Raw genomic sequence first — 110,331 nt, 5'->3', positions numbered from 1 at the left:
AACTACTTTCAACGAAGGAATCACCATGACCGAATCGGCCGCCGCGTCTGCCGACGACCTCTTCCGCGTGGGTTCACGCGAGTTCACCTCCCGTCTGCTGGTGGGCACAGGCAAGTACCGCGATCTCGATCAGACCCGTGATGCCATTGAGGCCAGCGGGGCGGAGATCGTCACGGTCGCGATCCGCCGCACCAACATCGGCCAGAACCCGGACGAGCCCAACCTGCTGGACGTGATCTCGCCGGAGCGCTACACGCTGCTGCCGAACACGGCCGGCTGCTTTACCGCCGATGACGCGATCCGTACCTGCCGCCTGGCGCGCGAGCTGCTGGACGGGCACAACCTGGTGAAGCTGGAGGTCCTGGGCGACGAGAAGACCTTGTACCCGGATGTCTTCGAGACCGTGAAGGCCGCCGAGACCCTGGTCGCCGAGGGCTTCGATGTGATGGTCTACACCACCGACGATCCGCTGCTGGCGAAGCGCCTGGAAGAGATCGGCTGTCTGGCGATCATGCCGCTGGCCGCCCCGATCGGCTCCGGGCTGGGTATCCAGAACCGCTACAACATCCGCGAGATCGTCGAAAACGCCAACGTTCCGGTGCTGGTCGATGCCGGCGTCGGCACGGCCTCGGATGCCGCAATCGCGATGGAGCTGGGCTGCGACGGGGTGCTGATGAATACCGCCATCGCGGCTGCCGAGGACCCGGTGATGATGGCCTCGGCCATGCGTCACGCGATCATCGCCGGGCGTCAGGCCTACCGTGCCGGGCGCATGGCGCCGCGCCGCTACGCCTCGGCCTCCTCGCCGCAGACCGGCCTGTTCTTCAGCTGAGCATGAGTGAGTCTGCTGATTCTGCCTCCGACGACAAGCCCTTTTACCGGCGTATCCGCAGTTTCGTGCGCCGCGAGGGGCGGCTGACGCCGGGCCAGCAGCGTGCGCTGGACGAGCTGTTGCCGCGCTTCGGGCTCGCGCTGCCGGAGCCCGCGGCACCGCTGGACCTGGCGGCCGTCTTCGGCCGCGAGGCGCCGGTCACGCTGGAGATCGGCTTTGGCGACGGCGAGAGCCTGGCCGAGCAGGCGGCGCAGAACCCGGGGCGCGATTACATCGGCACCGAGGTCCATCGCCCGGGCGTGGGTCACCTGCTGCGCGAGGTGGAGCAGCGCGGTCTGACCAACGTGCGCGTCTCCGACCACGACGCCGTGGAACTGCTGGAGCACTACATCGCGCCGGCGGCCCTGGACGGGGTGCAGGTGTATTTCCCCGACCCCTGGCACAAGAAGCGCCACCACAAGCGCCGTCTGATCCAGCCACCGTTCGTGCGCCTGCTGGCCTCGCGTATGCGCCCGAGCGGGCGGCTGCACCTGGCGACCGACTGGGCCGAATACGCCGAGCACATGATGGCGGTACTGGAAGAATGCGCGCCGTGGTTCGAGCCGGATGGCCCGGTGCCGGCCCCGGGGCGGCTGCCGGAACGCCCGGTGACCAAGTTCGAGCGGCGCGGCGAGCGGCGCGGCCACGCGGTGGCCGATCTCCTCTACAGGCGCACCGACGCCGAGGCCTGACGGGCCTCAGGCCTCGCCCATCCACCAGGCGCTGACCGCGCCGGCCAGGCTCATCAGGGCGAGCACGAAAATCGCGACCTCGGTGCCCGCGAGCTGGGCCAGCAGCCCGAACAGCCCGCCCACGAGCAGCAGCGCGCCGATCACGGTATTGCTGACGGCGGTGAACGCGGCGCGGGTCTTCTCGGTGGCCATGTCCACCAGATAGGTCTTGCGCCCCAGCCGCACGCCGGCATGGCTGACCCCCAGCAGGAAGAACAGCAGCGCGTAGACGACCCCGCCCGGCACCAGCGCCGAATCGGTATCCACCGGCGCGAACCAGACACCCAGGGCGACCAGGATGCCGAGCCCTGCGGCCAGCAGGCCCGAGAGAATCAGTACCCAGCGGGAGGAACGATCGGACAGGCGTCCCCAGACCGGGGCGCTGACCGCCGAGGCCAGCCCGCTGGCCAGGATCAGCAGCCCAAGCGTGCCCAGATCCCCCGAGGTCGCATCCTCCGCCAGCAGCACATAGAACGGCAGCGCCAGGGCCGTGCTCATCAGCAGCGCGCGGGTGAACACGAAGTGCCCGAACGCGCGGTCGGTCCACAGCAGGCGTACCGAGGACAACGCCTGGGTGATCGCGTTGCCGCCGCCCTCGGTGGAGCCCGGGGCCTCGTGCAGGCGCGTAAAGGTCGCGGCCGCCACCCACCAGGCGCCGGCGGAGGCGGCCAACAGGGCGACGAATATGCCAATACCGGCATCCTCGAGGTTCGCCAGGGTCAGATAGACCCCCAGCCCCAGCGTGAAGAAGCCGGCCAGCGAGGCGGCATAGCCCATCACGGTGCCGCGGCGCTGCTTGGCAATCGTCTTGCCGAGCACGTCCTTCGCGGCCACCGAATTGATCCCGCGCGCCAGCGCGAACACGGTCAGCAGCCCGAGGATCGCCCAGCCCGCCGCCGCGCCCTCCAGGGTCAGGGCGACGATCGCCATCCCGGCGACCGCCAGCCCGGAGAGGACCGAGCCCAGGATCCAGAACCCCTTGCGGATGGCGCGGCGGCGAATGGAGGCGGCGACGAACAGCTGCGGGAGCAGCGAGCCCGATTCGCGGATCGGGACGAGGAAGCCGGCAAACGCGGCCGGGGCGCCCAGCGCCCCCAGCAGCCAGGCCAGTACCAGCCGCGCCGAGGCCAGCTCGTCGCCAATCTTGCTCAGCGTGTTGGAGACCAGGTGGACGAAGAAATTGACCGGCTGCGCGCGGCAGGCATCCTCCGGGATGTCCTTGCAGACGCGCGCGTCCTCTTCCCCGGCGATGGTCTCGTACAGGTGCAGGATCGGACGCGGCAGCTTTTCCGAATCAGTCTCGGCCATCGGTATCCCTGGTTACGAGGAGATCCCCCCCGCGCTGTCATTGCGAGGAGCGAAGCGACGAATCCATCGATTCTCGAAACAACCGGCCCCGCGGCCCTGCCATCGTCAGGAGGCTGCCTCGTCACCTCCTCGCCATGAGGGGCAGGGCCGGATTAGCGCCGCCCGGCGAGCGGGTCGTTCGGGTCGACGCTGTCGCGAAACGGCTTGCGCCGGTCGAGGTTCGTCAGCTGGTAGACGTTGCCCAGCCAGTTGTTCATCACCGCCAGTGCGGTGTCGTGCCAGGTGTTGTCCAGGCGGTCGAGCAGCAGTGCCTCCGGCAGTGCCGGGATCTCGGTGCAGTGCTCGACCGCGACCTGCACATGCTCGCGGTGCTCGTCGAGGATCGCCGCCGCCTGCGGCAGCAGGTAGTTCTCCGGCAGGGGCGGATAGCTCTCGCGTTCGCCCTGGATGTAGCGCACGACCTCGCGCTTGTACTCCTTGAGCAGGCTGATCGAGTCGTACTCCGGATGCCCCTGGAAGAAGACCATGCGGAAACCATCCGGTGATGCACCCAGATGGATGCCGGACTGCTCGCTCTCCACCAGTACACGCAGGCCGTGGCGCTCGAACTGCTCGCGCGAGACGTCGTTGTAGCGCGAGTGTGGCACGTCGAAACGCGTGTTCACGCCGGTGACCAGCGGGTGGCCGCGGTCCACCACGCGATGCGGGAACACGCCCCACAGCTTCTCGCCCATGTGCACGCGATGCTCGCCGTAGCGGGCCTGCAGTACGGCGTGGGTGGCAAGGCAGGAGCACAGCGTGGAGGTCACGTTGTCCCAGGCCCAGTCGACCACCTCCGCCAGGGGCTCCCAGAACGGCTCCAGCGCCAGATCGGGCTGGGTCACGTTGGCCCCGGTGATGATCAGCGCGTCGAGGCCATCCTTCTTCAGATCCTCGAAGTCCTCGTAGTAGTGCTTGATGTGATCGCGCCCCTTCGGCCCGCGCTTGAGTTGCGGCAGGGTGAAGGGGTGGATGTAGAACTGCGCGATCTGGTTGCTCTCGCCGATCAGGCGGAAGAACTGGCGCTCGGTGGCCGCCAGGGCGGCGTCCGGCATCATGTTCAGCAGCCCGATGTGCAGCGCGCGGATCTCCTGCTGCTGGGCGAAGTCGCTGGGCAGTACGGTCTCGCCCTCGCTCTTCAGGCGGGCGAAGGTGGGCAGGTCGGAGTGGGCAACGAGAGGCATTAGAGGCGTGCCTCCCGTTCCAGGGCCATGCACACCAGGTCGTCGAAGTCCGCGGCGTTGCGGACCTGCGCGAGCTCGGTGGTGCTGATGGTGTAGCCGTGTGCCTCCGCGATTGCCTCGTAGCGTGGCAGGCGCGCGCGGAACAGGCGCGAGAACACCCAGCGCACAAAGGCGTCCGGGTCGATCTGGGCGACATAGTCCAGCCCCTCGTCGCGCATGTACTCGGCAAGCTGCTGGTCGAGGAAGGCCTCGCGGTAGTACAGCGGCTTCGGGTCGCGTTCCGCGCGCTCGATCAGCTGGCGCTCGTCTTCGTCAGTCGCCTTGATGTAGAGGATCAGCGTGTGCTCGGCGAGGGTCTCCAGGACGCCGGGGCTGTCCAGTTCGCAGACCGAGCCGCCGGCGTCGTTGACGAAATGCGGATAGCCGAACAGCGTCTGCGACTTGTGGATGAAGTCCGGCACGTCGAGCATCGCCTGCACCTCGGACTCGTGGTGCAGGTTCTGGCGGCGCTTGAACTCGGTCAGCGGCAGGCCGCCCTGTTCCGGGTTGCCGAGCTTGCCGAGGAAGCTCGCGACCGGGTGCAGGTTGTCCACCGTGATGTTGTTGATGATCTGGATCGAGTCCGAGCGCAGCAGGTCGCGCAGAAACGGCACGGCCATCGCCTGGGCCTTGATGTTGTCCAGGATCGGTTCGCTCAGGTAGCGCGTGCCGATGCGGTAGTCACCCGAGTAGTGGAACCACTCCTCGCGTCGGAGCATGTTGGACAGGCGCGTCTTGCCGACACCGGACATCCCTAGCAGGGTGATCCGGCGATGGTCCAGTTGGCGGTATTCTTCGGGCGAAAGGCGCATGTCCGGGTTTCGTTTAACGTCGCAGGATGAACAGGATACCCGCGATCACGGCCAGACCGCTGATCACATAGTGGTCGTACTGAAACTGCAGCCCCAGCAGGCCGCGCAGGCCGAACAGGATCAGCCACGCGCCCAGCAGAATGTTTCCTAGCATGCGCATCCCTGCGTTTCTCCCCGTCTATCGTTAGCGGATCAGTTGACTGAGCTCGCGGAACTGCGGGTCGGCCGCGTCGCGCAGCCACTCGAACAGTACCGATTCGTGGTTCGTGATGATCGCGCCCGCCGCGCGCAGTCGCTCCAGTCCGTTGCGCTTGCGCGTGGCGTCGCGCGAGCAGACGGCGTCCTCGACGACGAATACGGTAACACCTGCGTCCAGCAGTTCCAGAGCCGTCTGAGTGACGCAGATATGCGTCTCGGCGCCGGTCAGGATGATCTGGTCGCCGCCAGTCAGGCGCGCGTGGAGGTCGTCTTCCGCGCAGCAGGAGAAGGCCGTCTTGTCGGTCAGCGTGCCATGTCCGTCCAGTGCCTGCTGCAGGCTCGCGGTCACCTCGCCCAGCCCCTTCGGATACTGGCGCGAGACCTCGATCGGGATGTCCAGCTTGCGCGCGGCCTCGACGAGCCGTGCGGTGTGGCGTTCCACCGCATCGCGTTCGCTGTCCGGCATTGCGGCCAGCAGCCGCTCCTGCAGGTCAATCAGGACCAGGCGGGAACGGGCACGGTCGCAGCGGGCGCGTGGATCGACGGTCATCGCTCCAGCAGCTGGTTGATCGACTCCAGGTCCGCGACGCTCAGGCGGCCGGCGGCGCGCTGCAGGCGCAGCGAGTCGGTCAGGAAGCCGTAGCGGGCCTCGGCGTAGTCACGCTCGGCGCGGAACACCTCGCGCAGGGCCAGCAGCACGTCGACCTGGGTACGCGTGCCGACCTCGAACCCGGCTTCCGCCGACTCGAAGGCGGCCTGGGTGGAGATCAGTGCCTGCTCCAGGGCGCGCACGCGCGAGCTGTTCGCGATCACCGACAGATAGGCATTGCGCGTGTCCTGGGTGGTGCGGCGTTCAACGAGCGACTGGCCTTCCTGTGCGGCCTGGAAGTCCTCGCGGGCCTGGCGGGTCAGCGCGCTCACGCGCCCGCCGGTATAGAACGGCACCTCCAGGCGCACGCCCACCTGGGCCTCGGTGCCTTCGTTGAACAGGGGCCCCACGCCCTGCGCGCCAGCGCCGCCGTCATCGATACCGTGGAAACGGTTTTCGCTGACCGAGGCGTTCAGGTTCAGCCTTGGCTGGCCCTCGGCGCGCTGACGCTGGATCTGCTCGCGGGCGGTCTCGGTGGTCAGACGCTGGGCAGCCAGCTCCAGGTTATTTTCCAGCGCGATATCGACCCATGCCTGGGCATCGGCCGGTTCTGGCGGGGTCAGTTCGGCATCCTCGCGCAGCACGTCGAGTTCGTCCCAGTACGTATTGGTGATTACCGCGAGTTGTTCGCGCGCCACGTCCAGCTGGTTCTCCGCGGCGATGCGTTCGGCCTCGGCGATGTCGCGCTGGGCCTGGGCCTCTTTCACGTCGGTGCTGGCGATCAGGCCCACCTCGAAGCGGCGCTCGGTCTGTTCCAGCTGGCGGCCGATGGCCTCGAGCTCCGCCTCGCGAAAGGCCAGTGTCTCTTGGGCAACCAGTACATCGAAGTAGGCCTCGGATACCCGCAGGATCAGGTCCTGGCGGGCGGCGTCCAGCTCGGCCTCCGCGCGCGCAATCTCGAGATCGGCCTGGGTCAGTTCAATGAAATTGCGGCGGTCGTAGAGGCTCTGCATCAGCGATACGCCAAAGCTGGTCTGGCGTCCGTCGAAGCTGTCCTGGTTGCGATAGTTGTTGTAGAAGGCGCCGGCCTCGGCCTCGCCGGTGATCTGCGGCAGGAACGCGGAGCGCGCGATCGGACGGTTCTCGAGCACGCTGCGGTACTCGGCCTTGGCCGCGCGCAGCTCGGCGTCTTCCGTGGCGGCGCGTTCGTAGACCTCCAGCAGGCTGGCGGCCGGGGCCGGACTGGCCACCAGCAGGGCGATGCCGGCAGTCGCCAGCGTGGAAAAAATACGTTTGACGGACCGGTTCATGGGCGCGGCTTCCTGAATAGACAGGGAAAGCTCCATCGTAGGGAAACACCGGGCAATGTGCACGCGGACCCGTGTTTCTGCGATGGAGACCCCGGCGGGCGGACGGCCGGGGGTGGGAAGTCAGAATTCGAACGCGGGTTTCGGTTCGAAACCGACCAGCGGCTCCACACGCGTCTCGAACAGCACGTCGTGGCGGACGCTGTCCTCGGTGGTGCGGGTAATCAGGTTGGCCTGCATGATCGGGCCGTCACCGGTGATCACGAACAGCCGGCCACCCAGGGTCAGGTAGCGTTCGAGGAAGTCGTTGTATTCGGTCATCGCGCCGGTCAGCACGATCACGTCATAGCGCTCGCGCGGCGGAGCCCACTCGGGGGTCACGGTGGCGGTGCGCAGGCTGGCGTTCTCCAGCCCCAAGTCGACCAGCGTATTGCGCGCATTCAGGCGCAGTTCGTCAATGCGCTCGATGGAGTCGACGTGCGCGGCCAGGCGTGCCAGGCAGGCGGTGACATAGCCGGAGCCGGTACCGATCTCCAGCACCGTCTCGGTCGGCTGCGCCGCGGCGGCCTGCAGCAGGCGGCCGATCACCACCGGTGGCAGGGTGTGCGCGCCATGGCCGAGCGGGATTTCGGAGTCGGCGTACGCCAGGGCCTTGTAGGCGTCCGGCATGAAGCGTTCGCGTGGAAGCGTTTCCATCACGTCCAGTACACGCATGTCCAGCACGTCCCAGGGACGGACCTGCTGTTCAACCATGTTCATCCGGGCCAGGGCGAAATCCATCGCGGAGTCCTCGAGTACGTCAATAGCGGCGAAAGAGTACGTTCGCACGCTCGTCCAGGCAAGTTGCTGTAGGAGGCCAGCCCTCTGGCCGATGGGCCCGGACCGACAGCCGATCGGCCAGAGGGCTGGCCTCCTACGGGTTCGGGGCGGTGTGGAGGGCATCCTCGATCGCCCGGATACGCGCACGCTCCAGGGCCTCGCCGAGGGCCTTGCCCTTGTGCCCCTCGGCCATCAGGGTCTGGACGTCGACCCCCTGCGCGGCCGCCACGGCGCGGCGCACCGCATCGGCCTGGGGATAGGGCTTGTCCTGCCAGCCGGTGCGCCCGCGAAAATCTGCCTCCACCGCGAGCAGGAAGGGCTCGACGTTGTCCGGCCGGCGCAGGGCATCGAGCCCGTCTACGAGTTTCATCACCGTCTTCGGGCGCAGCTCGAAGACCCGGTGCACCAGTCCGTGATAGCGCGCGACCCGCACGGCCAGTTCGCGGTAGCGGTTGGGGATGCGCAGGCGCTCGGCCAGTGCGCGGATCAGTACGACCCCGCGCTCCTCGTGGCCGTGGTGGCTGGGCAGGATCTCGGGGTCGGTGTTGCCCTTGCCGAGGTCGTGGACCAGCGCAGCGAAGCGGACCTCCGGGGACTCGGACAGGCGGGTGGCCTGGTCCAGCACCATCAGGGTATGCACGCCGGTATCGATCTCCGGGTGGTAGCGCGCCGGCTGCGGGACGCCGAACAGGCATTCGATCTCGGGGAACAGGCGGGCCAGCGCCCCGGCCTCGCGCAGCACCTCGATGAAGCGGCGCGGGGCCGGGCTCTTCAGGGCCTTTTCGCACTCGGCCCAGACGCGCTCCGGTACCAGCGCATCGACCTCGCCGGAGGTGACCAGCTCGCGCATCAGCTCCCGCGTGTCATCGGCGACCCGAAAGCCCCATGGCTCCAGTTGTGCGGCAAAGCGGGCCACGCGCAGCAGTCGCACCGGGTCCTCGGCGAAGGCGGGCGAGACGTGACGCAGCAGGCGCGCCTCGAGGTCGGCCTGGCCGTTGTAGCAGTCGATCAGATGGCCGTCGGCGTCCTCCGCCATCGCGTTGATGGTCAGGTCACGCCGTTCGAGGTCGGCCTCCAGCGTGACCTCGGGCGAGGCATTGAACTGGAAGCCGTGGTAGCCGCGCGCGGTCTTGCGCTCGGTGCGCGCCAGCGCATATTCCTCGTGCGTCTCGGGGTGCAGAAAGACCGGGAAATCCCGCCCCACCGGGCGGAAGCCGGCAGCCTCCATGGCCTCGGGCGTGGAGCCCACCACCACGTAGTCGCGTTCATGCACCGGGCGCCCCAGCAGCCGGTCGCGCACCGCGCCCCCGACGAGATAGGTCTGCATGGCGCCCGCGCGGCCGCTAGCCGCGGTCGACCTCGCGGGTATGGGTGCGCAGGGCCTGCTTGCGTGCCTCGATGCCGCCACCGAGGTACTCCGGGGCGATCGCCTCGAGGCGCGTCGGGCAGGGCAGACGGGACTCACCTTCGCAGACGCTGTCGATGGTCAGCGAGGCGAAGTTGTCGCGCGACAGCGGCTTGCCGGGCACGAACTCGAACACGCTGGCCTGCAGCTTTCCGGCCCAGTCGGGGAGCGCGATGACCGGGCGGCGGTGGCCGATCAGGCGGCCGACATAGCGCACCAGCTCTTCCAGGCTGTAGGTCTGCGGACCGCACAGCTCAAAGCCTTCGCCGAAGGTCTCCGGATCCTCCAGGGCATCCACGAAATGCTCGGCGACATCGCCCACGTAGACGGGCGCGAACTCCGCGTCCGCCCTTGCCAGCGGCATGAACGGCGAGATCTTCAGCAGGGTGGCGAAGCGGTTCAGGAAGGAGTCGTCGCGCCCGAAGATCACCGACGGACGAAACACCGTGACCGGGAACGCATCGCAGGCGAATACCAGCTGTTCAGCCTCGCCCTTGGTGCGCAGGTAGTGGCTGGGCGGGTTCTCCATGTCGGCCTTCAGCGCGCTCATCTGCAGGAAGCGGCGCACTCCGCAGCTTTCGGCGGCCGCCAGGGCCTTCTGCGTCAGTTCCACATGCGCGGCGCGAAAGCCCGAGCCGTTGCGGCCGCGCTCGTTCAGGATGCCGACCAGGTTGATCACCGCGTCCTGCCCCGCAAAGACGCGCTCCAGCGTGGCCGGGTCGTGGGCGCTGCCCTCGACCAGATCGACCTCGGGGTTCACCAGCAGGTCACGGTGGCGGTGCGGGCGCCGCGACAGCACGCGCACGCGGATACCGCGATCGATCAGGCGGCGGATGATCTGGTGGCCGACAAAGCCGGTGCCGCCGAGGAGGCAGACAGAGCGAATCGAATCAATCGACATGGTCCCAAGGTCCTTCCGAAAGCCAGTGGGGCTGGTCTTATACTCGGGTGACTGTCAATCTTCAAACCGGGTTCCGTCAGGGAAACACTGATCAATGTACACACGCGCGTTGGTACCCCAGGTTTTCCGAGACAAGGCGCGGTGCGCAGCCGGTAGTGGTTCTACCGGCCCGTTATTGACGGATTCGGGCCGCAATGCAGGATGGGAGAACCTGGGGAGCCAACCCCGAAGGGGCTCGGCCGCCCGTTGTTATCAAAAACGGGCGTGGGAACTGCGTTGCGGTTCCCCTGTGCAGAATGACTGCACGGCAGTCACCGCGCCTTGTTCGCACGCAAAAGGGACTCGAGCGCGAGCGTGTACATTGATCAGTGTTTCCCTTGTTCATTCCGAGGCCTCGACATGACCGACCTGACTGCCATCAATCCCGCCACTGGCGAAACACTGGCCCGGTACCCGCGGATGGGTCCCGAGGCCCTGGAGGCCGCGCTGGCGCGGGCGGCCAGCGCCCAGCAGGACTGGGCGGCGCATCCGGCTTCGGTACGGGCCCAGTGCCTGCGCGATCTGGCTGCCGTGCTGCGTGATCAGCGCGAGGCGCTGGCGCGCACTGCCACGCAGGAGATGGGCAAGCGCCTGGTCGAGGCGCGTGCCGAGGTCGACAAGTGTGCGAATGCCTGCGATTACTACGCCGACCGCGGTCCGGACTTTCTCCAGGACACGATGATCGCCTCCGACGCGAGCCGTTCGTTCATCGCCTGGCAGCCACTGGGTACCGTTCTTCTGGTCATGCCCTGGAACTTCCCCTACTGGCAGGCCTTTCGCCAGGCGCTCCCGGCGACCCTTGCCGGCAACACCGTGCTGCTCAAGCACGCCTCCAATGTCCCGGGCTGTGCCGAGCACCTGGAACGTGTGTTCACCGAGGCGGGCCTGCCCGAGGGCGTGTTCCAGAACCTGCCGGTCGGGTCGGGCGCGGTAGAGGGCATTATTGCCGATACCCGCGTGCAGGGCGTGAGCCTGACGGGATCGGAAAGGGCCGGGCGCGCGGTGGGCGCGGCTGCCGGCAAGGCGCTCAAGACCTCGGTGCTGGAGCTGGGCGGCTCGGATGCCTTCGTCGTGCTGGCGGACGCCGATCTCGACCACACCGTCGAGCAGGCGGTGCGCGGGCGTTTTCAGAACAACGGCGAGACCTGCATCGCCGCCAAGCGCTTCATCGTCGAGGAATCGATTGCGGACGCCTTTGTCGAGCGATTCCGGGCGGCCATCGAGGCGCTGGTAATCGGCGACCCGATGAGCGATGACACGAATATCGGGCCGCTGGCGCGCGACGACCTGCGTGACGAGCTGCACGACCAGGTCCGGCGCAGTGTCGCCGCCGGCGCGCGGCTGGTTACCGGCGGCGCGCCGCTCGAGCGGGCGGGCTACTTCTACCCGCCCACGCTGCTGGACGCGGTCGAACCGGGTATGCCCGCCTTCGACGAGGAGACCTTTGGCCCGGTCGCCGCGGTGACCCGCGCACGCAACGCGGATCACGCGATCACGCTCGCCAATCGTTCGCGTTTCGGTCTGGGCGGCAGTGTCTGGACCGCCGACCCGGTACGTGGCGAGGTCCTGGCCCGGCGCCTGGAATGCGGCTGCGCCTTCGTCAACGGCATCGTCAAGAGCGACCCGCGCCTGCCCTTCGGTGGGGTCAAGGACTCGGGCTACGGCCGCGAACTCTCCGAACTTGGCATCCGGGAGTTCCAGAACGCCAAGACGATCTGGGTGGGATAGCACCACCCTGGCCAGGAGCGTCCTCTAGTGCGCGGGGGCGCTCCGGGGGCGGGCGCGGTACAGGCCGAGTTCCAGGCGGCTGTGGCGGTCGGCGTGATCACGCTTTTCCAGGATGCGGGCCACCAGGGGCTCGTCGCGGTCCAGCAGCTCGGCGGCCAGGCCGTTGCGGTCCCGTGGCAGGTAGCCGAGTTGGTGGTCGACCCAGTCGATGGCGACGGCCTTGTCGTCGTGGGGGTTCAGCCGCTCCCGGCGCAGGGTCAGGGCCTGGCCGCGCTTCAGGGCGTTCCACAGCTTCGGCGCATCGTGGTGGCGAAAGCCGGCCAGCGGGATGGTCTGCAGCAGTTCCTCGGTGGTGGCGGTGGCGCTGTAGCGCCCGCGCTTGGCGTAGTAGCCGCGCAGGGTGGGGATCGGGCGGGCCTGCTGGGTCTTGTTCGGCATTTCGGACTCCCTGTGGTCTGGATCTTGGGGTCCGTTGTAGCACTGGGGGTGGCTCACAGAATGAGCCACCCCTGTTAATCACCTCTTGAATGCCCCTGGACGGCTTCCCAGTGCACGGTGTCGCCACGCCGAATGGTGCCCGGCCCCAAGGGCCGCAGGCAGATACCGCTGTCCTGGCGCAGGGCCCCCGCGAGGTTGTAGCCGACCACCTGGTTGAGCCAGCCGCAGGGCGGGCGCGGCCGGGTGATGGCGAAACGCACGGCACCGATGCGCAGGATCCCCGCGCGCGGGCTGCGTCGGAGGCCGCTGACCACGAGGTTGCGGCGGTGGTCGCCGGGCACCGGGGTTGCGGGCTGGCGCAGGCGGCGCGCCCGCCGCGTGGCGCGCTCCATCTCGGCGCTGCAGATGAGGGTGACGGGGCAGGCTTCCACCGTGTGCCAGTGGCCATGTCCGGTGGCGTAGCGATCTCCGGTCAGGCCCGCTTCGGTGACATCCACGGCGGCGCGCTCGCACATGGGTGCGCCGGCCTGGTCGGCGATCCAGATCGCCTCCAGTCGGCCGGAGGCGGTGGTGGATTTGCGGTGGGCCAGCCAGCGGCGCAGCATCAGGACGAAGCCGGGTATTGCGCAGCGGCCTCGTGCAGCGTGGCGGCGACGCGGGCGCGCAGGGTTTCGGGGGCCAGGACCTCGACCCCGGCGCCGTGGCGCAGGATCTCCTGGATCAGCTCGGTGGGATCCCCGAAGGGGACTCGCAGATGGTAGTGCTCGCCTTCGAAGTGGCCGGTCTGGTCCGGGTGCCAGGTCTCGTCCGCGACCCAACGCGCGTGTTCCGGGGTGAAGCGCAGCACCGCCCATTCCTGCGCGGGACCGGTGAAGATGCCGAAGGCCGCGCCGGTGTGGGCATCCAGCGTGGACTCGTCAATATCGCGGTAGGTGCCCTCGGCCGGGGCTGACGAACGGATGCGTTCCAGGGCAAAGGTGCGCAGGTCCTGTGCCTGCTCGCACCAGGCGATCAGATACCAGTTGTCGCGGTAGTAGAGCAGGCGTTGCGGGTGCACGACGCGCCGGGTCGCGGTGTCGCGGGCGCGACCGTGGTACTCGATTGCGATTGGCTGTTCGTCCAGCGTGGCGGCGGCCACGGCCTGAAAGCCCTCGCTCCGCCCACCCCGCTGCGCCAGCGGCTGGATGCGGATGCGACGACGCACGGCGTCCGGCTGGTGCCCGCCGCTGGCGAGCAGCTCGCGGATACGACCCTTCAGTGGACCCAGCGTGGGTGCCAGCAGACCCGGCTGCACGTCTTCCAGCAGCTGCTCCATGGTCAGAAGCGCCAGCAATTCGGATTCGTTGAACCACAGCCCCGGCAGTTCGAAGGCCGGGGCGTCCTGCCCATATCGGTAGCCGTTGGCCTGCGGGTCGTACTCAATCGGCGCCTGCATGAAGTCGCGCATGTACTCGAGGTCGCGCTTGATGGTGGCGCGCGAGACCTCGAGCCGTTCCATCAGGTCCGCCAGTGACGGCGGGCGCCGCGCCTGCAGCAGGCGGTGCAGATGAAAGATGCGTTCGGCGCGGTTCACCGGGTCAGCAGGGAGACGGTCATGTTCGGAACGCTAAGCGTAAATGCGGTCTTTTCGCAATGCTGTGGGCTTGATGGTGGGTCGGAGCGCTCCCGGTCGAGCCGATGACCTGGAGGTTTCGTGCACGGCGTTCGGAGCGATGTGTGTCTTCGCAGGCCGTTAATTGTGCAAGGGGGCACGGCGATGTCGATGAAGCTTCGCGTTGCGAATTGCGCCGACAGACGGTCAGCCCTTCCAGGCATGCTTCCAGCATGAGCTCCCGAATCGTTTCATGTTCGGACTCCCGGGAGCGTGGTCCGCAGCAGTCATCTGGTGCGACTGTGCCGGACTCGAACAGGTGGTGCAGATCCTCTCCCTGCCACTCGGCGATGACGCGGCGTGAGGCGCTGTCGATGATCCGCAGCGAAGGGTGGGTGCGTTCCAGCCAGGCATCCAGTGTGAACATCCGAGACCTCCTAAAGTAAATGAGAAGCGTTCGCAATTGAAGGTTGAAGAAAGACAGCGCACGGGTCAAGTGGCTTTCCGGGTTTTTGTGAAAAATTCAGACCCATCCGCCTCTCGGGTTGCCAAGGGAGAGATGCTGCGGCTCCTGCCGCTCGCGCCCAGGAGGTTGTTTCAGTGGGGCAGGCCCCGCGCGATACCGGAGACAATCGTCATGGATAGTCCAGACGGAGCGCGAGGCGGCGTTGCCCGGGGGGAATAGGGGGCGATCGATGCACCGCACCGCGCCCATTTTCCGACGAGTAGCGTTTGCCCTTCATCAGGATGGCCTGTCCAGCTTCGGTGATTAACGGAGAGCGCCCGCCTAGCACGCCCTCGTTGTCGTTCTGTTGCAGTCGTTCGCGGTTCAGGTGTCGCTCGTCCGCGTACTCGGTGCTGGGCCCGACGTAGGTGCACAACATCCGAAGGACATTGTTGTCCACATGGAACAAAGGGCAGGGCTGGTGATCGAGGACTTCGAGCTGAATCCTGACGCTGACCGCGCTCGCAACGATGGCGAATGCATGGGCGAGATGTTCAATGTCCCGGCCCAGCAGATGGACCTGGAATGGGGGCTGTCCGGTGGCTTCCAGGAGCCGGAGCCGTACCTGGTCGGGACGGCAGCGGGTATCCAGCAGCATACCCGGCTCGGTACTGGCCAGGGCTTCCGACTGAGTTGACAGGGCTGGGCCCAGAGATCGCCTCCAGATCAGGGCATTGACCTCTTCACGGTGGATGCCCAGGAGCTCCCGGGCCTGGTCGACGAAGCGGTGACGGCTGGAAGGCCCTGGGCGATTCGCGGGTTGATTCTCCGGACTCATGCGGATGAAACCTCTCGGGTCCGGGATTCTTCCGGCGATCCCTCGGGCTCGTCCGAAAGGCGCCAGACCGGAAACGGGTCCTCGAAGTACTGCCATTGCTGCGGGCCCGCCGCCATTTCGTCGTCGGTGAGCAGGCAGGCATCGAGACGCTGGCGCATGGCGTCTGCGTCCATTTTTATACCGATCAGTACGATCTCCTGGCGGCGATCGCCGAAACGTTCGTCCCATACTGGCGCTATGGCCGTGTCCCACCAGTCCTCGTTAGTGGGACGTTTCTCCGGCGGTACGGCGGCCCACCAGAAGCCGGCGGCGTGATGCGTCAACGCGCCGCCGGCCTGCGACAGTGTGCCGGCCCAGTCCGGGCGCGAGGCCAGCCAGAACCAGCCCTTGCTGCGGATCACGCCGGGCCACTCCTGGTGCAGCAGGTCAAAGAAGCGGGCCGGGTGGAACGGGCGATTCACCCGATACACGATGCTCGAGATCCCGTATTCCTCGGTTTCCGGCGTGTGTCCGCCCATCATCTCCTGCGCCCAGCCAGCGGCCTGCGATGCGCGGTCGAAGTCGAAGCGGCCGGTGCCCAGAAGCAGTTCGAGGGGAACGTTGCCATGGGTGGCCTCGATCACATGCGCTTCGCGGTTCAGGCCGCGGACCACGCCGCGAACGGTCGCGAGTTCATCGGGCGTCGCGCGGTCCACCTTGTTGATGATGATGACATCTGCAAACTCCATTTGATCCACCAGAAGGTCGACGACGGTGCGCTCGTCCTCCTCGCCCAGTGATTCACCCCGATCCCCTAGATAATCGGTGGAGGCATAGTCCTTCAGCAGGGCGCCGGCGTCGACGACGGTCACCATGGTGTCGAGGCGGGCGACATCATCCAGGGACTGACCGTTCTCGTCGCGGAAGGCGAAGGTGGCGGCCACGGGCATGGGCTCGGAAATGCCGGTGGATTCGATGACCAGGTAGTCGTATTGCCCGGATTCGGCGAGGCGGCGCACCTCCACCAGCAGGTCGTCCCGCAGCGTGCAGCAGATGCAGCCGTTGGTCATCTCGACCATGCGGGCATCGGTACGGGTGACGGCATCCTGGCCGCCGCGCACCAGGGCGCTGTCGATGTTGACCTCGCTCATGTCGTTGACGATGACCGCGACGCGCAGCCCCGACTGGTTGTGCAGGATGTTGTTCAGCAGCGTGGTCTTGCCGGCGCCGAGAAAGCCGGAGAGGACGGTGACGGGAAGACGTTTCATTGCTACCTCCAGGGGAAATGCTCGGGCCGCTGGAGCGCGCCCGAGTCGAATGGGGATGCGGCCTCAGCGAACGATTACGTGCTCGGTCTTTTCCTGGCGTTCCTTGACTTCGATGCAGAGGGTCGCCGTGGGACGCGCCAGCAGGCGTGGCAGGCCGATGGGTTCACCGCTCACTTCGCAGTAGCCGTATTCGCCGGTCTGAATACGATCCAGGGCCTGGTCGATCTTTCGCAGCAGGCGTCCCTCGCGTTCCTGTACACGCATGGAGAGGAGCCGGGACTCCTCCATTGCCGCGCGGTCCAGTTCGTCCGGGGTGCGCTCGTTGTCGAGCAGTCCATCTCGGGCACCCTCGATGTCGGCCAGGATCTCGTCGCGCATTTCGAGCAGGCGCTCGCGGAAGTACGCGAGTTGGGCCTCGCTCATGTAGGCCTCGGCAGGCATGGCCAGCAGTTCGTCGCGGGTCATGGGGTTCCGTCGGTTGCGCTAAGGATGTTATACCATAACGTTTCGATTGAGCCCCGACAACACGGATCGGCCACCGTCCTGTGATGGGGTCGACCCGCCTGCAACAAGGTGTCTTATGTCCTCTACCTGTGTGTCTCCGGTCTCACCGGATACGGAAACCTCCGCGACCGATCCGCTACCGGATATTGCCGCGTCGGCTGCTACGCACGCCTCCGCACTCGACTGGGTGGGTATGGAAGACATCACCCTTCCGCTGTATCTGACCGGCCAGCCAGTGGTCGCCCGGGCCAGCGCGGGGGTGAGCCTCGATGACGCGGGCGCGCGCGGTATCCATATGTCACGGCTCTACAGGGCCCTGCGGCAGCTGGAGTCCCGCGAGCTGGACGTTGCGCGGCTGTGTGATGTGCTCGAGGCGTTTCTGGCTTCGCACGGTGGCCTGTCCAGCGTGGCGGAGGTCCGTCTTGCCGGGGAGCTGCCGCTGGAACGGCCGGCCCTGGTCAGTGCGGCCGCGGGCTGGAAGCGCTACCCGTTCCGGATCGCTGCACGCAGCGAGTCCGGGGCTGTGTCCCTGGAACTGGAGGTTCAGGTGGGCTATTCCTCCACCTGTCCCTGCTCCGCCGCCCTGGCGCGGCAGGCGATCCAGGAGCAGTTCGACCGCGACTTCACACGCTCGGCCGTGGATGCGGCAACCGTGCGCGAATGGCTGGGCCGGGCCGAGGGGATTGTCGCGACGCCCCATAGCCAGCGCAGCGAGGCAACCGTTACGGTCGGTCTGGATCCGCTGATATCGACGCTGCCCCTGCCCGATCTGATCGATGGTGTGGAACAGACGCTGGGCACAGCCCTGCAAACGGCGGTGAAGCGTGTCGACGAGAAGGCCTTCGCGCTCGCCAACGGCCGTAACCTGATGTTCTGCGAAGACGCCGTACGGCGCCTGGACAGCACCCTGCGCCCGGAGTACTCCGCCCGCGGCTATCGCATCCACGTTCGCCATCGCGAGAGTCTGCATGCGCATGACGCGGTCGCCCGTGTTGAACGAAGGGTGACCGACCGTCGCTGAAGCCGTCGGCCCGTTGCGGACCGGCATGCCTGGCGGTGACGACGATGCATAAAAAAGCCGCCGGATTGCATATCCGGCGGCAACGCTTACGGAGGTTGGAGAGACCAAAGGCAGAAAGCCGCCTTTCGTCCTGGCGACACACAGCTGTCCGGGCTGCGCATCTAAATGAGAATCATACGCAACTGTGTATTGGTGTCAACATGCTCGGTCAGTAATGCTGTGTGCCGTTTGGTGAGCCGGTATCGGCTTGAGGCTACTCCGGGTTCGGGAGGGTCTGATGAGGCTGCAGCGGGTCGTGCAGGCCGCGATGCCGGTCGGCCATCGGTTCGGCCACGATCAGGTAGTCTGCGCCGTGTTTCAGCCCCTCCTGGCTGCGGGCCAAAGGCAGGGCGCGTTCACGCAGGACCTCGATCTGGTGGTGCATGGCCTTGGCCAGACCCTCGTCGCTGAAATGCGGCAGCTGCCGCAGGCACAGGTCGAGCTGGCCGTTGACGAACCGTTCGCGATAGTGGATGGGAAAATAGCGGACATCCAGAACCCGGAATCCCGCGATTCCAAGCTGGCGCATGACCCAGGATGATGGGTATTCGCGATAGGGCCGGTTGCCCGCAATCAGCAGGCAGGCGTCACGCAGGCGTCCGATCTCCCTCACGAGCGCGCCGGCTTCATCTTTCGGTTCCACCAGCACGTAAGGTTCGACGCCCACCAGATACAGCCGGTCGCCCACGTGCGGCCGCAACCGGTGCAGGGCGCGGTCCTGCCAGTAGGGCGCGAAACCTTCGATGGCCCCGATAAAGTAGTCCAGCAGCACCGTGTCAAAGCGTTCACCGAACAGAAGCTGATCCGACATCCAGTTGCCGACCAGGATGCGGTCCTGCCGGCGCCGCGCCGTGCCCGCCGCCTTGCGGGTCGTGCGCGCCATCTCCTGGGAGGCTGTTACCGCCGTCCAGCGCTCGGTGTCCAAGTGGCTGGTCCACTCGATGGACTTGCGACCCGTCCCGGCATCAAGAAAGCTGCCCCAGGGCTGGTCGCCCTGCGCCTTCTCGATGGCCTGGAAAATCGGCGAAGTGCCATTCGCACTGGTGGATGACGAGTGGGCGGTGTTGGATGTCATGGCGTCAGTCGTTGCTTGCGGTGGGGTGGAACGCGTCGGGTCAGCGCAGCATGGCGGCGAGGCGGGCGCCGAGCGCGAGCATGACGTTGACCAGGACCAGCACCGGTGCGAAGGGCTGATCCAGCGGCAGGCTGATGGTCCAGGCGACAAGGAACCCGAACAGGGCGATGCCCTGCGTCCAGAGCACCAGCCCGGTGAGGTTGCGTGCGAGCCAGGCTGCACCCCAGGCCGGCAGTAGCAGGGTGGCCAGGGCAGCCGGAAGTCCCAGGACCATGCTCCCCAGAACGATAGCGGCGACCAGCCAGACGATTTCGCCGAGATGCTGCCAGACAGCCGGCCTGCTTGCCGCCGACACATCCGGTGCGATCTGCGCATGCAGCCATACGCGGAGGAGCACCGGGACCATCAGGAGGGTCAGCAGGCTCAGACCGGTCGCCGCCCAGAGCTCATTGGGGCCGGCAAAGTAGAGCTGGCCTTCGGCCCAGGCAGCGGCCGCCAGGCTGGCCTGAGCAAAGTTGGCGGCCAGTAGCGTGACCGCCGCCAGGCCGGCGAGGAAAACGGCCAGGGGCAGGCGTTCCCGATCCCGGCTGCGCTGCAGCAGCACCATGATCCCGCCACCCAGCAGCAGCGCCACGGGTAGCACCGGCCAGTGCAGGACCGAGGCGAGAACCCCGCCCACGGCTGCCCATTGCCCCAGGGCCAGCGCCTGCCAGACCGATCCGCGCAGGAACAGACCGGCCCCGGCGAGCGCCAGCACCATGGTGACGAGCACGCCGGCAATGAAGGGTGTCAGCAGCAGGTCACCCGGCATCCAGGTAATCCGCAAGTGGATGGTTCTCCAGGCCGAGCGCCTGCAGGAATTCATCGTCGTGGCTGGTGATCAGCATGCTCGTCTCGGCCGGGACCGCCCTGATCAGTTCCACCGCGTCGGCACGGACCTCGGCATCCAGATGGTTGGCGGGTTCATCCAGCAGGATCAACCGCTGCGCCGACGAGTCTTCACCTCGGCTGGTCAGCACGGCGGCCAGACGCAGAAGTTGCCACTGACCGCCGCTCAAGCGGTCCAGCCGCCGATTCAGCAGGGCCCGAACTCCTTCATGTTCGGGCACGCTGGCCCCCATCGCGCGAAGCCAGTCGTCTCCAGACAGGGGCCAGGGCTGCGGGCGGGCGTGGTCCTGAGCCAACAGGCTGGGTCGCGTACGGGGGGCGAGTTCAAAACGCCCGCCGTGAACGCGGGCCTGTCCGGTAATGGCTTTCAGCAGTAGCGATTTGCCCACCCCATTGGGTCCGGTCAGGGCCCAGCGGGCACCTGCCGGGATCTCCAGGGACAAAGGCCCGATCACCGGACGGTCGAACCCGAGGAGGGCCGACTGGGAGTGCAGGATGGGCGGGACAGGCTCGGGTGGCATGCAGGTTCGTAAGAATGGGGCGGTGGCCAATGATAACGGACCCGGAAAGTGGCTTTCCGGGTCCGTCGTGACAGCGGCTTCTGCTTTCTTCAGCGCTGGGGCAGGGCCTGCGCCCAGGTGCTCATCAGTTCGAGGTAGCCATCGAGGCCGGAGTCCGCCGGCGGATCCAGTGGTACGGCATGCGTCGGCCAGCCCAGGTTCCGTTCCAGGAATTCCGCGCCGCGAGGCGGCTGGAACTCGGCGTACAGGACAGTGCCCTCGGTGCCTTCGAGATCGTCCACGAGGCTGCGCAGATGGCGCGCGGTGGGCGGGATCCCCGGCGCCGGTTCCAGATAGCCGACGATCTCGACTGGCAGCCACTCTTCCAGATAGTCGAGGTCCTCGTGGTAGACCACGATGCGCTGGTCAGGCTCCACGCGCTCGGCCAGCTTCTCGGCGTGTTCGCGCAGGCTTTCGGCGGCTGCCTCTGCACGCTGCACGAAGGCCTCGGCGTGATCCGGCCGCAGTTCTCCCATGCGCTGTCCCAGTGCCAGGGCGAGTTCGGCCATACGCAACGGGTCGGCATTGAAATGCGGATTGCCCTCCTCGTGCACGTGGCCCATGTTCGGCCCGTCCATGGTGATGGAACGGCGCAGTTCGACCTTGTCGGCCGCGCGGAAGTGGCCCGGCTGCCCCGAGTTGATCGCGCGGTTGTTGGCGCCGCGCTGGGCGGCGGGCAGCCAGCCTTCTTCCAGACCGGCACCCAGTTCCAGCAGCATGTCGGCCCGGCGCAGGGCGGCCATGAAGCTGGGGCGGGCATCCAGGTAATGTGCGTCGCGGTCCGGCGGCGCGAGCACGCGGACCTCGGCCTCGTCGCCCCCGATCTCGCGGGCCAGGGCACCGAGGCTGGATGTAGTGGCCACGATGTTCAGTCCGGCAGCCGCCTGCGCGGGTAGCAGGATGAAGGTGAGTGCGGCCACCGAGGCAACGGCGGCGAGGGTCCGGGTGATACGGGTGCGAGTCTTGCTAAAGGACATGCGGGACTCCTGGTGATTTCGGGATACGGATGGGGCCGACAGGGCATCAACGGTCCTGCCGACCCTGGACGACGACGCGATACTGATCAGAAGCGGTGGGCGCCGTGCGCGCCGAGCGCCACGTTCAGTTGCAGCATGAATTCCAGCCCGCGGTCGCGATCACCGTGCTCGTCGACGAAGTCGTTCTGCGACAGCTGCGCGCGCAGGAATACCGGCTCCACGGGGCGGAAGGTCACCTGAGCGGTCTGACGGTATGAGGTGCCGAACGACTCGCCATCACCGCGGCCGACGTCGTTGGTCAGGCCGAGGGCCTCGGCGCGCAGGCCGGCCTCCCAGCGCGGGGCGAAGCCGTATACGCCCTGGACGTAAAGGCCATCCTGTTTGTTTTTGAAAGACTGTTCGTTGCGGACGAAGCCTTCCGGTCCGTTGCCATCCGCTTCGAAATTCACATCGCGCCGGTCGACATCAATCTCACGGTAAAAATACTCTCCCTGCAGGCGCCAGTCGCCGTGGCCATAGGCGCGGCCCGAGCTGTATTTATAGACGGCGTCTAGGCCGGCGAACCAGGCGCTTCCATCCCAATCTTCGAAACGTGTGGAGTGCTCGTCGGTCTTCTGGAAGCTGCGCGCGTAGCCGCCGGAGATACCGAATTGGGCGGCATGGTCGGGGCCCAGGTCCGGGCCGAATTTGGCAAACGCGGTAATCAGTCGTGGTCCGGAACGATCACTCAGGATGCGCTCCTGACCATTCCGAGCCGACTGGCTGCCTTCATAGTTCGCGATACCGCTGGTTTCGCCTTGCAGCAGTTCCACGCCGAGCTGGGTGTAGGTCTCGGTCGGGGCGAGCCAGGTGGCCTGGACGCCGGTTTCCTGCAGGCCGTGATCGCCGAACAGGTATTCGTTGACCAGCGGGCGGTCGACGAAGTCCCAGTCATGGACGTGGCGGCTGTTGATGTAGCCGATGTCCGACAGGAATTTACCTGCCTTGACCTGGAAGCCACCGGGCAGGGCGCGGGTGGTCAGGTAGGCCTCTTCGACTTCAACATGGTCCTCGTCGAAACCGATCATCAGCACGCCATCGAACAGGTCGCCGAGGTTGGCTTCGAAGACCAGTTCGTTGTGCCCGAGGTTGAAGCCGTCGTCGAACCCGTGGTCATGCCCGTGGCCGTGGTCGTGCCCATGGTCATGGCCGTCATCGAAGCCGGCCGGGTCGCTGATACCCCGGGACATCTCGTTGTAGTAGACCCCTTCCAGGATCAATGAGATATCCAGCCCCCAGTTGCGGTCTCCCGCGCGCGTCTCCCACTGCTGGGCGGTGGCGGCGGTCGGCACGGCGAGTGCCAGGGCGGTCAGTCCGCCCAGGGCGGGACGGAGCAGGTGTGTGTTGTGCGGCATGACGGACTCCCAAACATGTACAGACACGCCGAAGGCCTCAGCGTGAATAAATTGTTATATCGTTACACGACGATGTCACGTTATAAGATAACGTTTTGGGGCGCAACCCCGACGGCGGCCGGAGGGACTACAGGTGCCTGAGAATCCCGGCGCTTGTCAGCGCTTCGGCCCAGGCCTCGAGCTTGGCCTCGAAGCTCCAGCGTGCGTTGGCCGGACTGGTCGATGGCAGGCGCAGGGCCTCGACGCCGAGTGCCCGGGTCTCGTGCAGGCGGCGAGCGCTCTCCGCGCCGTTGTGCAGGACAAGGCGCAGTTCCGGCGCTTCCCGTGTCAGCCGAGTGAGGTCATTGGGTGCGGCGGCACGGATGGCGCTGTCCAGGCTGCCCTCGCGCCGACAGGTGCCGTAGACATCCCAGAGGCCGATGCGGTGCGTGAGCAGGCGCTGGATGCGCTCGGGGTATTCAAGGTCGGGGAAGGGCTCGCCGAGGATGGCGGCCATGATCGGCCAGAACTGGTTGCGCGGATTCGCGTAGTACGCCTGTGCCTGGAGGGAGGCCACGCCGGGGAAGCTGCCCAGCACCACCGCACGGGTACGGGTGTCCAGGACCGGGGGAAACGCCTGGAGGGTGGCGGGCACGGCAGTCAGGCGTTACGGCAGTCCGCGCAGTGCCCGTGCAGCTCGACCATGCGCGAGTCGATGGCAAAGCCCTGGGCTGTGGCCTGGGCCTCGAGCGCCTGGGTGGCCGGCTCCGGTGTGTGGAACTCGGTGATCTGGCCGCAGCCGTCGCAGATCATCAGCGCCGACTCGTGGCGCTCCCCCGGGTGAGAACAGGCGACGAAGCCGTTCAGGCTCTCGATACGGTGGATCAGGCCCTGTTCCAGCAGGAAGGCCAGGGTCCGGTAGACCGTTGGCGGCTTGATGCTGTGGTCGTCCGAGGACAGGGCATGGATCAGGTCGTAGGCCTTGATCACGCCGTCTGTGCGCAGGATCTGTTCGAGGATGCGGCGACGCTGTTCGGTGAGCCGGGCCCCGCGTCGGGCGCAGACGCGCTCGGCGTCCGCCAGTGCCTGCTCGATATCCGCCGGACTGTGGGAATGCGCTGTCGAGGTCATGGGACCTAGGATAGCGGAAAGTGGCTCGGGCCTCTCGGCGCTGGTCGAGAAGCCCCCATCTCGTTAGCGCAGTTCGACCCCTGTTGAATCCGCGCCTTGTGCAGTCGGAGTGGCCGAGGCGGCATCCGCAGGCGCCGCTTCCGTTGCTTCGTGACGCGCGAAGACCTCGGCGGCCCAGCGCGCGCGCTGCTCGGGGGGCTCGGTGCCGTCGCGCCCGACCAGGTGCGCGTCCACCGCGAGCAGCCGGCTCTCCAGCCCCTCGCCATTGGCGATCTGGATCGCGAGCCCGGGGCGCGCGTTGAGTTCGAGGATCAGGGGGCCGCGGTCCTGATCGATCACGACGTCCACGCCCAGATAGCCCAGTTTGCTCAGTTCGTAACAGCCTGACGCCAGCTGCATCAGTTCATTCCAGCCGGGGATTTCCAGCCCGACAATCGAGTGTTCGGTGTCGGGGTGTTCCCAGATGGGCCGGTTGTGCTGCACGCCGCCGATGGTCCTGCCGGAGGCCAGGTCGATCCCGGTTCCGACCGCACCCTGGTGCAGGTTGGCCTTGCCGTCGGAGTCCTGGGTGGGCAGGCGCATCATGGCCATGACCGGGTACCCCCGGTAGACAACGGTCCGGATGTCGGGCACGCCACGATAGGTGATCTGGTCGAAGGCCGAGGAGAACCGGACCCGCTGCTCGACCATCGCGACGTCTGGACGTCCGCCCAGGCTGTACATCCCGGAGAGGATGTTGGAACAGTGGTCGTGCAGCTCGTTCATCTCCATCGTGCGACCGCTGGCGCGCCGCAGCCGATCCCCGCGCCAGCCGGTAATGACCAGGATGCCGTCGCCGGCAGCCCCATGCGCCGGTTTGATCACGAAGCCGTCGGGATAGGCGCGCAACAGACGCTCGAGTTTGCGAATCTCGTGATGCGAACGGACGACCCCGTAGAGTTCGGGCACCGAAAGGCCGGCATCCAGGGCGAGGCGCTTGGTCTCCAGCTTGTCGTCCACCCGCGGGTAGAACCGTCGGTGGTTGTACTGGGCGATGAAGCGGGCGTTGCGCGCGTTCATCCCCACAATGCCCTGCTCGCGCAGGGTCCGTGGGAGCACGAAGCGTGGCAGCCAGCCCATGCTAGCGATCCTCCGAGCGTCTGGAGGGCTGCATGGCCTCCTGCATGCGGCCGAAACGGAACAGCTCGCTCAGGCGATAGCCCGTGTAGCGCCCGAGCAGCAGGGTCATCGCCAGCAGTACCAGCAGCAGTTCGGGGAATACGAACAACAGGTGTTCCAGGTGGCGATTGGCCATCAGCCCATAGGCGGCGGCGGCCACGGCCAGGCTGCCGATGCCCTGGGTGATCGCGTCCGATGGACCGTGTTCTTCCCAGACCACGGACATGCGCTCGATCGTCATGGCCAGGATGACCATCGGGAACAGCGACAGCGCGAGCGCCCGCTCGAACCCCAACTGGTGCGAAAGGATGCTGATCCCGAGCATCAGCATGATGACCACGCTGACCACTGCCGCCAGTCGTGGCACGAGCAGTAATCGCAGGTGTTCGAGATAGAAGCGCACGGCCAGGCCGAGCGACACGATCAGGGTGAACAGGATGATCCCGGCCAGCAGCTGCGTCTCGCGAAAGGACAGCGCGATCAGCACCGGCATGAACGTGCCGAATGTCTGGACGCCGATCACGTTGCGCAGGAACACGATGATCATGGCCCCCAGGGGGACCATGAGCAGCACGCGGTAGGTGTTCTGGGTCCCCAGCGGGAGATTCAGGGTGGAGAACTCCATCAACTGGGCGTTGACGGTCTCGCCGAATCGCTGGGCAGTGGTCAGGGCGTCCTGTACGCCCCGCGAGACGGCAAAGCGGACCTCGGCGTCGCGTCCGTTGGAGACCTCCAGCAGGGGCGCGGACCCATGGGCCCAGACGACCACATCGTCCGGGTATTCGATCTCGCCCGACAGCGGGTGAATGGGCACCCAGCGCCGCGTGTTGTGGACCTCGATCCAGGTTTCCGGGCGTATGTCGCGGCGCCCGTCGCGCAGGTGCAACGTGGTGACCATGCGCGCGGGAATCCGGGCCGTGGCCAGGAGTTCGATCAGGGTCTGGCTGCGTTGCACGCGGTCGCTGCCGTCATCGGCGAATACCGCGGCATTCGATGCGGGCGCGGCGTGGGCAAGGTCATTGACCAGCACCGAGGCGAAGGTCTGAATATCCGAAGATCGGCTGCGGACGTCCTCGATCAGCGCATCCGCTGCGGAGCGGTAGGGCTCGGTCCATTCAGGGGCCCCGACGGGGCCTGGGTAGTCAGCGTCCGAGCGGTCATCGCTGTCGCGGTAGAGGGTCGCCCGGTAGTACAGCACCTGTTCTCCGCGCGGCTGCCGTGTGGTCCATTGGGCAATGCGGTCGTCCTGGCCGCGCAGCGTATTCAGGCCATAGCCGCGCGAGACGAAGCCTTCATCCAGGATGGCGAAATTGGGCAGGCGATCCGGGATGCGCAGCTGCACGTTGGCCGCACCGCCGGTGGGCTGATAGCGAACGCGTGCTTCAACCTGCCAGGTCTCGGCCGATGCCCCGGGCATGACGGGCATGTCCAGGGCGATGACCTTGTACGCAAAGATCCCGAGCCCGATCGTGCTCAACAGCACGATCAGGATCGGGAGATGAAAACGTCTCACGAATCGTCGTCTCCGCAGTCGGGCGCGTAGGTATGTTCGGCCCCGGAGTCGACCAGAATATGCCCGGCCAGGTGCGTGCGGCCAATGAGGGCCTGATAGGTGAGGTTAGTGCGGTCGATGAGGGTCGTGTCGCCCTTGATGCGCTGGTCGCCGATGCAGAACTCCATCGCGATTACCGGGCGCTCCTGGCTCTCGCCGCTGTGACGGCGGATACGGACGATGCGCTCGACCGGGCGTTCCAGGGTGATATAGGCGTCGTCGTCATCGGGGTCGATGACATCGAAGCGGATCCAGTCCTCGCCGTCGCGCTCGAACTTTTCCTTGTTGAGTGCGTTCAGGGACGATGATGTCGCCCCCGTGTCCAGGCGCGCCTCCAGCACAATCCCCTCGCCCACGATCTCGACATCTTCGACGGTGCCCAGAATGGCCAGGGATGACGGATCTTCCTTCGCGTGTACTGGGGCCAGGGCAAGGGCCAGGCCCAGCAGCATTCCCCCGAAAGCGGTTTTCGTTAAGCTGGACGGAAGGGTTGGGCGTATGGACACGGGGCCTCCTCGGGTATGGGGGACAAAATGGATCCTAGTGTATCCCAGAGGCGTCACGGCCCATGTTAGACAGTTCACAAACCTTCTTGGGAGGCGCGATGCGCTGGGTAGTCGATCTCGACGATCTGAATATGGACGATGTGGCCAGGGTGGGCGGCAAGAACGCCTCCCTGGGCGAGCTTCTGCGCGAGCTGGGGCGGGCGGGTGTGCGCGTGCCCGGCGGGTTCGCGACCACGGCCGACGCCTTCCGTGCGCATCTGGAGCACGAGAACCTCGCTGCCCGGATCAAGGCGCGCCTGGCCGATCTCGACATCAACGACATCGAGGCCCTGCGCGAGGCGGGGCGCGAGGTGCGCGGCTGGATCGAGGCGGCGCCACTGCCGGACGAACTGGAACAGGCGGTGCGCGAGCACTACGGCAAACTGGGCGATGACGTGCCCGTCGCCGTGCGCTCATCGGCCACCGCCGAGGATCTCCCCGAGGCCTCGTTTGCCGGACAGCAGGAGACGTTTCTGAATGTGCGCGGTATCGATGCGCTGCTTGCACGCTTGCGCGAGTGCTTCGCCAGCCTCTACAACGACCGCGCGATTGCCTACCGGGTGCACAACAACTTTGCCCACGACGAGGTGGCCCTCAGCGCCGGCGTGCAGCGCATGGTGCGTTCCGATGTCGGGGCGAGCGGGGTGATCTTTACCCTCGACACCGAGAGCGGGTTTCGCGACGCGGTGTTCATCACTGGCGCCTGGGGTCTTGGCGAGACCGTCGTGCAGGGCGCGGTGAACCCGGACGAGTATCAGGTCTACAAGCCGGCACTGGCGGCGGGCAAGCGCGCGATCATCGGTCGCACCCTAGGCACCAAGGCTGTCCGCATGGTCCTGGACGAGGGTGGCACGCGCACCGAAGACACGCCGCGGGACCTGCGCGAGCGCTTCTGCCTCAGCGACGCCGATGCCGAGCAGCTGGGTCGCTTTGCGGTCGCGATCGAGCAGCACTATGGCCGGCCCATGGATATCGAATGGGCCCAGGACGGCGAGACTGGCGAGCTGTTTATCGTGCAGGCGCGCCCGGAGACGGTGGAGAGCCGCGTCGAGCTCGGTGCGGGCGAGCGCTACGAGCTGGCCCCGCACAGCGAGACGCCGCTGGTCACCGGCAGGGCGATCGGCTCGAAGGTCGGTGCCGGGGTCGTCCGTGTGCTGGACTCCCCGGATTCCATGCACACCATGGAGGAGGGCGACATCCTGGTGGCGGACATGACCGACCCGGACTGGGAACCGGTGATGAAGCGCGCCGCCGCGATCGTGACCAATCGCGGCGGGCGCACCTGCCACGCGGCGATCATTGCCCGCGAGATGGGCATCCCGGCGGTGGTCGGCTGCGCCGATGCGACCGAGGCCCTGTCCGATGGCATGGAGGCCACCGTCTCCTGTGCCGAGGGTGACGATGGTCATGTCTACGCCGGGCGGCTCGACTATTCGGTCAAGAAGGCCGATGTCGGCGAGCTGCCGGAGCTGCCCGTCAAGCTGATGCTGAACGTGGCCAACCCGGGGCGTGCCTACGCCTTCTCCCAGCTGCCGCATGCCGGGATCGGGCTCGCACGGCTGGAGTTCATCATCAACGGCACCATCGGCGTGCATCCCCTGGCGCTGCTGGACTATGCCGAGGACCCGGGGCGGCTGGATGCCGATGTGCAGGAGCGCATCGCCGAGCGCCTGCGCGGGTTTGACGACGGCCCGCGCGAGTACTTCGTGCGCAAGCTGTCCGAGGGCATTGCCACGCTGGCTGCGGCCTTCGCACCGGAGCCGGTGATCGTGCGCCTGTCGGACTTCAAGTCCAACGAATATGCCCATTTGATCGGGGGTTCGGGCTACGAGCCGGAGGAGGAGAACCCGATGCTCGGGTTCCGCGGCGCCTCGCGCTATCGCTCCGACACCTTCCGCCCGGCCTTTGCGATGGAGTGCGAGGCCCTGCGTCGTGTGCGCGAGGAGATGGGGCTCGAGAACGTGCAGATCATGGTCCCGTTCGTGCGCACGCTGACCGAGGCCGAGGACGTGATCCGCGTACTCGGCGAGGAGGGGCTGCGCCGCGGCGAGAACGGCCTGAAGGTCGTGATGATGTGCGAGATCCCCTCGAACGCCCTGCTGGCGGCGCGCTTCCTGGAGCACTTCGATGGCTTCTCGATCGGCTCCAACGACCTGACCCAGCTCACGCTCGGGGTCGATCGTGACTCCGGCCTGGTGGCGGATTCCTTCGACGAGCGCGACGATGCGGTGAAGGCGTTGCTGACCATGGCGATCCGGGCCGCGAAGGATGCCGACAAGTACGTCGGGATCTGCGGGCAGGCCCCGTCCGACTACCCCGAGATGGCCGCCTGGCTGATGGACGAGGGCATCGATTCCTTGTCGTTGAACCCGGATGCACTACTCTCCACCTGGGAGCAACTGGCAAAGGTAAGGGGATAGGAGATGGCCGATCCGCGGTGCCCGCAGGTATATCTGGTGTCCGACGGGACCGGGATTACCGCGGAGACGCTGGCGCGTTCGCTGTTCACCCAGTTCCCGGACCTGGACCCGGCCTGGCATCGGCTGCCGTTCGTGCAGACCCCGGGCCGGCTGTCCAGCGTGTTCGCGCGGATCGAGGCCGGGCCGCAGCCGGCGCTCGTCGTGGCCACCCTGGCCAACGCCGACCTGCGTCAGGACCTGCGCCACAGTCCCGTCCCGGTTATCGACGTGTTCGGGGAGCAGGTCGGGCGGCTGGAGGAGGTGCTCGGGGTCACGGCCCAGTCGGTGTCCGGGCGTGCCCACGGCATGGGGGACGTGACCCGCTACGACCGTCGCATCGAGGCCCTGAACTACACGCTGTCGCACGACGACGGTCTGGCCACCCAGGATCTTTCCGTCGCCGATGTGGTGCTGCTGGGCGCCTCGCGTTCGGGCAAGACACCCACGAGTCTCTACCTGGCGATGAATTACGGGCTGTTCGCGGCCAACTACCCGCTGGTGCCGGAAGACCTGGGCCGGGATGATACCCCGCACATGCCGCGCAGCCTGCGCGGTCTCGGCGGGCGTATGGTCGGGCTGACCATCACCCCCCAGCGTCTGTCACAGATCCGCGAGGGCCGCCGCCCCGGCAGTCAGTACGCAAGCCTTGCCCAGTGCCGCGCGGAATGTGCCGCGATCCAGGAGTTCCTCGAGACCTGGGCCATCCCCCACCTGGATGTCACCGAGCTGTCGATCGAGGAGATCGCGACCCAGGTGCGCGACACCCTGGACCGGACCTGAGGCGGCTGGGCGCCCTCGGTCCGTTCAGCGTCTTCTTGGCATCCCGCCGGGCATGCCGGACAATGCTGCGCACTTTCCGTTGAATTGCCGCAAGGAGCCCGCATGAACGCCGCCGGACCCGGACAAGAGATTGCCATCTTCCTGATCAGCGTCGTCTTCGGGATCTACATCATCCTGCTGATCCTGCGCACGATCTTCGGGCTGGTGCGGGCGGAGTACCACAACCCGATCTCGCAGACGATCGTCATGCTGACCGACCCGCCGCTGCGCATCCTGCGGCGGGTGATCCCCTCGGTCGGGCGGGTCGACCTGGCCGCGATCGTGCTGATTATCGTGCTGAAGTGCGTTGAACTCTGGCTGCGCGCCGCGATCCTCGGCGCGGACGTAGGTTTTGGCGTGATCTTCTACGTTGCCATCCGCGAGGTCCTGACCACCGTGATCTGGGTGTTCATCATCGCCCTGATTGTCGAGGTCGTGATGAGCTGGATCCAGGCCGGAGGCGGTGGCGGGGGGCACAACCCCATCCTGCGCCTGGTCGGCGACGTCAATCGGCCTATCCTCGGTCCGCTGCGCCGGACGCTGCCGCGGGCCGGTGCGATCGATTTTTCGCCGATGGTCGCACTGGTCGGTCTGTACATCTTGCTGATTCTGGTGCGCTCTTTTTGATCGAGACCATCCGCGCCCCGAAACCCTCCTTTTTTGGCGGTTTCATCCGCGCGAAAAGGCGCTAGACTCGAAGACAGGGGATGGTGTCAGCCATGCCGGCGGCACCGCCTCTGCATTCCCGCAACGGCAGAGGAGTCAGCCATGGTAAGAGTGCATCGGGTCATCACCGGCTTCATCGTCGCCCTGGCGGCGGTTGTCCTCGGCAGCTCGATCGCGTCCGCCAACGAGGCGGAATTCGATAACTACGTGGTGTACTACAACGTCATCAACACCACCTTCCTCTCCCCCGAGGTCGCCCAGGCCTACGACGTGCGCCGCAGTTCCAACCGCGCAATGGTCAACGTCACCGTGATGGAACGGACTGACGATGGGCTCAAGGCCGTCTCCGCGGATCTCAGCGGCACCGCGACCAACATGAACGATCAGATGCGCAACCTGCGCTTTCGGGAGATCCAGGATGGCGACGCCATCTATCAGCTTTCCGAGGTGACTGTTCGCCGCGGCGAGACCCTCGAGTTCGCACTCGAGGTAACGCCGGAAGGCAGCGAGCGGGCCCTGCCCATCAGCTTCAGCCGCGAGTTCTTCGCTGACTGAACCATTGGTACCCCCGCCGGGAGGCGGGGGTTACATTGTCAGCCGCAGTAGCATCCAGCCGCCGTAGAGCAGGATCGCGGCTCCCGCCAGGGCGCGAACCCAGCGTTGTTGCACAAACGCAGCCATACGCGCCGCGAAGACCCCCATCAGTAGCAGATTCGGCAGCGTGCCCAGGGCAAAGGCCGCCATCAGCAGCGCGCCCTCGGTGGCCCCGCCGGCGCTGAGCGACCAGGCCAGCACGCTGTAGACCAGCCCGCAGGGCAGCCAGCCCCAAAGCCCGCCCACCAGCAGGGCCTGGCCGGCATTGCGCACTGGCAGAAACCGCCGACCCAGAGGCTCGATACGACGCCACACCACGCCACCGGCCTGCTCCAGACGCGCGAGTACCGGCCACCAGCCGCCGATGTACAGCCCCAGCAGGACCAGGAATACCGCGGCAATCCCCTGCAGGATCACCTGCCCGGCCGGCAGCCCGCCCAGCAGGGTGGCGCCCAGCCAGCCCGCAAGGGCCCCGGCGATCACATAGCTGCCCATGCGTCCGAGGTTGTAGGCCAGGAGCAGGTCGAACCCCGGGCCCCGGCGGCCATGTCCGAGCGAGATCGCGCCCACGATGCCGCCGCACATCCCGAGGCAGTGAACGCCCCCGAGGATGCCCACTGCAAGGGCGGCAAGCAGCGTGCCCGGGTCGCCCATCAGCGCCACTCCCTGTCAGTTCGGATCGGCGGCATCGCCCAGGACCTCGTGCTTGGTGCGGATGAATGTCGAGTGCGGGACATACAACAGATCGGCCAGGTGCCGGATCACGGCTTCCTGGCGCTTGTGCAGGTCCTGGTTGGCCCAGGCGGCGCGCCACAGTGCGCGCATGATGTCGGCCTTCTGGTCGGCATCGAAGGCCGCGTTGACCTCGCGCACCAACGGGTGGACGGATACGAGTTCGTCGCTCTTTTCCCGGGCGATTTCGAGCAGGCCGTCGGCGGTGTCCGCATCCAGTTCGAACAACTCGATCAGGCTGGCGCGCACGGAGTCGAGTTCGGCCTCGTGCAGTTCGAAATCGGCGCGGCAGACCTCCATGATCAGCGCGGCGGCCGCACGCTGCAGTCGGTGTTCGTCGTCGCCGGATTCGGTATCGCTCAGATCCGTGCGCATCAGGCGCTGCCAGTGGCGGCGCAGCTCGTCGATCATCAGGGTTCCTTTCTGCGGGCGTGTGCTTTGCGTATGGTGCCCGAATGCACGCCACGGACAAGTACACGGGTGAATCGCCCCCCGATCTGCTCCTGCTGTCCGGGGGTATCGAGAGCAGTGCCCTGCTGGCGCAGCGGCATGCGCAGGGCCGCCCGCTGCGCGCCCTGTGGGTGGACTATGGCCAGCGCAATGCCGAGCGTGAGCGGGCTGCGATCCGTGCCCTGGGCGCCGACTATGGGGTCGACCCCGTCGAGATGGACCTGCGCGCGCTGCGCCAGGCGTTTGCCAAACGTTCGGAGTGGGTCGCGCATGTGCCGTTGCCACAGCGCAACTTGCTGGTGCTGGCGCTGGCGATCAATCTCGCCGAGCACCAGGGGGCGGGGCGCATCCTGCTGGCGCTCAATCGCGAGGACCAGGGGCATGGCCCGGGTTCGCGCCCGTCCTTTATCGGGCGCCTCGCGGCGCTGGCGGACGAGCTGGTACCGGGGCTGGCGATCGAGGCCCCGCTGATCGCGCAGTCCAAGGCCGATATCATCTACACCACCGATCCGCTGGGGATCGACTGGTCCCGCACCTGGAGCTGCCTTCTGGCACAATCGCTCCACTGCGGGCGCTGCCCGCAGTGCCAGGCGCGCCGCGCGGCTTTCGCCTCGGCGGGCGTGCCGGATCCCACCGACTACCGCGAACCACCCCGATGACCGAATCCGTCCTTCCCAAACATGTGATCGAACGCCTGGAGATCGCCATTCTCACAGGTGAGACCCTGCAGCTGAACTGGGCCGAGCCCGACTCCAGCCAGGCCTGGTGGGGCAAGGTGACCCCGCGCGAGGTCCGCGAGGCGGACGGATATCACTGGCTGGACGGCGAGTGCGAGGGGCGTGACGTTCAGATCCGGCTGGACCTGATCCGCAACCTGCCGACTCCGGTCAAGTAACGGGCCGTTCCCGGCCCGGAAGTCCGGGCAGCAGGTCGGCCAGCGATTCCAGCAGCAGAAACTCCCGCGAGTCCATCGGCTCCCCGCGCTCGTCCGGGTAGCGCATGCCGCGCAGCTCGGTCAGGCCCTGCCGGGCTGCGCTGGCCAGGGCCAGCAGGTTGTCGTCGACCAGCAGCGTACGTGCCGGATCGTAGGGGGTGATGCGTTGCAGCCGTTCCCAGAAGTCGGTGTCTTCCTTGGCGCACTCCAGGTCGTGGGCGGAGACGATCGTGTCCAGGTGATCCCCGATCCGCGTGATCTGGTGCTTGAAGTTGTAGACCTTCGGATGGGCGTTGGTTACCAGCACGCGTCGGCGGCCGGAGCGATGCAGGGCGCCCAGCAGGGCCTCGGCGTGCGGCTTGATTGCGACGTGGTGGGCCAGTTCGCGCTTCAGCCCGAGCACGTCGAGACCGGTGAACCGGGTCCAGTGATCCACGCAGTACCATTCGAGCTTGCCGCGCACGCGTTGCATCTCGTCTTCCAGGCGCCGGCGGGCGCATTCCGGGTCGTCCGGCTGGCAGCGGATGTACTCGGCGGGGATCAGCTCGCGCCAGAAGCGGTTGTCAAAGTGCAGATCCAGCAGTGTACCGTCCATGTCGAACAGCACGGTGTCGATGCTCGACCAGTCGACATGCACCGATGATTCCTGCGGATTCGGATTTTTTTCGGGGTTTTTGGGGTCCACAGCGAACGGAACCTCAAAGAGGGTGATTGCGATGGCTCCCATGGTACCTGAATCCCGTCTGGCCCCTGGCCCGCTCTTTCTGGCGCTGGTTTCCCTGGCGCTGCTGCCATTTTCCGCGCAGGCGATGGACCCGAGCGACCCCGATTACGACCCGCTCGAGGACGACAGCCTGTGGGGCGAGACTGTATCGCCGGACCAGACCCAGACCACCAGCCCGGAGATCAAGTTTCTGACCGAGGAGCCGGAGCAGGTCCCTCATCACCACCAGAACCAGATCACGCTGAGCTCGTCTTCGCTGGAGGACGGCTGGGTGGATCTGCGCCAGTGCCACAGCGATATTGCGCCGATCCGGCGCATGGTCATTGCCTACAACGAAGAGCGAATCGAGGACCTTCAGGTCGAATCCACTACCAACATCGACCTGGCCGAGGCACGGGGCGACCGGGTCGACCTGCGCGGTGTCCACAAGGATTCCGAGGTCTGTGTCACCGCACGCATGCGTGTGATCGAACACGAAGGTGATGGCGTCTACACGATGGAGAACGGGCCCTTCGTGCGGCGTTTCCTGGATGGCTACTTCCCCATGCGGGTCACCATGGCCGTAAACTGGGGGGATCTGGACCTGCGTCTGGAGGAGACCCACCCCGAGGCACAGGAAGGCTTCGACGTCGTCGAGTCCGACCATGGCATCATCCTCGACACCCTGTTCGAGGGCGAACTGAGAACCCAGGTACGGCTGCGCAACGCCGAATAAAACGTCTATGAGTCGAGACAAACCGGATGTCCAGGGCCGCCGGACCGTAGCCCGAAGTCGGCTGTTCGAGGTCGAGGAGCTGGATCTCGAGTTCAGCAATGGGGCGCGCACCTGTTACGAGCGCCTGATCAGCCGGGGCAACGGCGCAGTCATCGTCGCCCCGGTGCAGCCGGATCGCACCGTGCTGCTGATCCGCGAATACGCGGCCGGCACCCACCGCTACGAGCTTGGCCTGCCCAAGGGCCGCATCGAGGCGCGCGAGGACATCCTGGTGGCGGCAAACCGCGAGATCATGGAGGAGGTCGGGTATGGCGGTCACCGCCTGACCCACCTGGGCGCGCTGACGGTCGCGCCCGGCTACATGTCGCACGAGACCCATCTGATCGTGGCGGAGGATCTCTACCCCCAGCGCGAGGAGGGTGACGAGCCGGAGGCCATCGAGGTCGTACCCTGGTCGCTGGACCGGCTGGGCGAACTGGTCACCCGCGAGGATTGCACCGAGGCCCGTTCCATCGCGGCACTTTATATGGTGCGCGATTTTCTCGACGCCTGACCCGGGTTCTGCCAAGGTACGCGCATTCCGTACCGTTCGAATCAGAAAGGATGCCCCGATGAACGAACCGCCCAAGGACGCGGCCCTGACCGCCCTGATGCAGGAAGTGGGTGGTCTGGCCGAGGATGCCGGCCATGCCATTCTCGAGGTCTACGAGACCCGCTTCGCGGTTACCGAAAAGGACGATCGCTCCCCACTGACCGAGGCCGACCTGGCCGCGCATCGCGTGATCGCACAGGGGCTGCGCGAGATCGCGCCGGAGTGGCCCGTCCTCTCCGAGGAGGGGCAGGACGTACCATTCGAGCGCCGCAAGCAGTGGCGGACCTACTGGCTGATCGATCCTCTCGACGGGACCCGCGAGTTCGTCAAGCGTACGGGTGAATTCACGGTCAACATTGCCCTGATCCATGACCACGAGCCGCTGATGGGCGTGGTCTGGAGCCCGGTCCTGCAGCGTCTGTATGCGGGCCACGCCGGGGGTGGCGCCATCCGCCGCGATGGCTCGGAGGCCCCGCGCTCCATCGAGGTGGCACGCGACCGTATTGATACCGAGCACCCGCTGGTGGCGGGCAGTCGTTCGCACGGGGCCGAGCGGCTCAAAGCGGTTCTGGAACGCCTTGGGACGCACGAGTTGGTGAGCCTGGGCAGCTCGATGAAGCTCTGCATGGTGGCCGAGGGAGCCGCGGATATTTATCCGCGCCTGGGGCCGACCAGCGAGTGGGATACCGCGGCGGCGCATGCGGTCGTGCGGGCCGCGGGGGGGCATGTGACGGACCTCCACGGGCAGGAGCTTCGCTACAACACCAAGGAGAGCATGCTCAATCCCGAGTTTCTGGTCTGCGCCGGCGATCCGGCGCGCTGGCTGCGCCGCCTCGGCCTCCCCGACGCGTAGCCTTCTCCCGCCCACCGGCTAGCGGGCCTTGGCGTGCCCTGGTTGGCCCTCAGCGTCGTTGAGGCTGGGCCGGGTTCGGCATCTGGTGTTTACTTGCTTTCGGTCCGCTGCCTGCCATGCGCTGTTTCGGCAGCGCACCCCGCCAGTTGTTGATCAAAAACGGACTTCTTTGCTCGTGCAAAGAAGTAACCAAGAAACACGCCCGGGATTCGCCCGGGGACCTTGCTTCAGGGCCCTCGGGCCGGCGGCGCTGAAACTCGCTGCGCCTTTGGCTTCGCTCAGACAGTCAGCGCCCCGTGTCTATTGTGAATCGTCCGGCCTGTCACGCCCTCCACAAGGGGCTCATATCGGGAGGGAAGGTCAAAACAGGCGGTAGCCCCGAGCTGTAGGGTGCGGTTGAGCGCAGCGAAACGCACCGGTCCGGCGTCGGGGCAACCCTGATGCGATTCGCTGCGCTCATCCGCATCCTACGAGGGGGGCTGGCGCCCGCTGGCGGGCGCGGCACGCCAAGGCCGAAGGCCGAGCGTGCCAAGATGTCCGAATGCCTAGCCTCTATCCACTGGCAGGAACGTCAGGCCAGCCGTTGTCTTGACCTTATCCCCCCGTATGAAGCCCCTTGCGGAAGGGTCCTCGGGACGGACGATTCAAAATAGAAACGGGGGCGCTGACTGTCTGAGCGAAGCCAAAGGCGTAGCGAGTTTCAGCGCCGCCGGCCCGAGGGCCCTGGAGCAAGGTTCCCGGGCGGAATCCGGGTGCCCTTCTTTGGGTACTTTCTTGGGCAAGCAAGAAAGTACCTCGCGGCGCGCTCGCGAGTGAGCGCATGGCAGGTGGCGGGCCGAAGGCACCGTAAACTCCGGATGACGAACCAGGCCCAGCCTGAAACGCGGCGGACGAAGCCCCTACTGTCCGAGTTCGCGCGAGCGCTCGGCCGCTGCCGCCATCGCGCGGCGCATGAGTCCGCGCAGGTCGCCATCCTCCAGCACCTGCAAGGCCCGCTCGGTGGTGCCGCCCGGTGACGTCACGCGGTGGCGCAGTTCGGCGGGCGGCTCGTCGCTCTCGGCGGCCAGCCGGGTCGCACCCGCCAGCGTGCCGAGCGTCAGCTCCAGCGCGGTGTCGGGCGGCAGCCCGAGCGACTGCGCGGCCTCCTGCATCGCCTCGATCATCAGAAAGACGTAGGCCGGGCCGCTGCCCGAGGTCGCCGTGACCGCGTGCATCAGCTCCTCGTCCGCCACCGGGATCGCCCGCCCTACCGACTCCAGCAGGCGGGTGGCGGTGTCGCGATCCTCGGTGGTGGCCGTGGGGGCGGCGAACAGGCCGGTCACGCCGGCGCCGACCAAGGCTGGCGTGTTGGGCATGGCGCGGACGAGGCGGGTGTCGTCACCCAGCCAGCGGGCCAGCTGGGCCGTGGTGATGCCGGCGGCCACCGAGATCACCAGGGGCTGCCCACGGATGACGGCCTCGCGCAGCGTGGGGGCCAGGTCCGGCAGGGTCTGCGGCTTGACCGCGAGCACCAGCGCGGCGCTGTCCTCGGCGAGCGCCTCGGCACTTGCGGCCTGCAGTCCGGGGTAGCGGGCCTGGAGATCGCGCACGCGTTCGGCGCTCTTGTCGGCGATCGCGATGCGCTCGGCGTCATGGCCGGACTGGATCAGGCCCTGCAACAGGGCTTCGCCCATGTTGCCGGCGCCGATAAAGCCGACTTCGAAGCGGTGTTCCGTCATGCGGACTCCTCTTTTACTGATTTCTCTCGGGTGTGATGCGGGGCCCGAACAGCGCGGTGCCGATGCGTACCAGGCTGGCACCCTCGAGGATCGCGGCCTCGAGATCGCCGGACATGCCCATGGACAGGGTATCCAGGCCATGTCCCCGCGCATTGAGTTCGTCCTTCAACTGCCGCAGCCGGGCAAACGGCTGGCGCTGGCGCTCGCGATTGCTCTCGGCGGCCGGCAGGGTCATCAGGCCCCGTAACGTCAGCCCGGGCAGGTTCGCGACGGTGTCGGCCAGCGCGGCGGCAGCCTCCGGCGGGACGCCTGCCTTCTGGCTCTCGCCCGAGACATTGATCTGCAGGCAGACCTGCAAGGGCGCCAGGTGTTCCGGGCGCTGTTCCGAAAGGCGGCGGGCAATGCGCTCGCGGTCGATGGTGTGTACCCAGTGAGCGCGTTCGGCCACGGGGCGCGTCTTGTTGCTCTGCAGTGCGCCGATATAGTGCCACTCGAGGCCCAGGGGTTTCGGGCCGGTCTCGAGGGCGTCGAACTTGTCGATGAATTCCTGCACGTAGTTCTCGCCGAACGCCGTCTGCCCGAGCGCATGCAACGCGCGGATGTCGTCGGCCGTACGCGTCTTGGATACGGCCAGAAGGTGCACGCTGCCGGGGTCGCGCCCGGCCTGTTCGCAGGCGTGAACGATACGTTCGCGAACGGCCCTGAATGCGTGGTCTGGTGCGCTCATGGCCCTATGATATAGTCCGGTGAAACGTAAGGGCACCGCCGCCAGGCGGGCGGTGTCCGTCACACGCTGCGGGGCCCGGCAGGGCGTCGCCCGGGGCGGGGCGCTGGGGCTGGCGGCTCGTTTCCGGTTGTACAGGGGGATGCATGGATATCACGCAGCTGCCGGCCTTTGCGGTCAAGAACGGGGCCTCGGATCTGCACATCTCGGCGGGCATGCCGCCGATGGTGCGCATCGACGGCGATATGCGCCGCGTGAATGTGCCGGTCATGGACCACAAGGAGGTCCAGGGCCTGATCTACGACATCATGAACGACCGCCAGCGCAAGGACTACGAGGAGTTCCTGGAGACGGACTTCTCGTTCGAGGTCACCGGGCTGGCGCGTTTTCGTGTCAATGCGTTCAATCAGGACCGGGGCGCGGCGGCGGTCTTTCGTACCATCCCCTCCAAGGTGCTCACGCTGGAAGAGCTGGCGGCACCGCGCATCTTCGAGGATATCTCCAACTATCCGCGCGGGATCGTGCTGGTCACGGGCCCGACCGGCTCGGGCAAGTCGACCACGCTGGCGGGCATGGTCAACCACCGCAACGAGAACGACTACGGCCACATCCTGACGATCGAAGACCCGATCGAGTTCGTGCACGAGTCGAAGAAGTCGCTGGTCAACCAGCGCGAGGTACACCGCGACACCCACGGCTTTTCCGAGGCGCTGCGTTCCGCGCTGCGCGAGGATCCGGACACCATTCTGGTCGGCGAGCTGCGCGATCTCGAGACGATCCGCCTGGCGCTGACCGCGGCGGAGACGGGGCACCTCGTCTTCGGCACCCTGCATACCAGTTCCGCGGCCAAGACGATCGACCGTATCGTCGATGTGTTTCCGGCGGCCGAGAAGGACATGGTGCGGGCGATGTTGTCCGAGTCGCTGCGGGCGGTTATCGCGCAGACCCTGATGAAGAAGATCGGCGGCGGGCGTATCGCCGCGCACGAGATCATGCTGGGCACGCCGGCCATCCGCAACCTGATCCGCGAAAACAAGATCGCGCAGATGTACTCGACCATCCAGACCAGTGCCGGCACCGGCATGCAGACGCTGGACCAGTGCCTGAAAGACATGCTGGCGCAGGGCGTGATCAGCCGCGAGGACGCCAAGCGCAAGGCCGCCAACCCGGATTCGTTCTGAGCCCGCGCCCCCGCCCGGGGGATTCGGCAAGGGGAGAAGCACCATGGATCGTGACAAGGCGATCAAGTACATGCACGACCTGCTCCGCGCCCTGGTGGACCGGGGTGGCTCGGACCTGTTCATCACGGTCGGCATGCCGCCAGCGGCCAAGATTGACGGCCGCGTGGTGCCGATGACCGAGCAGAAGCTCACGCCTTCGCATACCCAGGCGCTGGTACGCGCACTGATGAACGACAAGCAGTCCGCGGAGTACGAGCGCCATCAGGAGTGCAATTTCGCGATCGGCCTGCAGGGCGTGTCGCGCTTTCGCGTGAACGTGTTTACTCAGCGCGGCAGCCCCGGAATGGTGCTGCGCACGATCAACTCGGTGATCCCGAAGTTCGAGGACATCCAGATGCCGCCGCAGCTGGAGAAGATCACCATGGAGCGCCGCGGGCTGGTGATCTTCGTCGGGGGGACCGGCTCGGGCAAGTCGACCTCGCTCGCCGCGATGATCGGCCATCGCAACCGCAATGCCCCCGATCACATCGTCACCATCGAGGACCCGATCGAGTTCGTCCACGAACACGAAAAGAGCATCATCACCCAGCGCGAGGTGGGCGTGGACACCGAGGGTTACGAGATCGCGCTGAAGAACACCCTGCGTCAGGCGCCGGACGTGATCCTGATCGGCGAGATCCGGGATCGGGAGACGATGGACTACGCGATCGCCTTTGCCGAGACCGGTCACCTGTGCCTGTCCACCCTGCACGCCAACAGCACCAACCAGGCGCTGGACCGCATCATCAACTTCTTCCCCGAGGATCGGCGCGAGCAGCTCCTGATGGACCTGTCGCTGAACCTGAAAGCGGTGATCTCGCAACGCCTGGTGCGGCACGAGAACGGCGAGGGCCGCGTGCCGGCGGTAGAGATCCTGATCAACACCCCGTTGATGGCCGACCTGATGCTGAAGGGTGCGGTGCACGAGATGAAGGAGCTGATTTCGCGTTCCCGCGAGCAGGGCATGCAGACCTTCGACCAGGCCCTGTTCGACCTCTACGAGACCCGCAAGATCAGTTACGAGGAGGCCCTGCGCAATGCCGATTCGGTGAACGACCTGCGGCTGCGCATCAAGCTCGACTCGCAGCGGGCACAGGATGACGGTGCCCCGGCCGTGGCGGACACGGGCGAGGGCCTGTCCGTGGACGACCGTCCCGAGGACTACAGTGTCCGCTAACGGTCCGCACCCTTCGGGAGATCAGCGATGAGCCAGATGCAGATCGAACCGTACCTGAGCCTGATGGCGCAGAAGGCCGCCTCGGACCTGTTCTTCCTGACCGGCGCGCCCGCGAGCATCAAGGTCGACGGGGTCCTGCAGCCGATCTCGCGCAAGGCACTCGCACCCGGTCAGGCGGAGGCCATCGCGCGCGAGATGATGAACGAGCATCAGGCCGAGATCTTCGAGCGCGAGACCGCGGTCAACTTTGGCGTCTCGCGCGAGGGTCTGGGACGCTTCCGCGTGAATGTCTATCGCCAGCGCGGCGAGGTCGCGATGGTCATTCGCTTCATCCGCATGTCCATCCCGACCATCGAGCAGCTTGGGCTGCCCCCGGTGCTGGAGGAATTCGTCTCGCACCATGACGGGCTGGTGCTGATCGTCGGCGCGACCGGGACCGGGAAGTCCACCACGCTCGCCTCGATGATTGATCACCGTAATACGCATTCCAGCGGTCATATTCTTACGGTCGAGGACCCGATCGAGTTTCTCTTTACGCACAAGCGCTCGATCGTCGGCCAGCGCGAGGTCGGGATCGACACCCCGAGCTATGATCACGCCCTGCAGGAGGGGATGCGCGAGGCCCCGGACGTGATCATGATCGGGGAGGTGCGTTCCCGCGAGACCATGCGTGCGGCCTTGACCTACGCCGATACCGGCCACCTGGTGCTGACCACCCTGCACGCGACCAATGCCACCCAGGCGCTCGATCGCGTGATCAATCTATTCCCCGAGGACAACCGCTCGCAGATCCTCTCGGATCTGTCGCTGAACCTGCGCGCGATCATCGCCCAGCGCCTGTTGCAGACCAAGGACGGACAGCGTGTGGCTGCGCTGGAGATCATGGTGAACACGCCGTATATCTCCGAACTGATCCGCGACGAGAAGATCAGCGAGATCAAGGAGATTATGGCCAAGGGCAGCTCGGTGGGCATGCAGACCTTCGATCAGGCCATCGTCAAGCTGTTCAAGGGTGGCCGAGTGATGCTGGACGAGGCCCTGAACAAGGCAGACTCGCGTGCCGACCTCGAATGGCACCTCAACTTCGGCGGCGGCGTCTCCGCGGCCGACGAGGCCGAGGAAGACCTTCAACTCCCCGACCGGTAGGATGCGCTGAGCGAAGCGAACCGCATCACCCTCGGCTCCTCAATGTGGATCTCGGAGGGGCGCTCCCCAGTGTCCGGCGCTTACCAAGAACCCCTCCGTGCGTCCTGTCCCTCAGGCCCGCGCAGGCTCCGGGAACACATCGGCGGCCGCAAACACCGGCCCATCCACGCAGACACGCTTCATCGCCACGCCGTCGGGGGTGCGCACCGGTACCGTGCAGCCCGCGCAGCCACCCACTGCACAGGCCATGAATTCCTCCAGCGAGACCTGACAGGGCAGGCCGAACTCCGCCGCCAGTTCCGCGCAGGCCTCGAGCATCGGGTGCGGGCCGCAGGCATAGAGCTCGACCTGATCACGTTCCACAGGCGAGAGCGTCTTGAGCCAGGCGCGGGCGAGATCGGTCACGAAGCCGTCATGGGCACCGGGGATGCCTGCCTTCGAGGTCAGGCGGCAGGCCACGCCCCAGTCCTCCAGCAGCGGCAGGGTCGCGATCGCCCCGTCCGGCAGCCCTGGCCAGAGGATTTCCGAGGGCTTGGCCCGAAACGGGAACGGCACCTCGGAGCCGAGGATCGCGCGGGTCTGGCCCGCCTCGCCCTGTCGGCGCAGGTGATCGGCCAGAAAGATCATCGGCGGGATCCCGACGCCACCCCCGAGCAGCAGCCGCAGCGGACGATCCGGGTTCAGCCGGAACGGGACCCCGATCGGCCCCAGTACGCTCAGGGAATCGCCCACCGGCTGCTGCGACAGTGCCTGCGTGCCGTCGCCCACGACCTTGTAGAGGAACTCGACCCACCCGGCCTCGCGGTCGACCCGCTGGATCGACAGGGGGCGCCGCATCGGCAGGTTCGGCGAACACTGGATGTGGGCGAACTGCCCGGGCGCGGCGCGCTGCGCGCATTCCGGTGCCTGGACGCGCAGGATCCACTGACCGGCCCCGGCATCCTGGTGATCGAGGATGCGAGCGGTCTCCTGAAAGATCGTGCCGCGGTGGGGGCGTTCGGCGCCGGTGGGGGTCATGCGTTGTCCTCAGTGGGCTGGGTCCAGGCCGGACGGCCCGCTACCCAGGTCTCGCGAACCTGGCCGGAGAAGGTCCAGCCGAAAAACGGCGAATTGCGCCCGGCGCTCAGCCAGTCCTGCTGTCGGACCTCCTGAAGCGCGGTGGGGTCATACAAAACGAAATCGGCGCGCGCGCCGGCGCCCAGCCGGCCCTGTTCGAAACCAAGAATTTCCGCGGGCCCGGACGTCACGCGCGCCAGTGCTTCGCCCAGGCTGAGAAGGCCATCCTCGACCAGGCGCAGGGTCAGAGGCAGCAAAGTCTCCAGGGCCGAGATGCCCGGCTCGGTACCGGCGAACGGGCCGAGCTTGGCGTCCGCCTCGTGCGGCTGGTGGTCCGAGCAAATGGCGCTGATATCGCCGCGCGCGACGGCTGCTCGCAGACCGTCACGGTCGCGTTGGGCCCGCAGCGGCGGGATGACATGGCCGTTCGGGTCGTATTCGGCCACGTCGACTTCGGTCAGAAATAGCTGGTGGGCGGCGACGTCGGCGGTGATCGGCAGGCCTTCGGCGCGCGCCTTGGCGATCATCTCGGCCCCGCGGCGCGTCGACAGCCTTGCGACGTGTACGCGCGCCCCGGTCTGTTCGACCAGGGCCAGGATGGCGCCCAGCGCGGCGGTCTCGGCTGCCTCGGGGATGCCCGACAGGCCCAGGCGCGTGGAGACCGCGCCTTCGTGCATGCAGCCCGAGCCGGTCAGCGACAGGTCCTGGGCGGGCAGCACGATGGTCAGGCCGAAGGTGGTCGCATATTCCAGGGCTCGGCGCAGCACCAGCAGGCTGGCCAGCGGCTTGTGGGCGTTGCTCACACCGCGGGCCCCCGCCTGCTGCAGCGCCGCCATCTCGGCCAGCTGCTGCCCCTCCAGGCGTTGTGTCAGGGCGCCCAGGGTGTAGACCCGCACGCCGCAGGCCTGCCGGGCGCGGCGCGCAATCAGCTCGATTTCGGCCGGGGAGTCGATGGGCGGATCGGTATCCGGGGGAATCACGGCGCTGGTGATGCCCCCGCGCGCGGCGGCCAGCGTCTCGCTGGCGATGGTGGCCTTGTGCTCCTCGCCGGGCTCGCGCATGCGCGCGGAAAGGTCGATCAGGCCGGGGAACAGCCACAGCCCGCTGCCATCAATGCGCCGGCGCGGCTCGAAGCCGTCCGGTATCTGGCCTCGCGCAAGGATCTCGGCGCCCTGCACGCAGAGCGCCCCGACCTCGTCGTAGTCGTCCGCCGGGTCGATGATTCGTACGTTCTCGATCAGCACACTCATGACTGATGCGCCCCCATCACCATGGACATCACGGCCTGGCGGACCGAGATGCCGTAGGTCACCTGCTGCAGGATCACCGAGTGCGGCCCGTCCGCCACCGCGGACTCGATCTCCACCCCGCGGTTGGCCGGGCCCGGGTGCATCACCAGGCAGGTGGGGTGCGCCAGCTGCAGGCGGCGCGAGGTCAGTCCGAACAACTGGTAGTACTCATGCTCGGAGGGCAGGTGGGCGTGCTCCATGCGCTCGCGCTGCAGGCGCAGCATGATGATCACGTCGACGTCCTTCAGTCCCGCGTCGAGGTTGTTGTAGACGTGCACGCCGAGTTGGTCGACATCCGCCGGCAGCAGCGAACAGGGCGCGACCACGCGCACTTCGCCGGTCTGCAGGATGTTGAGCGCGTGGATCTGCGAGCGCGCCACGCGCGAGTGCAGGATGTCGCCGACGATCGCGACCTTCAGCTTGGTGAAGTCGCCCTTGTGCCGGCGGATGGTGAACATGTCCAGCAGGGCCTGGGTGGGGTGCGCGTGGCGGCCGTCGCCGGCATTGAGCACGCTGATGCCGGGGGCGACATGGCGGGCGATGAAATGCGCGGTCCCGCTCTCTTCGTGGCGTACCACGAACATGTCCACGTTCATCGCCTCGAGGTTGCGCAGAGTATCCAGCAGGCTCTCGCCCTTGACCGCCGAGGAGGTGCTGATGTTGATGTTGAGCACGTCCGCGGACAGGCGCTTGGCGGCCAGTTCGAAGGTGGTGCGGGTACGGGTGCTGGCCTCGAAGAACAGATTGACGATGGTCTTGCCGCGCAGCAGTGGGACCTTTTTGACCGCCTTCTCGTTCATGTTCGCGAACGACTCGGCGGTATCCAGGATCTCGTTCAGGAGATCGCGGTTGAGGCCCTCGATGGTCAGCAGGTGGCGCAGCTGGCCGTCATCGGTCAGCTGCAGGCGATTGGGCAACGGGCCCGGCTCCGGCAGGCGGGCAGCCCCGGCCAGGACCGGGGTAACCACGGTATCGCTCATGCGTCGGCGTCCCCATCGGTCTCCAGGGTGACGCGCTCCAGGCGCAGGGGTTCGGGGCCGCGTAGCTTGATCTGCTCCCGGGTGCCGAGTTCCATGTGTTCCCCGACGATCGCGGCGGCGATCGGCAGCTCGCGCCCGTCGCGCTCGACCAGCACGGCGAGCGTGACCGAGGCGGGGCGCCCGTAGTCGAACAGCTCGTTCAGGGCGGCGCGGATCGTGCGCCCGGTGTAGAGCACGTCATCCACCAGCAGGACATGCACGCCGTCCAGGTCCTCCGGCAGCTCGGACGGGCGGACCTGCGGATGCATGCCGATGCGGGAGAAGTCGTCGCGGTAGAAGCTGATATCCAGCTTGCCCAGTGGCCTTTCCACCCCGAGGCGTTCGCGCAGGTGCTCCGCGATCCAGACACCGCCGGAGTGGATACCGACCACCATCGGGTTGTCGATCCCGCGCTTGTCCAGATACTGGCGTGCCTTCTCGGCCATGCTGTCGAGCAGGGTTGGGACGTCCGGCGTCTTCATGCGTTCTCCTGAAACCAGCCTTCGAGGATGACCGCGGCAGCGTGGGCGTCCAGCCCCGGGTCGTGGCGTCCCCGCCCGCTGCGCTCGCGGGCCAGGTGCGATGTCAGATGCTCGTCGTACCAGTATACCGGTTGCCCGTAGCGCGCTTCGAGGGCGGCCCCGAACGCGCGGATGCGTTTCGCCAGCGGCGTGGGCTTCCCGTCCGCCTGGGTGGGCCAGCCGACGACAAAGCCCTCGGGTGCCCACTCGCTCACCAGAGTGTCGATCACGGACCAGAGTTCCGGTGAATCGGTGTTGAGCGTGCGCAGTCCGCGCGCTGCACCGGTCAGTTCCTCGCCCACCGCGATCCCGATCCGCCGGCGGCCGTAGTCGAAGGCCAGAAGCCCCATGACGTTGCCGGGCCCGCCTCAGGCGTGGCCGGGCGCGGAACTGATCAGGTTGACGTCGATGCCGATCAGCTTGGCCGCCGCGGCCCAGCGCTCGGCGCTGGGGTGGTCGAACAGGATGTCGGCATCGGCGCGGGTGGTTAGCCAGGCGTTTTCGGCCAGTTCGCTCTCGAGCTGCCCCGGTCCCCAGCCGGCGTGTCCCAGGGCAATGAGGACACGGCTCGGGCCGCGGCCCTCGTTGATAGCCTCCAGGATGTCGCGCGAGGTGGTCAGCACGATGGAGTCGGTGATGGGCTGGCTGCCCCGCCACTCGGGCTTTCCAGTGTGCAGCACGAAGCCGTGCTCGGGCTGGACCGGGCCGCCCCGGTAGACCGGGATCTCCGGCAGCTCGTCGCGAGGCTCGAGATCGACGTGTTGTAGCAGGTCGCGTAGCGAAAGCTCGGTGGGCTGGTTGATTACCAGCCCCAGGGCCCCTTCGGCGTCGTGATCGCAGATATAGGTGACCGCATGGCTGAAGTAGCCATCGTTCAGGCTCGGCATCGCGATCAGGAAGTGATCGCGCAGGCTGGCCGCGCTCGAGCTGGAAGGGGCTTGCGTCATGTGTTCAGTATCGGCGCTGCTCCGTGATGCCGCAAGGAACTCGAGCCCGGATGTTCCTCGTGTCTTGCTAGCGAATCTGCTCCATCTGGTCGCGGCGGAAGGCCCAGGTCCGGGTGATCACGAGTTCGTCGTATTCCTCGCGCATCTGCTCGGTGAAGGGGGCATAAGGGGCGGCCAGTTCCACGATGCGCATCGCGGCCTGGTCGAGCACCGGTTCGCCGGAGCTGCGGGCGATCTCGATGTTCATCAGCTCGCCATCCGGGTTCAGGCGGACCGACAGCACCAGTGTGCCGGATAGGCCCCGGCGGCGGGCCTCGTCGGGGTAGTTCAGGTTGCCGACGCGCTCGACCTTGTTGATCCAGGACTGCAGATAGGCGGCCTCCGGCGCGCTGCGTGCAGCAAGGCTGTCGAGGTAGCGGGTGCGGGTGGCGCGGGTGGAGAATTCGCGGCGCTCCTCGGCCGGGGCCGCGCGCGCGGTGTCCAGGCCCCGGTTCATCAGCGCGGCGGCCGATGGGCGTTCCTCCGCCTCGGGCGATTCGATCGGGTCCGGTTCGGCGACCTCGGGGGCAGTCGGTTCCGCTTCGTCCGTCTCGGCCTCCACGGCCTCGGGTTCGGGCTCCGGTTCCGGCTGGGCGGGCTCCATCACCAGTGGCCCCGGGTCTGGCAGCGGGGCTTCGACGCCCTCGGGTTCCGGTTCGCCGACACCCTCGGTCTCGGCCTCCGGGGATAACGCCTCCTGCACTTCCTCGCCTTCGCCGCTGGCGGCCTGGTCTTCGGTGGCGATGCGTTCGACCTCTTCCGGCTCTGGCGCCTGCGCGTCCGGGTCGGTCACCCAGGTCACGTCCAGGGGCTCGCGGGAAGGCGTGTCCAGTGGGTCCACGGCGAAGCCGATGCCGAGGATGATCAGGGCATGCGCGACCACGGCCAGAAACAGCATCGGGCCCAGTTGGCCGCGACGCTGCGGAGATTCGGGTTCAAGGGTGCCGTGCGAGACGGACATGGCGCTGGATCCGGGGGTCTGCGAGCACGTGTGCTGCCAGTATACCGGTCACGCTGCCGGTAATCAGAGCGGCCAGCAATAGTGGGGGTAGCACCAGTGGCAGGTTCGGGTGGGGGATGATCACGCCCCAGGCCAGCAGGAACTGGCCGGTGATGTGCGCCATCGCCGCGGCGATGGCGAGGCCCAGCGCGCCGATATGCCGAGGCGCCAGTGGGCGCAGCAGGCCGAGCGCGGCCAGGGCGGCCAGGGCCCCGGCCAGCGACAGCCAGAAGGTGGGGCTCATCAGCGTGCCGAGTAGCAGGGCGGCGCCGACGACCCGGATCAGGGTCACCGCCACCGCCGCGCGCCAGCCGAGGGTCAGCAGGGCGATCAGGGTCACGATGTTCGCGAGCCCCGGCTTGATGCCCGGAACCGGGCTCGGGATCGCCGCCTCCAGGACCTGGACACCGATGGCGATGGCGGCCAGCGCGGCGATCGCACGGTCGCGCTGTGTCAGCGTGTCGGGGGTGGAGGCGGTCACGCCGGGCTCAGTAATGAAGGCTGTCGTAGCCGGGGCCGCGGCCCTGCACCTGCAGGGTCAGCCGGTTGGGCAGGCTGACCGCGATCTCGCCGTGTCGCTGCAGCCAGCCGCTGTTCTCGCAGATATTGCGTGTACCGGGGGAGTCGGCGCAGCGGGCCCTGCCCGGCTCGATCTGCACGCGGGTGATGCCGGCTGGGCCCTGAATCTCGATCTCGCGGGTGCGGTCCAGGGGTTCCTGCCGCGGCGGCTCGCCAGTCTGGGTGATGACCAGCATGGAGGCCTCGCTATCCGGCAGGTAGGCGAGGGCAAAGGCCGCGACCACAACGCCACTGGCCAGGGTGGCGATCACCCCGTCACCCCAGCGCAGGCCAGAAAACGTCACGGCAGTTGGCGCTCCTCGAGCGAGGGCTGGCCTTCTTCCAGGCGCACGCGTTCGGCCATCGCCGGGGTCGCCTCGATGCGGTCATCGAGTACCACCAGGGCGGCCTCGATACCCATCTTGCGGGCGTAGCGCGGCCATTCCTCGGGGCCGGCAATCATCAGCGTGGTCGCGGCGGCGTCGGCCAGGGCGGGGTCGCTGTGCAGCACGGTAGCGCCGTGGATGCCTTCGCTGGGGCGCCCGCTGCGCGGGTCGATCACATGGTGGATGTGTTCGCCTTCCCATTCGTAGCCGCGCTCGTAGTCGCCGGAGCTGAACAACGCCTCGCCTGCATCAAGCTCGATGCTCCCGAGAATGCCGCCCTGCGGGTGGCGGATCGCGACCTGCCATGCCCGGTCCGTGGGGCGACCGAGGGTCATGAGGTCGCCACCGGCGTTGAAGATCGCGGCCTCCACGCCCTGGCCCTGCAACAGGTCGAGCATGCGTTCGACGGCGAGACCCTTGGCGAGCCCCCCGAAGTCCAGTTGCAGGTCCGCGTGCTGGCCGCGCAGACGTACCCCGTTGCGTTCGACGTCGCGCATGCTGGGCGTATCCTCTAGCAGCGCCTCCAGGGTGTCGTCGTCCGGTGGCGGGCCCTCGGGCTCGTCCTGATGAAAGCCCCAGGCGGCGATCAGCTTGCCCAGCGCCGGGTTGAACAGGCCGTCGCTCAGCTCTTCCATTTCCTTGCCACGTTCGATCAGTGGCAGGACAGAGGGCGGGGCGCTGAACTCGGCCCGAAGCGCCAGCAGTTCATTGGTACGTCCGAGCGATCCCGGCTCCCAGGCATGCCAGGAGGTATGCAGGATCTCCAGTTCGGCCTGCAACTCGGATTCCAGCGCCTCCAGGTCGTAGGCCCCGGCGGGGTAGAGCGTGACATCCACGATCGTGCCGAAGGCGAAGAAATTCAGGGTCTCGGTGTCCGGTGTGTCGCGGTCGCAGCCGGCCAGGGCCAGCGCGGCGAGCAGGATCGGTCCAAGGAAGGCCTGGCGGGTGCGCGGAAACGGGATCGGCATGGGCATCACCTCGCGGGGTCAGGGATGGGTCAGGTAGTCGATGAAAAGGCCGGCGAGATCGTCGCCGCGGGCGGCATCGAGCTCACGCACGCCGGTGGGGCTGGTGACGTTGATCTCGGTCAGGTAGTCGCCGATCACGTCGATGCCGACGAAGTCCAGGCCTCGGCGCTTGAGCTCGGGGGCGATCTGCGCGCAGATCCAGCGGTCGCGATCGGTCAGGGGAACGGCTTCGCCACGCCCGCCGGCGGCCAGATTGGCCCGGGTCTCGCCCTCGGCCGGGATCCGTGCCAGTGCATGATCGTAGGGTTCACCCCCGATCAGGATGATGCGCTTGTCGCCGGCGGTGTATTCCGGCAGGAAGCGCTGGGCGACGATGGTGCGCCGGTCGAATTCGGTCATGGTCTCGAGGATGACCGAGAGGTTGGGGTCGCCCTCGCGGATGCGGAACACCGAGGCCCCGCCCATGCCGTCCAGCGGCTTGACGACGATGTCGCCGTGGTGCTCGAGGAAGGCGCGGATGCGCGCGCGGTCGCGGGTGATCAGGGTCGGTGGCCCGCAGTCGACGAAATGCGTGGCGAAGGCCTTCTCGTTCACGTCGCGCAGGGCCCCGGGTCGGTTGACCACGCGCACGCCGTCCCGCTCGGCCAGGTCCAGGGCGTAGGTGGCGTAGATGTACTCGAGGTCGAACGGCGGATCTTTGCGCATCAGCAGGAGATCGAAGCGGCTGGCGTCGCCTTCTTGCTCGGGCCCCAGGGTGTAGTAGTCCTCGCGCTGGTCGCGCACTGCCACCGGGCGGCTGCGGACCTGCGCGCGCCCCTCTTCGATCCACAGGTCGCCGGGTTCCAGGTAGTGCAGGCGGTGCCCGCGTGCCTGGGCGGCGAGCAGCATGGCGAAGGTGGTGTCCTTCCAGGGCTTGATGCTGGTGATTGGGTCCATCAGGACAGCGATGTCATGCGCCACGAGCGGTTCCGCGGTGTCGAAGTGTGGCCCGAGTATGCCATGTCATCGCGGCCCTCATGGATCTCCGTCGAGGCAGGGCAACTGTGTGCGCTCGCTCGCACTCCTTGCGCTGCTCGCGGGGGCAGGCAATATCATTGGGTGCTGTTTGTCACGGACTCGAGCTTCCGATAGATTCGGGGGCGCAGAGAGCCTTCAGGGGGAGCAGGGTGGCGAACGCACTGGCAGAAGCGGAATCGGCTGCCGAGTTTCAGGGGCTGAAAGTCATGGTGATTGATGACAGCAAGACCATTCGGCGCACCGCCGAATCCTTGCTGCAGAAGCACGGTGCGGACGTGATTACGGCCGTGGATGGCTTCGAGGCCCTGTCCAAGGTGGCCAACTCCAACCCGGATATCATTTTCATCGATGTCATGATGCCGCGTCTGGATGGCTACCAGACCTGTGCCCTGATCAAGAACAACAAACGGTTCCGGGCTACGCCGATCATCATGCTGTCGAGCAAGGACAGCGTATTCGACAAGGCCAAGGGCCGCGTGGTTGGCTCCGAGGATTACCTGACCAAGCCCTTCACCCGGGATGACCTCCTGGGTGCGATGCGCCAGTACACTCGCCCGGCAGGAAGCTGAAACCCGCCGCACCACAAGATGCCGACAAGGAACGACCCATGGCCCGCATCCTGATCGTTGATGACTCCCCGACCGAGATCCATGCCCTGCGCACCATGCTGGAAAAGCATGGCCATGCCGTGACCACGGCTGAAAGCGGCGAGGAGGGCGTGGCCGCGGCCAAAGCACAGGTCCCGGATCTGGTGCTGATGGATGTGGTGATGCCGGGGCTCAATGGCTTCCAGGCCACCCGCGACTTGTCGAAATCCGACGAGACCTCGCATGTACCCGTGGTCGTGGTGTCCACCAAGGACCAGGCCACGGACCGGGTCTGGGCCATGCGCCAGGGGGCCCGGGACTACATCACCAAGCCGGTGGCGGAGAAGGAGCTGCTGCAGACCATCGGGAAGTACCTCAACGCATGAAGGTCGAGAGGTCCACGCCCTACGCCCTGCTCGCGAGTCTTGATCGCGAAGGGCGTCGCGTGAACCGTGAACTGCGACGGGATATCGGCACGGGCTGGCGCGGGGTGTTGCTCCGTGTCGCCGATTTCCGTTTTCTGGTCGACATGGACTCGATCGCCGAGGTGGCCGATCCGCTGTCGCTGACGCGCGTGCCGCTGGCGGATCCGGCCGTGCTGGGTGTGGGGAATCTGCGCGGGCTGGTCCTGCCGGTTTTCGATATGGGCAAGCTGCTGCTGGACACCCCGCTGCCGCACGACGCGAGCGGGCAGCGTGTGGTGGTGGCCCCTCAGGGGCACGGGATGGCCGGGTTGCTGGTGAGCCAGGTCGAGGGCATGCGTCGCTGCATTCCTTCGCAACGGCGACTGGAGGTGTCGGTGCCTGATGGCGTGCGCCCCTTTATTACCGGCGGATTCGATCTCGGGCACCGACTGCACCCGGTGCTGGATCTGGATCTGCTTTTGAATGACACCAATCGCTTTGCCGGCATGGAGCTGGCTGGGGCATCGAATACCGAACAGACCGCGGCAGCTGTATAAGCGGAGCCGACGGGCTGCAACAGGGGGTTTGACGTATGGGATCGAGTCGACGCTTGCGCAATATCGTCCTCGGGGGGCTGCTGGTGCTGGCCCTGATCGCGACGGGCGTGGCCTTTACCTACCACGAATTCGAGCAAAGTCAGTATCGCGACCGTGTTGCCCTGGCCAGCGAGATGCAGCTGCTTTCGCAGCGATTGGCGACGGGTACTCTGGAAGCGGCCGGGGGCTCCGAACAGGCGATTACCGATATCACGGAGTTGCGTAATCGCTTCGACGACCAGCTCGAGCGCCTGCGCGATGGTGGCGACGGCCTGCTGCCGCTGCCGGAGGCGGTCTCCAGTGAGCTCGCGGCCGTCAATCGCGAGTGGTCGCTTTATCGCGACGACGTCACCACCGTCATCGTGGGCTCGGATGATATCGAGCAGGTGACGGAATTCTCCGAGGCGGTGGAGGCCTTCTCGCCGGAGTTGGCACGCCTGTCCGATGACGTCGTGCGGCGTATGGTCCAGATTGGGGAATCGCCGGAGCAGATCTATGTGGCCTCGCGCCAGACGATGCTGATTCAGCGTATCGCCAACAACCTCAACCAGGTGTTGCAGGGTGGTGCGGCCGCGGCCACCGCGATCGAGCGCTTCGAGCGTGATGCCACGCTGTACGGGCGTGTGCTCGACGGCCTGATCGAGGGCTTCGAGCCCCTGGGCATCGAGCGTGTTAACGATGCCGAGACCCAGCGCACTCTGCAGGAGATCGCGACCCTGTTCATCGCCTTCAGCGAGGCGGTCGAAGGGGTGCTGGATACCTCGTCGCAGATTTTCGAGATCAACGCTGCGGCCTCGGCCGTCGAGGCCCGCTCGGGGGCAATGCTGGACGTGACCGGTGGCCTGGAAGTCGCCCTGAACCGGGAGGCCGAACAGGCGGGTGTGATCGCCCTGGTCGGCTTCGCCCTGGGTGGCCTGGCGCTGTTGCTGCTGATCGCGATGGGCCTGTTCCTCTATCGCGACACCAAGCGCGAACTGGCCGAGACCGAGGCGCAGAATGAACGTAACCAGCAGGCGATCCTGCGCCTGCTCGACGAGATGATGAACCTCGCAGACGGGGATCTCACCGTCAACGCGACCGTGACCGAGGACTTCACTGGCGCGATCGCGGACTCGATGAACTACGCGATCGAGAACCTGCGAACGCTGGTCGCGACCATCAACACGGTGGCGGCGGATATCAGCGAATCCTCGGCCGCCACCCGCTCGCAGGTGCTCGGGCTGGCCGAGAAGTCCGAGGAACAGGCCCGCGAGATCCAGCAGGCGAACGACGCGATCGACGAGGTGAGCCATTCGGTCGACAAAGTCGCGCAGGATGCCGGGCAGTCGGCCCAGGTGGCACGAAACTCCGTGGAAATCGCGTCCAAGGGGGCGGCCACGGTGCGCCGCTCGATCGAGGGGATGGACACTATCCGCGAGCAGATCCAGGAGACCGCGAAACGGATCAAGCGCCTGGGCGAATCCTCGCAGGAGATCGGCGACATCATCGGGCTGATCAATGACATCGCTGAACAGACCAACGTGCTTGCGTTGAACGCGGCGATCCAGGCATCCGCCGCAGGCGAGGCGGGTCGCGGGTTCGCGGTGGTGGCGGACGAGGTCCAGCGCCTCGCGGAACGCTCCTCCGGGGCGACCCGTCAGGTCGAGGGTCTGGTCAAAGCGATCCAGGCGGATACCAGCGAGGCGGTCTCGTCGATGGAACAAAGTACCGCCAACGTGGTGTCCGGGGCCGAGATGGCCCAGGCAGCGGGCGAGGCGCTGGCCGAGATCGAGCAGGTCTCTGCCGATCTGGCGGACCTGATCGACGGGATCGCGAACTCGGCGCGCCAGCAGTCCGAGATGGCGCGCAACGTGACCTCGATCATGGGCCAGATCCGCGAGATCACCTCGGAGACCACCCAGGGCACCCAGTCCACCGCGGCCGCCATCGGCGACCTGGCGCAACTGTCCGCGCAGCTCCAGTCCTCGGTGTCGGACTTCAAGCTCCCCGACCCGACGCTACCCGAGCCTGGCGAGGCTGCCGCCGCGCCCGATGCGTCGTCCGAGGAAACCGTCCCGAACGAGCAGCGCGCCTGACGCCGGGCCCCAGATATGGCACCCAGCGCACTGAATTGGGTCCGCGACGAACTCGACAAGCTCTTTGTCGAGCTCCAGGACGCCCTGCGTCGTTATGCCGAGGACCCCGCCTGTGGCGAGTGTCTGGAGGAGGCCCGCGCGGGACTGGAGCAGATTCGCGGCACCCTGACCATGGTGCAGGTCGAGAGCGTGGTCCTGATCTGCGACGAGATGTTGCAGGTGATGGATCTGCAGCAGGGGGCCGAGCCGCCCAGCCCGGAGGCAACCGAGGCGCTCTTGCGTGCCGCGCTGCAGTTGCCCGACTACCTTGAGCAGGAGGGCGACTCGGAACTGCCTTCGCCGATGATCCTGGTCCCGCTGCTCAACGAGCTGCGGGCAGCGCGGGGCGCCACCTTGCTGATGGACGTCGCGGCCCTGATGCCGGATCTGCAGGCGGTGGACGACGGTCGCGTTGGGGCCGGTGGCGAGGCGCCACAGCCTCAGGAGCGCGCACGGCGCCTGCAGGAGGCCCGTCGGGGATTTCAGCGCGAGCTTCTCGAGCTGGTCCGCGGTGATGTGACCGCGGCGGCCCGCCGCCTGAAGCCCGTTGCACAGCAGATCGAGGAAATGGTCCCGCCCGGGGATCTCCGGCGCCTGTTCTGGATTACCGGTGGCATCCTGGAGTCGCTCGCCGACGAGGGCCTCGAGGCCGGTACCGACATTCGCCGCCTGATCGGGCGCGTGGACCGCGAGCTCGGGCGCTACCTGGGCATCCTCAGCGAGCACTGCGAGTCGCACGACGATGGCTCGGAGCCCGATCACGCCATTCCGGATGACCTGATCAAGACCTTGCTGTTCCACATTGCGGGGTCAAGCTCCGATGGCGAGCAGGCGCGCGCGGTGCGCGAGGTGTTCGGTCTGCACGCGCTGCAAGGCGACGACGGCGGAGGGGTCGGCCAGGCGGTTTATCAGAATCTGCGCGCCGCCCTGGAAGATGACCTGGCCGAGGTGCGAGAGCGCCTGGATGTGCTGATGCGCTCGGAACAGCGCGGCCACGAGGAGCTGGCCAGTCTGAGCGAACAGGTCGAGCGTATCGGCTCGACCCTGAGCCTGCTCGGCCTGGAGGCGGGGCAGCGCCACACCGATGCCCTGACAGAGACCCTGACGCCGGAGCGGGCCGGGCACTCCGATGAACAGGTCGACATGGAGTTGGCCGAGCATCTCCTGGCGCTGGAGTCGCTGCTCGAATCGGGCCTGCGTCGGCGCGCGGCCAGCGGCCCGCGTGCCGACTTCGATCGCCATCTGGCCGCGGCGGTCTACCAGGAGGCTCTGGTGGACGTGCGGCGTGTGCGCGATACCTTGCTCGGGTACCTCTCCGGGGAAGGCGCGGATAACGGGTTGCGCGAGGCCCGCGGTGCGCTGGAGCGGGTCGACGGTGCGATGTCGATCGGTGGTTTCGAGGCCCTGCAGGCCCTGTTGCAGCCGTTGATCCGCTACCTGGAGGCCCGCGCTGACGCCGGGCTGGCGGCACAGGACCTGGGCGAGGACGAGGTCGGGGCGCTGGCGGAGGTGTTGAGCTCGATCGAGCTGGCGCTGGAGTCCTCCGGGCAGCCCTGGCGCGAACTGGATAGTGTCCACGAGCGGGGCGTGGCCGCACTGCAGCGTCTGGGTGCCATCTCCGGTGGCGATGGGGCCGAACGCCCCGTTTCACTGACCGATGTGTCCGTGGGTGCGAGCGGGGAAGGGGCCTCGCCGGGTGACGACGCTGAAGAGGTCGCGGGACAGGAGGAGCCGCTGGCCGTGTTTGGTGAGGCCAAGGAGAATATCCCGGAGCAGGAGACAGTATCCGAAACCAATCCGGCCCCGGTGCAAGTCTCGAGTGCAGAACATCTGCATTACGACGAGTCTGTGTTGTCCTCGCAGGTCCGGGGGCCGGATATCGATCCCGAGATTCTCGATATCTTCCTCGAGGAAGCCGACGAGGAGATCGAAAGCCTCGGTGAGCAGTTCCCGCGCTGGCAGGCCGCGCCCTCCGACATGGATGCCCTGACGGTGATCCGTCGTTCCTTCCATACGCTCAAGGGTTCCGGCCGCCTGGCGGGTGCCTTGCGTCTGGGCGAATTCGCCTGGGTTGTGGAGTCATTCCTGAATCGCCTGCTGGAAGGCGGCCAAGAGGCGGACTTCGCGACCATCCAGGCACTTGAGGATGCGATTGCAGTCCTGCCGGGCCTGGTAGCAGAAGTCCGGGATGATGCCGGCCCGGACACCCCGGTGCTGGATATCGCCTTGCGTCTGCAGGCACTGCTGTCCGGCGAGATGGAGCCGGCGGAAGAAGCCGCCGAGGTGCCGGCCGGTGCCGAGGACGATTTTGCCGAGCTCGCGCGCAGTATGGATGCCCTCGAGCCTGCCGCAGGCGGGGCCGAGCCCGAATGGCCGGCGGCCCCCATTCTGGAGGCCCCGGAAGAAGAACTGGAGTCGGCGGAGCCGCTCGACCTGGATTCACAGGAGCTGGGGGTGTCGCTGGACGGGCCCGAGGCCGAGCTCGAGTCGGGTGTCCCCGTGGAGCCCGCGCTGGAAACGAACGACGAAACGCTCGAGTTGCCCGAGGACGCGGGTACTGACCCGCAACTCTGGCAGGTGTTCTCGGCCGAGGCCCGTACCCATCTGGCTACCCTTCGCGAATGGATCGACGCGTCCGGGAACCGGCCCGACAGGGTGCCGAATCACGAGCTCGAACGTGCACTGCATACCCTGAACGGTAGTGCCCGAACGGCCGATATCCGCGGCATCTACGCCGTTTGCGGGCCGTTCGAGCGCATCGTGCGCATCCATCGCGAGATGGAGTGGCCGCTGGCGGCGCGAGCTCAGACTCTGCTCGCCGAACTCGAGCGCTACGTGGCAGATGCAGTGGCCGACGAGCACCCTGACCCGGTCAAGACGGAGGCACCACCCGAGTGGTCGCCCGAGGTCTACGAGCTCCTCGACCATGCGACCGCCGAGCAGTTGCTGCGTGCTGCCGACGAGGATGCCGCCGAGCAGGTCTCCGAGCCGCCACAGTCGGATGGGCTCGGATCGGCGCTCGAGCCACCGCAACCGGATGTCGAGTCCGCGACGCCTTTGACGCCCGAGCCAGCGGAGGCCGAAGCGGTGGGCGCCGAGCCCGACGACGCCGGGCTGGCGGGCGAGCCGGATGCCGGGCTGGAGGTGGAGCCGGAGGAAGAGATCGATCCGGAGTTCGCCGAGGTATTCATCGAAGAGGCCCGCGATATCCTGGAGGCCGCGTTCGCGGCCCTGGCATCGTGGCGCGAGGCCGGCGGCCGTCCGGGGCCGGATCAGAATGCCTTCCAGCGCGAGGTGCATACGCTGAAGGGCAGTGCCCGGATGGCTGGTTTCGAGGTGGTAGGGGCGATTGCCCATGCCCTGGAAAGTGCCTTGGGCGTGGAGACCGAGACCGGACTGGAGCCCCGAGAAGGATTCTTCCGGCTGGTCGAGCGCGCATTGACCGATGTCCAGCACCTGGTCGAGCGCGGGGTCGGTAGCTGGCAGACGAACGAAGAGGCCAGCGAGACCCTGCCGGCGTTGCGCGAGTGGGCATCCGGTGGCGGCGAAGAGTTCGAGAGCCAGCCGGCCGCCCGCAGTGAGGCCGAGGAGATCGAACCCGCGGCCCTCCTGACGGACGACGACGAGTCGGAGACGGTCGCGCACCCCGTGCCGATGGAGGCGCGCCGTATCCAGGACCAGGTGCGCATGGATGCCGAGGTGCTGGATGCGCTGGTCAATCATGCCGGCGAGCTTGCGACCTTTCATCGTCGCTTCGAGCAAACCGTGGGTCGCGTCGAAGGTCAGGTCGATGAACTGGAGCGGACGATCGCTCGCTTGCGCGAGCAGCTGCGCAAGCTCGAGATCGAGACCGAGGCGCAGATTCTGTTCCGGGTCGAGAAGGAGAGCGGTGACGAGGCGGTGGATTTCGATCCGCTGGAGATGGACCGCTATTCCGGGATCCAGCAGCTCTCGCGTGCGCTGGCCGAGAGTGTCAGTGACCTTGAGGCCCTGAAGCAGGACGTGGGTGACGAGCTACAGAATGCCGGCGGCATCCTGCTGCAGCAGCGTCGCGTGGGGACCGATCTCCAGGACCAGCTGATGCGCCAGCGCATGGTGCGGTTCGCACGTATGGCCCCGCGCCTGCGGCGCGTGGTACGCCAGGCCGGCGACGACATGGGCAAGTCGGTCCGTGTGGAGTTTTCCGGGCAGGGGGCCGAGCTCGACCGCGCATTGCTGGAACGGCTGGTCGCCCCGCTTGAGCACCTGCTGCGCAATGCGATTGCGCACGGGATCGAGGACAGCGACGCGCGGCGCGCGGCCGGCAAGTCGGAAACGGGCCAGATCGGGGTGTCGCTCGAACAGTCAGGCAGCGAGATCCGCCTGCAAGTGACGGACGATGGCGCCGGGATTGATGCCCATGCCATCCGCACGCGAGCCGTGGAGCGCGGGCTGCTGGCCTCCGATGCCGAGATTACCGATGCCCAGGCCCTGCAATTGATCCTGCAGTCCGGGTTCTCCACCGCCGCGGAGGTGTCGCAGGTGGCCGGTCGCGGGGTGGGGCTGGACGTGGTGAACAGCGACGTCAAGCAGCTGGGCGGCACGCTGGAGATCGAATCCACGCCCGGACGAGGCTCGCGCTTTACCATGCGGTTGCCGTTTACGCTGGCGATCTCGCAGGCATTGCTGGTTCAGGTGGGCGAGGAGACCTTCGCCGTGCCCATGGCGTCCGTGGAGGGCGTCGTGCGGGCGCATGCGGACGAGGTCGTGGCCAGCGGCGACGGGCATGTGAGCTATCCTTACGCGGGTCAGGACTATGCCGTGCGGGCCCTGGGTGACCTGATGGGGATCGAGACGCAGGCCAGCGCCAGCCATCTGCCGGACCACGCGTTCCCGCTGTTGCTGGTGCGCGCTGACGATCAGCGCGTGGCGCTGCGGATCGACGGGTTGCTCGGAAGCCAGGAAGTGGTCGTGAAATCGGTAGGCCCGGTCTTGAGCCGCATCCCGGGGGTCGCTGGTGCCACCCTGCAGGGCGATGGCTCGGTCATGCTGATCCTCGACTTGAGCATGCTGGTGCGTTTCGCGGCGGCTACGGCGGGCACCGTCGACACGGGTATGCCGGCGGAGATTGCCGGCGCCCCACGCGTCATGGTCGTGGATGACTCGATCACCATCCGCAAGGTCACCGCGCGTCTGCTCGCCCGCCATGGGTACGATGTGGTCACGGCCCGCGACGGTCTCGATGCCGTGACGATGCTGGAGGAGCGGCGACCGCAGCTGATCCTGCTGGATGTGGAGATGCCGCGTATGGACGGCTTCGAGTTCGCCGCCCATGTCCGCGACCATCCGGAGCTGAGCCAGGTGCCGATTATCATGATCACATCGCGCAGTGGCACGAAGCATCGCGAGCGGGCCTCGCGGCTGGGCGTCAATGGCTATCTGGGCAAGCCGTACCTGGAGAATGACCTGCTGGACGAAATCCGGCGTCATCTTGAGGAGGTCGTCGCATGAGTGAAGAGACCCGCGCGCCGTCGGTCGAGTCGGTGATTGTGCAGCTGGACACCGGGTCCATCCTGTTGCCGCGTAGTGCCTTTCTCGAGGTCACCACCCGGGCAGGTGCCGTGCAGACTGATCACGAGCACGCGGACATCCCCTGGCTGGAGCCCACGCTGATCTGGCAGGACGTCCAGGTGCCCGTGGTCAATGTTCACCGACTGTTGTATCCCGAACACCCAACCGAGGATGCGCAGCGTCGGTTCACCCGTCTGCTGGTCATGCAGGCCATTACCCAGCCGGAGCGGCTGCCGTTTTATGCGCTGGAGGTGCGCGGCACGCCACATCCGGTGCGCATCACGCCGCAAAACATCTATGCCGTCGATGAGGCGGATGCCTCTCCGTGGGCGTGGCGGGTAAAGGCGTCGGGAGTGACCAGTCACCTGCTGCGACTTGATGCGATCGAGGATCGCTTGCTCGAGCTCTCGCAGCCGGAAACGGCATAGGCCGACGGCCTCGAACGTCAGGTGAGGGCCGCCCCACCGTCGAGATCCCCGAGCTTCCATTGCACCAGGGTCAAAAGGCTGATCGCGGCCGTCTCCGTGCGCAGGGTGCGGGGGCCCATGGAGACGGATTGAAACCCCGCCTTGCGCGTCTGGAGGCGTTCCTCGTCAGTTAGCCCCCCCTCGGGTCCGATCAGTATCCGTACCCGTCCGGACGTGCCCCCCTTCCCGAACGCGTCGAGTGCCCCGGACAGGGGCGGGCCCTGTTCGTCCGCGACCAGATCGAGGCCGGGTGAGCTGGCGCCCAGCGCGTCGTCCAGTGTGGCTGGTGGTGCCAGAAGCGGTAGCTCGTTACGGCCGCATTGTTCGGCGGCGGCCTGGATGATCCCGGCCCAGTGGGCATGGCGCTTGTCCAGTCCCCGATGGGCTGCGGCCGAACGGCTGCGTTCGCAGAGCACGGGCCGGATCATGCTGACACCCAGCTCCACCGCCTTCTGGACCGCCAGATCCATATGGTCTCCCCGGGCAATGCCCTGGAGCAGCTCAATGGGGCGTGCGGGTGTGGTGGCGGCGGCGGCGCGCTCGCCCAGGTGGAAGGTGCCGGTGCGCCGTCCGGTGATATCCAGACGGGCGTGGAATTCGTTGCCCTGACCGTCGAACACCCGGCAGGCAGCATGGTTCTTGAGACGCAGGACATTGGTGGCGTAGTGCAGCCGGTCCTGCGACGCGGGAATAGACTGCCCCGCGGCCAGATCCGTGTCGTTGATCAGCAGCCGGGGGCAGCGCATCGGGTGTTACCGACGGTTGTCCAGGTCCAGGTTCTTCCAGATGGTCTCGGTCGGACCGGCCTGGTTCATGGAGTAGAAGTGGATCCCCGGGGCGCCCTTGTCGAGGACGTCGTCGGTCAGGCGCGTGGCGACCTCGATGCCAAACTTGCGGATCGACTCCTTGTCGTCACCGTAGGCCTCCATCCGCTTGCGGATGTAACGGGGGATCTCGGCGCCGCACATCTCGGAGAAGCGCACGATCTGGGTGTAGTTGGTGATCGGCATGATCCCGACAATGATCGGGATGGTGATGCCCATCTTCTCCACCCGTTCCATGAAGGCCTCGTAGGCGTCCACGTTGTAGAAATACTGGGTGATCGCGGCGTCCGCTCCGGCGTCGACCTTGGTCTTGAAGTTCTCCAGGTCTTTCTCGGCGTTCGGGGCCTGCGGATGGAACTCCGGATAGGCCGCGACCTCGATCTTGAACTGGTCGCCGAATTCGGCGCGCACGAACTCCACGAGCTCGGAGGCATAGCGGAAGTCGCCGCCGGAGTTCTTGGTGCCGGACGGCAGGTCGCCGCGCAGCGCGACAATGCGGTTAACGCCGATGTCGCGGTAGGTCGACAGCAGCTCGTGCAGCTCGCCCTTGGTCGAGGAGATGCAGGAGACGTGAGGGGCGGCCGGGATGCCGTCGTTGTCGATGATGTCCCGGACCGTCTCCAGGGTGCGGTCGCGGGTCGAGCCGCCGGCGCCGAAGGTGACGGAATAGAACTCGGGATTCAGTGCGCCCAGACGCTTGCGGGCCTTGGCCAGTCGTTCGGCCCCGGCCTCGTCCTTGGGCGGGAAAAACTCAACGCTGAAGACGCGTTTTTGGGTAGACATGTTTGTCCTCCAGACAAAAAGAAGGCGGACCGCACGAACATGCGGCCCGCCTCGGCGTTCACATTAGCAACGAATTGAAATGTGAGGCTGGCCGATCAGTAGCGGTAGTGTTCCGGCTTGAACGGGCCATCCACCGACATACCCAGGTACGCCGCCTGATCGTCGGTAAGACGGGTCAGGTTGGCGCCCAGCTTGAACAGGTGCAGCTGTGCGACCTTCTCGTCCAGGTGCTTCGGCAGCACGAAGACGTTCTTGTCGTACTGGTCACCCTTCGTCCACAGCTCGATCTGGGCCAGGGTCTGGTTGGTGAAGGAGTTGGACATCACGAAGCTCGGATGACCGGTGCCGCAGCCCAGGTTCACCAGGCGACCTTCGGCCAGCATGATGATCCGGTTGCCGTTCGGCAGGATGATGTGGTCAACCTGCGGCTTGATGTTCTCCCACTCGTACTTGCGCATCGCGGCCACGGCGATCTCGGAGTCGAAGTGGCCGATGTTGCAGACGATGGCCTGGTTCTTCATGCGGGTCATGTGATCTTCGGTGATCACGTCCTTGTTACCGGTGGCGGTAACGAAGATCTCGGCCTTGTCGGCCGCGTCTTCCATCGTGACCACGCGGAAACCTTCCATGGCGGCCTGCAGGGCGCAGATCGGGTCGATCTCGGTGACCCACACGGTGGCACCCAGGCCGGCCAGCGACTGAGCCGCACCCTTGCCGACGTCACCGTAGCCACAGACCACGGCGATCTTGCCCGCGATCATCACGTCGGTGGCGCGCTTGATGGAGTCCACGGTGGACTCGCGGCAGCCGTACAGGTTGTCGAACTTGGACTTGGTGACCGAGTCGTTGACGTTGATCGCCGGGAAGGCCAGCTCGCCGTCCTTCGCCATCTGGTACAGGCGATGGACACCGGTGGTGGTCTCTTCGGTCACGCCCTTGATCTTGGCGAGCTGCTCGGAGTACCAGGTCGGCTGCTTGGCCAGGCGATCCTTGATCGAGGCAAACAGGGCGACTTCTTCTTCGTTCTCCGGGTTGGAGATGACGGACTGGTCCTTCTCGGCCTTGGCGCCGATGTGCAGGAGCAGCGTGGCGTCACCGCCGTCGTCCAGGATCATGTTGGCGCCGCCGTCGAATTCGAAGATGCGGTGGCAGTAGTCCCAGTACTCTTCCAGGGTCTCGCCCTTCACGGCGAAGACCGGGGTGCCGTTGTCGGCGATCGCGGCCGCGGCGTGGTCCTGGGTGGAGTAGATGTTGCAGGAGGCCCAGCGTACGTCCGCACCCAGGGCTTCCAGGGTCTGGATCAGAACCGCGGTCTGGATCGTCATGTGCAGGGAGCCTGCAATCTTGGCGCCCTTCAGCGGCTTGGAGGCCGCGAATTCTTCGCGGGTCTGGATCAGACCGGGCATTTCGGTCTCGGCGATCGCAATTTCCTTGCGGCCGAACTCGGCAAGGTTGATGTCCTTGACGACGTAATCGGTGGTTTTCTTGTCGTTCATCACAGCATTCATGGATCAACTTCTCCGGTTATCTGGATGAGCGCCGTGTTCACGTTTCAGGGGGGGCATCCGGCTGAGCCTGACGGTTAAACCGCTGCAGCGCTCCTCAGCCGGATGGGTATTTCGCTTACAAAATGTCGGGTGCTTTTAGAGGCCCGCCATCTTCTTAAGTTCCTCGGCCTTGTCGGTACGCTCCCAGGGGAGGTCGACGTCTTCGCGGCCGAAGTGACCATAGGCGGCGGTCGCCTTGTAGATCGGGCGCAGCAGATCCATCATCTGGATCAGGCCCCACGGGCGCAGATCAAACACTTCGCGCACGAAGCCTTCGATCTTGCGATCGTCGACCTTGCCGGTGCCGAAGGTGTCGACGGTGATCGAGGTCGGCTCGGCCACGCCGATGGCGTAGGAGACCTGGATCTCGCACTTGTCGGCCAGGCCGGCGGCGACGATGTTCTTGGCCACGTAGCGGCCGGCGTAGGCAGCGGAACGGTCCACCTTGGACGGGTCCTTGCCGGAGAACGCGCCACCACCGTGACGGGCCATGCCGCCGTAGGTGTCAACAATGATCTTGCGGCCGGTCAGACCGGCGTCACCCACCGGGCCCCCGATCTCGAACTTGCCGGTCGGGTTGATGTGGATCTTGTCGTCGGAGACCTGGCTCAGCCATTCGTTCGGCAGCACCTTCTTGAAGATCTCTTCGTAGATCGCTTCCTGCAGATCCTTCTGCGAGATGTCCGGGCTGTGCTGGGTGGACAGGACCACCGCGTCCAGGCCGGCCGGCTTGCCGTCTTCGTAGCGCAGCGAGACCTGGGACTTGGCGTCCGGGCGCAGCCACGGCAGCTTGCCGCTCTTCATCAGTTCGGACTGGATACGCACCATCTTGTGGGCGTAGAAGATCGGGGCGGGCATCAGCGTATCGGTTTCGCGCGCGGCGTAGCCGAACATCAGGCCCTGGTCACCGGCACCCTGGGTGGCGCGGTCGGAGACGTCGCGGTCCACGCCCATGGCGATGTCCTGGGACTGTTCACCCAGCACGTTCAGCACGGCGCAGGTCTTGCCGTCGAAGCCGACGTCGGAATCGTTGTAGCCGATCTCGCAGACGGTCTCGCGCACCAGGCGCTCGTAATCGATCTGCGCGCCGGTGGTGATCTCGCCCAGCAGCATGACCATGCCGGTCTTGGTGGCGGTCTCGCAGGCGATACGCGCATGCGGATCCTGCTCGATGATGGCGTCGACGATGGTGTCGGAGACCAGGTCGGCCATCTTGTCGGGATGGCCCGCGGAAACCGATTCCGAGGTGAAGATGTAATCGTTGGACATTAGGCGTTCCTTTGTGGGTCGTTTCGATTTAGTTTTGCGCAAAACGACCAGTACTGTAACGCAACTCGACGAGATTTTCTAAGCCCCCCTCCCGGTGTTTGTGGGGCCCCGGGCCGCACGAATCCCGTTGAGACCGCGTTCTGGTGCGCCCTGGCGCCGACTTGCCCCGATCGCGGAAAGTGGCCAAAATGCATCGCCTTTGCTGGGGCTGCTCGGGCCATTCCGTGTCTTTGAGCGCCGGCAGGATCTGTGTGCCCTCGATCGGTCGACCTGTCCGGGTCTGGCCGCCGCTGGTGCCCCGCGCCGCTGATCGCCGCCAGCCGAACCCAAACACTATTTCGAAAGAGCAGGAGTTCAGCATGCCGACCCGTAGAGAGCTTGCCAATGCCATTCGCGCCCTGTCGATGGATGCCGTCCAGAAGGCCAATTCCGGCCACCCGGGCGCGCCGATGGGGATGGCGGACATCGCCGAAGTGCTGTGGAACGACTACATGCAGCACAACCCGGGCAACCCGCACTGGCCCGACCGCGACCGCTTCGTGATGTCCAACGGCCACGGCTCCATGCTGGTCTACTCGCTGCTGCACCTGACCGGCTACGACCTGCCGATGGACGAGCTCAAGCAGTTCCGTCAGCTGCACTCCAAGACCCCGGGCCACCCGGAGTACGGCTACACCGCGGGTGTGGAGACCACCACCGGTCCGCTGGGCCAGGGGATCTCCAACGCGGTGGGCATGGCGCTGGCCGAGAAGATGATGGCTGCGCACTTCAACCAGCCCGGGCACGACATCGTCGACCACAACACCTACGCCTTCCTCGGCGACGGCTGCATGATGGAAGGGATCTCCCACGAGACCTGCGCGCTGGCTGGCACCCTGGGCCTGGGCAAGCTGGTCGCCTTCTGGGATGACAACGGCATCTCCATCGACGGCGAAGTGGAAGGCTGGTTCACCGACGACACCCCGGGCCGCTTCGAGGCCTATGGCTGGCACGTCGTGCGTGGCGTCGATGGTCACGACGCCGATGCGGTCAAGGCCGCGATCGAAGAGGCGCGCAAGGAAACCGGCAAACCGAGCCTGATCTGCTGCCGCACCGTGATCGGCTTTGGTTCGCCGAACAAGTCCGGCAAGGAAGAGTGCCACGGCGCCGCCCTGGGTGACGACGAAATCGCGCTGACCCGCAAGGAACTGGGCTGGAACCACGCCCCGTTCGAGATCCCGAACGACATCTACGAAGGCTGGAGCGCGAAGGACAAGGGTGCCAAGGCCGAGGCCGAGTGGAAGGAGCGCTTTGCCGCGTACAAGCAGGCGCATCCGGAACTGGCCGCCGAGTTCGAACGCCGTATGGCCGGTGACCTGCCGTCCGACTGGAGCGAAAAGGCCAACGCCTACATCAAGGAAACTGTCGAGAAGGCCGAGAAGGTCGCCTCGCGCAAGGCCTCGCAGAACGCGATCGCCGGCATGGCCCCGGCCGTCCCGGAGCTGCTGGGCGGCTCCGCCGACCTGGCCGGCTCCAACCTGACCATGTATTCCGGCTCCAAGGGCGTCAGCAAGGACGATGCCGCGGGCAACTACGTCTACTACGGCGTGCGCGAGTTCGGCATGGCCGCGATCATGAACGGCATCGCCCTGCACGGCGGCTTTATCCCGTACGGCGGTACCTTCCTGATCTTCTCCGACTATGCCCGTAACGGTATCCGCATGTCCGCGCTGATGAAGCAGCGCGTGATGTATGTCCTGACCCATGACTCTATCGGTCTGGGCGAAGACGGCCCGACCCACCAGCCGATCGAGCAGACCCCGAGCCTGCGCCTGATCCCCAACCTGAACGTCTGGCGCCCCTGCGACGCGGTCGAGACCGCCGTCGCCTGGAAGGCCGGCATCGAACGCACCGATGGCCCGTCCGCGTTCATCCTGTCGCGTCAGGGCCTGCCGCACATGGAGCGTGATGGCGAGCAGCTCGCCAATATCGCCCGAGGCGGCTATGTGCTGAAAGACTGCGACGGCACCCCGGACCTGATCTTCATCGCGACCGGCTCCGAGGTCGAGCTGGCAGTGAAGGCGGCCGAGGAGCTCGCCGGCGAGGGCAAGAAGGCGCGCGTCGTCTCCATGCCCTGCGTCGAACTGTTCGAGCAGCAGGACCCCGCCTACCGCGAGGCCGTGCTGCCGGCCGCTGTGCGCAAGCGCGTGGCCGTCGAGGCCGGCGCCACCGCGGGCTGGTACAAGTTCACCGGACTGGACGGCGCCGTGTTCGGCATGGATCGCTTCGGCGAGTCGGCCCCGGGTGGCGCCCTGTTCGACTACTTTGGCTTCAAGCCGGAGAACGTCGCCCAGATCGCCCGTGACGTGCTGAACGGCTAAGCTTACGTCCGCATCGATTTCGCATAAGCAAGAAAGAGAGGAGACATCCTATGTCGATCAAGGTTGGTATTAACGGCTTCGGTCGTATCGGCCGCATGGCCTTCCGCGCCATCGCCAAGGACTTCCCGAACCTCCAGGTGGTCGGTATCAACGACCTGCTGGATCCGGAGTACCTGGCCTACATGCTGCGCTACGACTCCGTGCACGGCCGCTTCGAAGGCGACATCAGCGTCGACGGCGACCACCTGGTGGTGAACGGCAACCGCATCCGCCTGACCGCCGAGAAGGACCCGTCCGCGCTGAAGTGGGGCGACATCAACGCCGACATCGTGATCGAGTCCACCGGCCTGTTCCTGACCGCCGAGACCGCCCAGAAGCACCTGGACGCCGGCGCCAAGAAGGTCGTGATGTCCGCGCCGTCCAAGGACGACACCCCGATGTTCGTCTACGGCGTGAACCACGGTGACTACGCGGGCCAGAACATGGTCTCCGCCGCCTCCTGCACCACCAACGCCCTGGCCCCGGTGGCCAAGGTGCTGAACGACACCTGGGGCATCAAGCGTGGCCTGATGACCACCGTGCACGCCGCCACCGCGACCCAGAAGACCGTTGACGGCCCGTCCATGAAGGACTGGCGCGGCGGCCGCGGCATCCTGGAGAACATCATCCCGTCGTCCACCGGTGCGGCCAAGGCCGTGGGCAAGGTGCTGCCGGAACTGAACGGCAAGCTGACCGGTATGGCCTTCCGTGTGCCGACCTCCGACGTCTCCGTAGTCGACCTGACCGTGGAACTGAACGGCGACGCCAAGTACGACGACGTCTGCGCGGCCATGAAGAAGGCCTCTGAGGGCGAGCTGAAGGGCGTGCTGGGTTACACCGACGAGCTGGTGGTCTCCACGGACTTCCGTGGCTACACCGCCCCGTCCGTGTTTGACGCCGGCGCCGGCATCCAGCTGGACCCGACCTTCGTGAAGGTCGTCGCCTGGTACGACAACGAGTACGGCTACACCTGCAACATGCTGCGCATGGTGGAGCACGTCGCCAAGTAAGGCCTGACGGCCGGGTCCTCGCGGGCCCGGCCGTTTTCCTTGTCCCGGGTTGGCCGGGATCCAGAGGCCTGGGGCGAGTCCCGAACGGGGCTGGCCCGAAGCCTTTATCTGTTCAACGTATTTCCGAGAGGTACTCCCATGTCTGTCATCAAGATGACCGATCTCGACCTGAATGGCCGCCGCGTGCTGGTGCGCCAGGACCTGAACGTGCCGGTGAAAGGCGGCAAGGTCACCTCCGACGCGCGTATCCGTGCGAGCCTGGAGACCGTGCAGAAGGCGCTGGACGCCGGCGCCGCGGTGATGCTGATGTCGCACCTGGGCCGCCCGACCGAGGGCGAGTTCTCCGAGGAGGATTCCCTGGCCCCGGTCGCCGAGCACATGGCCGGTCTGCTGGGCCGCGAAGTGCGCTTGGTGCGGGATTACCTCGACGGTGTGGACGCCCAGCCGGGTGAGGTCATCCTGCTCGAAAACGTCCGCTTCAATGCGGGCGAGAAGAAAGACGACGAGGCGCTCGCCAAAAAGTACGCGGCCCTGTGCGACGTGTTCGTGATGGATGCCTTTGGTACCGCTCACCGCGCCCAGGCCTCGACCCATGGTGTGGCGAAGTTTGCCCCGCAGGCCTGCGCCGGTCCGCTGCTGGCCAAGGAACTCGAGGCCCTGGGCAAGGCCCTCGAGACCCCGAAGCGCCCGCTGGTGGCCATCGTGGGCGGCTCCAAGGTCTCGACCAAGCTCACCGTGCTGGAATCGCTGTCCAGCGTGGTGGATCAGCTGATCGTCGGTGGCGGCATCGCCAATACCTTCATCGCGGCCCAGGGCCACGGTGTCGGCAAGTCGTTGTACGAGGCCGATCTGGTCGATGAGTCCAAGCGCCTGATGGAGGCGGCTCGCGCCAAGGGCGGCGAGATCCCGGTGCCGACCGACGTGACCGTGGGCAAGGAATTCTCTGAGTCCACCCCGGCCGAGACCAAGTCTGTCGATGCCGTAGCCGATGACGACATGATCTTCGACGTCGGCCCCGATACCGCGGCGACCTACGCCGAGGCCCTGCGCAACGCTGGCACCATCGTCTGGAATGGCCCGGTCGGCGTGTTCGAGTTCGACCAGTTCGCCGCCGGTACCAAGGCCCTGGGCGAGGCCATCGCCGAGAGCAATGCGTTCTCCATCGCCGGCGGGGGCGACACCCTGGCCGCGATCGACAAGTACAACCTGGCCGATCGCATCAGCTACATCTCCACCGGTGGTGGCGCCTTCCTCGAGTTTCTCGAAGGCAAGACCCTGCCGGCCGTCGCCATCCTGGAAGAGCGCGCCCGCGGCTGATGCCCGGCGCGCTCTCCGCTGACGGAGAACGACGCGGATGAGACGTACCAAGATCGTGGCCACCCTCGGGCCGGCCACGGATACCGACGAGGCCATGGAGGCCATCATCCTGGCCGGCGTGGATGTCGTTCGATTGAACTTCTCGCATGGCGACCCGGATGACCATCGTACCCGGCTCGCCCGCCTGCGCGCCGCGGCGGATCGCGCGGGTCGCTGCGTCGGCGTCCTTGGCGATCTGCAGGGCCCCAAGATCCGCATCGACCGCTTTCGCGAAGGTCGGGTCCAACTCCAGGAAGGCGCGTCCTTCGCGCTGGACGGGGACCTGGATCGCGACGCCGGGGATGGGACCCAGGTCGGGCTGACCTACAAGGAACTGCCGCAGGACGTGCGCCCCGACGACATCCTGTTGCTGGATGACGGGCGTATCGTGCTCAAGGTGACCGCCGTCAACGGGGCGCGCATCGAGACGACCGTCGTGGTCGGGGGCGAGTTGTCCAACAACAAGGGCATCAACCGCCAGGGCGGTGGCCTGTCCGCCCCCGCGATCACCGAAAAGGACCGCGAGGATATCCGTCTGGCGGCCGAGCTTCAGGTGGACTACCTGGCCGTCTCCTTCCCGCGTTCCGCGCAGGATCTGCACCTGGCGCGCAGCCTGCTGAATGACGCCGGCTGGGAGGCCGGGATCTGCGCGAAGATCGAGCGCTCCGAGGCCCTGGAGGTGATCGACGAGATCATCGCGGCCTCCGAGGTGATTATGATCGCGCGCGGGGACCTCGGCGTGGAGATTGGTGACGCCGAGCTGCCCGGCGTGCAGAAGACCCTGATCTCACGGGCGCGCACCCTCAATCGTCTGGTCATCACGGCGACCCAGATGATGGAGACCATGATCCAGAACCCGATCCCGACGCGTGCCGAGGTCTTCGACGTGGCCAACGCGGTGCTCGACGGCACGGACGCGGTGATGCTCTCCGGCGAGACCGCGACGGGACGCTATCCGGCGCGCGTGGTTGAGAGTATGGACCGGATCTGCGAGGCCGCCGAGCGCCAACGCGCCGCGCGCCAGTCGGACCACCGCATGGATTCGACCTTTGGCCGCGTCGACGAGGCCATTGCGATGGCCACGATGTACACGGCGAACCACCTGGACGTGGCGGCCATTGCCGCACTGACCGAATCCGGTTCCACGGCCCTGTGGATGTCGCGTATCAGCTCCGGTATTCCGATCTACGCGCTCACCCAGCACGAGTCCACCAGCCGCCGTATGACGCTCTATCGCGGGGTATACCCCCGGATCCTGGAGCCGATCCCCGAAAGCCACGAGAGCCTGAACCGTGAGGCGGTCAACTTGCTCCGGGCCGAGGGCGTCGTGCAGGATGGCGGGCTGGTTATCATTACCAAGGGTGATTTGCAGGGCGAGCATGGCGGTACCAATGCCATGAAGATCGTGCGCGTTGGCGACGAGCTGTAAGCCGACGCGGCCCCCTGGCAAACCCAAGAGTTTTTACTACGTCAGTCCGATCCCGTTAAGGAGGAACCCATGGCACTGATCTCCCTTCGCCAACTGCTGGACCATGCCGCCGAGCACGGCTATGGCATGCCGGCGTACAACGCCAACAACATGGAACAGGTCCACTCGATCATGGAAGCGGCCGCCGCGGTCGACTCCCCGGTGATCATTCAGGCCTCTGCCGGTGCCCGCAAGTACGCCGGCGAGCCCTTCCTGCGCCACAACATCATCGCCGCCATTGAGCAGTACCCGGATATCCCGGTCGTGCTGCACCAGGACCACGGCTCCGAGCCGGCGGTCTGCCTGCGCTCCATCCAGTCCGGCTTCAGCTCGGTGATGATGGACGGCTCCTTGATGCCCGACATGAAGACCCCGGCCAGCTACGACTACAACCGTGACGTGACCGCCAAGGTCTCCGAGATCGCCCACGCCTGTGGTGTGTCCGTGGAAGGCGAGCTGGGCTGCCTGGGTTCCCTGGAAACCGGCATGGCCGGCGAGGAAGACGGCTCCGGTGCCGAAGGCAAGCTGTCCCACGACCAGCTGCTGACCGACCCGGACGAGGCTGCCGACTTCGTGAAGAACACCAAGTGCGACGCCCTGGCGATCGCCATTGGTACCTCCCACGGCGCCTACAAGTTCACCCGTCCGCCGACCGGTGACATCCTGGCCATCCAGCGCATCAAGGAGATCCACAACCGCATCCCGGATACCCATCTGGTCATGCACGGCTCCTCCTCCGTTCCGCAGGAGTGGCTGGAAATCATCAACAAGTACGGCGGCGACATGGGCGAGACCTATGGCGTGCCGGTTGAAGAGATCCAGGAAGGCATCAAGCACGGCGTGCGCAAGGTCAACATCGACACCGACCTGCGTATGGCCTCCACCGGTGCGGTGCGCAAGTTCCTGGCCGAGAATCCGAAGGAATTCGACCCGCGCAAATTCCTGAAGGCCTCCACCGCGGCCATGAAGGACATCTGCCAGGCCCGTTACGAGGCCTTCGGTTGCGCCGGCATGGCGTCCAAGATCAAGCCGATCTCCCTGGACGACATGGTCAAGCGCTACCTGTCCGGCGAGCTGGATCCCAAGGTCAACTGATCTGCGGATCGCAGCACGGAAAAGGGGGCTTCGGCCCCCTTTTTTATGCGATCATGTCGCCAATTCCGAGCAATCCGGAGCGTTTACCCAATGCAGCGACTGATCCATCTTTGCCTGACCGCGCTGGTGGTGGCTGCGCTGTCCGCCACTGCCCACGCCAACCCGTTCAGCCGCGAGGTTGACCCGCAGGACATTGTCGACCGGGCGAAGGTCACGCTGGAGCGTATGGCCACGCACCCCGAATACGAACACCTCCAGGAAGATCTGCGCACCGCCCGAGGTGTCGTCATCTTCCCGCGTATTGGACGCGGCGCGTTCCTGATCGGGGGCTCCGGGGGCATGGGTGTGTTCCTCGCCTGGGACGAGGACAAGGGCGACTACTCGCCGGTTGCCTTCTATTCGGCCGGGTCGATCAGTTTTGGTATGCAGTTCGGGGGTGATGCCGCCGAGGTGGTGATGGTCGCGCGCACCCAGGATGCGGTGGACTCGATGTTCGGTTCGGCGATCCGTCTCGGCGCCGATGCCTCCGTTGCCGCCGGTCCGGTTGGGGCCGGGCGTGGCTCCACCCCGACGGCCGACTTCCTGACCTATTCCCGCTCGCGTGGGGCCTATCTGGGGATGAGCCTGTCCGGCTCGCGCCTGACCGTGCGTGACGACTTCAACGAGGCGTACTACGGCGAAGCGCAGCGACCGGTGCACATCATCGAGAGCCGACGCGTGGATCACGCCGGGACGCGCGAGCTGCGCGACCTGCTGGCCTCCTTCCGCCAGCCCGAAGAGGCCGCCGAGCCGACGACCGGGAGCGGCGACATGCGCCCGGATCAAACCCTGGACGAGGTCACCCCGGGCGAAGGCGGCATCCGCCAGGACGACTTCCAGGTGGAGAGCTTCTGAGTCGCCTCCTCCGGGGCTATCCCCTCCGGCAGCGACAGGATGGGTGCGGCCGTGTACCGGGCCAGCGCCCCGGCATTGTCCAGCAGGGGATCGGTATCGGCGTGGCGACGGTTGAGCACGATCCCGGCCAGTTGCAGGCCACGACGTTCCAGGGCCTCCAGCGTCAGCAGGCAGGTGTTCAACACCCCTAGCCGGTCCTCGGCGACCAGCAGGACCGGGAGGCCCAGGGCCTGTGCGAGGTCGGCGTTCAGGCCGTCGCCGCACAGCGGCGAATAGAACCCGCCCGCACCCTCCACCAGTCGGGGGCCACCACCCGGCACCTCGCAGGCCTGAACCAGTTCCGCGACCGTCAGCTGCACACCCTGGCGCGCAGCGGCCTGATCGGGTGCCAGCGCATCGGGAAACCGCCACGGCGTCACCTGCGCCACGGCCGTTGCGGGAAGGCCGGCCGCCGCGGTCAGGGCGGCGCCATCCTCGGGGAACAGCGTGCCGTCGCGCTCGGGGCAGCCAGATTCCACCGGCTTGCGTGGCTGCGGGTCCAGGCCCTCGGCGCGCCACGCTGCCAGCAGGGCGCAGCCAACGAAGGTCTTGCCGACGCCGGTGTCGCTGCCCGTGACGAACAAGCCCTGTGGCGGCATTTCGATCATGCGTCGCGGGTCAGGCGTTCCAGGGCCTCGCGGTAGCGCGCAGCCGTTTGCTCCGCGACCTCGGGCGGCAGCTCGGGTCCGGGAGCGGTCTTGTCCCAGTCCAGGGTCTCGAGATAGTCGCGCACGTACTGTTTGTCGAAGGACTCGGGGCTCCGGCCTGGCGCATACTGGTCCGCCGGCCAGAAGCGCGAGGAATCCGGCGTGAGGACCTCGTCGATCAGGTGCAGGGTCCCGTTCGCGTCCACCCCGAACTCGAATTTGGTATCGGCGATGATGATCCCGCGCTCGGCCGCGTAGTCGCGCGCCATCGCGTAGATTGCCAGTGCGGCCTTGCGCACCTGTTGCGCCCGTTCCTCGCCGATCGTGTCCACTACGGTGGCGAAGTCGATGTTCGCGTCGTGATCACCGACCGCTGCCTTGGTGCTGGGGGTGAAGATGGCCTCCGGCAGCTTCGAGGCCAGTTCCAGGCCGGCCGGCAGCGGGATGCCGCAGACCGCGCCGCTGACCTGGTAGTCTTTCCAGCCGGACCCGATCAGGTAGCCGCGCACCACGGCCTCCACCGGCAGCGCCTCGAGCCGGCGAATCACCAGACTGCGGCCCTCCAGTGGCGCCCGGATCGCCGGGTCGGGGACCACCTGTTCCAGCGCGATGTCGGTCAGCTGGTTGGGGATGCCCAGCTCGCGTTCGACCTTGTGCATCCAGAACTCGGTAATTGCGGTCAGCATCCGCCCCTTGCCCGGGATCGGGGTGGGCAGGATCACGTCAAAGGCCGACAGGCGGTCGGTGGTGACCATCAGCCAGTGGTCGGCGTCGACCGCGTACAGGTCGCGCACCTTGCCGCGATGGACCAGTTCGAGATCGGGGATGTGGCTTTCCAGCAGGGCGTCGCTCATCAGTGCTTCCGTTCGGTCGGCTTGTGGTCAGTCGTCTGGCAGTTCGGCGATCAGGTCGTGCTCGTCGGTGTCGGTGATCGCGACCTCGATGAAGTCCCCGATATCCACCGATTCCGGGTCGACCCCGGCGACGCGGATCACGCCGTCGATCTCCGGGGCTTCCGCGGCAGAGCGGGCAATCACGGTCCCATCCGTGTGCACCTCGTCGACCAGCACTACCGGCTGGCTGCCGATCCGGCGGCGCAACCGCTCGGCGCTGATCCGGGCCTGCACGTCCATGAAGCGCGCCAGGCGCTCCTCGCGCACGGCCTCCGGCACCGGGTCCGGCAGGTCGTTGGCCGCCGCACCCTCCACGGGCGAGTAGGCAAAGGCCCCGACGCGGTCCAGCTGCGCCTCGTGCAGGAACTCCAGCAGGGTCTCGAACTCGGCCTCGGTTTCGCCCGGAAAGCCCACGATAAAGGTCGAGCGCAGGGTCAGGTCGGGGACCTGCTCGCGCCAGCTCGCAATGCGTTCCAGAACGCGCTCGGCGGCGGCCGGGCGGCGCATCGCCTTGAGTACCCGGGGGTGGCCGTGCTGCAGCGGCATGTCCAGATACGGCAGGAGCCCGCCGTCCTCGCCCGAGCCCATCAGTGGGATCAGCCGATCTACGTGCGGGTAGGGGTAGACATAGTGCAGACGCACCCAGATGCCGAGCTGGCCCAGTGCCTCGGCCAGGTGGGCAATATCAGAACGGATCGGGCGCCCGCCATGGAAGCCAGTGCGGTACTTCACGTCCACGCCATAGGCCGAGGTGTCCTGCGAGATCACCAGGATCTCGCGCACGCCGGCCGCGGCCAGGCGCTCCGCCTCGGCCAGCACCTCGCCGATCGGGCGGCTGACCAGGTCGCCGCGCAGGCTGGGGATGATGCAGAAGCTGCAGCGGTGATTGCAGCCCTCGGAGATCTTCAGGTAGGCGTAGTGGCGCGGGGTCAGGCGGATCCCCTGCGGCGGCACCAGTGACTCGAACGGGGCCGCCGGCGGCGGCAGGTGTTCGTGCACCGCGCCCACGACTTCCTCGTAGGCATGCGGGCCGGTGACCGCGAGCACGCCCGGGTGGGTCTCGTGGATGCGCTCGGCATCCTTGCCCAGGCAGCCCGTGACGATCACCCGGCCATTGGCATCCAGGGCCTCGCCGATCACGTCCAGGGATTCGGCCACCGCATCGTCGATGAAGCCGCAGGTATTGACCACGACGAGGTCCGCGCCGTCGTAGTCGGCGGCGATCTCGTAGCCTTCGGCGCGCAGGCGCGTCAGGATCTGTTCGGAGTCGACCAGGGCCTTCGGGCAACCGAGGCTGACAAAGCCCACGCGCTGCGCGTTGTCGGGAGACGGGGTGTTGCTTTTATTCACAGTACGTTATCGCCTTCTGGGAGCTGCTCCGGGCGCGCCCCGATCCTGGTGCGTCAGCCGGTGTACTCCCCGATTGTTCTTTTGATTTAACGGGTTGCGTGGACAGGGTGTCGTTCGGGGGCGGGTTGCGCCGCCCCTTTTGGCCCCGTTGGCGGCCGGCGTTGACAATCCGTCCACAAGGTTATCCACAGGCCGCCCCAAATGCCTCGAAGGGACGCTATCTTCAGGGGCTTGCGTACACAGGGCCCGCTTGCCGGCCTTCACGAAGGACCTTGCAACAGCCCCGGAAAGGCGGCTATGCTATCGCACTTTTCGCCAGAACACGCGTGAGCCGACCATGAAAGCCGACATTCATCCGAACTACCACAACGTCAAGGTCATCTGCAGCTGCGGTGCGCAGTTCGAGACCCGCTCCACTCTCTCGAAAGACGAGATGCATTTGGACGTGTGCTCGCAGTGCCACCCGTTCTACACCGGCAAGCAGAAGATCGTTGACACCGCCGGTCAGGTCGACAAGTTCAACCGCCGCTTCGCATTCTAAAGTGTGTTCGCGCCCGATGGCGCGAGGTGGTTTCTGGCGGGGCGTCCAGTGGATGCTCGGGCCATGTAACGAGGGCGTCCCGCGGGGCGCCCTCGTTTGTTTGGTCGCGCTGTCGGCGTGGCTGCTCGCCCCGGGGGGCGCGGCGCAGTGTGCGCTGGAGGACCACGACCCACGCGATCTGCAGCGCGTAACGGTCGAGCGTGTCTGGGCGCCGGATGCCCTGGAGCTGGAAGACGGGCGACATATCCGTCTGCTGGGTCTGGCATCGGCGGCCGCACTCCCGTCGGTCGCGCCACAGCTGTTACCGGTGGGCTTCGGGCTGGACTTGCGCGAATCCCTGGAGGAACGCCTGCGCGGCGTCGATCAGCGCCTGGTGCTGTTGCCGCGACGTCCGGCCCGCGACGCCTATGGCCGCCTGCGTATGCATGCCTGGATCGACGATGGGCCGCTGCTGGCGGCCAGCCTGATTGGGGAGGGCCTGGCGATGCCGCGCCCCGGGCCGGAACCGGATCCCCTGGATGAGTGCTACTACGGGGCCGAGACCGTGGCACGGGAAGCGTCACGAGGGCTCTGGCTGGAGCGGCTCGAGGCCCTCCCGGTCGGCTGGCTGGAGCCGCCGCGCGAGCGCTCGCAGGGGCGGCTGCGGATCCAGGGCGAGGTGATCGACGTGCGCGTGCGCGACCCGCACTGGGTGCTCGTACTGGACGGCCCGCTGGACCTGCTGATCTCCGGCGATGACCGCGATTTTTTCGAGGATCTGGAACCACGCTCACTGCTGGGTAACACCGTTGTTGCGCGCGGCGCGGTGTATCCTTGGAGGGAGCGAGGGCGGATGCGTATCCGCCACCCCTTTGATCTCGAGGTGCTTGATCCATGAACGCCCTGTCCCGCCTGTTTCCCCGTCGCTGGGCGGCGCTGGCCCTGACGCTGCTGATCGGCGCGGGCCTGGCCGTTGCGCTGCCGGGCTGTACTACCAACCCGGTCACCGGGCGCTCGCAGCTGATGCTCGTTTCCGAGAACCAGGCGATCGACGCCTCGCGCACGGCCTATGTGGAGATGCTGGCCCCGGCGCGCGAGGAGGGGAGGGTGGACGCTGACCCGGAGATGACCGCGCGCGTACAGCAGATCACCGAGCGTGTGGTGGCGCAGGCGGTCAAGTACCGCCCCGAGACCGCCGACTGGGATTGGGAGATTCGCGTGATCGAGGCACCGGACACGGTCAACGCCTTCGCCATGGCCGGTGGCAAGATGGCGATCTACTCCGGCATCATTGAGCAACTGGAACTGACCGACGACGAGCTGGCGCAGATCATCGGCCACGAGATCGCCCATGCGCTGTCCGCGCACACGGCCGAGAAGATGTCGGTGGCCCTGGCCAGCAATCTCGCGGTAGCGGGCTATGCGATGACCGGCGACCGCTCGCCCGTCGCACTGACCGGCGCCGCCCTGGGGGCCGCGCTCGCGGTGCAGCTGCCGCACAGCCGCCGGATGGAGGCGGAGGCCGACCGCATCGGGATCGAACTGGCCGCGCGGGCCGGTTATGATCCGGACGCGGCCGCGAGCCTGTGGCGCAAGATGGCGGAACAGGCCAATGGAAGTCATCCGGTGTTCCTGAGCACGCACCCGGCGCCCGAGTCGCGCCAGCGCGACCTGACCCGCATGGCCGACGAATTCCGGCCGCTGTACGAGCAGGCCCGGCGGTCCTCGGTGCCGACCCACCCGGTCAACTGACCGGTCGCGGGGCCGAACTGGCCCCGGAACCCCGCTGCACTCTGACAGTCACTGCTTGACCAAAAGGCCCCGCAACGCCATGTCCAACGATTTCACCCAGCGCGCGCTGGATTACCACGAACAGCAGCCGGCCGGGAAACTGGCCATCCATATCACCAAGCCCACGGCGACCCAGGATGACCTCTCCCTGGCCTATTCGCCCGGCGTGGCCGCGCCGGTGCGCGCGATTGCCTCCGATCCGGAGCTGGCCTACCGCTATACCGGCAAGGGCAACCTGGTCGCGGTGATCACCGATGGCACGGCCGTGCTGGGACTGGGCAATGTCGGCGCGCTGGCGGCCAAGCCGGTGATGGAGGGCAAGGGCGTCCTGTTCAAGGCCTTCGCCAACATCGACGTCTACGACATCGAGGTGGATGCGCCGCAGCCGGAGGACTTCATCAACACCGTGGCCCGCATTGCCGGCGGCTTCGGCGGGATCAACCTCGAGGACATCGCCGCGCCGCACTGCTTCGAGATCGAGCGCCGCCTGTCCGAGCGTCTGGATATCCCCGTCTTCCACGATGACCAGCATGGCACGGCGGTCATCACCGCGGCCGGTCTGGTCAATGCCCTGGAGATCCAGGGCAAGAAGCTCAGTGACGCGAAGATCGTCTGCGTTGGCGCCGGCGCGGCCGGCATCGCCTCCATGCAACTGCTGCTGCGCCTGGGGGCGAGCAAGAAGAACCTGTTTATGGTGGACCGCAAGGGCGTGATCCACAGCCAGCGCAACGACCTGAACGAGTACAAGCAGATCTTCGCGGTCGATACCGAGGCGCGCACGCTGGAGGACGCCTGCGAGGGGGCGGATGTTTTCATCGGGCTGTCGGGCCCCGATCTGCTGACGCCCGAGATGCTGAAGTCCATGGCACCAAAGCCGGTGATCTTCGCGCTGTCCAACCCGGATCCGGAGATCCGGCCGGAACTGGCGCTCGAGACGCGCGACGACCTGATCATGGCGACAGGCCGTTCGGACTACCCCAACCAGGTCAACAACGTGCTGGGCTTCCCGTTCATCTTCCGCGGTGCGCTGGATGTGCGCGCGCGCCGGATCAATGACGAGATGCTGGTCGCGGCCGTGCATGCGCTGGCCGAACTGGCTCGCGAGCCGATCCCGCAGGCCGTGCTGGACGCCTATGGCCTGGAGGCGCTCGAGTTTGGTCCACACTACATTCTGCCGACCCCGTTCGATCCGCGCCTGATCGATACTGTGCCGCAGGCGGTCGCACAGGCCGCGCGCGACAGCGGGGTTGCCCGCCGCTAAGGAGACGCTGATTGATCAGCGCTTCTCCAAACTCCACCTCCGTCATACGAGGGAAGCATGCAGAAAATCGCCATTATCGGAGCCGGACGCGTCGGCGAATCCACCGCCCAGTTCCTGGCTCGGCGCGATGTCGCCCGCGAGATCGCGTTGCTGGACGTGCGCGAGGGTGCGGCGGCCGGTGCGGCGCTGGACATCCAGGAGACCGCGCCCCTGCTGCGCTTCGATACGCGCCTGGTCGGTAGTCACGAACCCTCGGTGATCGCTGGCGCGGAACTGGTGATCGTCACGGCCGGGCTGCCGCGCAAGCCGGGCATGTCGCGCTCCGATGTCCTGGACAAGAACGTCGAGATCCTCGACCAGATCCTGCAGGACATCCTCGTCCATGCGCCGCAGAGCCGCATCCTGGTCGTGTCCAACCCGGTGGACGTGCTGACCTACCGCGCCTGGCAGAAGACCGGCTGGAGTCGCGACCGGATCTTCGGGCAGGCCGGGGTGCTGGATACCTCGCGCATGGAGGCCTTCATCGCCCTGGAGACGGGGCTGTCCACCCACGACATCCAGGCCCTGGTCCTGGGTGGTCATGGCGATGCGATGGTGCCGCTGTTGCGCTATTCCAGTGTCAACGGCGTGCCGCTGCACCACTTCATGGACCAGGCGACGCTCGACAACATCGTCGAGCGTACCCGCCACGGGGGTGCCGAGATCCTTGCCCTGAAACAGACCTCCAGCGCCTATGGCGCGCCCGCCGCGGCCATCGCCGAGATGGTCGAGGCGATCGCCGTGGATCGCCGGCGCGTGCTGCCGACCGTGGCCCTGCTGGAGGGTGAGTACGGGGAACGCGATGTGGCCATGGGCGTGCCCTGCATCCTTGGCCAGGGCGGCATGGAACGGGTGATCGAGCTGGAACTGGACGCGGATGAACGCGCGGCCTTCGACCAGTCCATCGCCGGGGTGCGCAAGGACCTTGAGCGCCTGCACTGAGTCGCGCCCGGGGCTGCCGCGCCCGACCCTGACGCTGGTCGACTCCAGCATCTTTGTCTTTCGTGCCTGGTTCGCGCGCGGCCTGGACCTGGATCCGCTCGGGAGGCCGGGAGGGGCCGTGCACGGGCTGGTTCATTCGCTCTGCCAGTGGCTGCCCGCCTGCGCCCCGGGTCCGATCGCCTTTTGTTTCGACGAGAGCCTGCGCCGGGGCTTTCGCCACCGGCTCGACCCCACCTACAAGGCCCACCGCCCGCCGGCGCCACCGGAGCTGCGCGAGCAGTTCGCGCGTATCCGGGAGCTGCTTGGTCAACTCGGCTTCCGGACCCTGGCCCATCCCGAGTACGAGGCCGACGACCTGATCGCCAGCCTGGCGCGTGTCGGCCGGGCCGCGGGCTGTCGCATCGAGGTCAAGAGCGCGGACAAGGACCTGACCCAGGTCATCCTCGGTGACCAGGACCGGATGCATGATCCGGAGCGCGGGACCGCGCTGGATCGCCGTGCGATCGAGAAGCGCTTTCGCATCCGTCCGGAACAGGTTGCGGACATGCTCGCCCTGGCGGGCGATGCCAGCGACAACATCCCGGGTATCGAGGGCGTGGGCCCCAGGACCGCGGCGCGGATCCTGCGCCGCCTGGACGATCTGGATACGGTGCTAGCCGAACCGCAGGCCGTGGCGCGTTGCAATATCCGTCGGGCCGACGCCGTGGCCGCGCGCATTGCCGAGCAGTCGGACCGGCTGCGCCTGTCGCGCCGCCTGACCGGGCTGGCGGACCGCATCCCCGACCTGCCGGGGCTCGACGCCCTGCAACCCACCGGGCCGAAACCCGATGCCGCGCGCTGGCTCGCGGAACTCGGGGTCGCGCGCGATTATCATGGTCGCCTGCTGGCGGCCGCCGGTGCCTGGCGGTCCACGACCCCGGAGATTGCATGAGGCCACGTTCCCTTCTCTACGCCATCCTTGCCGCGGGCCTGGTGTGGTTGCTGCTGGTCAGTGCGCCGGTACAGGCGCATCCGCATGCCTGGATTGATCTGGAGATCACGCTGGAGCGCGATGGCGAGGGGCGCATCACCCATATGCTGCATCGCTGGCGCTTCGACCCGACCTACGGGCAGTACCTCTACGAGGATGCCCTGGCGCATCAGGAGGGCGCGACCGAAGAGGAGAAGCTGCAGGCGCTCGCCCGCGAGATCCTCGGCAACCTCGAGGAATACGAGTGGTACAGCCATGTCGAGGCCGGCGGGCGCGCGGTGGACGTCGCTGCCGAGCCCGATCCGTCCATGCGCATGGAAGACGGGCTCCTGTTCTTCCGTTTCCGCCTGGCGCTGGACGAGCCAGTCGATGTGGGTTCCGAGACCCTGGCGTACAAGGTCTACGACCCGACCTATTTCATCGAGCTCCTGCACGAGGAGCCGGCCGGTACGCGCATCGTCGAGGCCGACGGGCTCGCGGCCGCGGGTTGCAGTGCAGAACTGGAGCGCCCCCGCCCGGATCCTCAACTCGTCGCCAAGGCCATGATGCTCGATTACGGAGCCACGGTGGACTATGACCTGGGGCGCCATTTTGCCGAGCGTGTAACCGTGCGCTGCGATTGATGCACCGAATCGTTTTGTTCCACAAGCCCTGGGGCGTGCTGCCGCAGTTCACCGACCCGGAAGGGCGCCCCACGCTGGCGGATTACATCGACATCCCCGGGGTCTACCCGGCCGGGCGCCTGGACCGCGACAGCGAGGGGCTGATGGTGCTGACCGACGACGGGCGCCTGAATGCGCGGCTGACCCAGCCGCGCCACAAGACCAGCAAGACCTACTGGGTACAGGTGGAGGGAGAGCCCGATGACGCCGCCCTGGAGGCCCTGCGCACCGGGGTGGATCTGAAGGATGGACGCACGCAGCCGGCGAAAGTCGAGCGCATGGCGCCGCCCGATCTGCCGGAGCGCGACCCGCCCGTACGCTTCCGCAAGTCCGTCCCGACGACCTGGCTCGCGCTGTCGCTGCACGAGGGCCGCAACCGCCAGGTGCGGCGCATGACCGCCGCGGTGGGGCATCCGACCCTGCGACTGGTGCGCTACCGGGTGGCCTCCTGGACCCTGGATGGCCTGGAACGCGGGGCGTTCTCGGTGATCGAACGCGAGTGAAACCGGTCACAAGCGCCGCGCCGGGGCGTCGCGGGATTGTCGCGGAATGCGGCCCGGCCGGTGCGAAATCACCACAAGACCATTGCGCCCGCCACCGGTCGTGCGGAATATGAACGGATCAGCCAAGCGAGAACGCAATCCAATGCGCCTGCACAGGATACTCACCACGGGTCTGACCGGTCTGGTCATGGCCTTCGCCGCTGGGGCTCCGGCGGCTAACCCGGGCCCGACCGGGATGGTCTTCGAACGCAGCCTGTTCCTGCATGCCGAACGCGCCCTGAGTCGTGGCGACATGACGGCCTATCGCAATGCCCGCAGCACGCTCGAGGGTTATCCGCTGACGCCCTATCTGGATCATCGCGAACTGGCTCGCGACCTGGGGCGTGCGGACCCCGATGCCGTGCGCGCCTTTATCGAAGAGCACGACGACACCCCGCTGGCCGGCCAGTTGCGCAGCAACTACCTCTCCTATCTGGCCCGCGAAGAGGCCTGGTCGCGGTATCTCGACTTCGCCGACGACGGGCGCGATCTCTCCGTCACGCAGGACTGCCAGCGGCGCAAGGCACTGATCGAGACCGGCAACACCTCCGCGGCGATCGAGGATATGGACTCCATCTGGCTGCACGGCCAGTCCCGTCCCAGTGCCTGTGATCCGGCGCTCAAGGCCTGGCGCGATGCCGGCGGGCTGACCGATGAGCTGGCCTGGGAGCGTTTCGCCCTGGCGATGCAGGCGCGCCAGACCGGGCTCGCGCGCTACCTGCGCCGCTACCTGGCCAGCGCCGATCGCGACTGGGCGGAGCGCTGGCTGGAGCTCGAGTCGCGTCCGGCACGGGTGGTCGAGGTCGACGTCCGCGCGGACGATCATCGTTCTGCCGAGGCGATGCTGGAACAGGCGTTCAAGCGCTGGATTCCGCAGGACCTGGATGCGGCACTGAAGGACTGGGAGGAGCGCGGCGAGCGTCTGGGCTTCCCGGCCGAGACCGCCCGCGAGATTGAGCATGCGCTCGCGCTGCGCCTTGCCCTCCGTTTCCGCTCCGAGACGCTGGAGTTCATGGAGGGGCTCGACGCGGAGGTCTTCGACGACCAGCTGCGCCAGTGGCAGGTACGTGCCGCGCTCCATGATGGCGACTGGGAGACGGTCAAAAGCGCGATCCGCTCCATGAGCCGCGATGCCCGCGACGAGACCGCCTGGCAGTACTGGTATGCACGGGCGCTGGAGCAACTGGACGATGCCGACGAGGCACGTTTCTTCTACGAACGGGCGGCGCGGGAGCGCAACTTCCACGGGTTCCTGGCCGCCGATCGTCTGGGCCAGCCCTACCGCATCGGGCACCAGCCTCTGCAGCTGGCCAATGGTGCGCGCGAATCGATCAAGGACCGCCCCTCCATGCAGCGCATGCGCGAGCTGGTGGCGCTGGACCGCTACGCCGAGGCACGCCGCGAGTGGACCCGTACCGTGGCCAACATGGAGCCGCCCGAGCTCGAGGCCGCGGCCGCCGAGTTCGCCGACTGGAACTGGTACGACCGCGCGATCTTCACCATTGCGCGGGCCCGCAACTGGGACGATATCGAGCTGCGCTTCCCGCTGGCCTTCGATTCCCTGATCGTCCCGGGCGCGGAGAAACAGGGCATCGACCCGGCCTGGGCGATGGCGATTGCCCGCCAGGAGAGCGCCTTTCTGCATGACGTGCGCTCCGGGGCCGGTGCGTTGGGGGTGATGCAAATCATGCCGGCGACCGGGCGCTCGATTGCCTCCAGTGCCGGGGTCCGGGTCAACTCCGATTGGGACATCCTCGACCCGGCGACCAATGCGACGCTGGGCACCTACTACCTGCGGCGCAACCTGGACCGCTTTGGCGGGCACAGCCTGCTGTCCACGGCGGCCTACAACGCCGGGGCGCATCGCGTGCGCTCCTGGCTGCCGGACGATGGCGAGATGGACGCCGATATCTGGGCCGAGCTGATCCCGTTCTCGGAGACGCGCGATTACGTGCGCCGGGTGTATGCCTACCAGATCGTCTATGCGGTGCGTCTGGGGCAGGACCCGCCGTCGCTGTCGCAGCTGCTGTTCCCGGTGGCGCCGGAGTCCAAACTCGCGGCGAGCCGCGAGGATCACCTCCAGGCGCTGCGCAACATGCGCGAGGACCTCGCGCTCGGGCGCGCCTTCTGCGATGCGCCGGGCTACACCGAAAACGCCTGCTGACGGGCCGGGGCTGCTTCACGCGCTGAGGCTGGCCCTGGTTCGTCGTCGGTGTTTACTCTGGCTTCGTCCAGCCGCCTGCCAAGCGCTGTCTCGCCAGCGCGCCGCGAGGTACTTTCTTGCTTGCCCAAGAAAGTACCCAAAGAAGGGCACCCGGATTCCGCCCGGGGACCTTGCTCCAGGGCCCTCGGGCCGGCGGCGCTGAAACTCGCTACGCCTTTGGCTCCGCTCAGACAGTCAGCGCCTCTTTTCCGTCCCGAGGACCCTTCCGCAAGGGGCTTCATACGGGGGGAGAAGGTCAAGACAACGGCGATCCAGACGTTCGTGGCAATGGTTGAAGGCTAGGTGTTCCCATATCTAGGCACGCGCGGCCTGTGGCCCTGGCGTGCCGCGCCCGCGAGCGGGCGCCAACCCCCATGTAGGATGCGGATGAGCGCAGCGAATCGCATCAGGGGGTTGCCCCGGCGTTGGCAGGGTGCGTTTCGCTGCGCTCAACGCACCCTACGGCGTAAGGGATAGCCAGAAGCGCTGGAACACGACTGGTTTTGACCTACCCTCCCGATATGAGCCCCTTGTGGAGGGCGTGACAGGCCGGAAGAGAGGCGCTGACTGTCTGAGCGGAGCGACAGCGCAGCGAGTTTCAGCGCCGCCGGCCTGGCGCGGCCGGAGCAAGGTTCCTGGGCGAATCCCGGGCGTGTTTCTTGGTTACTCCTTTGCACGAGCAAAGAAGTAACTCGGGGCGCGCTGCCGAGACAGCGCAGGCAGGCGGCCGGCCGAAGGCACCGTAAACACCGGATGCCGAATCAGGCCCCGCCCCAACAGGGCAGGAGGGTAGGGCGACGCTAGCGAATGATGTCCTCGCGCATCCGGCTGGCGATGCCCTCGGCCAGCTGCTGCCACTCGGCCGCTAGTGGCGCCTCCAGATGCTCCTCGGTGGTCGCCTTGAAGTGCCGCATCCAGATCGCCAGATCGGCCTCGGTCAGGTTCATCGGCGCATGCTTGCCGACCATGTCGATCGTGGGCGGCTGTTCCAGACGTCCGCCCAGGTTCATGTACCAGAAATCCGAGATGCGCCGGACATGGGACTCGAAGTCCTGAATGCGTTCGAAGTGGTGCCCGATCTCCGGGTCGCTGGACAGGCGGCGATAGAAGTCGTCGATGACCGCGCGGATGCGGTCGGCGCCGATCTTGTCGCACAGTGGCTCGAGTTTGCGAAAGGCCATGGGTGAGTCTCCTGACGAATCCCGCGGCAACCGTTACCCTGCATGTTGATCAGCAAGCCGGATACCGAGGATGAACCAATTGGATTCTGCGGGCCCTGACGCCATCACGGCGGCGGTGGCCCAGTGCATCACGGACCATACCGCAAGCGCGTTCGAGCCGACAGGAAGCCAGGCCTGTTCCGGGGGCTCGATCAACCAGGCCCAGCGCGTGACCGGGACCGATGGCCGGAGTTTTTTCGTGAAGCTCAACCGGGGCGCGATGGCCGAGGCGATGTTTGCCGCCGAGGCGCGCGGACTGGAGGAGCTGGCCCGCTGCGAGCGGGTGAAGATCCCCGCGGTGATCGGTACGGGCAAGGCGGGGGGTGCCTGCTTCATCGTGCTGGAGGAGCTGGACCTGGGTGGCCGGCGCGACGGGGTCGCGCTGGGGCACGGGGTGGCCGACATGCACATGAAGATGGCGGCGCGCTTCGGGCTGGATCACGACAATTACATTGGCTCGACGCCGCAGTCGAACCGCCAGCACGATGACTGGGTGTCGTTCTATCGCGACGAGCGCCTGGGCTTCCAGCGGAGTCTGGCGCGCGAGCGCGGGGCCGCGCATTCGCTGATCCAGGCGCTGGAGTCTCTGGAAGCGAGTCTGGGCGGGTTCTTCAGCGACTACCGCCCCGAGCCGTCGCTGTTGCACGGGGACCTGTGGAGCGGCAACTGGGGCTTCCAGTCCGATGGTACGGCCGTGCTGTTCGATCCGGCCGTTTACTACGGGGATCCGGAGGCGGACCTGGCCATGATGGAGCTGTTCGGTCATCCCGGGCAGGACTTCTTCAACGCCTACGAGGAGATCCGTCCGGTCGATGCCGGCTACCCGGTGCGCAAGACGCTCTACAACCTCTACCACATCCTGAACCACGACCACCTGTTTGGCGGGGGCTATGGTTCCCAGGCCGAGCGCATGATCCGTCAGCTGCTGGCGGAACTGAGATGAGCAGCGCGCGAGAGGTCGATCGAGCGGTGTCCGCCCGGCGCCGTAAGGATTCGGCCCCGTTGCGGGCTTGTCGCCCCGAGGCGGGGCGGCTAAGGTTCCGTCCATGACGGCCAACAACGACACAACCGCTGCGCGCGTGGGCGTGGTGATGGGCAGTACCTCCGACTGGGCGACGATGGAACGCGCGGTAGATGTGCTGGAGGAACTGGGCGTGCCCTACGAGGCGCGTGTGGTCTCCGCCCACCGTACCCCGGATCTCCTGTTCGAATATGCCGAGCAGGCCCGCGAACGAGGCCTGGCCGCGATCATTGCCGGGGCCGGGGGGGCTGCGCACCTGCCCGGGATGCTGGCCGCCAAGACCTCGGTGCCGGTACTTGGCGTACCGGTGGCTTCGCGCCATCTGAAGGGGCAGGATTCGCTACTGTCGATCGTGCAGATGCCGAAGGGGATCCCGGTCGCGACCTTCGCCATTGGCGAGGCCGGTGCGGCCAATGCCGCCTTGTTTGCCACCGCGATGCTCGCCAACTCCGACCCCGCCCTGTGCGAACGTCTGGACGCTTTCCGGCGTGCGCAGCGCGATACGGTGCTGAACCAGATCCTGCCGCCGGCCGCATCATGATCCTGCCTCCCGCCACACTGGGGCTGCTCGGCGGCGGGCAGCTCGGCCGCTACTTTGTGCGGGCCGCGCGCGAGATGGGTTATGCCGTGTGGGTGCTGGATCCCGACCCGCACAGCCCCGCCGGACAGGTCGCCACGCGACACCTTTGCCAGCCTTACGAGGATGCGGAGACGCTATCGGCACTGGCCGACCAGTGCGCGGTGATTACCTGCGAATTCGAGAATATCCCGCGCCCGGCACTGGAGTGGCTGGAGGCCAATGCCTGTCTGCGGCCCGGCCTTTGCGCGCTGGGCGTGGCCCAGGACCGGCTGGAGGAGAAGCGCTTTCTCGCCGAGATCGGGGTGGCGGTCGCGCCTTGGCGCCCGGTCACGGCCGGTGACGATGGTGGCGAGGACACCACCGGCGCGCCATCCTTCCCGGCGATCCTGAAGACGGCCCGCCTGGGGTACGACGGCAAGGGACAGCGCCCGATGGATCACATCGGCGATCTGGCGGCCGCGCACGCGGAGCTCGGTGGTGTGGACTGCGTGCTCGAGGAGCGGGTGCAGCTCGAGCGCGAACTGTCGGTCGTGGTGGCGCGCACCGCAGATGGTCGCAGCGAGGCCTTCCCGGTATCCGAAAATGTGCATCGAGGCGGCATCCTGCACCTGAGCCGGGTGCCGGCGCGCGTCGACGAGGAACTGTCCGGGCGCGCGGTGGCGATCGCGCAGTTGATTGCCGACCGCCTGGACTATTGCGGGGTGCTGGCGGTCGAGTTCTTTCTGACGATGAGTGGAGACCTGCTGGTCAACGAGATCGCCCCGCGCCCGCACAACACCGGTCATTACACGCTGGACGCCTGCACCGTCTCCCAGTTCGAGCAGCAGGTGCGCGCGATCTGCGGTCTGGGGCTCGCCCCGGCGCGCCTGACCACCCCGGTGGCGATGGTCAATCTGCTGGGGGGGCTGTGGCCCGCGGACGGAAGTCCGGACTGGTCCGACGTGCTGGAGGCCGGGCGTGCGCGCCTGCATCTGTATGGCAAGAGCGAGGCGCGGGCGGGGCGCAAGATGGGGCACCTGAGCGTGCTGGGCCTGCCTGGCGAGGACGATGCGATGGCCCCGGCGTCCATCGCCGAGGGGCTGTGGCAGGACCTGGTGCGGGCGGCGGGGGTGTCCGAGTGACCGAGGCGTTCCCGGATTCCCGTTCGCGCCGGGCGCGTCAGGCGGAGCTCAAGCGCGACCTCGAATTCGCCGATACCCTGGCGGGCGAGTCCCTGCGCTTTCGCACGACCTGGGGGCTTTTTTCGCCGCGCCGGATCGATGATGGCACGCGCATGCTGCTGGATCGCATCGATGTGCGTCCGAGTGATGACTGCCTGGACCTGGGCTGCGGCTATGGCCCGATCGGCCTGACCCTGGCGCGCAAGGCCCCGCAGGGCATGACGACGCTGGTGGACACCAATTTCCTGGCGGTCGAGTACAGCCGGCGCAACGCCGAGCTCAACGGCATTACCAACGTCGAGTGCGTAAACAGCAACGGTTTTGCCCAGATCCGTGACCGCCGTTTCGATCTCGTGGCCTCGAACCTGCCGGCCAAGGTGGGCCGGGAGATGCTCTACACCTATCTGCTGGATGCCCACGAGCAGATGAACCCCGGTGGTCGCATCTATGTCGTAACCATTACCGGGTTGCGGCGGTTTATCGAGAAGGGGTTCAAGGAAGTGTTCGGCAACTACGACAAGGTCAAGCAGGGCCGCGAGTACACCGTCGCGGCCGCCGAACGCGAGCCCGACTGACCATGGTCGAGGGGGCGGGCGAACTCCCGGTTGCGCTCCGCGTGCTGTCCGCCCTCCTGCTGGGGGCGGGGCTGCTGATCATGCTGCGACGCATGCCTTGGGAGGCCTTCTTTGTCCCCGGGCGCACGCAGCTCTTTGTGATCGCCACGCTGTGTCTGTTTCTGATCTGGGGTCTGCGTGCACAGACCCTGGAGGGCCTGGCGCTGCACTTTCTTGGCATGGCCACGATTACGCTGATGTTCGGCTGGCAGCTGGCGATCTTGATGGTATTTCTGGTGGTCGCGGGACTGGCCCTGCTGGGGGCGCTGCCGCTTGCGGCCTTTCCGCTGACAGTCCTGCTGGCGGGCGTGCTTCCGGTAGCTGTGACCTGGGGGCTGCTGCGGGCGACTGAGGCCTGGCTGCCCCGCCACATGTTCATCTACCTGTACGGGGTCGCGTTCCTCGGCGGGGCCCTGACGGTGGCGGCCACGGTGCTGACCTCGGCGGTGATCTACGGGCTGTTCACCGACCTGGCCTGGGGCGATATCTACCGCGATTACGTGCGCTATCTGGCCCTGCTCGTGCTGCCCGAGGCTGTCCTCAACGGCATGGTCGTCACCGGTCTGGTGATGGTGCGCCCGGAGTGGCTGGCGACCTGGTCTGACGAACGCTATGTGCACGGGCGCTGATCCGTTCAAACCTTCTTGTGGCCGCATTTCCCTACCGGTTTTTATGTTAATGAACCGTTCAGGGAAGCCCTGCTAACGTTCACTTCACGATGGGGTGCAACCCCGTTGGTGAGCTGCAAACGAGGAGACCACAACAATGAAAACCAAGCTGTTCGTTCTGGCCGGGATCGCAGGGAGTGTGCTGATGCTGTCCTCCGCCGCGCAGGCGGCCGACATCCAGGCTGGCCAGTCCAAGTACCAGTCCACCTGCCTGAGCTGCCATGGTGCACAGGGCAAGGGGCAGGCGATCTTCCCCGCGCTGGCCGGTCGTGACGCCGAATACGTGACCGACAAGCTCGAGCGCTACCGCGCCGGTGAAGAGGTCGGTTCCCATACCGGTCTGATGCGCCCGCATGCCCAGGCGCTGAGCGATGACGACATCGCCAACGTGGCCGCCTTCATCGAGTCCGAATTCAACTGATTCAGGCAACCGCGAAGTGGCAAGCCGACGGGCCGGGGTTTCCCCGGCCCGTTTGCGTTGGAGGGCCTGTCGCATGCGCCGCCTTTTGCCTGCCATGGCGGCATCCGGTAAAGTTCCGCGGTTCCGAGAGCGTGGCCGATGGTCGGTCCCGCTATCCCAGAGATTTCTGCGAGGCTTCCCATGGCACAACCCGATTTCATTGCCCCGTCCATCCTCTCCGCCGACTTTGCCCGTCTGGGCGAGGAAGTCGACAACGTCCTGGCCTCCGGCGCGGACATCGTCCACTTCGACGTGATGGACAACCACTACGTGCCGAACCTGACCATCGGCCCGCTGGTCTGCGATGCCCTGCGCAAGCACGGCGTGACTGCGCCGATCGACGTGCACCTGATGGTCAAGCCGGTGGACCGCATCATCCCGGACTTCGCCCAGGCCGGCGCCAGCTACATCACCTTCCACCCGGAGGCCTCCGACCACATCGACCGCACCCTGCAGTTGATCCACGCCGAGGGCTGCAAGGCGGGTCTGGTGTTCAACCCGGCGACCCCGCTGTCCTACCTGGAATACGTGATGGACAAGGTCGACATGATCCTGCTGATGTCGGTGAACCCGGGCTTTGGCGGCCAGAAGTTCATCCCGGCCACCCTCGACAAGCTGCGCGCCGCGCGCAAGATGATCGACGAATCCGGGCGTGATATCCGCCTCGAGATCGACGGTGGTGTGAAGGCCGACAACATTCGCGAGATCAAGGCTGCGGGTGCGGATACCTTCGTCGCCGGCTCCGCGATCTTCGGCGCGTCCAGCGACTCCGACGCGAACCGCTACAACAGCATCATCCAGCAGATGCGCGACGAGATGGCCAAGGCCTGATTCGCCCGGAGACCAGGATGTCCCTGAAGCGCCCCCGCATGATCCTGATCGACCTGGACGGCACGCTGATCGACAGCGTGCCGGACCTCGCCTATAGCGTGGATGCCATGATGCGCGAGCTCGGCCTGCCCGAGCGCGGCGAGGCGGCCGTGCGCAACTGGGTCGGCAACGGCGTGGAAAGGCTGGTCAAGCGGGCGCTGCTCAATGCGCTCGACGGCGAGCCGGACCCGGAGACCTTCGAGCGGGCCCTGCCGGTGTTCATGCGCATCTACCAGGAGAACACCGCCGGGCGCTCGCCGCTGTACCCGGGGGTGCGCGAGGGGCTGGACCAGCTGAAGGCCGCCGGTTACCGCCTGGGCTGCGTGACCAACAAGGCCGAGCGCTTCACCGTGCCGCTGCTGCGCGAGAAGGGCATCCTCGATGACTTCGAGATCGTGGTCGCCGGTGATGCCCTGCCGCAGAAAAAGCCCGACCCGGCGCCGCTGTTGCACGCGGCGAACGAGCTGGGTGTCGACCCCTCCGAGTCGCTGATGGTCGGGGACTCGAAGAGCGACGTGAAGGCGGCGCGCGCGGCGGGCTTCCAGATCGTCTGCATGACCTACGGCTACAATCACGGCGACGACATCCGCGACGAAAATCCAGACGCCGTGCTGGATCGCCTGGACGAACTGCCGGGACTGCTGCCAGCCCGGGCGGCCTGACATGATCGCAATGGACCGGACAGCGGGGCGATGGCGAAACGGCGACTGATCTGCCGCGCCGTCTGCCCCTCTCTTGTCAGGAACCCTTGTGATGACCCCCGAACAGTTCGACGCCCTGGCCCGCGAGGGCTATAACCGCATCCCGCTGGTGCGCGAGGTCCTGGCGGATCTCGAGACCCCGCTGTCCATCTTCCTGAAGCTGGCCAACCGGCCGTATTCCTACCTGTTCGAGTCGGTGCAGGGCGGGGAACGCTGGGGCCGCTATTCTTTTATCGGCCTGCCGGCGCGGACCCGGGTGCGGGTGCACGGTCACGACATCACGGTGGAGACCGACGGTGACCTGGTCGAGCAGACCACCGAGACCGATCCACTGGCCTGGATCGAGGCCTACCAGGCGCGCTTCAAGGTTGCCGAGCTGCCGGGCCTGCCGCGCTTCACCGGTGGCCTGGTCGGCTACTTCGGCTTCGAGACCGTGCGCCTGATCGAGCCGCGCCTGGAGGGCCCGGAAAAGCCCGATGCGCTGGGGCTGCCGGACATCCTGCTGATGGTCTCCGAGGAGGTCGTGGTCTACGACAACCTCTCCGGGCGGCTGTATCTCGTGGTGCATGCCGATACCTCGCGCCCCGACGGACAGGCCGTGGCGGCCGAACGCCTCGACGAGCTGGAGAGCCGGATCGGCGAGCCGCTGGTACCGCCGGAGGACCCGCCGCACCCGCACGCGGTGCCGGAGTATGTGCCGGGCTGGTCGGCCGAGGGCTTCCAGGCTGCCGTGGCGCGGGCGCAGGAATACATCATGGACGGCGACGTGATGCAGGTGGTGCTGGCGCAGCGCATGAGCGTGCCGTTCTCGGCGCCCCCGCTGAACCTCTACCGCGCGCTGCGGGCGCTGAACCCGTCGCCCTACATGTACTACCTGGACCTGGACGACCACCATGTGGTCGGGGCCTCGCCGGAGATCCTGGTGCGGCTGGAGGATGACCGCGTGACCGTGCGTCCGATCGCCGGTACCCGCCCGCGCGGGCGTACCGAGGAGGAGGACCGCGCGCTGGAGGTCGAGTTGCTGGCCGATCCGAAGGAACGCGCCGAGCACCTGATGCTGATCGACCTCGGGCGCAACGACGTTGGTCGGGTCTGCGAGATCGGCTCGGTGGAGGTGACCGACACCATGACCATCGAGCGCTACTCGCACGTGATGCATATCGTCTCCAATGTGGAGGGCCAGCTCGCCCCGGGGCACTCGCCGATGGACGTGCTGCGGGCGACCTTCCCGGCCGGTACGGTCTCCGGCGCGCCGAAGATCCGCGCGCTGGAGATCATCGACGAGCTGGAGCCGGTCAAGCGCGGGCCGTATTCCGGTGCGGTCGGTTACCTCTCCTGGTCCGGCAACATGGATACCGCGATCGCGATCCGCACGGCCGTACTGCATGACGGTGAGCTGCACATCCAGGCCGGGGCCGGCGTGGTGCACGACTCGGTGCCCGAGAACGAGTGGCAGGAAACCCTGAACAAGGGGCGCGCGGTCGTGCGCTCAGCCGAGCTGGCACTGGGCGGACTAGGGCCGCGCAAGCACCGTGGCTGAGGGCGTGATGACCGACGCAGAACGGGCAGCACGAACGCGGTTGTCGGACACGCCGGGCGCACTCGCGCTAGTCTGCGATCTGTACCGGTCCGGTGCGGCGGAGGGACTCCCGGCATGATCCTGATGATCGACAACTACGACTCGTTCACCTTCAATCTGGTCCAGTACCTGGGCGAGCTGGGGGCGGAGGTCGAGGTGCATCGCAACGACCAGATCACCCCCGACCAGGTCGCCGAGCTGGCGCCTGCCGGGATCATGATCTCGCCCGGCCCCTGCACCCCGAACGAGGCGGGTGTGTCCATGGAGGTGATCCGCCGCTTTGCCGGGCAGACTCCGATCCTCGGGGTCTGTCTCGGGCATCAGGCGATCGGTCAGGTGTTCGGCGGGCGCGTGGTGCGGGCCCGCGAGATCATGCACGGCAAGACCTCCCCGGTGCATCACACCGGGGTGGGGGTCTTTGCGGGCCTCGAGAATCCGCTGGAGGCCACGCGCTATCACTCCCTGGTAGTGGAGTCGGCCTCGCTGCCCGATTGCCTGGAGGTCACCGCCTGGACCGAGCGCGAGGATGGCACCCGCGACGAGATCATGGGTCTGCGCCACCGTGAACTGGACGTCGAGGGCGTGCAGTTCCACCCCGAATCCATCCTGACCCGGCAGGGGCACGAGCTCCTCGACAACTTCCTGCGCCGCCTGCCCCAGCCGGCGTGAGCGGAGGGAAGCACTGGTCAATGTACGCACCCGCGTTGGTGCCCCATGTTTTCCGAGACCAGGAGCATCGTGCAGCGGGTAGTGGTTCTACCGGCCCGTTTTTGATTGATTCGGGGCGCAACGCAGGATCGGGGAACATGGGGCTCCAACCCCACAAGCTATTCAATGCGGGGGCTCGGCCGCCCGTTGTTATCAAAAACGGGTGTGCGCACGGCGTTGCGGCTCCCTTGTGCAGAATGACTGCACGGCGGTCACCGCGCCTTGTTCGCACGCAAAAGCGACTCGAGCGCGGGCGCGTACATTGACCAGTGCTTCCCTAGAACGCCGCACCCGGCTGCGCTTCGCGCTGCTGGTCGCGCCCCTGGCGCTGCTGGCGCCGTTCTCGCTGGATACCTACCTGCCGTCGTTTCCGGCGATGGCCGCGGACCTGTCCGTCGACGGTGCGGCGATGCAGGCGACGCTGTCCTCCTATCTGGTCGCCTTTGCCCTGGCCACGCTGGTAGCCGGGCCGCTGTCGGATGCCTTTGGCCGGCGTCCGGTCGTGCTGTGGGCGCTAGTGGCCTATGTCGCGACATCCGCGCTGCTGGTGGTGGCGGTGGAGTACTGGCAAGTGATCGGGTTGCGGATCGGCCAGGGCTTCGCGGCGGCGGCGGGGGTGGTGGTGAGCCGTGCCCTGGTGCGCGACCGTTTCGACCCCATCGATTCGCGGCGCGTATTCGCGATTGTGACGATCATGTTCGCGATGGGGCCTGCGATCGCGCCCATCCTGGGCGGCTATCTGCAGTCCGCGTTCGGGTGGCGGTCGGTGTTCGCGTTCCTGGTGCTCTACGGGGTCGTGCTGTTGCTGGCCGCGCGTCTCTGGCTGCCGGAGACCCTGCCCCCGGTCGGGCGCGTGTCCAGCCGGCCGCGGCTGGTGCTGGGGCGCTATGCGGGTACGTTGCGCAACGTGCAGTTCCTGCAGCCGGTGCTGGTGCATACCACCCTGTTCGGGGCCAAGTTCCTGTTCGTCGCGGCCTCGCCCGCGCTGATCTATGTCCATCTCGGCGGGGGCGAGCGCGATTTCTGGTGGCTGTTCGCGCCCATGGTGGTCGGGCTGATGCTGGGGGGCGTGGCCTCCGGCTGGAGTGCCGGGCGCGTGGCGCCCGAGGTCACGGTCCGCATCGGCTTGCTGCTCACCGGGATTTCGCTGGCGCTGGTGGGCTGGGCGGCGCTGGCCCCGGAACCCTCGGTGGCGGCGGTGACCCTGCCGTTTGCGCTGTACAGCTTTGCCCTGGCCCTCGGGATGCCCTCGCTGACCCTGCTGGCGCTGGACTGCTATCCGGGGGCGCGCGGTATGGCCTCGGCGATGCAGGCCTTTATTCAGCTCGGGTTTGCAGCCCTGCTCACGCTCTTCGTGGTCGACTGGCTGGATGACGTCCTGCTGCACCTGGTCGCCGGTGCGGCGGTCATCTGGCTCTTTGCTGCTTTTGTCTGGTTCGGCGGAGGATTAGGGAAACGCTGACCCCTATGCACACTCGCGCTCGAGTCGCTTTTGCGTGCGAACAAGGCGCGGTGACTGCCGTGCAGTCATTCTGCACAAGGGAACCGCAACGCTGTTCCCGCGCCCGTTGTGATCAAAAACGGGCGGCCGAGCCCCTTCGAGGCTGGCACCCCAGGTTCCCGGATCCTGCGTTGCGGCCCTTGCCGGTAAAACCACTACCGGCTGCGCACCGCGCCTAGTCTCGGAAAACCTGGGGTACCAACGCGAGTGTGCATAGGGGTCAGCGTTTCCCTGGTTCGTGCCGCGCGGGAGCGGGCGTTACACTAGCGCTCCCGATTCCCCGACAGGAGCAGCCCTGTGACCGTGCAGCAAGCCATAGCGGCCCTGATCGAACGCCAGAACCTGGACCAGGCGGCGATGACCGCCGTAATGCAGGCAGTAATGACCGGCGAGGCCACCGATGCCCAGATTGGCGGGCTGCTGGTGGCCCTGCGCATGAAGGGCGAGACCATCGAGGAGATCCGCGCGGCGGCCGGTGTAATGCGCGAGCTGGCGACCCGCGTGGATGTCCCGCGCACCGGGCTGGTCGATACCTGCGGCACCGGCGGCGATGCCTCCGGCACCTTCAATATCTCCACCGCCTCGGCGTTGGTCGCGGCGGCCGGTGGCGTGCGGGTGGCCAAGCACGGCAACCGCTCGGTGTCGTCGAAGTCCGGCTCCGCGGACGTGCTGGAGCACCTGGGGATCCATCTCGGGCTGGCGCCGGAGGCGGTCGGGTCCTGCATCGAAGAGGTCGGCGTTGGCTTCCTGTTTGCTCCGGCCCATCATGGCGCGATGAAACACGCGATCGGCCCGCGCAAGGAGCTGGGCGTGCGCACGCTGTTCAATGTGCTGGGCCCGCTGACCAACCCTGCCGGGGCGCCGAATCAGGTGCTGGGCGTGTTCTCCGATGCCTGGGTGCGGCCGCTGGCCGAGGCCCTGAAGGGACTGGGCAGCGAGCATGTGCTGGTGGTGCACGCCGAGGACGGGCTGGACGAGATCAGCATCGGTGCCCCGACGCGTGTGGCCGAGCTGAAGGATGGCGCGATCGAGGAGTACACCGTCGTGCCCGAGGATTTCGGGCTGGCACGGAGCGGGCTGGACGCGATCCGGGTCGACAGCGTGGAGGCCTCGGCCGCGATGCTGCGCGGGGTGCTGGAGGGGCAGGCCGGCGCGGCTCGCGATATCGTCCTGCTGAACGCCGGGGCCGCGATCTACGCCGGGGGTGGCGCCGAGTCGCTGGCCGCGGGCGTTGGCCGTGCGGCCGAGGCGATCGATTCGGGTGCCGCCCGCGAGCGCCTGGAGCGGCTGCAGGCGACCAGTGCACGATTGACCAATCAAGGAGCAGGAAGCTGATGACTGACGTCCCGGACATCCTCAAGCGGATCCTCGAGCGCAAGCGCGAGGAACTGAAGGAACGCGAGGCCTTCTGGCCGTTGCGCGAGCTGCGTGGCTGGATGGGGTCGGCCCCGGAGCCGCGCGGGTTCCGGGCGGCGTTACAGCGCGATATCGATGCCGGCCGCGCGGCCGTGATCGCGGAGATCAAGAAAGCCAGCCCCAGCCAGGGGCAGATCAGCCCGAACTTCAACCCCGAGGTCTTTGCCCGCAGCTACGAGGAACACGGGGCCACCTGCCTGTCGGTGCTGACCGACGTGGACTTCTTCAAGGGGCGTGACGGGGATCTGCGGGATGCGCGCGTGGCCTGCCAGCTGCCGATCCTGCGCAAGGATTTCGTGATCGACCTCTACCAGGTCTACGAGGCGCGGGTGCTGGGGGCGGACTGCGTGCTGCTGATCGCCGCCGCGCTGGATGACACCGCGCTGCACGAACTGTACTTCCTGACCCGCGAGCTGGGCATGGATGCCCTGGTCGAGGTGCACGATGCCGAGGAGCTCGAGCGCGCGAAGAAGATCGGGGCGGATCTGATCGGCATCAACAACCGCGACCTGCGCACCTTCGAGACGCGCCTGGAGACCACGCTGGAGCTGAAGGACCAGGTGCCGGACTCGGCGCTACTGGTCACCGAGAGCGGCATCCATACCCGTGAGGATGTGGCGCGCATGCAGGAGTCGGGGGTGAATGCCTTCCTGGTAGGCGAAGCCTTCATGCGGACCGAGGATCCGGGCCAGGCGCTGGGCCGGCTGTTCCGCGGCGAAGACTAGTACCACGGCAACAAGTCGCCCGGGGTTTGCTTGCTTGCTTGCGGGCGCGGCGCCCGCCCGTATTGGCTGCGGGCAGGTTTTCGCCAGGGTGCCGCTCAGCGGGTGCCGAACACCACGATGGTCTTGCCGTGGGCGGTGATCAGCCCGCGTTCCTCCAGGTCCTTCAGGACACGCCCGGCCATCTCGCGAGAGCAGCCGACGATGCGCGCGATCTCCTGGCGGGTGATGCGCAGCTGCATGCCGTCCGGGTGGGTCATGGCGTCGGGCTGGCGTGCCAGATCCAGCAGGGTGTGGGCAATGCGGCCGGTGACATCGACAAAGGCCAGGTCCATCACCTTGCGCGAGGTCTGGCGCAGGCGGGTGGCGATCTGGCTGGTCAGCAGCATCAGGATCTCCGGGTCGCGCTGTGCGATCTCGCGGAACTGGGTGTAGGGGATCTCGGCGGTCTCGGTATCCTCGCGGGTGACGACCGTCGCCGAACGCGGGTCATCCTCGAACATGCCGAGTTCGCCGAAGAACTCGCCCTTGTTCAGGTAGGCCAGGACGAGCTCGTGGCCGTTGTTCTCGCCCAACACGGAAACGGAACCGCTGACGACGTAGTACAACGTATCCGGTACCGTGCCGGAGTGAATGATCGTCGTGCGCTTGCGGTAGTGCCGGCGATGGCAGTAACCGAGGAAGCGCTCCAGTGCCGGCGACGGCTGCGCCGGGCGGTAGACGAACGGATTATTCATAGTCATGGCATCCATGGCTTTTAACGTCTCGCTTGTTGAGGACGGTTTTCAGTGTAATTCAGCCCTCCGTGAGCGGGACCCGGGTGTCGGGATCGAGTCACAAAATCCAACGACCAGCATTTGATTTTGTGTCTTGCATCTCAAAGTTCATGCATTTTTTGTTGAGTATAGGCCACACAGGGCCTTCCAAACGGGCCGAAGTTGTGGGCAAAAGGAGACGCGCATGCAGGTCAGGGTGAAGTGGCTGGAGCAGGTGGCGTTTGTCGGCGAGACCGGCAGCGGCCACGCGATCGTGATGGACGGCCCCCCGGATGCCGGTGGTCGGAACCTGGGCGCCCGCCCGATGGAGATGCTGCTGCTGGGGCTGGGTGGCTGCACCAGTTTCGATGTCGTGGCGATGCTCAAGAAGGGACGCCAGGAGGTCCTCGACTGCGAGGTCACAGTGGACGGTACGCGGGCCGAGACGGTGCCCAAGGTGTTCACCGACATCCACGTGCACTTTCGGGTCTACGGCCATGGCCTGTCCGAGAAGCAGGTGGGGCGCGCGGTGGAGTTGTCCGCGGAGAAGTACTGCTCGGCCTCGCTGATGCTGGGGGCGGCGGCCCGGGTTACCCACGACTTCGAAATCCTCGAGGGCCCCGCGCCCCGCTGAGACACCCGCGCAGTCGGCGGGAATTTTCCCCAAAGGGCGTAGCGTGTTTCCCTGACGCCCCGGGACGTCTACAATCCGCCGTTCCCTGCGCACCGGGCAAGAGGAAACGCCATGCCCCGTCACAAGAAGCAGATCAAGCTCCACGGGTTCAACAACCTGACCAAGAGCCTGAGCTTCAATATCTACGATATCTGCTACGCCTCCGGCGAACGCCATCGTGACGAGTACATTGCGTACATCGACGAGGCCTACAACGCCCAGCGTCTGACGCAGATCCTGACGGACGTGGCCCACCTGATCGGGGCCAACATCCTGGATATCTCGCGCCAGGACTACGACCCGCAGGGCGCCTCGGTGACGATGCTGATCTCCGAGGAGCCGGTGGCGACCGAGATGATCGGCTACACCGAAGGCCCGGGCCCGCTGCCGGAAACGGTGGTCGGTCACCTCGACAAGAGTCATATCACGGTCCATACCTATCCGGAGGCGCACCCGGAGGGCGGGATCGCAACCTTCCGCGCGGATATCGATGTTTCCACCTGTGGTCGCATCTCCCCGCTACGCGCGCTGAACTACCTGATCCACAGCTTCGAGTCGGACATCGTGATCATGGACTACCGCGTGCGCGGCTTTACCCGCGACGTGCGTGGCAAGAAGCACTTCATCGATCACAAGATCAACTCCATCCAGGACTTCCTCTCGCGCGACACCAAGGAGAAGTACCAGATGGTGGACGTGAACGTGTACCAGGAGTACCTGTTCCACACCAAGATGGTGCTCAAGGATTTCGATCTCGACAGCTACCTGTTCGGCCTGGGCAAGGATGACTACTCGGCGAAAGAGGCCAAGCGCATCGCCAAGTTGCTCAAGCACGAGATGATGGAGATCTTCTACGGCAAGAACATGAGCCGCCCCGCCTGATACGCGATACCGCGTTCCTTGACCGGCGCGGCAGCATCGCCTGGAGACACCCGCGGCGGGCGCTCCATCTGGCACACTGTCGGGACCTGTCCGCGAACCGGAGGTCCCATGTCCAGTCGTGCGCCCGCGATCGACGCCCGCCCGGCGATGTTTCGCAATCACCCGTTCGGTTTCATCTTCAGTGTCCTGCTGATCGCGGCCTTTGGTCTGGGGCTGTTGATCCTGCTGTGGTGGTATCTGCAGACGCGCTCGGTGCGTCTGCGCATCGATGCCGATCAGGTGCACCTGGAGGAGGGCCTGCTCAGCAAGTCCCATGTGGACCTGGACATTGGCCAGATCCGCACCGTGAAGGTCGATCAGAGCTTCTGGAACCGGATCTTCCGGGTCGGCGAGATTGCGGTGTACACCACCGGCGACAACCCGGAGTTCCGTGTGAGCGGTATCCCCGATCCGCACCGCGTGCGTGACTACGTGCGCGATCGTCGCGAGGCGGCCGCGTGAGTTCCGGCGATCGCCGCGACAGCCGCCTGGCCCTGCGCATACTGCTGGGGACCTCGGCGCTGGCCGCGTTGCTGGTGGCGTTGATCGTGCTGGGCGCGGCCGTCACCCTGCCCGGGCTGTCCGAGTGGGTCGCGATCACGTTCGACGATGGCATTGGGCTGCAGATGGCGGCCCTGGTCGCCGCGATCGTCTCGGTGCTGGTCATGCTGGTGTTCGCGCTGGCCGCTGGTGAGGGGCTGATCGGCGAGTTGCAGTTCATGATCCCCGGCTTTTTCTTGTTCTTTGTCTTTTTCTGGCTGCTGCTGGCCTGGATTTTCTGAACCGACCGGCGAGCGGTCCCGTCACGGAGTACTTAACGCGTGAGCAATCAGCAAGACGCCGACCCCAATGTCCCGCACCGCCTGACGCTGCGGCCGACACGGATGGAGGACTACGACGACATCCGCGAGATCATGGAGCGGGTCTACCACGACCTCGACGGGGCCTGGAGCGAGGCCCAGTTTCGGTCACAGATCTCCCGTTTTCCCGAAGGCCAGATCTGTATCGAGGACAAGGGCAAGGTGGTGGCTGCGGCAATCAGCCTGATCGTCGAGTACAAGCGATTCGGTGATCAGCACAGCTACTGGCAGATCACCGGAAACGGGTTCCTGACGACCCACGACCCGGATGGCGACACCCTTTACGGCGTCGATATCTTTGTCCACCCCGAGTATCGCGGCCTGCGCCTCGGCCGTCGTTTGTATGACGCGCGCAAGGAGCTGTGCCAGAAGCTCAATCTGCGCGCGATCGTGGCCGGTGGGCGCATCCCGGGCTACGAGCAGCACCGGGACGACCTGACCCCGCAGCAGTACGTGGAGAAGGTCAAGAATCACGAGATCACCGATCCGATCCTGACCTTCCAGCTGGCCAACGATTTCCACGTTCGCAAGATCATCACCAACTACCTCCCGGACGACGAGAAATCGGGCGCCTACGCGACGCTGATCGAGTGGCTGAACATCTACTACGAGGAGAAGGAGAAGCTGATCGGGGGCAGCCGTTCGGACGTGCGCATCGGCGTGGTCCAGTGGCAGATGCGCCCGACACCGGACCTCGACTCGCTGTTTCAGCAAGTCGAGTACTTCGTGGATGCCGTCTCCGGCTACCGCTCCGACTGCGTGCTGTTCCCGGAGTTCTTCAATGGCCCGCTGATGGGCGCGTTCAACCAGGAGTATCCGGCCGAGGCCGTGCGCCATCTGGCCGAATACACCGAGCAGATCCGCGAGGAGATGGTGCGCCTGGCGCTCGCCTACAACATCAACATCGTCGCCGGGTCGATGCCCGAGTACAGCGACGAGGTCCTGCGCAATGTCTCCTATCTGTGTCGGCGTGACGGGACCTGGGACCGACAGTACAAGGTGCATGTCACCCCCGACGAGGTCGCCTACTGGGGGCTGCAGGGTGGCGACGAGGTGCACGTATTCGACACCGACTTCGGCAAGATCGGCATCCTGATCTGCTATGACGTGGAGTTTCCGGAGCTGCCCCGGGTGATGGCCGAGAAGGGGCTGCAGATCCTGTTCGTGCCGTTCTGGACCGATACCAAGAATGCCTATCTGCGGGTGCGCCGCTGCGCCCAGGCGCGGGCCATCGAGAACGAGTGCTATGTGGTGATGTCCGGCTCGGTCGGCAACCTCCCCAGGGTCGAGAACATGGACATGCAGTACTCGCAGGCGGCGGTGTTCACGCCGTCCGACTTCGCGTTCCCGCATGACGCGGTGGCCGCGGAGGCGACGCCGAATACCGAGATGACCCTGATCGTCGACCTCGACCTCGACAACCTGAAGGAGCTGCGTAACCACGGCTCGGTGCGCAACCTGCGCGATCGGCGGCGGGATCTGTATGCGGTCCAGTGGAAGTCGAAGCCCGTTTAAGCGCTGCGCAAAAACGTGACCCGGTTCTCGCCGGGCCGCAGCGTGCGCTGGCGCCGGGCCGGGCGCATGCGTAACCTTCAGAGCGGGACTTGAGTCCGGCCGTGCAGGGGAGCGCGGTACGTGACGTGCCCCGGGGGGCTTTGATGACTGAACAACAATCGGCAACGACCCGCACCGCCATTCTGGTAGTGGATGATTCCAAGGTGATCCGGATCGCCCTGCAGCGCATCCTGCAGGGTGAGCGTGTGGTCTACGAGGCGGCGGACGGCGAAGAGGCCTGGTCGCTCCTGCAGCGCAATGCCGATATCGGTCTGGTGCTGACGGACCTGTCTATGCCGGGCCTGGATGGCCAGGACCTGCTGCTGCGGATTCGCGATGGTGCCGAAGGGCTCCCGGCCGATCTTCCGGTGGCCATTATCACCGGTCAGGAGAGCGACGAGGAAGCCAGTCGCGAATGGCTGCAACTGGGCGCCAACGCTGTGTTGATGAAGCCCTTTGTGCCCGGTCGCGTGCGCGAGGTGGTCAATGATCTGCTGCCGCTGACTACAGGGGGTGGCGGCGACCAGCTCCTGCGGCAGGAAGTGGACCGGCTGCGTCGCGAGTTGATGCTACGCCAGCAATCCGCCAGTGAGCGCGAGGCGCAGCGCGAGATCGAACGCCTGCGCACCGCGCTGAGCGAGGCGCGCGACGAGGCGACGGCCGCCTTGCAGCGCGCCGAGGAAAGCGAAGGCCAGCTCGCCGAGCTGCAGGCGGCCGAGCTGATCGCGGGCGAAGATCCGGGCGAGGAGACGGCCACTCCGGACTCGTCCGAGCGGGTCGAGGAGCTAGAAGTACTACGTGCCCGCGTGCGCGAGTTCGAGAACGAGAATATCCGGCTGGACCACGAGCTGGTCGAGCTGGACCGCTTGCGCGAGACCGTGCAGAAGGAGCGGGATCAGGCCCTGGAAGAGGCGTCCCGGCTGCGTCAGGAGCGCAATCAGCAGTGTGAGCGTGCCGCCGCAGCCGAGCGGGCACGGGCCGACCTGGAGGCCCGCTGTTCGGAGCAGGACGGCTCCTCCTCGGCCCTTGCTGAACGGCTGGCCCGTCGTGAGCAGGAACTGGAGGAGTCGCGCGAACGCAATCAGACTCTGCGAGCCCGCATCCGCGAATTGGAGCTGGGGTCGGCGACGTCTCTTTCGGGGCAGGAACGTGACGCCCCCGCTGCGCGCGGGGAGGCGCATGAACCGCTGGTGGCCCGTGCCAACGAACCGATGTCGCCCGCACCGGCGATGGCGGCCGATACGCCCGCGGCCAGGCCTTCATCGCGCAAGCGCCGCAGTCGTCCGGCGCCTTCTCGCGGCTGGCGCTGGCTGAAGCTGGCGATCCTGGTCATGGTGGCCGTGGTGGTGGGGCTTGGGACCCTGATCTTTTTCCGCAACTTCTGACCGGATCGGCGGGGCCGGGTAGCGTAAATCGAGCGTGGCGGGCAACGGGCCCGCCACGCTCGAGCAGTGCCAGATACTCGAACTACATGCGTTCCAGGGCGCTCAGCAGGTGCTTCCACGAGTCGCGGTCAGCCCGCTCGTCGTAGCCCACCGGCATGTCGAACTTCTCGGCGATCTCGTCGGCCCCGGGGTTGGTGAAACTGTGCACCACACCGGAGAAGTCGACAAAGGTATAGGTGGCCTCGGCGTTATCCATCTCCTCGCGGAAGTCCGCCACCTGCTCCGGCGGGACCATCGGGTCGGCCGCACCGTTGAAGACCAGGACTTCCGCCGTGACGTCGCCCGCACTCGCCGGGTGGTCAGTCACCAGTGCGCCATGGAAGCTGGCAACCAGGGCCAGGTCCATTCCGGCACGCGCGGCCTCCAGCACCACCGTGCCGCCGAAGCAGTAGCCCACCGCCGCCAGCGCCTGGTCGGCTGTGGCATCGTGCTCCTTGAGCCAGTCATGGGCGGCCTCGAAGCGGCCCAGCATCAGGTCGCGGTTGCCGCGAATCTGTCCGGCGAACTCTCCCGCCTCGGATGGGTGGTCGGCTCTCTTGCCGCTGCCGTACATGTCCAGTGCGAAGGCGGCATAGCCCTCGCGTGCCAGTTGCTCGGCCCGGTCGCGGGCGTATTCGTTGTGGCCCCACCATTCATGGACCACCAGGACGCCCGGGTGGGGGCCGTCGCTGTCGGGGTAGGCGAGATAGCCGGTCATCTCCTCGCCATCATGATCGTAGGTGACCTCCTCGGTCTGAATGCCGGCCAGCGCCAGGCCGGGGAGGGTAAAGGCCAGTAGTGCAGCGGTCAGTCGAAACGCCATGGGACAACCTCCGTTGTGGGGTGCAAGCAACAATTAGTGATCCGAGTACCTGATTATGGTTCGTTCCGCCGCGATTTGCCCGGGCTTCGTTTCCCTGGCGGGGGGGCATGGGGCTACAGTAGATACAGCGGGGCGTGCGGCCCTGTTGTGGAGAACCAGGATGTCCGAGATGCACGCAACGGAAAGCCTCGAGGCGCGCGTCCAGTCGGCCGACAAGCTGCTGGCGATGCCGCAGGTCGTGTTCGAAGTCGCGCGCCTGCTGGAGGATGACAACAGTACACCGGGACAGATCGCCGCAACCCTGGGGCGGGACCCCGGTCTGGTGGCCCTCGTTCTGCGCCTGGCCAACAGCCCGGCGTATGCACAGACGCGCAGCGTCGATACCGTGGAACGCGCGGTGAACCTGCTCGGACGCGACACCCTTAAGCGTCTGGTCGTGGCCGGTGCGATCACCCGCGCGACCGGCCGCATCCCCGACCAGGAGCGTCTGCCGCTGGAGGTGTTCTGGCGCCATTCCGCCTACTGTGCGGTCATCGCCCGCCACCTGGCTGACCGCGTCCTGCCGCGCCAGGCCGGTAGCGTGTTTCTCGCCGGGCTGCTGCATGATCTGGGCAAGCTCTTGCTGTTCACCCAGTCGCCGGAGGCGGCGCACCGCGCATTTCTCTCCAGCCTGGATATCGGGGCGGGGCCCAGTCCGCAGCGGGCCGAGCGCGAGCAGCTGGGTTTCGATCACGCGGAACTGGGCGGGGCGCTGGCCGCCCACTGGGGACTGCCGGAGGGGCTGGTGGCCTGTGTGGCTGGGCACCACCACCCGCAGTCAGCGCCCGAGGGGCACCGGTTGGCGGTGATGCTGGTGCATCTTGCCAATACCGGGGCCCACCTGGCCGAGATTGACTCGCGCGACTGGGCCGATGCCCCACCGGTGGACGAGGGTGTCTGGCAGGCCGTCGGGCTGGAGCCGGAGGACCTGCTGCGGGCCGTGGAGGCGGCCCAGCACGAGATCGTGGATGTCGAGGCGCTTTGTGCGTCAGGCCCGGAGTGACGCGAACCTTGATGCGCTGCGGGCGGTCCTAGAGGCATGAACCTTCTGCGTCACTTTTCTGCGCTGACCGGCTTGCTGCTGGGCGGGTTGCTCGTGGGCTGTGCGAGTATCCCCGAAGGGATCGAGCCCCTGCCGGAGGAGCCCCTGACCCGCGCCGAGGTCCTGGCCGACCCCGAGGCGACCAAGGGCCAGGCCGTGGTCTGGGGCGGTGTCATTGCAAAGGTCGAGAACACCCGGGACGGCACCCGGCTCGAGGTGGTGGCGCGCCCGCTCAATCGCGAGGCTCGTCCGCGCGAGGTCGACCAGTCGGAGGGCCGGTTCCGTGCCTATATCGACGACTTCCTCGATCCCCAGGTGTACGCGGAGGGGCGCGAGGTCACGGTGCGCGGCCGGCTGGATGGCATAGAGGACGGCTCAATTGGCGAGTTCGACTATCGCTTCGTCCGTATCGACGCACAGACGGTACACCTGTGGGCCAAGCGCCCCCCGCCGCGCGATCCGTATTACTACGACCCTTGGGGCCCGCCGGGCTATATGGGCCCGTACTGGCGGCCGCACCCCTACCACTGGCGTCACGACCCCTGGCGATATGATCCCTGGTACTGGTAACGCATGGCGCACCCGGGTCGCTGCGCTGGTGCTGGTGTTTGCGCCGGTGCTGCTGGCGGGTTGCGCCTCCGGCCCGCTGGACATCCCCGATGCGGTGGGTGATCCGGTGCCCCCGCGCAGCGTGACGGCTGACAATCTGCCCGCCGAGGACCAGGTCTGGGGCGGGGTGATTGCCCGCGTCGACAACCGTGCGGACAGCACGGTACTCGAGGTGGTCAGCTACCCGCTGCAGCGCCAGGAGCCGCAGACACGACAGGCGAATACGGGGCGTTTTCGCCTCAAGCTCGATGGTTTTGCCGACCCGGTCGACTACCGCCCGGGGCGCCGCGTGACGGCGGTGGGGACGGTATCGGGGATCGAGGAGGGCTCGATCGGGCAGCTGGCCTATGTCTTCCCGCTGCTGGATGCCTACTCGGTCCACCTGTGGCCAGACCCGGAACCCCCGAGGCCGTCGTCGGGCGTGCGTTTCGGGATCGGCATCGGGATCGGACTCTAGCGCGTCGCCGGCAAGGTTTCCCGGAGCGGTATCAAAATCCACAAGGCATGTTCAAACACGAGGAGTCGCTCGATGCGAGCCATCGTTTTCGACGAGCCCGGCGGGGCGGATGTCCTGGAACTGAGGGAGGTCCCCGAGCCCGAGCTTGAAGGGACTGACGACGTAAAGATTCGACTGCTGGCGGCGGGGGTGAATCCCGTCGACACCAAGGTTCGGACGCGGGGCATGCTGGTGCCCGGCGCGCCACGCAACACGCCCGGTTGTGACGGCGTCGGTGTGGTCGAGTCCTGCGCCAGCGGTGTGCGCCATGTCCGACCGGGGCAGCGCGTAGCCTTTTGCTTTGGTGGCGTGGGGGCGGCCCCGGGTACCTATGCCGAGCAGGTGGTGGTCCCGGAGGCGGCCGTGGTGCCGGTACCGGCCGCGGTGACGGACCTGCAGGCCGCGGCTTTGCCGCTGACCTGGCTCACGGCCTGGGAGGCGTTGTTCGAACGTGCCGATCTGCAGCGTGGACAGACCGTACTGGTGCATGCCGCTGCAGGCGGGGTGGGACAGATGGCCGTGCAGATCGCGCGCGCGGCCGGGGCCCGGGTCCTGGGGCTGGTGCGTCGCGAAGAGGCGCAGCGCCTGGTCACCGGCCTGGGCGGCGACGTGGTCGACCTGACCCGGCCCGACGCCGGGGAGTCGATCCGGGGCTACACCGACGGGCGCGGTTTCGACATCGTGCTGGATACCGTGGGCGGGCCGGTCTTTCGCGATGGGCTGGCACAGGTGGCCTACGGCGGTGATCTGGTGACCCTGCTGGCGCCGCCGGATGACGTGGACTGGAACGCGGCGCGCCTGCGCAACCCCAGTATCAGCCTGGAGCTGATGCTGACCCCGATGCTGGAAGGGGATCGCCGGCGCCTGAAGCACCAGGCCACGCTGGTGGCCGAGGGGCTCGCGCGCCTGGCCAGCGGGCGGCTGCAGGTCAACGTGGAGGACAGCCTGCCGCTGGCCGAGGCGGCCGAGGCGCACCGGCGTATCGAGGCCGGCGGGCGTCGCGGCAAGCTGGTGCTGCGGATCCCGGAGTAGGTCAGCTACCGAACAGGTGGCTGAATACGCGTGCACCGCCGATATAGGTGCCGGCCGCGGAGCCGAGCGTCGTCAGCAGGAAGACCAGCAGCACGCGCGAGACCCGGTTGCGCCACCAGCCCCTCGGGGTGGTGGTGTCCTGGCGCAGGCGGGCAAAGTCGTCGACCCGCGGTTTGCGCAGAAACAGCTCGGCCGCGGCCGCGACGAAGCCTACCCCGATGGTCGGGTTCAGCGAGGTCAGGGGTGCGGCCAGCGCCGCTGTGACCACGGTCAGCGGATGCGCGAGCGCGATGATGGCGCCAATGGCGGCCAGGCCGCCGTTGATCATCACCCAGTCCATCACCATCTGCAGGCCGATGTCCGGATTGCGCAAAAAGCCGATCACGAAGCCGGTCAGGATCACGGCGACGATGACCCACGGCAGGACCTTGGGCCAGCGTGCCTTGGGCGGTGACTGGTCGAGGGAGTCCAGGATGGCGTCGGGTGGCGTCAGTTCGTCTTCCGCCTGGGTTGCGATCCCGGACAGGTGCCCGGCACCGACCACGGCGAGGATGCGGCGGTGGTTGCCGGACGCGGCCAGGCGCCGCAGGTGGGCCGCCATGTACTGGTCGCGCTCGTGGATCAGCGTGCGATAGAGGTCCTCCGACTGTTCGGCGAATTCGCTGAAGGTGGACTCCAGCATGTCGCCTTCCTTCAGCCGTTCGATCTCCGATTCGTCGATCTTCTCGCGCGACAGGACCGAGCCGAACAGCCCGCCGATCAGCCCCATGCGCTGCCACCAAGGCACCGCGCGGTAGGTGCGGCGTAGCGTCAGGCCGAGGTCGCGGTCGATCAGCGCCAGCGGCAGCCCGCCATCCAGGGCTGCGTCCATCGCCGCGCGCATCTCGGCCCCCGGCTCGATCCCGTACTGTTCCGCCAGGCGCTGCTGATAGGCCCCCAGCGCGAGGCTCGCGGCGATCATCGGGGCCTGCCCCTGGCGCATCACA

The 110,331-nt window shown here is 66.8% G+C and carries 113 protein-coding genes and 1 riboswitch (1 of these 114 only partly in view); of the genes, 60 read left to right on the top strand and 53 right to left on the bottom strand.

Annotated elements, in window-relative coordinates:
- The first annotated feature begins 25 nt into the window (after positions 1-25).
- Positions 26-832, top strand: a complete 807-nt coding sequence (locus F466_RS0101365) for a thiazole synthase (RefSeq protein WP_012983826.1) — start codon at positions 26-28, stop codon at positions 830-832.
- 2 nt (positions 833-834) lie between these two features.
- Complete coding sequence (gene trmB / locus F466_RS0101360; RefSeq protein ID WP_018993275.1) at positions 835-1,563, top strand: tRNA (guanosine(46)-N7)-methyltransferase TrmB; 729 nt, start codon at positions 835-837, stop codon at positions 1,561-1,563.
- 6 nt (positions 1,564-1,569) lie between these two features.
- Here the strand turns inward: trmB and F466_RS0101355 are convergent, their stop codons facing one another.
- The 9 genes from F466_RS0101355 to F466_RS0101315 form a co-directional block, all read right to left on the bottom strand.
- Entirely contained in the window at positions 1,570-2,910 is a 1,341-nt protein-coding gene (locus F466_RS0101355) for an MFS transporter (RefSeq protein WP_018139466.1), read from the bottom strand.
- 152 nt (positions 2,911-3,062) lie between these two features.
- Positions 3,063-4,133: a homoserine O-succinyltransferase gene (locus tag F466_RS0101350; protein WP_018174970.1), complete on the bottom strand. Its 1,071-nt coding sequence runs from the start codon at positions 4,131-4,133 to the stop codon at positions 3,063-3,065.
- Positions 4,133-4,984: a hypothetical protein gene (locus F466_RS0101345; RefSeq protein WP_018139464.1), complete on the bottom strand. Its 852-nt coding sequence runs from the start codon at positions 4,982-4,984 to the stop codon at positions 4,133-4,135. The genes F466_RS0101350 and F466_RS0101345 overlap by 1 nt, the downstream gene beginning before the upstream one ends.
- 13 nt (positions 4,985-4,997) lie before the next feature.
- On the bottom strand, positions 4,998-5,138 hold the full coding sequence (locus F466_RS13680; RefSeq protein WP_196799362.1) for a hypothetical protein: 141 nt from the start codon (positions 5,136-5,138) through the stop codon (positions 4,998-5,000).
- Positions 5,139-5,168: 30 nt separating this feature from the next.
- Positions 5,169-5,732, bottom strand: coding sequence for an isochorismatase family protein (locus tag F466_RS0101335; protein WP_018993274.1), 564 nt, complete (start codon positions 5,730-5,732; stop codon positions 5,169-5,171).
- The gene (locus F466_RS0101330; RefSeq protein ID WP_018993273.1) at positions 5,729-7,081 is read right to left on the bottom strand and encodes a TolC family outer membrane protein; all 1,353 of its coding nucleotides are present in this window, start codon (positions 7,079-7,081) and stop codon (positions 5,729-5,731) included. The genes F466_RS0101335 and F466_RS0101330 overlap by 4 nt, the downstream gene beginning before the upstream one ends.
- Before the next feature lie 120 nt (positions 7,082-7,201).
- Positions 7,202-7,858 carry a protein-L-isoaspartate O-methyltransferase gene (locus F466_RS0101325; protein WP_018139460.1) on the bottom strand — a complete coding sequence of 219 codons (657 nt, stop codon included), beginning with the start codon at positions 7,856-7,858 and terminating at the stop codon, positions 7,202-7,204.
- A 133-nt stretch (positions 7,859-7,991) separates the two neighbouring features.
- Positions 7,992-9,224 carry a multifunctional CCA addition/repair protein gene (locus tag F466_RS0101320; RefSeq protein WP_018139459.1) on the bottom strand — a complete coding sequence of 411 codons (1,233 nt, stop codon included), beginning with the start codon at positions 9,222-9,224 and terminating at the stop codon, positions 7,992-7,994.
- Between the two features lie 16 nt (positions 9,225-9,240).
- Entirely contained in the window at positions 9,241-10,203 is a 963-nt protein-coding gene (locus tag F466_RS0101315) for a complex I NDUFA9 subunit family protein (RefSeq protein WP_018139458.1), read from the bottom strand.
- A gap of 399 nt (positions 10,204-10,602) precedes the next feature.
- On the opposite strand from F466_RS0101315, the gene F466_RS0101310 reads away from it, so the two are divergent.
- Positions 10,603-11,970, top strand: a complete 1,368-nt coding sequence (locus F466_RS0101310) for an NAD-dependent succinate-semialdehyde dehydrogenase (RefSeq protein ID WP_018993272.1) — start codon at positions 10,603-10,605, stop codon at positions 11,968-11,970.
- 24 nt (positions 11,971-11,994) lie between these two features.
- On the opposite strand, the gene F466_RS0101305 is transcribed toward F466_RS0101310, so the two are convergent.
- The 7 genes from F466_RS0101305 to dksA form a co-directional block, all read right to left on the bottom strand.
- Positions 11,995-12,408 (bottom strand): HIRAN domain-containing protein, encoded by a 414-nt coding sequence (locus F466_RS0101305; RefSeq protein ID WP_018139456.1) that lies wholly within the window; start codon positions 12,406-12,408, stop codon positions 11,995-11,997.
- 74 nt (positions 12,409-12,482) lie between these two features.
- Positions 12,483-13,013: an MOSC domain-containing protein gene (locus tag F466_RS0101300; protein ID WP_018993271.1), complete on the bottom strand. Its 531-nt coding sequence runs from the start codon at positions 13,011-13,013 to the stop codon at positions 12,483-12,485.
- On the bottom strand, positions 13,013-13,981 hold the full coding sequence (locus F466_RS0101295) for a YafY family protein (RefSeq protein WP_018993270.1): 969 nt from the start codon (positions 13,979-13,981) through the stop codon (positions 13,013-13,015). The genes F466_RS0101300 and F466_RS0101295 overlap by 1 nt, the downstream gene beginning before the upstream one ends.
- A 19-nt stretch (positions 13,982-14,000) precedes the next feature.
- Positions 14,001-14,426: a hypothetical protein gene (locus F466_RS13610; protein ID WP_155987372.1), complete on the bottom strand. Its 426-nt coding sequence runs from the start codon at positions 14,424-14,426 to the stop codon at positions 14,001-14,003.
- Between the two features lie 208 nt (positions 14,427-14,634).
- A complete protein-coding gene (locus F466_RS13245; protein ID WP_081622282.1) occupies positions 14,635-15,282 on the bottom strand; it encodes a DUF1826 domain-containing protein in 648 nt (215 codons plus the stop codon).
- Positions 15,279-16,529 carry a zinc metallochaperone GTPase ZigA gene (zigA, locus tag F466_RS0101285; protein WP_018993268.1) on the bottom strand — a complete coding sequence of 417 codons (1,251 nt, stop codon included), beginning with the start codon at positions 16,527-16,529 and terminating at the stop codon, positions 15,279-15,281. The genes F466_RS13245 and zigA overlap by 4 nt, the downstream gene beginning before the upstream one ends.
- Before the next feature lie 63 nt (positions 16,530-16,592).
- The gene (dksA, locus tag F466_RS0101280) at positions 16,593-16,994 is read right to left on the bottom strand and encodes an RNA polymerase-binding protein DksA (protein WP_018993267.1); all 402 of its coding nucleotides are present in this window, start codon (positions 16,992-16,994) and stop codon (positions 16,593-16,595) included.
- A 115-nt stretch (positions 16,995-17,109) separates the two neighbouring features.
- Between dksA and folE2 the strand changes: the two genes are divergently transcribed.
- Positions 17,110-18,054 (top strand): GTP cyclohydrolase FolE2, encoded by a 945-nt coding sequence (folE2, locus tag F466_RS0101275; protein WP_081622285.1) that lies wholly within the window; start codon positions 17,110-17,112, stop codon positions 18,052-18,054.
- A 253-nt stretch (positions 18,055-18,307) separates the two neighbouring features.
- On the opposite strand, the gene F466_RS0101270 is transcribed toward folE2, so the two are convergent.
- The 10 genes from F466_RS0101270 to F466_RS0101225 all read right to left on the bottom strand — a co-directional run bounded on the left by F466_RS0101270 (position 18,308) and on the right by F466_RS0101225 (position 27,259).
- A complete protein-coding gene (locus F466_RS0101270) occupies positions 18,308-19,168 on the bottom strand; it encodes a class I SAM-dependent methyltransferase (RefSeq protein WP_018993265.1) in 861 nt (286 codons plus the stop codon).
- Positions 19,169-19,208: 40 nt separating this feature from the next.
- Positions 19,209-19,979 carry a metal ABC transporter permease gene (locus F466_RS0101265; RefSeq protein ID WP_012983799.1) on the bottom strand — a complete coding sequence of 257 codons (771 nt, stop codon included), beginning with the start codon at positions 19,977-19,979 and terminating at the stop codon, positions 19,209-19,211.
- Entirely contained in the window at positions 19,969-20,577 is a 609-nt protein-coding gene (locus F466_RS0101260) for an ATP-binding cassette domain-containing protein (RefSeq protein WP_018993264.1), read from the bottom strand. The genes F466_RS0101265 and F466_RS0101260 overlap by 11 nt, the downstream gene beginning before the upstream one ends.
- Positions 20,578-20,666: 89 nt before the next feature.
- Positions 20,667-21,593: a metal ABC transporter substrate-binding protein gene (locus F466_RS0101255; RefSeq protein ID WP_018174956.1), complete on the bottom strand. Its 927-nt coding sequence runs from the start codon at positions 21,591-21,593 to the stop codon at positions 20,667-20,669.
- Between the two features lie 86 nt (positions 21,594-21,679).
- Positions 21,680-22,987: a hypothetical protein gene (locus F466_RS0101250; protein WP_018993263.1), complete on the bottom strand. Its 1,308-nt coding sequence runs from the start codon at positions 22,985-22,987 to the stop codon at positions 21,680-21,682.
- 127 nt (positions 22,988-23,114) lie between these two features.
- The gene (locus tag F466_RS0101245; RefSeq protein WP_018993262.1) at positions 23,115-23,621 is read right to left on the bottom strand and encodes a DNA-deoxyinosine glycosylase; all 507 of its coding nucleotides are present in this window, start codon (positions 23,619-23,621) and stop codon (positions 23,115-23,117) included.
- A 5-nt stretch (positions 23,622-23,626) separates the two neighbouring features.
- Positions 23,627-24,097 carry a transcriptional repressor gene (locus F466_RS0101240; RefSeq protein WP_018993261.1) on the bottom strand — a complete coding sequence of 157 codons (471 nt, stop codon included), beginning with the start codon at positions 24,095-24,097 and terminating at the stop codon, positions 23,627-23,629.
- Positions 24,098-24,160: 63 nt separating this feature from the next.
- Positions 24,161-25,216 (bottom strand): alpha-L-glutamate ligase-like protein, encoded by a 1,056-nt coding sequence (locus F466_RS0101235; RefSeq protein ID WP_018993260.1) that lies wholly within the window; start codon positions 25,214-25,216, stop codon positions 24,161-24,163.
- 1 nt (position 25,217) lies between these two features.
- Positions 25,218-26,768, bottom strand: coding sequence for an inactive transglutaminase family protein (locus F466_RS0101230; protein ID WP_012983792.1), 1,551 nt, complete (start codon positions 26,766-26,768; stop codon positions 25,218-25,220).
- Positions 26,765-27,259: an ATP-dependent zinc protease gene (locus F466_RS0101225; protein WP_018139442.1), complete on the bottom strand. Its 495-nt coding sequence runs from the start codon at positions 27,257-27,259 to the stop codon at positions 26,765-26,767. Before F466_RS0101225 ends, F466_RS0101230 begins: the two co-directional genes overlap by 4 nt.
- A 152-nt stretch (positions 27,260-27,411) precedes the next feature.
- Between F466_RS0101225 and ppsA the strand changes: the two genes are divergently transcribed.
- From ppsA to F466_RS0101205, 4 genes are all read left to right on the top strand, one after another.
- Positions 27,412-29,772 (top strand): phosphoenolpyruvate synthase, encoded by a 2,361-nt coding sequence (ppsA, locus tag F466_RS0101220; RefSeq protein ID WP_018993259.1) that lies wholly within the window; start codon positions 27,412-27,414, stop codon positions 29,770-29,772.
- A gap of 3 nt (positions 29,773-29,775) precedes the next feature.
- Positions 29,776-30,591: a pyruvate, water dikinase regulatory protein gene (locus tag F466_RS0101215; RefSeq protein ID WP_018993258.1), complete on the top strand. Its 816-nt coding sequence runs from the start codon at positions 29,776-29,778 to the stop codon at positions 30,589-30,591.
- A 102-nt stretch (positions 30,592-30,693) separates the two neighbouring features.
- Positions 30,694-31,257, top strand: a complete 564-nt coding sequence (locus tag F466_RS0101210) for a YggT family protein (RefSeq protein ID WP_018139439.1) — start codon at positions 30,694-30,696, stop codon at positions 31,255-31,257.
- A 141-nt stretch (positions 31,258-31,398) separates the two neighbouring features.
- The gene (locus F466_RS0101205; RefSeq protein WP_018139438.1) at positions 31,399-31,851 is read left to right on the top strand and encodes a DUF4426 domain-containing protein; all 453 of its coding nucleotides are present in this window, start codon (positions 31,399-31,401) and stop codon (positions 31,849-31,851) included.
- A 30-nt stretch (positions 31,852-31,881) separates the two neighbouring features.
- Here F466_RS0101205 and F466_RS0101200 read toward each other — a convergent pair whose 3' ends face one another.
- Positions 31,882-32,544: a sulfite exporter TauE/SafE family protein gene (locus tag F466_RS0101200; RefSeq protein ID WP_012983786.1), complete on the bottom strand. Its 663-nt coding sequence runs from the start codon at positions 32,542-32,544 to the stop codon at positions 31,882-31,884.
- 15 nt (positions 32,545-32,559) lie between these two features.
- Entirely contained in the window at positions 32,560-33,033 is a 474-nt protein-coding gene (locus tag F466_RS0101195; RefSeq protein WP_018993257.1) for a TerB family tellurite resistance protein, read from the bottom strand.
- Positions 33,034-33,077: 44 nt separating this feature from the next.
- Here F466_RS0101195 and F466_RS0101190 point away from each other — a divergent pair, with 44 nt between their 5' ends.
- Together F466_RS0101190 and F466_RS0101185 are read left to right on the top strand one after the other, a co-directional pair.
- On the top strand, positions 33,078-33,731 hold the full coding sequence (locus F466_RS0101190) for a 7-cyano-7-deazaguanine synthase (protein WP_012983784.1): 654 nt from the start codon (positions 33,078-33,080) through the stop codon (positions 33,729-33,731).
- Entirely contained in the window at positions 33,728-33,967 is a 240-nt protein-coding gene (locus F466_RS0101185) for a hypothetical protein (RefSeq protein WP_012983783.1), read from the top strand. The genes F466_RS0101190 and F466_RS0101185 overlap by 4 nt, the downstream gene beginning before the upstream one ends.
- Here the strand turns inward: F466_RS0101185 and F466_RS0101180 are convergent.
- Positions 33,960-34,733, bottom strand: coding sequence for an HAD family hydrolase (locus tag F466_RS0101180; protein WP_018139434.1), 774 nt, complete (start codon positions 34,731-34,733; stop codon positions 33,960-33,962). The two genes, F466_RS0101185 and F466_RS0101180, sit on opposite strands and share 8 nt — an antisense overlap.
- On the opposite strand from F466_RS0101180, the gene F466_RS0101175 reads away from it, so the two are divergent.
- Genes F466_RS0101175 through cysQ form a run of 3 tightly spaced genes read left to right on the top strand, consistent with a single transcriptional unit; the run spans position 34,732 to position 36,890 of the window.
- Positions 34,732-35,445: a hypothetical protein gene (locus tag F466_RS0101175; protein WP_018139433.1), complete on the top strand. Its 714-nt coding sequence runs from the start codon at positions 34,732-34,734 to the stop codon at positions 35,443-35,445. The two genes, F466_RS0101180 and F466_RS0101175, sit on opposite strands and share 2 nt — an antisense overlap.
- A gap of 7 nt (positions 35,446-35,452) precedes the next feature.
- Positions 35,453-35,998: an ADP compounds hydrolase NudE gene (nudE, locus tag F466_RS0101170; RefSeq protein ID WP_012983780.1), complete on the top strand. Its 546-nt coding sequence runs from the start codon at positions 35,453-35,455 to the stop codon at positions 35,996-35,998.
- Between the two features lie 58 nt (positions 35,999-36,056).
- Positions 36,057-36,890 (top strand): 3'(2'),5'-bisphosphate nucleotidase CysQ, encoded by an 834-nt coding sequence (cysQ, locus tag F466_RS0101165; RefSeq protein ID WP_018993256.1) that lies wholly within the window; start codon positions 36,057-36,059, stop codon positions 36,888-36,890.
- A gap of 899 nt (positions 36,891-37,789) precedes the next feature.
- Here the strand turns inward: cysQ and proC are convergent.
- Positions 37,790-38,608 (bottom strand): pyrroline-5-carboxylate reductase, encoded by an 819-nt coding sequence (proC, locus tag F466_RS0101160; protein ID WP_018993255.1) that lies wholly within the window; start codon positions 38,606-38,608, stop codon positions 37,790-37,792.
- A gap of 13 nt (positions 38,609-38,621) precedes the next feature.
- Entirely contained in the window at positions 38,622-39,335 is a 714-nt protein-coding gene (locus tag F466_RS0101155; protein ID WP_018993254.1) for a YggS family pyridoxal phosphate-dependent enzyme, read from the bottom strand.
- Positions 39,336-39,478: 143 nt separating this feature from the next.
- Here F466_RS0101155 and F466_RS0101150 point away from each other — a divergent pair, with 143 nt between their 5' ends.
- From F466_RS0101150 to F466_RS0101140, 3 genes are read left to right on the top strand one after another with little or no spacing between them, the layout of a single operon-like run.
- Positions 39,479-40,513, top strand: coding sequence for a type IV pilus twitching motility protein PilT (locus tag F466_RS0101150; RefSeq protein ID WP_018993253.1), 1,035 nt, complete (start codon positions 39,479-39,481; stop codon positions 40,511-40,513).
- Positions 40,514-40,556: 43 nt separating this feature from the next.
- Positions 40,557-41,729 carry a PilT/PilU family type 4a pilus ATPase gene (locus F466_RS0101145; protein ID WP_018174945.1) on the top strand — a complete coding sequence of 391 codons (1,173 nt, stop codon included), beginning with the start codon at positions 40,557-40,559 and terminating at the stop codon, positions 41,727-41,729.
- Positions 41,730-41,756: 27 nt separating this feature from the next.
- Entirely contained in the window at positions 41,757-42,875 is a 1,119-nt protein-coding gene (locus F466_RS0101140) for a PilT/PilU family type 4a pilus ATPase (protein WP_018993252.1), read from the top strand.
- A 111-nt stretch (positions 42,876-42,986) separates the two neighbouring features.
- Here the strand turns inward: F466_RS0101140 and F466_RS0101135 are convergent, their stop codons facing one another.
- The 11 genes from F466_RS0101135 to gshB all read right to left on the bottom strand — a co-directional run bounded on the left by F466_RS0101135 (position 42,987) and on the right by gshB (position 51,618).
- Entirely contained in the window at positions 42,987-43,892 is a 906-nt protein-coding gene (locus F466_RS0101135) for a dihydroorotate dehydrogenase electron transfer subunit (protein ID WP_018993251.1), read from the bottom strand.
- Entirely contained in the window at positions 43,889-45,181 is a 1,293-nt protein-coding gene (locus F466_RS0101130) for a dihydroorotase (protein ID WP_018993250.1), read from the bottom strand. The genes F466_RS0101135 and F466_RS0101130 overlap by 4 nt, the downstream gene beginning before the upstream one ends.
- Positions 45,178-46,200: an aspartate carbamoyltransferase catalytic subunit gene (locus F466_RS0101125; protein ID WP_018138146.1), complete on the bottom strand. Its 1,023-nt coding sequence runs from the start codon at positions 46,198-46,200 to the stop codon at positions 45,178-45,180. Before F466_RS0101125 ends, F466_RS0101130 begins: the two co-directional genes overlap by 4 nt.
- Positions 46,197-46,721 carry a bifunctional pyr operon transcriptional regulator/uracil phosphoribosyltransferase PyrR gene (pyrR, locus tag F466_RS0101120; RefSeq protein ID WP_018138145.1) on the bottom strand — a complete coding sequence of 175 codons (525 nt, stop codon included), beginning with the start codon at positions 46,719-46,721 and terminating at the stop codon, positions 46,197-46,199. The genes F466_RS0101125 and pyrR overlap by 4 nt, the downstream gene beginning before the upstream one ends.
- Positions 46,718-47,110: a Holliday junction resolvase RuvX gene (ruvX, locus tag F466_RS0101115; protein WP_018993249.1), complete on the bottom strand. Its 393-nt coding sequence runs from the start codon at positions 47,108-47,110 to the stop codon at positions 46,718-46,720. Before ruvX ends, pyrR begins: the two co-directional genes overlap by 4 nt.
- A gap of 18 nt (positions 47,111-47,128) precedes the next feature.
- Positions 47,129-47,707 carry a YqgE/AlgH family protein gene (locus tag F466_RS0101110; protein WP_018138143.1) on the bottom strand — a complete coding sequence of 193 codons (579 nt, stop codon included), beginning with the start codon at positions 47,705-47,707 and terminating at the stop codon, positions 47,129-47,131.
- 67 nt (positions 47,708-47,774) lie between these two features.
- Positions 47,775-48,707: an energy transducer TonB gene (locus tag F466_RS0101105; protein WP_018993248.1), complete on the bottom strand. Its 933-nt coding sequence runs from the start codon at positions 48,705-48,707 to the stop codon at positions 47,775-47,777.
- Positions 48,682-49,227: a Gx transporter family protein gene (locus tag F466_RS0101100; protein ID WP_018993247.1), complete on the bottom strand. Its 546-nt coding sequence runs from the start codon at positions 49,225-49,227 to the stop codon at positions 48,682-48,684. The genes F466_RS0101105 and F466_RS0101100 overlap by 26 nt, the downstream gene beginning before the upstream one ends.
- A gap of 7 nt (positions 49,228-49,234) precedes the next feature.
- Positions 49,235-49,609 carry a NusG domain II-containing protein gene (locus F466_RS0101095; protein WP_018138140.1) on the bottom strand — a complete coding sequence of 125 codons (375 nt, stop codon included), beginning with the start codon at positions 49,607-49,609 and terminating at the stop codon, positions 49,235-49,237.
- Entirely contained in the window at positions 49,606-50,658 is a 1,053-nt protein-coding gene (locus tag F466_RS0101090) for an FAD:protein FMN transferase (RefSeq protein WP_018138139.1), read from the bottom strand. Before F466_RS0101090 ends, F466_RS0101095 begins: the two co-directional genes overlap by 4 nt.
- Positions 50,659-50,676: 18 nt before the next feature.
- Positions 50,677-51,618 (bottom strand): glutathione synthase, encoded by a 942-nt coding sequence (gshB, locus tag F466_RS0101085; RefSeq protein ID WP_018993246.1) that lies wholly within the window; start codon positions 51,616-51,618, stop codon positions 50,677-50,679.
- A gap of 206 nt (positions 51,619-51,824) precedes the next feature.
- Here gshB and F466_RS0101080 point away from each other — a divergent pair, with 206 nt between their 5' ends.
- Genes F466_RS0101080 through F466_RS0101055 form a run of 6 tightly spaced genes read left to right on the top strand, consistent with a single transcriptional unit; the run spans position 51,825 to position 61,354 of the window.
- Complete coding sequence (locus F466_RS0101080) at positions 51,825-52,244, top strand: PleD family two-component system response regulator (protein WP_018138137.1); 420 nt, start codon at positions 51,825-51,827, stop codon at positions 52,242-52,244.
- Between the two features lie 38 nt (positions 52,245-52,282).
- On the top strand, positions 52,283-52,648 hold the full coding sequence (locus tag F466_RS0101075) for a PleD family two-component system response regulator (protein ID WP_018993245.1): 366 nt from the start codon (positions 52,283-52,285) through the stop codon (positions 52,646-52,648).
- Positions 52,645-53,223: a chemotaxis protein CheW gene (locus F466_RS0101070; protein WP_018138135.1), complete on the top strand. Its 579-nt coding sequence runs from the start codon at positions 52,645-52,647 to the stop codon at positions 53,221-53,223. The genes F466_RS0101075 and F466_RS0101070 overlap by 4 nt, the downstream gene beginning before the upstream one ends.
- A 35-nt stretch (positions 53,224-53,258) precedes the next feature.
- A complete protein-coding gene (locus tag F466_RS0101065; RefSeq protein WP_038038509.1) occupies positions 53,259-55,337 on the top strand; it encodes a methyl-accepting chemotaxis protein in 2,079 nt (692 codons plus the stop codon).
- A 15-nt stretch (positions 55,338-55,352) separates the two neighbouring features.
- A complete protein-coding gene (locus F466_RS0101060) occupies positions 55,353-60,866 on the top strand; it encodes an Hpt domain-containing protein (RefSeq protein ID WP_018993244.1) in 5,514 nt (1,837 codons plus the stop codon).
- Positions 60,863-61,354, top strand: coding sequence for a hypothetical protein (locus F466_RS0101055; RefSeq protein WP_018138132.1), 492 nt, complete (start codon positions 60,863-60,865; stop codon positions 61,352-61,354). The genes F466_RS0101060 and F466_RS0101055 overlap by 4 nt, the downstream gene beginning before the upstream one ends.
- A 17-nt stretch (positions 61,355-61,371) precedes the next feature.
- Here F466_RS0101055 and F466_RS0101050 read toward each other — a convergent pair whose 3' ends face one another.
- From F466_RS0101050 to metK, 4 genes are all read right to left on the bottom strand, one after another.
- Positions 61,372-62,139: a 16S rRNA (uracil(1498)-N(3))-methyltransferase gene (locus F466_RS0101050; RefSeq protein ID WP_018138131.1), complete on the bottom strand. Its 768-nt coding sequence runs from the start codon at positions 62,137-62,139 to the stop codon at positions 61,372-61,374.
- Positions 62,140-62,145: 6 nt separating this feature from the next.
- Complete coding sequence (metF, locus tag F466_RS0101045) at positions 62,146-63,000, bottom strand: methylenetetrahydrofolate reductase [NAD(P)H] (protein WP_018138130.1); 855 nt, start codon at positions 62,998-63,000, stop codon at positions 62,146-62,148.
- Positions 63,001-63,095: 95 nt separating this feature from the next.
- The gene (gene ahcY, locus F466_RS0101040; protein WP_018138129.1) at positions 63,096-64,508 is read right to left on the bottom strand and encodes an adenosylhomocysteinase; all 1,413 of its coding nucleotides are present in this window, start codon (positions 64,506-64,508) and stop codon (positions 63,096-63,098) included.
- A 19-nt stretch (positions 64,509-64,527) separates the two neighbouring features.
- Positions 64,528-64,610: riboswitch (S-adenosyl-L-homocysteine riboswitch) on the bottom strand.
- Positions 64,611-64,643: 33 nt separating this feature from the next.
- Entirely contained in the window at positions 64,644-65,816 is a 1,173-nt protein-coding gene (gene metK, locus F466_RS0101035) for a methionine adenosyltransferase (RefSeq protein WP_018138128.1), read from the bottom strand.
- A gap of 359 nt (positions 65,817-66,175) precedes the next feature.
- Here metK and tkt point away from each other — a divergent pair, with 359 nt between their 5' ends.
- The 6 genes from tkt to F466_RS0101005 all read left to right on the top strand — a co-directional run bounded on the left by tkt (position 66,176) and on the right by F466_RS0101005 (position 74,038).
- Complete coding sequence (gene tkt, locus F466_RS0101030) at positions 66,176-68,176, top strand: transketolase (protein WP_018138127.1); 2,001 nt, start codon at positions 66,176-66,178, stop codon at positions 68,174-68,176.
- A gap of 50 nt (positions 68,177-68,226) precedes the next feature.
- Positions 68,227-69,225 (top strand): type I glyceraldehyde-3-phosphate dehydrogenase, encoded by a 999-nt coding sequence (gene gap, locus F466_RS0101025; protein ID WP_018138126.1) that lies wholly within the window; start codon positions 68,227-68,229, stop codon positions 69,223-69,225.
- A 138-nt stretch (positions 69,226-69,363) separates the two neighbouring features.
- Positions 69,364-70,542, top strand: a complete 1,179-nt coding sequence (locus tag F466_RS0101020) for a phosphoglycerate kinase (protein ID WP_018174936.1) — start codon at positions 69,364-69,366, stop codon at positions 70,540-70,542.
- A 37-nt stretch (positions 70,543-70,579) separates the two neighbouring features.
- On the top strand, positions 70,580-72,010 hold the full coding sequence (gene pyk / locus F466_RS0101015; RefSeq protein ID WP_018138124.1) for a pyruvate kinase: 1,431 nt from the start codon (positions 70,580-70,582) through the stop codon (positions 72,008-72,010).
- 69 nt (positions 72,011-72,079) lie between these two features.
- Positions 72,080-73,144 carry a class II fructose-bisphosphate aldolase gene (gene fba / locus F466_RS0101010; protein ID WP_018138123.1) on the top strand — a complete coding sequence of 355 codons (1,065 nt, stop codon included), beginning with the start codon at positions 72,080-72,082 and terminating at the stop codon, positions 73,142-73,144.
- 90 nt (positions 73,145-73,234) lie between these two features.
- Positions 73,235-74,038: a lipid-binding SYLF domain-containing protein gene (locus F466_RS0101005; RefSeq protein ID WP_018138122.1), complete on the top strand. Its 804-nt coding sequence runs from the start codon at positions 73,235-73,237 to the stop codon at positions 74,036-74,038.
- Here F466_RS0101005 and bioD read toward each other — a convergent pair.
- Genes bioD through rimO form a run of 3 tightly spaced genes read right to left on the bottom strand, consistent with a single transcriptional unit; the run spans position 73,966 to position 76,967 of the window.
- Positions 73,966-74,685 carry a dethiobiotin synthase gene (bioD, locus tag F466_RS0101000; RefSeq protein WP_018993243.1) on the bottom strand — a complete coding sequence of 240 codons (720 nt, stop codon included), beginning with the start codon at positions 74,683-74,685 and terminating at the stop codon, positions 73,966-73,968. The genes F466_RS0101005 and bioD overlap by 73 nt on opposite strands.
- Positions 74,682-75,578 carry a phosphoribosylaminoimidazolesuccinocarboxamide synthase gene (locus F466_RS0100995; RefSeq protein ID WP_018993242.1) on the bottom strand — a complete coding sequence of 299 codons (897 nt, stop codon included), beginning with the start codon at positions 75,576-75,578 and terminating at the stop codon, positions 74,682-74,684. The genes bioD and F466_RS0100995 overlap by 4 nt, the downstream gene beginning before the upstream one ends.
- A 27-nt stretch (positions 75,579-75,605) precedes the next feature.
- Positions 75,606-76,967: a 30S ribosomal protein S12 methylthiotransferase RimO gene (gene rimO / locus F466_RS0100990; RefSeq protein WP_026296389.1), complete on the bottom strand. Its 1,362-nt coding sequence runs from the start codon at positions 76,965-76,967 to the stop codon at positions 75,606-75,608.
- A 337-nt stretch (positions 76,968-77,304) separates the two neighbouring features.
- On the opposite strand from rimO, the gene rpmE reads away from it, so the two are divergent.
- From rpmE to F466_RS0100945, 9 genes are all read left to right on the top strand, one after another.
- The gene (rpmE, locus tag F466_RS0100985) at positions 77,305-77,508 is read left to right on the top strand and encodes a 50S ribosomal protein L31 (protein ID WP_018138118.1); all 204 of its coding nucleotides are present in this window, start codon (positions 77,305-77,307) and stop codon (positions 77,506-77,508) included.
- Positions 77,509-77,608: 100 nt separating this feature from the next.
- A complete protein-coding gene (locus F466_RS0100980; RefSeq protein ID WP_018993240.1) occupies positions 77,609-78,385 on the top strand; it encodes a thermonuclease family protein in 777 nt (258 codons plus the stop codon).
- On the top strand, positions 78,382-79,239 hold the full coding sequence (locus F466_RS0100975; RefSeq protein ID WP_018993239.1) for a M48 family metallopeptidase: 858 nt from the start codon (positions 78,382-78,384) through the stop codon (positions 79,237-79,239). Before F466_RS0100980 ends, F466_RS0100975 begins: the two co-directional genes overlap by 4 nt.
- A gap of 79 nt (positions 79,240-79,318) precedes the next feature.
- Positions 79,319-80,539: a malic enzyme-like NAD(P)-binding protein gene (locus F466_RS0100970; RefSeq protein ID WP_018138115.1), complete on the top strand. Its 1,221-nt coding sequence runs from the start codon at positions 79,319-79,321 to the stop codon at positions 80,537-80,539.
- Positions 80,540-80,596: 57 nt separating this feature from the next.
- Complete coding sequence (mdh, locus tag F466_RS0100965; RefSeq protein ID WP_018138114.1) at positions 80,597-81,520, top strand: malate dehydrogenase; 924 nt, start codon at positions 80,597-80,599, stop codon at positions 81,518-81,520.
- A complete protein-coding gene (locus tag F466_RS0100960) occupies positions 81,504-82,451 on the top strand; it encodes a 5'-3' exonuclease H3TH domain-containing protein (protein WP_018993238.1) in 948 nt (315 codons plus the stop codon). The genes mdh and F466_RS0100960 overlap by 17 nt, the downstream gene beginning before the upstream one ends.
- Positions 82,448-83,113: a DUF1007 family protein gene (locus F466_RS0100955; protein WP_018138112.1), complete on the top strand. Its 666-nt coding sequence runs from the start codon at positions 82,448-82,450 to the stop codon at positions 83,111-83,113. The genes F466_RS0100960 and F466_RS0100955 overlap by 4 nt, the downstream gene beginning before the upstream one ends.
- On the top strand, positions 83,113-83,655 hold the full coding sequence (locus F466_RS0100950; RefSeq protein ID WP_038049992.1) for a pseudouridine synthase: 543 nt from the start codon (positions 83,113-83,115) through the stop codon (positions 83,653-83,655). The genes F466_RS0100955 and F466_RS0100950 overlap by 1 nt, the downstream gene beginning before the upstream one ends.
- Before the next feature lie 142 nt (positions 83,656-83,797).
- Positions 83,798-85,858 (top strand): transglycosylase SLT domain-containing protein, encoded by a 2,061-nt coding sequence (locus F466_RS0100945; RefSeq protein ID WP_018993236.1) that lies wholly within the window; start codon positions 83,798-83,800, stop codon positions 85,856-85,858.
- An 839-nt stretch (positions 85,859-86,697) separates the two neighbouring features.
- Here F466_RS0100945 and F466_RS0100940 read toward each other — a convergent pair.
- Entirely contained in the window at positions 86,698-87,078 is a 381-nt protein-coding gene (locus tag F466_RS0100940; protein WP_018137880.1) for a group III truncated hemoglobin, read from the bottom strand.
- A gap of 70 nt (positions 87,079-87,148) precedes the next feature.
- Here F466_RS0100940 and F466_RS0100935 point away from each other — a divergent pair, with 70 nt between their 5' ends.
- From F466_RS0100935 to trpC, 13 genes are all read left to right on the top strand, one after another.
- Positions 87,149-88,060 carry a fructosamine kinase family protein gene (locus F466_RS0100935; RefSeq protein ID WP_018137881.1) on the top strand — a complete coding sequence of 304 codons (912 nt, stop codon included), beginning with the start codon at positions 87,149-87,151 and terminating at the stop codon, positions 88,058-88,060.
- A 103-nt stretch (positions 88,061-88,163) separates the two neighbouring features.
- Positions 88,164-88,679 (top strand): 5-(carboxyamino)imidazole ribonucleotide mutase, encoded by a 516-nt coding sequence (gene purE / locus F466_RS0100930; RefSeq protein ID WP_018137882.1) that lies wholly within the window; start codon positions 88,164-88,166, stop codon positions 88,677-88,679.
- Positions 88,676-89,839: a 5-(carboxyamino)imidazole ribonucleotide synthase gene (locus F466_RS0100925; protein ID WP_018993235.1), complete on the top strand. Its 1,164-nt coding sequence runs from the start codon at positions 88,676-88,678 to the stop codon at positions 89,837-89,839. Before purE ends, F466_RS0100925 begins: the two co-directional genes overlap by 4 nt.
- Entirely contained in the window at positions 89,836-90,453 is a 618-nt protein-coding gene (locus F466_RS0100920) for a class I SAM-dependent methyltransferase (RefSeq protein ID WP_018137884.1), read from the top strand. Before F466_RS0100925 ends, F466_RS0100920 begins: the two co-directional genes overlap by 4 nt.
- 2 nt (positions 90,454-90,455) lie before the next feature.
- Positions 90,456-91,121 carry an energy-coupling factor ABC transporter permease gene (locus F466_RS0100915; protein WP_018137885.1) on the top strand — a complete coding sequence of 222 codons (666 nt, stop codon included), beginning with the start codon at positions 90,456-90,458 and terminating at the stop codon, positions 91,119-91,121.
- A gap of 136 nt (positions 91,122-91,257) precedes the next feature.
- Positions 91,258-91,581, top strand: a complete 324-nt coding sequence (locus F466_RS0100910) for a c-type cytochrome (RefSeq protein ID WP_018137886.1) — start codon at positions 91,258-91,260, stop codon at positions 91,579-91,581.
- A gap of 180 nt (positions 91,582-91,761) precedes the next feature.
- Positions 91,762-92,451: a ribulose-phosphate 3-epimerase gene (gene rpe, locus F466_RS0100905; RefSeq protein ID WP_018137887.1), complete on the top strand. Its 690-nt coding sequence runs from the start codon at positions 91,762-91,764 to the stop codon at positions 92,449-92,451.
- A 17-nt stretch (positions 92,452-92,468) separates the two neighbouring features.
- Positions 92,469-93,152 carry a phosphoglycolate phosphatase gene (locus tag F466_RS0100900; RefSeq protein ID WP_018137888.1) on the top strand — a complete coding sequence of 228 codons (684 nt, stop codon included), beginning with the start codon at positions 92,469-92,471 and terminating at the stop codon, positions 93,150-93,152.
- 91 nt (positions 93,153-93,243) lie between these two features.
- Entirely contained in the window at positions 93,244-94,731 is a 1,488-nt protein-coding gene (gene trpE, locus F466_RS0100895; protein WP_018993234.1) for an anthranilate synthase component I, read from the top strand.
- A gap of 114 nt (positions 94,732-94,845) precedes the next feature.
- Complete coding sequence (locus F466_RS0100890) at positions 94,846-95,439, top strand: aminodeoxychorismate/anthranilate synthase component II (RefSeq protein WP_018174921.1); 594 nt, start codon at positions 94,846-94,848, stop codon at positions 95,437-95,439.
- Positions 95,440-95,740: 301 nt separating this feature from the next.
- Complete coding sequence (locus tag F466_RS0100885; protein ID WP_018993233.1) at positions 95,741-96,940, top strand: multidrug effflux MFS transporter; 1,200 nt, start codon at positions 95,741-95,743, stop codon at positions 96,938-96,940.
- 336 nt (positions 96,941-97,276) lie between these two features.
- Positions 97,277-98,314, top strand: a complete 1,038-nt coding sequence (trpD, locus tag F466_RS0100880; RefSeq protein ID WP_018993232.1) for an anthranilate phosphoribosyltransferase — start codon at positions 97,277-97,279, stop codon at positions 98,312-98,314.
- Positions 98,314-99,120, top strand: a complete 807-nt coding sequence (gene trpC, locus F466_RS0100875; RefSeq protein WP_018137893.1) for an indole-3-glycerol phosphate synthase TrpC — start codon at positions 98,314-98,316, stop codon at positions 99,118-99,120. The genes trpD and trpC overlap by 1 nt, the downstream gene beginning before the upstream one ends.
- A gap of 95 nt (positions 99,121-99,215) precedes the next feature.
- On the opposite strand, the gene crp is transcribed toward trpC, so the two are convergent.
- Complete coding sequence (gene crp / locus F466_RS0100870) at positions 99,216-99,854, bottom strand: cAMP-activated global transcriptional regulator CRP (RefSeq protein ID WP_018137894.1); 639 nt, start codon at positions 99,852-99,854, stop codon at positions 99,216-99,218.
- A 223-nt stretch (positions 99,855-100,077) separates the two neighbouring features.
- On the opposite strand from crp, the gene F466_RS0100865 reads away from it, so the two are divergent.
- From F466_RS0100865 to F466_RS0100840, 6 genes are all read left to right on the top strand, one after another.
- A complete protein-coding gene (locus F466_RS0100865) occupies positions 100,078-100,506 on the top strand; it encodes an OsmC family protein (RefSeq protein ID WP_018137895.1) in 429 nt (142 codons plus the stop codon).
- Positions 100,507-100,617: 111 nt separating this feature from the next.
- Positions 100,618-101,427, top strand: coding sequence for an adenosylmethionine decarboxylase (gene speD / locus F466_RS0100860; protein WP_012983717.1), 810 nt, complete (start codon positions 100,618-100,620; stop codon positions 101,425-101,427).
- Positions 101,428-101,535: 108 nt separating this feature from the next.
- The gene (locus F466_RS0100855; protein ID WP_018137896.1) at positions 101,536-101,928 is read left to right on the top strand and encodes a PH domain-containing protein; all 393 of its coding nucleotides are present in this window, start codon (positions 101,536-101,538) and stop codon (positions 101,926-101,928) included.
- The gene (locus F466_RS0100850) at positions 101,925-102,248 is read left to right on the top strand and encodes a hypothetical protein (protein ID WP_018137897.1); all 324 of its coding nucleotides are present in this window, start codon (positions 101,925-101,927) and stop codon (positions 102,246-102,248) included. Before F466_RS0100855 ends, F466_RS0100850 begins: the two co-directional genes overlap by 4 nt.
- A gap of 39 nt (positions 102,249-102,287) precedes the next feature.
- Complete coding sequence (locus tag F466_RS0100845; protein ID WP_018137898.1) at positions 102,288-103,841, top strand: bifunctional GNAT family N-acetyltransferase/carbon-nitrogen hydrolase family protein; 1,554 nt, start codon at positions 102,288-102,290, stop codon at positions 103,839-103,841.
- Between the two features lie 143 nt (positions 103,842-103,984).
- Positions 103,985-105,265: a response regulator gene (locus F466_RS0100840; RefSeq protein ID WP_018137899.1), complete on the top strand. Its 1,281-nt coding sequence runs from the start codon at positions 103,985-103,987 to the stop codon at positions 105,263-105,265.
- Positions 105,266-105,347: 82 nt separating this feature from the next.
- On the opposite strand, the gene F466_RS0100835 is transcribed toward F466_RS0100840, so the two are convergent.
- Complete coding sequence (locus F466_RS0100835; protein WP_018137900.1) at positions 105,348-106,127, bottom strand: dienelactone hydrolase family protein; 780 nt, start codon at positions 106,125-106,127, stop codon at positions 105,348-105,350.
- A gap of 160 nt (positions 106,128-106,287) precedes the next feature.
- Here F466_RS0100835 and F466_RS0100830 point away from each other — a divergent pair, with 160 nt between their 5' ends.
- The 4 genes from F466_RS0100830 (at position 106,288) to F466_RS0100815 (ending at position 109,345) form a co-directional block, all read left to right on the top strand.
- Entirely contained in the window at positions 106,288-107,169 is an 882-nt protein-coding gene (locus F466_RS0100830; protein ID WP_018993231.1) for an HDOD domain-containing protein, read from the top strand.
- A 36-nt stretch (positions 107,170-107,205) separates the two neighbouring features.
- Positions 107,206-107,778 (top strand): Slp family lipoprotein, encoded by a 573-nt coding sequence (locus F466_RS0100825; RefSeq protein WP_018137902.1) that lies wholly within the window; start codon positions 107,206-107,208, stop codon positions 107,776-107,778.
- Entirely contained in the window at positions 107,759-108,274 is a 516-nt protein-coding gene (locus tag F466_RS0100820; RefSeq protein ID WP_083918075.1) for a Slp family lipoprotein, read from the top strand. The genes F466_RS0100825 and F466_RS0100820 overlap by 20 nt, the downstream gene beginning before the upstream one ends.
- A 72-nt stretch (positions 108,275-108,346) precedes the next feature.
- Positions 108,347-109,345: a zinc-binding dehydrogenase gene (locus F466_RS0100815; protein ID WP_018993229.1), complete on the top strand. Its 999-nt coding sequence runs from the start codon at positions 108,347-108,349 to the stop codon at positions 109,343-109,345.
- A 1-nt stretch (position 109,346) separates the two neighbouring features.
- Here F466_RS0100815 and F466_RS0100810 read toward each other — a convergent pair whose 3' ends face one another.
- A protein-coding gene (locus F466_RS0100810) for a TraB/GumN family protein (protein ID WP_018137905.1) crosses the window boundary here: on the bottom strand, positions 109,347-110,331 show its 3' portion. Its footprint extends 230 nt past the window's final position; only the last 985 of its 1,215 coding nucleotides appear in the window; its start codon lies beyond the right edge, outside the window — the gene reads right to left on this strand; the stop codon is at positions 109,347-109,349.

This window comes from Thioalkalivibrio sp. ALgr1, assembly GCF_000378285.1.
In the GTDB taxonomy this organism is placed as follows: Bacteria; Pseudomonadota; Gammaproteobacteria; order Ectothiorhodospirales; family Ectothiorhodospiraceae; genus Thioalkalivibrio.
This window is presented reverse-complemented; position numbering and strand designations above follow the sequence as displayed.

Bases quoted from the DNA above. Each gene is read 5' to 3' on its own strand.
- F466_RS0101365 (WP_012983826.1), top strand. From the start codon at position 26: ATGACCGAATCGGCCGCCGCGTCTGCCGACGACCTCTTCCGCGTGGGT.
- trmB (WP_018993275.1), top strand. From the start codon at position 835: ATGAGTGAGTCTGCTGATTCTGCCTCCGACGACAAGCCCTTTTACCGG.
- F466_RS0101355 (WP_018139466.1), bottom strand. From the start codon at position 2,910: ATGGCCGAGACTGATTCGGAAAAGCTGCCGCGTCCGATCCTGCACCTG.
- F466_RS0101350 (WP_018174970.1), bottom strand. From the start codon at position 4,133: ATGCCTCTCGTTGCCCACTCCGACCTGCCCACCTTCGCCCGCCTGAAG.
- F466_RS0101345 (WP_018139464.1), bottom strand. From the start codon at position 4,984: ATGCGCCTTTCGCCCGAAGAATACCGCCAACTGGACCATCGCCGGATC.
- F466_RS13680 (WP_196799362.1), bottom strand. From the start codon at position 5,138: ATGCTAGGAAACATTCTGCTGGGCGCGTGGCTGATCCTGTTCGGCCTG.
- F466_RS0101335 (WP_018993274.1), bottom strand. From the start codon at position 5,732: ATGACCGTCGATCCACGCGCCCGCTGCGACCGTGCCCGTTCCCGCCTG.
- F466_RS0101330 (WP_018993273.1), bottom strand. From the start codon at position 7,081: ATGAACCGGTCCGTCAAACGTATTTTTTCCACGCTGGCGACTGCCGGC.
- F466_RS0101325 (WP_018139460.1), bottom strand. From the start codon at position 7,858: ATGGATTTCGCCCTGGCCCGGATGAACATGGTTGAACAGCAGGTCCGT.
- F466_RS0101320 (WP_018139459.1), bottom strand. From the start codon at position 9,224: ATGCAGACCTATCTCGTCGGGGGCGCGGTGCGCGACCGGCTGCTGGGG.
- F466_RS0101315 (WP_018139458.1), bottom strand. From the start codon at position 10,203: ATGTCGATTGATTCGATTCGCTCTGTCTGCCTCCTCGGCGGCACCGGC.
- F466_RS0101310 (WP_018993272.1), top strand. From the start codon at position 10,603: ATGACCGACCTGACTGCCATCAATCCCGCCACTGGCGAAACACTGGCC.
- F466_RS0101305 (WP_018139456.1), bottom strand. From the start codon at position 12,408: ATGCCGAACAAGACCCAGCAGGCCCGCCCGATCCCCACCCTGCGCGGC.
- F466_RS0101300 (WP_018993271.1), bottom strand. From the start codon at position 13,013: ATGCTGCGCCGCTGGCTGGCCCACCGCAAATCCACCACCGCCTCCGGC.
- F466_RS13610 (WP_155987372.1), bottom strand. From the start codon at position 14,426: ATGTTCACACTGGATGCCTGGCTGGAACGCACCCACCCTTCGCTGCGG.
- F466_RS13245 (WP_081622282.1), bottom strand. From the start codon at position 15,282: ATGAGTCCGGAGAATCAACCCGCGAATCGCCCAGGGCCTTCCAGCCGT.
- zigA (WP_018993268.1), bottom strand. From the start codon at position 16,529: ATGAAACGTCTTCCCGTCACCGTCCTCTCCGGCTTTCTCGGCGCCGGC.
- dksA (WP_018993267.1), bottom strand. From the start codon at position 16,994: ATGACCCGCGACGAACTGCTGGCCATGCCTGCCGAGGCCTACATGAGC.
- folE2 (WP_081622285.1), top strand. From the start codon at position 17,110: ATGTCCTCTACCTGTGTGTCTCCGGTCTCACCGGATACGGAAACCTCC.
- F466_RS0101270 (WP_018993265.1), bottom strand. From the start codon at position 19,168: ATGACATCCAACACCGCCCACTCGTCATCCACCAGTGCGAATGGCACT.
- F466_RS0101265 (WP_012983799.1), bottom strand. From the start codon at position 19,979: ATGCCGGGTGACCTGCTGCTGACACCCTTCATTGCCGGCGTGCTCGTC.
- F466_RS0101260 (WP_018993264.1), bottom strand. From the start codon at position 20,577: ATGCCACCCGAGCCTGTCCCGCCCATCCTGCACTCCCAGTCGGCCCTC.
- F466_RS0101255 (WP_018174956.1), bottom strand. From the start codon at position 21,593: ATGTCCTTTAGCAAGACTCGCACCCGTATCACCCGGACCCTCGCCGCC.
- F466_RS0101250 (WP_018993263.1), bottom strand. From the start codon at position 22,987: ATGCCGCACAACACACACCTGCTCCGTCCCGCCCTGGGCGGACTGACC.
- F466_RS0101240 (WP_018993261.1), bottom strand. From the start codon at position 24,097: ATGACCTCGACAGCGCATTCCCACAGTCCGGCGGATATCGAGCAGGCA.
- F466_RS0101235 (WP_018993260.1), bottom strand. From the start codon at position 25,216: ATGGGCTGGCTGCCACGCTTCGTGCTCCCACGGACCCTGCGCGAGCAG.
- F466_RS0101225 (WP_018139442.1), bottom strand. From the start codon at position 27,259: ATGCTGCTGGGCCTGGCCCTTGCCCTGGCCCCAGTACACGCGAAGGAA.
- ppsA (WP_018993259.1), top strand. From the start codon at position 27,412: ATGCGCTGGGTAGTCGATCTCGACGATCTGAATATGGACGATGTGGCC.
- F466_RS0101215 (WP_018993258.1), top strand. From the start codon at position 29,776: ATGGCCGATCCGCGGTGCCCGCAGGTATATCTGGTGTCCGACGGGACC.
- F466_RS0101210 (WP_018139439.1), top strand. From the start codon at position 30,694: ATGAACGCCGCCGGACCCGGACAAGAGATTGCCATCTTCCTGATCAGC.
- F466_RS0101205 (WP_018139438.1), top strand. From the start codon at position 31,399: ATGGTAAGAGTGCATCGGGTCATCACCGGCTTCATCGTCGCCCTGGCG.
- F466_RS0101200 (WP_012983786.1), bottom strand. From the start codon at position 32,544: ATGGGCGACCCGGGCACGCTGCTTGCCGCCCTTGCAGTGGGCATCCTC.
- F466_RS0101195 (WP_018993257.1), bottom strand. From the start codon at position 33,033: ATGATCGACGAGCTGCGCCGCCACTGGCAGCGCCTGATGCGCACGGAT.
- F466_RS0101190 (WP_012983784.1), top strand. From the start codon at position 33,078: ATGCACGCCACGGACAAGTACACGGGTGAATCGCCCCCCGATCTGCTC.
- F466_RS0101185 (WP_012983783.1), top strand. From the start codon at position 33,728: ATGACCGAATCCGTCCTTCCCAAACATGTGATCGAACGCCTGGAGATC.
- F466_RS0101175 (WP_018139433.1), top strand. From the start codon at position 34,732: ATGGTACCTGAATCCCGTCTGGCCCCTGGCCCGCTCTTTCTGGCGCTG.
- F466_RS0101180 (WP_018139434.1), bottom strand. From the start codon at position 34,733: ATGGGAGCCATCGCAATCACCCTCTTTGAGGTTCCGTTCGCTGTGGAC.
- nudE (WP_012983780.1), top strand. From the start codon at position 35,453: ATGAGTCGAGACAAACCGGATGTCCAGGGCCGCCGGACCGTAGCCCGA.
- cysQ (WP_018993256.1), top strand. From the start codon at position 36,057: ATGAACGAACCGCCCAAGGACGCGGCCCTGACCGCCCTGATGCAGGAA.
- proC (WP_018993255.1), bottom strand. From the start codon at position 38,608: ATGACGGAACACCGCTTCGAAGTCGGCTTTATCGGCGCCGGCAACATG.
- F466_RS0101155 (WP_018993254.1), bottom strand. From the start codon at position 39,335: ATGAGCGCACCAGACCACGCATTCAGGGCCGTTCGCGAACGTATCGTT.
- F466_RS0101150 (WP_018993253.1), top strand. From the start codon at position 39,479: ATGGATATCACGCAGCTGCCGGCCTTTGCGGTCAAGAACGGGGCCTCG.
- F466_RS0101145 (WP_018174945.1), top strand. From the start codon at position 40,557: ATGGATCGTGACAAGGCGATCAAGTACATGCACGACCTGCTCCGCGCC.
- F466_RS0101140 (WP_018993252.1), top strand. From the start codon at position 41,757: ATGAGCCAGATGCAGATCGAACCGTACCTGAGCCTGATGGCGCAGAAG.
- F466_RS0101135 (WP_018993251.1), bottom strand. From the start codon at position 43,892: ATGACCCCCACCGGCGCCGAACGCCCCCACCGCGGCACGATCTTTCAG.
- F466_RS0101130 (WP_018993250.1), bottom strand. From the start codon at position 45,181: ATGAGTGTGCTGATCGAGAACGTACGAATCATCGACCCGGCGGACGAC.
- F466_RS0101125 (WP_018138146.1), bottom strand. From the start codon at position 46,200: ATGAGCGATACCGTGGTTACCCCGGTCCTGGCCGGGGCTGCCCGCCTG.
- pyrR (WP_018138145.1), bottom strand. From the start codon at position 46,721: ATGAAGACGCCGGACGTCCCAACCCTGCTCGACAGCATGGCCGAGAAG.
- ruvX (WP_018993249.1), bottom strand. From the start codon at position 47,110: ATGGGGCTTCTGGCCTTCGACTACGGCCGCCGGCGGATCGGGATCGCG.
- F466_RS0101110 (WP_018138143.1), bottom strand. From the start codon at position 47,707: ATGACGCAAGCCCCTTCCAGCTCGAGCGCGGCCAGCCTGCGCGATCAC.
- F466_RS0101105 (WP_018993248.1), bottom strand. From the start codon at position 48,707: ATGTCCGTCTCGCACGGCACCCTTGAACCCGAATCTCCGCAGCGTCGC.
- F466_RS0101090 (WP_018138139.1), bottom strand. From the start codon at position 50,658: ATGCCGATCCCGTTTCCGCGCACCCGCCAGGCCTTCCTTGGACCGATC.
- F466_RS0101075 (WP_018993245.1), top strand. From the start codon at position 52,283: ATGGCCCGCATCCTGATCGTTGATGACTCCCCGACCGAGATCCATGCC.
- F466_RS0101070 (WP_018138135.1), top strand. From the start codon at position 52,645: ATGAAGGTCGAGAGGTCCACGCCCTACGCCCTGCTCGCGAGTCTTGAT.
- F466_RS0101065 (WP_038038509.1), top strand. From the start codon at position 53,259: ATGGGATCGAGTCGACGCTTGCGCAATATCGTCCTCGGGGGGCTGCTG.
- F466_RS0101060 (WP_018993244.1), top strand. From the start codon at position 55,353: ATGGCACCCAGCGCACTGAATTGGGTCCGCGACGAACTCGACAAGCTC.
- F466_RS0101055 (WP_018138132.1), top strand. From the start codon at position 60,863: ATGAGTGAAGAGACCCGCGCGCCGTCGGTCGAGTCGGTGATTGTGCAG.
- F466_RS0101050 (WP_018138131.1), bottom strand. From the start codon at position 62,139: ATGCGCTGCCCCCGGCTGCTGATCAACGACACGGATCTGGCCGCGGGG.
- metF (WP_018138130.1), bottom strand. From the start codon at position 63,000: ATGTCTACCCAAAAACGCGTCTTCAGCGTTGAGTTTTTCCCGCCCAAG.
- ahcY (WP_018138129.1), bottom strand. From the start codon at position 64,508: ATGAATGCTGTGATGAACGACAAGAAAACCACCGATTACGTCGTCAAG.
- metK (WP_018138128.1), bottom strand. From the start codon at position 65,816: ATGTCCAACGATTACATCTTCACCTCGGAATCGGTTTCCGCGGGCCAT.
- tkt (WP_018138127.1), top strand. From the start codon at position 66,176: ATGCCGACCCGTAGAGAGCTTGCCAATGCCATTCGCGCCCTGTCGATG.
- gap (WP_018138126.1), top strand. From the start codon at position 68,227: ATGTCGATCAAGGTTGGTATTAACGGCTTCGGTCGTATCGGCCGCATG.
- F466_RS0101020 (WP_018174936.1), top strand. From the start codon at position 69,364: ATGTCTGTCATCAAGATGACCGATCTCGACCTGAATGGCCGCCGCGTG.
- pyk (WP_018138124.1), top strand. From the start codon at position 70,580: ATGAGACGTACCAAGATCGTGGCCACCCTCGGGCCGGCCACGGATACC.
- fba (WP_018138123.1), top strand. From the start codon at position 72,080: ATGGCACTGATCTCCCTTCGCCAACTGCTGGACCATGCCGCCGAGCAC.
- F466_RS0101005 (WP_018138122.1), top strand. From the start codon at position 73,235: ATGCAGCGACTGATCCATCTTTGCCTGACCGCGCTGGTGGTGGCTGCG.
- bioD (WP_018993243.1), bottom strand. From the start codon at position 74,685: ATGATCGAAATGCCGCCACAGGGCTTGTTCGTCACGGGCAGCGACACC.
- F466_RS0100995 (WP_018993242.1), bottom strand. From the start codon at position 75,578: ATGAGCGACGCCCTGCTGGAAAGCCACATCCCCGATCTCGAACTGGTC.
- rpmE (WP_018138118.1), top strand. From the start codon at position 77,305: ATGAAAGCCGACATTCATCCGAACTACCACAACGTCAAGGTCATCTGC.
- F466_RS0100975 (WP_018993239.1), top strand. From the start codon at position 78,382: ATGAACGCCCTGTCCCGCCTGTTTCCCCGTCGCTGGGCGGCGCTGGCC.
- F466_RS0100970 (WP_018138115.1), top strand. From the start codon at position 79,319: ATGTCCAACGATTTCACCCAGCGCGCGCTGGATTACCACGAACAGCAG.
- mdh (WP_018138114.1), top strand. From the start codon at position 80,597: ATGCAGAAAATCGCCATTATCGGAGCCGGACGCGTCGGCGAATCCACC.
- F466_RS0100955 (WP_018138112.1), top strand. From the start codon at position 82,448: ATGAGGCCACGTTCCCTTCTCTACGCCATCCTTGCCGCGGGCCTGGTG.
- F466_RS0100950 (WP_038049992.1), top strand. From the start codon at position 83,113: ATGCACCGAATCGTTTTGTTCCACAAGCCCTGGGGCGTGCTGCCGCAG.
- F466_RS0100945 (WP_018993236.1), top strand. From the start codon at position 83,798: ATGCGCCTGCACAGGATACTCACCACGGGTCTGACCGGTCTGGTCATG.
- F466_RS0100940 (WP_018137880.1), bottom strand. From the start codon at position 87,078: ATGGCCTTTCGCAAACTCGAGCCACTGTGCGACAAGATCGGCGCCGAC.
- F466_RS0100935 (WP_018137881.1), top strand. From the start codon at position 87,149: ATGAACCAATTGGATTCTGCGGGCCCTGACGCCATCACGGCGGCGGTG.
- purE (WP_018137882.1), top strand. From the start codon at position 88,164: ATGACGGCCAACAACGACACAACCGCTGCGCGCGTGGGCGTGGTGATG.
- F466_RS0100925 (WP_018993235.1), top strand. From the start codon at position 88,676: ATGATCCTGCCTCCCGCCACACTGGGGCTGCTCGGCGGCGGGCAGCTC.
- F466_RS0100915 (WP_018137885.1), top strand. From the start codon at position 90,456: ATGGTCGAGGGGGCGGGCGAACTCCCGGTTGCGCTCCGCGTGCTGTCC.
- F466_RS0100910 (WP_018137886.1), top strand. From the start codon at position 91,258: ATGAAAACCAAGCTGTTCGTTCTGGCCGGGATCGCAGGGAGTGTGCTG.
- rpe (WP_018137887.1), top strand. From the start codon at position 91,762: ATGGCACAACCCGATTTCATTGCCCCGTCCATCCTCTCCGCCGACTTT.
- F466_RS0100900 (WP_018137888.1), top strand. From the start codon at position 92,469: ATGTCCCTGAAGCGCCCCCGCATGATCCTGATCGACCTGGACGGCACG.
- trpE (WP_018993234.1), top strand. From the start codon at position 93,244: ATGACCCCCGAACAGTTCGACGCCCTGGCCCGCGAGGGCTATAACCGC.
- F466_RS0100890 (WP_018174921.1), top strand. From the start codon at position 94,846: ATGATCCTGATGATCGACAACTACGACTCGTTCACCTTCAATCTGGTC.
- trpC (WP_018137893.1), top strand. From the start codon at position 98,314: ATGACTGACGTCCCGGACATCCTCAAGCGGATCCTCGAGCGCAAGCGC.
- crp (WP_018137894.1), bottom strand. From the start codon at position 99,854: ATGAATAATCCGTTCGTCTACCGCCCGGCGCAGCCGTCGCCGGCACTG.
- F466_RS0100865 (WP_018137895.1), top strand. From the start codon at position 100,078: ATGCAGGTCAGGGTGAAGTGGCTGGAGCAGGTGGCGTTTGTCGGCGAG.
- speD (WP_012983717.1), top strand. From the start codon at position 100,618: ATGCCCCGTCACAAGAAGCAGATCAAGCTCCACGGGTTCAACAACCTG.
- F466_RS0100855 (WP_018137896.1), top strand. From the start codon at position 101,536: ATGTCCAGTCGTGCGCCCGCGATCGACGCCCGCCCGGCGATGTTTCGC.
- F466_RS0100840 (WP_018137899.1), top strand. From the start codon at position 103,985: ATGACTGAACAACAATCGGCAACGACCCGCACCGCCATTCTGGTAGTG.
- F466_RS0100835 (WP_018137900.1), bottom strand. From the start codon at position 106,127: ATGGCGTTTCGACTGACCGCTGCACTACTGGCCTTTACCCTCCCCGGC.
- F466_RS0100830 (WP_018993231.1), top strand. From the start codon at position 106,288: ATGTCCGAGATGCACGCAACGGAAAGCCTCGAGGCGCGCGTCCAGTCG.
- F466_RS0100825 (WP_018137902.1), top strand. From the start codon at position 107,206: ATGAACCTTCTGCGTCACTTTTCTGCGCTGACCGGCTTGCTGCTGGGC.
- F466_RS0100820 (WP_083918075.1), top strand. From the start codon at position 107,759: ATGATCCCTGGTACTGGTAACGCATGGCGCACCCGGGTCGCTGCGCTG.
- F466_RS0100815 (WP_018993229.1), top strand. From the start codon at position 108,347: ATGCGAGCCATCGTTTTCGACGAGCCCGGCGGGGCGGATGTCCTGGAA.